Source organism: Streptomyces sp. NPDC051976 (assembly GCF_040680795.1).
GTDB lineage: Bacteria > Actinomycetota > Actinomycetes > Streptomycetales > Streptomycetaceae > Actinacidiphila.
The window spans coordinates 111,956-201,297 of record NZ_JBFAXL010000011.1; the positions used below are offsets into that span (position 1 = coordinate 111,956).

Below are 89,342 nucleotides of genomic sequence, written 5' to 3' on the forward strand. Positions count from 1 at the left end.
AGCACCCGGGGCAGCAGGCCGCGTTGGAGCGCCTGCGCGCGGCCGTGCTCCGCGTCGTACTGCCGGGCGCGCTCCAGCGCCTGGGCCACCAGCCCGCTCAGCGCGATCAGCAGGGTCCGCTCCTCCCCGGTGAGGCGGCGGGGGTGGTCGAAGGAGACGATGCAGCCGCCGACCTGGTAACCGCCCACGATGAGCGGCAGGAACGCCCAGGCGCGCTTGCCGCTGAGCGCCGCGATCTCGGCGACGTCCGGGTAGGCGGCCGCCATCTCCTCCGGTGAGGCGATGAAGGTCGGCACGCTGGCGCCCGGCGGCCGTTCGCTGGTGCCGCCGGTGGGGTCCACGGTGGCCTCGGCGGTGATGTCGGCGGGGAACCCGTCCGCGAGCCGGTCGAGGAAGGACTGCGGGTAGCCGACGGCGCCGACGGCACGCACCCGGTCGCCGACCCGGGCGTGCACGATCAGGCCCGCGGCGCCGAAGAGCGGCAGCACCCGCTGCGCGGCGGCGGCGACCACGTCCTCTGCGGTGAGCGCCTCGGCCAGCGCGGCGGTCAACTCGCCGATGCGCGCGGAGCGTTCGGCCGCCGCACGGTCCACGGCGACCCGCTCGGCCTCGGCCTGCCGCCGCTCGGTGATGTCGGTCAGATAGACCGTCAGACCGTCGGGGACGGGGATGAACCGCAGGTGGTACCAGCGCCCGTCGGTCGGCAGCCGTACGTCGAGCCCGGTCGGTGCGCGCTCCGTGACCGCGGCGCGGCACTGCGTCTCGAACCCCGGTACGCGGACCGCGGGGATGTCCCAGAGCGTGCGGCCGACGAGGTCGGGCGCGGAGTGCAGCAGACGTTTCGCCTGGTCGTTGACGTAGAGGACCCGCCAGTCGACGTCGACGGCGAGGAAGCCGTCGCTCATGTGCCGCAGCGCCCGGCCCGCGGAGTCCAGGGCCGCCAGCGTCTCGGTGGTCGCCCACAGCCGCCCGATCATGCGGGCGGGCGCACCGTCCGCGCCGACCACGATCAGTCCGCGGACCGCCACCCAGGCCACGGTGCCGTCGGGCCGGCGTATCCGGTGCCGTACCAGGTACTCGGCGTGGCTCTGCAGCGACTCCTCGGCCTGCGCGAGCACCACGGGCAGGTCGTCGGGGTGGATCAGCGCCCGCCAGCTCTCGATCCGCCCGTCGAAGTCGTCAGGGGCGATGCCGAGCACCCGCGGCATCTCGTCGTCCCACAGCAGTTCGCCGGTGTGGATGTTCCAGTCCCAGGCGCCGACCGGGAGGGCGCGGTGCGCGTCGCCGAGGTCCGGGACGGCGCTCTGCCCGTCCCGCCGCTCGCCGCGCTGCCCGTCCTGCCGCAGCCGCTCGGGAACCCACCGCGCGACGGCTTTCAGGAAGCCGTGCCGCGCGGGAGGGAGCGGGCCTGGCCTGGTGCTCAATGGGCTCACCAAGAGTGCAGATCGTTACAAATCGGTCACAGCCAACTATAGCCGGGCGGCGGGTCGGCATGGGGGCAACGGCCGTTAGGGATACCCCTCGGGGTGCGCACACAGCCTGCACAGAAGGACGGACGGTTTCCCACACTCAGCGGGACCCCCCACGCATGAGGTGAAAGGAAACCCCTGTCCCATGCAGATTCGCATACTCGCGCGACTCTCGGTGGCCACGCTCGCCTGCGTGTCCGCCGCCGCCGTCGCCCTGCCCGCGGCCACCGCCGCGTCGCCGCAGGCGCGGTCGCGGCCGCTTCCCGCGGGCCACGCGGCCTTCTCCGCGGCGCCGTTCACGACCGACCCGTCGGCCGCGGTCCGCGCGGACGTCACCGCCCACGCGCGGCAGGCGCTCGCCGCGCACGCCGCCCAGGCCCACACCACGGAGGGCGACGCGTACACCGTACGGAACATGGTCGTCGACCGTGACGGTTCCGCGGACGTCCGCTTCGACCGTACGTACAAGGGCCTGCCGGTGTACGGCGGTGATGTGGTCGTCCATCTGGACAAGGACGGGACCTACCGGGACATGGGCGTCGGCGCGCGCACCTCGGGGGCGGTGTCGACCACCCCCGAGGTGGCCGCCACCAGGGCTTCGGCGGTGTCCAGAGCGGCCTTCGGCGGGACGCCCTCCTCGGTGTCGGCGCCGCGTCTCGCGGTGCAGGTGGACGGCGCCACGGCGGCGCTGGTCTGGGAGACCGTGGTCAGCGGCACGCGCGCGGACGGGACGCCGAGCGCACTGCACGTCCTGGTCGACGCCGGTACGGGCAAGGTCGTCCGCACCCACGACGACGTCGACACCTTCGCACCGGCCGGCCTCCACCCGGCCACCGCCGCGGCGCCGGCCATGGGTCCGGCGGCGGTCCCGCTGACCGCGGGCAGCGGCCGTTCGATCTACAGCGGCCAGGTCTCCCTCGACCTCACGCAGTCCGGCTCCACGTACTCCATGAAGGACCCCTCCCACGGCAACGGCTACACGACCAACCTCAACCACGCCACCAGCGGCACCGGTTCGACCTTCGCCAACTCCTCGGGGACCTTCGGCGACGGGGCGAACGACGACCCCGCCTCCGCCGGTGTGGACGCCCACTACGGCGCCGCCGAGACCTTCGACTACTACAAGAACGTCCAGGGCCGCAACGGCATCTTCGGCGACGGCCGCGGCGTCCCGTCCCGTACCCACTACGGCAACGCGTACGTCAACGCCTTCTGGGACGGCACCCAGATGACGTACGGCGACGGCCAGGGCAACTCCCGTCCGCTGGTCGAACTCGACGTCGCCGGGCACGAGATGAGCCACGGCGTCAGCGGCGCGCTCACCGGCTGGGACGAGACCGGCGAGACCGGCGGCATGAACGAGGGCACCAGCGACATCTTCGGCACGCTGGTGGAGTTCTACGCCAACAACCCGGTGGACACGCCCGACTACACCATGGGCGAGCTGATCAACATCAACGGCAACAACCAGCCGCTGCGGTGGATGTACCAGCCCTCCCTGGACGGTTCCTCCCCCGACTGCTGGAACAGCTCCAACGGCGGCCTCGACCCGCACTACTCGATGGGCCCGCTGAACCACTGGTTCTTCCTGGCCGCGGTCGGCAGCGGCAACCACGGCTACGGCAACAGCCCGACCTGCAACGGCTCCACGGTCACCGGCATCGGCAACGACAAGGCCGGGAAGATCTGGTACAAAGCGCTGGCCTCGTACGCCAACAGCGCCGAGAACTACCACCAGGCGCGGATCGACTCGCTCAAGGCCGCGGCCGACCTGTACGGCGCGCACTGCACGGAGTACAACACCATCGACGCCGCGTGGGCGGCGGTCAGCGTCACCGGCGCCGACCCCGTACCGGGCACCTGCGGCAGCCAGCCCGGCTCGCCCTCGGTGACCAACCCGGGCAACCAGACCGGCACCGTCGGCACCGCCGTCTCCCTGCAGATCCACGCGAGCGACCCCGGTGGCTCCGCGCTCACGTACAGCGCGACGGGGCTGCCCGCCGGGCTGTCGGTCAACGCCTCGACCGGTCTGATCTCGGGCACCCCCACGGCCGCGGGGACCTCGTCGGTGACGGTCACGGCGAAGAACACCGCCAACGCCAGCGGCACCACCAGCTTCACCTGGACCGTGACCGGCGGCGGCAACCCGCCGCCCGGCGGCTGCGGGAACCTGCCCGCCTGGAGCGCGAGCACCAGCTACGTGCCGGGCGACCAGGTGTCGTACAACGGCCACAAGCGGAAGTCGACCTGGTACTCGACGGGCGCCCAGCCCGACGCCCCGGCCTCCTGGGCGGTCTGGCAGGACCAGGGCGCCTGCTGAGCCGCAGGTCCGCGACCGGATGACCTGACAACCGCAGCGGTCGCGGCGCCCGCGCACCACGCGGCTCGCTCCGCGCCGAGCCGGGCCGGTGGCCTCCCCGCCACCGGCCCGGCACCGGGTCGTGTCCCGCGCCCCCGCCACGGCCCGTGAGGCGACCGTGACAACTGGTGCGCGGGATGTTGACCCCCGGCGGCGATCCCCCTACATTCGCGCCGGGCCAGGCTTGTCGGGTCCATGACCTGCACAGGACCCCTGTCAGGAGGCTCCCCCCATGCCCCTTCCCCCTGACTCCTCGCGGCCGTGCCGCGCGCGCGGCACGGCGGAACCGGCCGACGGTCCGCCCCGGCACGGAGAAGCGCCCACACTCGGCGCGGCGGACCCCGCTGACGGCGCACGCTCGCGGCGGGTCGCCGAGCGGGGTGCGCTGCTCGCCGCCGGGCGCTCCCATCTCGCGGCCGGGGGCGGGCTGGTGGTCACCGGGCCGGCCGGGATCGGGCGCAGTACGGTGCTGGGGCGGCTGGCCGAGGAGTACGAACGGGTGGCCGGGCATCGCGTGCTGCGCTGCGCCGGGGCCGCGACCAGTGCGGACTGCCCGTATCTCGGGCTGATCGATCTCCTGGCGGAGGCCGCCGAGACGGAGCTGGGGGTGCTGGCGCCGCACGAGCGGGCCGTGCTCGACGCGGCGCTGCTGCGGGCGCCGGTGCCGCCCGGGGAGGACCTGGACAGCCCCCGCGCCCGGCTGATGGTCCGCCTCGCGGTGCGGAAGGTGCTGGAGGCGATGAGCGGCGGCGGGCCCGTACTGCTGGTCGTCGACGACGCGCAGTGGCTGGACCGGCCCACCGCGGAGGTCCTGGCCTTCCTGGCCCGGCGGTCGGGCGGCCCGCGGCTGGCCGTCCTGGTCTCAGCCACGACGGACCCCTTGGGCGGGCGGGGGGCGGCGCTCGCGCCGGAGAGCCCCTGCTTCGAGCCGATCCGCACCCCGAACGGGCCGGGGGCCGCGGGGCTCGCGCCGGAGAGCTTGTGCCCCGAACCGACCCGCACCCCGAACGGGCCGGGAGCTGCCGGGCTCGCGCCGGAAAGCTTGTGCCCGGAGCCGGTCCGTACCCTGGCCGTGCCGCCCATGACCGTACGCGACGGTGCCGACATGCTCGACGCGCTGGAGGGACCGCCGTGGCCGCGGCCGCTGCTGGCCCGGCTGCACCGGGCGGCGGGCGGCAACCCGCGCAGCCTTTTGGCGCTGGCCCGCGCCGTCGCGGAGCGTGCCGCCGCGTCCGGCCGCACGCTGGCCGAGGCGGCGGAGCCGCTGCCGATCCCCGAGAGCCTGCGCGCACCGGTGCTGGCCCGGCTCGCCGCGCTGCCGGACGGCGTGCGCCGCACCCTGCTGACCGCGAGCGCCGCCGCCCGTCCCACCGTGGAGCTGCTCACCCGGGCGGGGCGTCCGACGGCGTCGGCCGACATCGACGCGGGGTCGCGTCACGGCCTCGTCGAGCGTCCGGCCCACGGCCCCTTACGGTTCTGCGACCCGCTGGTGCCGCTGGTCCTCTACGAACAGGCCCCGTACGACACCCGCATGGCGATCCACCGGGCGCTGGCGGAGGCCGCCGCCGACCCGGTCGAACGCGCCCACCACCTGGCGCGCCTGGTGCCGGGCCCGGACGCCGAGACCGCCGCGCGGCTGACCGAGGCGGCGGGCGCGGCACGCCGCCGCGGCGCCCCGGCGACCGCGGCCCTGCTGGGGTGGCTGGCCGCGGAACGCACCCCGGTCGGCCAGCGCGAGACCGGCGTCGAGCGGCGCCTGACCGCGGCCGAGGACGCCATCGCCGCGGGCGACTTCCCGCTCGCCCGGCGGCTGGCCTACGAGGTGCTCGGCGACACCGAGCGGCCCGCGGAGCGGGTACACGCCTGGAACGTCGTCCTGGACTCGTGCGGCCAGAACATGGCGGAGGTCGCGGGGGTCTTCCCGCTTGCGCTGCACGACGCGCGCGACCACCCCGGACTGCTGGCCCAGCTGCACTACCGGCTGAGCTGGCGGGAGTGGATGGTGGCGGGCTCCGCGGCCGCCGCCCGGCGCCACGCCGTACGGTCGGCGGAACTGGCCGCGGAGGCCGGCGACCGGCACACCGAAGTGATGGCGCTGACCCAGCAGGCCGCGCTGGAGCTGTTCCTGGGCGTCCCCGGCGCCGAGCGATCCCTGGCCCACTCGCTGGCCGCGCCCCACGACGCGCTCGCCATGGCCGACCACAACGGCCCGCTCTACGCCCGCTCGCGCTTCCATCTCGCGCACGACCGGCTCGACGACGCCGCCGCCGACCTGCGGGCCCTGGTCTACGCCCTGCGGCAGCGCGGCTCGGCGGAGAGCCTCGGGCAGTGCCTGTGCGGCCTGGCACAGGTCGAGGTGCACCGCGGCCGGTGCAAGCAGGCACTCACCGTGGCCAGGCACGGGCTGCGCGCGGCGGAGCAGTCGGGGCTGAGCCAGGGGCCCGCGTGGTACACCGTCGCCCTCGCGGAGGCCGCGGGCGGCAGCTTCGACGAGGCGCTGGCCGCCGCGGAGAAGGCCAGACGGCACAGCGAGGACGAGGACGACCGGCTCTTCCTGCCCCGGGCACTGCATGCCGAGGGGCGTATCCGGCTGCTGCGCGGGGAGGAGACGGCCGCCGCGGAACTGCTGCGCGCGGCGGGCGCGATGGAGACCGCCCAGGGCCTCGGCGATCCGGCGGTACGCCGCTGGCACGCCGACCTGGCCGAGGCGCTGGCCCGGGTGGGCGCGCTCGCGGAGGCCGACGAGGTGATCGCGCGCGCCAGGACGCAGGCGGTGCGGCTGGCGCGGCGCGGGGTCCTGGTGACGATCGAGCGGGCGGCGGCGCTGGTCGGCGAGGCGCGCGGCGATCTCGACGCCGCGGCCCGCGGCCTGGAGACGGCCGCCGCGGCCTTCCACGCCCTGCCGTACCCGCTGGAGGAGGCCGCCACCCTGCTGGCCCTCGGCCGCGTGCTGCGCCGCCGGGAGGAGCCGCGCGCGGCACGGACGGCGCTCGCGGGCGCCCTGCGGCTCTTCACGAGCTGCGGCGCCCGCCCCTGGGTCGCGGTGACGCTGGCCGAGCGCAACGGCACGGGTACCGGGGCGGCGGCCGCCGCCCCGCCGCGCCCGCCGGACCCGTGGGCCGACCGGCTCACCGTCACCGAGTGCAGCGTGGTGACCCGCGTGGCGCAGGGCGCCAGCAACCGCGAGATCGCCGCGTCCCTCGTGGTCAGCGTGAAGACCGTGGAGGCCGCGCTGACCCGCGTCTACCGCAAGCTCGGGGTCCGGTCGCGGGTCGAGATCGCCCGGCTGGTGATGGCGGCGGGCGCGGGGTGACCACGGCTACGGCTACGGCTACGGCTACGGCTACGGCTACGGCTACGGCTACGGCTACCAGGGCAGGGTGCCCTCCGCGTCGAAGTAGCCCCCGGTGGGTCCGTCGGGGCCCAGCAGCGCCATCCGCACGATGATCTCGGCGCCCTCCTCGACGCTCTGGTGACCGGAGTGCAGATTCAGGTCGGTCGCGGTGTAGCCGGGTTCCACCGCGTTGATCCGCATGCCGGGGAACGCCTTCGCGTACTGCACGGTGAGCATGTTGACCGCGGTCTTCGACGTCGGGTAGGCGACGCCGGGGTAGGCGTGCGTCGGGGTGTCGGGGGTGGAGACCAGGGCCAGCGAGGCCAGGCCGCTGCTGACGTTGACGACGACGGGAGCCGCGGACTTCCGCAGCAGCGGGAGGAACGCGTGGGTGACGCGTACGGTCCCGAAGACGTTCGTCTCGAACGTCGCCCGCATCATGTCGGCGGTGGTGTCCGCGGCGCCGACGATGGCCATACCGGGGCCCATCTCCTCCTGGATCCCCGCGTTGTTGACGAGTACGTCCAGTCCTCCCTCGGCCTCGATGGCACGCACCGCGGCGGCCACGGACGCGTCGTCGGTGATGTCGAGCTGGACCGAGCGCGCCCCGAGCCGCTCGGCGGCGGCGCGTCCGCGGGCCGCGTCGCGGCTCCCGATGTGGACGGTGTGGCCCGCGGCGACGAGCCGGCGGGCGGTCTCGAAGCCGAGACCCTTGTTCGCTCCGGTGATCAATGTGGTGGTCATGCCTCCACCGTGCGGGGCGGCCCGGGGGGTCAGCCAGAAGTCCCGTCTTCCTGGGAACGCCAGTACCAGGAAGTCCGGGGGCCCGCGGGTGCACAGTGGTGTCATGGCGACCACCGAGTTCGGACAGACCGTACGGCGCTGGCGCGACCGGGTCTCCCCCGAAGCGGCCGGGCTGCCCGCGGGCGGCCAGCGGCGCGCGGCCGGGCTGCGCCGGGAGGAGCTGGCGCTGCTGGCCGGGATCTCGGTCGACTACGTCACCCGCCTCGAACAGGGCCGGGCCAGCCACCCGTCGGAACAGGTCGTCGAGGCGCTGGGCCGGGCGCTGCGGCTGACGTCCCGCGAGCGCGAGCATCTCTTCCACGTCGCCGGGCTGGTGCCGCCCGGACAGGGCACGGTGCCCGCGTACATCACGCCCAGCGTCCAGCGGATGCTGGACCGGCTGACCGGGGCCGCGGTCATGGTCTCGGACGCGACCTGGACGGTGCTGCTGGCCAACCCGCTGTACACCGCGCTGATGGGCGAGCCGCGCGGCAAGGAGCGCAACGCGGTGTGGCGGACCTTCCTGGGCAGCGGCGGCAACCGCGTGCGCCACAGCCCGCAGTCCCAGCGCGCGCTGGAAATCGCCCAGGTCTCCGGGCTGCGCGCCACCGCCAACCGCTACCCGTCCGACCAGCGGCTGCACCGCCTGATTTCGGAACTCCGGGCGAACAGCACCCGGTTCGCCGAGCTGTGGGACTCCGGTGTGATGGGCCACTTCGAGACAGCGCAGAAGACCATCGACCACCCGCAGGTGGGCGTGGTGACGCTGGACTGCGACCTGCTCAGCGTCGCGGGCAGCGACCTGCGGATCATGGTCTACACGGCCGAGCCCGGCACCGACGACGCCGAACGGCTGGCGCTGATCGGCGTGCTCGGCACCCAGAGCCTGGTCGGCGAGGCCCACCCGTAACCGTACGCACGCCGGACACGGCTCAGCGGCTGCGGTGCCTGACCCACAGCGGCAGCAGGAACCAGCACAGCGCGAACCACACGGCCATCGCGCCCACCATCCACGCCGCCAGCGCGTCGCGGACCACCACCCGCAGCACCAGCAGCAGCGAGCACGCCATGGTGCACAGCAGCAGCGCCAGGCCCAGCACGGTCAGCCGGGACGCCCAGACCACCGTCTGCGCCTTGACGTGTTGGCCGGTGAGGATGCGGTGCATCGCGGCCGGGCCCAGAAACGCGCCCGTCGTGGCGGCGCCGAGCATGACGGTGACGACGTAGATGTGCCGGTCGGTGGCCGAGAGCTCGTGGAACCGCTGCTGGAAGACGACGGTGAGCAGGAAGCCGAAGAGGATCTGCACACCCGTCTGGGCGACACGCAGCTCCTGCAGCAGGTCGGTCCAGCGCCGGTCGGCCCGCTCCTCCTCGGTCTCGTCCCGCCCGGGGTCGCCGTCCCGCCGCCCGGCCGCGGGCTCGGTACCGCCCTGGTCAGGTGCCGTCATCTCGCCTCCTCCGCCCGGTCCGCCGGTAGTACGCCTCGGGGGACGCCCAGTCCCCTGATCCCTACCCCGGGCCGGGCGCGATCAGGTCGAGGAGCGCGGGCAGGTCACCCTTGTCCACGGCCGCGCGCTGCCGTTCGGCGCCGGTGCCGCCGTCGAGGAGGCGCGCGACGCCCTCGGTGACGCGTTCGGCGTCGCCGAGTTCGCGCAGTGCGGGCGAGACGTGGTCCAGCAGGGCGCCGACGACATCGGCGGCCGGGGCGGGCGTCCCGTGCCTGGGGTCGACCAGGTCCCGGCCCAGGCCGTGCCGGGCCGCGTGCCACCCGGCCGCGTGGAGGATGCTGCCGGGCGGGTCCGGCGGCCTCGCCCCGCGGCGGGCCTCGCGCAGCGCGGTGGCGACCATGCCGCGGGCGAGCCCGGCGATCGTCACGGCGCTGTCCACGTCGAGCTGGACGTCGGGCGCCCGCACCTCCAGCGTCGGGTACCGCTCGGACAGCCGCGCGTGCCAGTAGATCTGGTGCCGGTCGGGTATCACCCCGGTCGCCAGCAGTGCCTCGACCCGCCGCTCGTACTCGGCGGCGTCGGAGGTGAAGGGCGGGGAGCCGCTGACCGGCCAGCGGCCGAAGACCACGGTCCGCCAGCTGGTGAAGCCGCTGTCCCGGCCGTCCCAGTACGGCGAGTTGCCGCCGAGCGCGACGACGACCGGCAGCCAGGGCCGCAGACAGCCCAGCGCGCGGGCGCCCGCCTCGCGGTCGGGCACGGCGACGTGGATGTGCATGCCGTCGATGAGCTGCTCGTCGACCAGCCGTGCGGCGTCGTCGCGCATCTCGTGGTAGCGGGCCCTCGGGGTCACCGGCTCCGACTCCCCGGCGGCCATCATGGGCGCGGCGCCGGTGGCGGCCAGCCTGCAGCCCGCCAGGTCCGCCGCGCGGGCGACCGCCTGCCGGAACCGCAGCAGATGGGCGCCGACCTCGTCCAGCGTCGTACAGATCGGGCTGGCGACCTCGACCTGGGCCTGGAGCAGCTCGACGTCGACCTCACCGGAGTCGAGCAGCGGTTCCAGGAGGGCGGCGGCCCGCACCTGCGCGGCCCGCGGCGAGGGCAGGCCGGTGGCGCCGTCGAGGAGCAGGTACTCCTCCTCCACACCGAGGGTGATGTCGGGCCGCGTCATACCTGAGGGCCTACCCCTGATCCGGCCGGGCACCGCTGATCCGGCCCACGCACGGCGCGCGACCTCGCGCAAGGCGGGTTCTGATGTTCTCAGCGGCTCGGTCCACGTCCGACCTGGCCATGACGGCGGGCCCGTAGCCGCCGCGGTATCCGGCCGCCTCCGGGCACGGAACTGGTTCGCGTAGATCGGAGACGACCGGGAAGCGGTCGGAGGGAGACGCGGAGGGAGGCACCGCCGATGTCGGACACACCCGCCGGAGACGCCGACCCGGGCGCGGCGGCTCCGCACGACCCCGACCGCCCGCGCGACCCGAAGGGCCCGTCCGGCCCCCGCGGTCCTCGCGGTCCTGCCCGGGTGCCGGGCGGCCCGGGCGGGCGGTCCTGGTTCACGATCGGCTTCGGCGCCGGGCTCGGCGCGGTGCTGGCCTGGCTGCTCGTCCGTACGGTGCTGCGGCTCAGCGAGCTGCTGACGCTGCTGCTGCTCGCGTTCGTGATCGCGGTCAGCCTGGAGCCGGTGGTCCGCTGGCTCAGCCGGCACGGGCTGCGGAGGGCGTGGTCGGTCGCCGCGGTGGTGGCGGGCTTCGCCGTGGTGCTGGCCGGGTTCGTGGCGCTGGTGGTGCCGCCGGTCGGCGCGGCGGCGACCGGGCTGACCGACGCGGTGAACCGCTGGCGCACCCAGTTGCACGACCACCACTCCACCCTGGGACGGCTGGAGGACCGCTACCACGTCATCGAGAAGGCCCAGCACCAGCTCAGCTCGGGCGGCGCGTCCAAGGTCGCCGGTGGTGTGCTCGGCGCGGGCCAGCTCGTGCTCAGCACCGTGACCTCGGCCGTCATCGTGATCACCGTGGCCCTGTACGTGATGGCCGGGCTGCCCACGATCAAGCGCTTCTGCTACCGCTTCGTGCCCGGCACCCGCAGGGAGCGCTTCGAGTCGGTCTCGGAGGAGATCCTCAACCGCGTCGGCCGCTTCATGCTCGGCAACGTCGCGACCTCGGTGATCGCGGGTCTGGCCACCTTCGCGTGGTGCGCGGCGTGGAGCGTCCCGTATCCGGCGGCGCTCGGCTTCTTCGTCGCCCTGATGGACATGATCCCGATCGTCGGCTCGACGGTGGGCGGTGTGGTGGTCAGCCTGGTGGCCCTGTCGAGATCCCTGCCGGTGGCGGTGGCCACGGCGGTCTTCTACATCGCCTTCCGGCTGGCTGAGGACTACCTGATCATGCCGCGCGCGATGAGGTACGCCGTCGACGTCCATCCCGTGGTGACCGTGGTGGCGGTGCTCGCCGGGGGCTCGCTGCTGGGCATCATCGGCGCGCTCGTCGCCATCCCGGTCGCCGTCGCGCTCGGCATCGTGCTCGACGAGTACGTGTTCCCGAAGACCGACGCCGCCTAGGGCCTGTCCGGCGGATCATGGGCGGTCCAGGCGGTGTCTGGGGGCACCCCCGGACGGAGTCTGGGGGAGCGTGCGAGCGCAAGGCTCCCCCAGCTACCGCTGGGAGGTGCCCCCAGATACCCACATAGCGGAGCTATTTGGGTGTTTCGGCAACGCGGCGGTGGGGGCACCCCCGGACGAAGTCTAGGGGAGCGTGCCAGGCGCCGAAGGGGCCGTTCGTGATCCGCCGGACAGGCCCTAGGGCCTGTCCCTGCCTAGGACGGCGGGTCCGCCGCCTGCTCGGCGGGGTGCTGGGACGGCATTCCGGCCAGGTGCTCCGCCACGTGGCGGCTGTGGTCGGTGGCGCCGAGCCACTGCACGAGCAGGACGGTCGCGTCGTCCGCGAGCTGCCCGTGGTGGTGGTCCAGGATGCTGTGGATGAGGCGGCGCAGGGTCTCGGGGACCGGCAGCCCGCTGGCGTGGTGGCGCAGCAGGAAGTCCACGAAGCCGTCCAGGCCGAACTCCAGGCCCCCGGGGTTGCGGGCCTCGGTGATGCCGTCGGTGTAGAGGACCAGCCGGTCACCGGGTTCGAGCTGCTCATGGCAGAGGGTGGGCTCCAGGCCCAGGTTGGTGCCCATCGGGTGGGCGGGCGGGCAGGTCAGGTGGGTCGTCCAGCGGCCGCCGCGGATCACCAGCGGCGGGTGGTGGCCGCGGTTCACCCAGGACAGCGCCCCGGTCCGGGTGTTCAGGTCGGCCAGGATCCCGGTGACATACCTGGCCCGGTGGAACTCGTGCTCCAGGGCCAGCTCGATCGCCACGCTGGTCTCGGCCAGGCCGAAGCCCTGGCGGCGCCGGTTGCGGGAGGTGGCGACCGCCAGGTTGGCCGTCACCCCGGCCGACGTGTCGTGGCCCATCGCGTCGAAGACCGCCATGTGCAGCACGTCGTCGGCGAGGGCGTAGTCGAAGGCGTCTCCGCCGACCTGGTAGGCCGGTTCCATGGCGGCGCCGACCACCACCCGGTCGTCGGCGTAGGTACGCGGCGGCATCAGGTGCCACTGCATCTCCGCGGCCACGTTCATCGCGTCGGTCCGCACCAGCCGGGCGTGCGCGTCGCTGGAGCTGCGCTTGCTGACCACCATGAGGGCCACCAGCGAGGAGAGCAGCTCCAGGTTGCCGCGGGTCTCCTCGTCGTCGGCGGCGGTGGCGGCGCGCAGCACCCCGAGCCGTTCGGTGCCGTCCAGCAGCGGCACCCACCACGCGACGCCCGCCTCGGCCTCACCGGGGAAGGCGATCAGCTGGCCGTTCTGGAACGCCCGGCCCGCCATGGTGCCGTCGATCTTCAGCTCGGCGTCGCCGGCGTCCGCGTCCCCACGTGCGTCGAGGCCCTCGCCGGTCATCAGCCGCAGCACGCTCTCCTGCAGGTCGGTCAGGTAGATCTGCACGTCGTCGATGCCCGCCGCGGCGGCGTGCGTCCTGACCTCGCGGGGCATCGCGCGCAGCGACATCAGATGGCTGGCGCTGGCCAGCCCGGCGAGCATCCGTCGCAGGCCCCCGTCGTGGTCCTGGCCAGCCATTGCTGTGGTCCCTTCCCCGCCCCGCCTCGGGCGGTCCGGTGGACCGGCTCTTCCCCCCATGGTCCTCCCCTGCCCCGCGGTGCGGGCCGGACGCCCGGGGTTTCCGCCCGGTGACTCGGGGCAGCCGACCTCTGCGTGGCCCGCGCGGACAAGGGCGGCGGGCCGGTGCCCGAGGAGGTGGGCCCGGGATGTCGGAGGTAGGCCAGGCCCCGCGCGACACCGTCGTGACGCGGATGTGGAAGCGCGGCGGCGAGCTGGAACTGCTCCACCGCTCCATGGGATTCGCCGCGCTCGGCATGGTCACCCTGATGCCGCTGCTCGTGGTGGTGGCGGCCGCAGCGCCGTTCCAGCACACCGGCTTCGCGCAGTGGGTGGTCGACGGCATGGGCCTGTCCGCGCACCCGGCCGAGGCGGTACGGCATCTGTTCGTCGCGCCGCGGCGGGTGCTGAGCGCGACGAGCGCGCTGAGCCTGGCCTCCCTCGCCGTCTTCGGGCTGTCCTTCGCGGCGAGCGTGGAGACCGGCTACCGCAAGGTCTGGGACCTGCCCGCCAGCCCGTGGCACAGCGTGTGGCGCCGCGCGGTGTGGCTGGCCGCGCTCACGGCGTACCTGTTCGTCGAGGCGCAGAGCGGGAGCGTGCTGGACGGCGGCGCCGCCCGTACCGCCGCCCGCGTCGTGCTCACCCTGGTCCTCGGCACGGTCTTCTTCTGCTGGGGCCAGCGCTTCCTGCTCGGCGGACGGATCAGCGGCCACCAGGCGCTGCCCGGCGCGGTGTTCACCATGGCCGGACTCGTCGGGCTGCGGGCGTTCTCCTCGTGGGTGTTCTCCCCGCTGATCGTCACCAACGCCGTCAGCTACGGCGCCGTCGGGACGGTGCTCGTCGTGCAGAGCTGGCTGATCGGCGTCGGTTTCGTCGTCCTCGGGGCCGCCCTGCTCGGCCGGGAACTGCGCACGAGATCCGCGAAGGACGAGCCCCCGGCGAACTGACACGGGCCCGGCCGCTTCGGCGGCCGGGCCCGTTCGACGGCTCACACCACGCGCCAGCGGGCGCTCGCCCAGGAGAACACCCCGAACGCGACCAGGCCGAGGGCGATCAGGACCAGCAGCCAGGGCCCGGCGGGCGTACCGGCGAAGGAGCGCAGGGTGGTGTCCATGCCGGTGGCCCGGCCGGGTGTGTGGCGCTTGGCGGCGGCCACCGCGAAGCCGCCGGCGGTCGCGAAGACGATTCCGCGGGAGGCCCCGCCGAACACCCCGACGAAATCCACCGCGCGCCGCTGCCGCCGCGACATCTCGCCCATCCGCAGATGCTTGTGGAACTTCCGCATGCAGGCCCGCGCGGCGATCCACAGTCCGCAGCACACGACCGCGACTCCGGCAGCGCCGACGATCCACTGCCCGCCGGGCCAGGCCAGCGCCTTGGCGGTGACGTCCCGTGAGGTCTTGTCGGAGGACCCGCCGCCGCTGCCCTTCTCGCCGATCGCGTAGGCCAGCACGGAGTACGACACGAAGCCGTAGAAGACGCAACGCCCCGCGGCCGCCGCCCGCTTGCCCGCCTTGGCGCCGTCGGGACCGGCCTGGCCGAAGGCGGCCTCCGACAGCCGCCACAGCGCCATGCCCGCCAGTGCGACGCCCAGCAGCCACAGCAGGACGCTGCCGAAGGGGTGGTGGGCGATCTCCGCGATCGCCCCGCCGCGGTCGGCCGTCTGACGGCTGCCGTGGGTGAAGGCGAGGCGTACCGCGAGGACGCCGACGAGGACGTAGATGACCCCGCGGGCCACGAACCCCGCACGCGCCCCGGCCGCGACCGCGGTGCTGCCCGCGGCCCGTCCGGCCCGCCCTCGGGCTGATGATGACGGTGTTGCCGATCCTGTTGCCATAACCTGCCGGATGCCCCGGAACGACCCGGCGACGCATGCCGCCGCGCGCCTGACGGTGAGCGACCGGTGCCACCGCCGGTTCCGTGCCCGGCGCCCGCGTACCCCGGGGCGACGGGGGAAGGGGACGCCCATGGCGGCGAAGCGGTCCGGCGGCACGGCACAGGACGAGGGCACCAGGAGCTCTGTCCTGGTGGCGCTGGGCGCCAATGTGCTGATCGCCGCCGCGAAGGCGGTGGCGGGCGTCTTCGCGGGCTCCCCCGCGCTGCTCTCGGAGGCCGCCCACTCGGTGGCCGACTGCCTCAACGAGGTCTTCCTGCTCGCCTCACTGCGCCGCAGCCACCGCGCGCCCGACGACGAGCACCCCTTCGGCTACGGCAAGGAGCGCTACTTCTGGTCGCTGCTCGCCGCGGTCGGCATCTTCGTGCTCGGCGGCTGCTTCTCCTTCTACCAGGGCCTGCAGGCGCTCAAGGGCACGCACGACGAGACCCGCGAGGGCTACCTCGCGGGCCTGGCGGTGCTGCTGGTCGCGCTGCTCGCCGAGAGCGCCTCACTGCTCAACGCAATCCGCCAGGCACGCCGCTCCGAGCGGGGCACCGACGACCCTGCGCTGCGTACGGTGCTCGCCGAGGACGGTACGGCAGTGGTCGGCGTGCTGCTGGCCGCCGCCGGCATGGTGGTGCACATGGTCACCGGCAGCGCCGTGGGCGAGGCCGCGGCCTCGATGGCCATCGGGGTGCTGCTGATGGGTGTGGCCTTCGGACTCGGCCGCACCGCCCACAAGCAGCTCATCGGCCTGGCCGCCGACCCGGAGCTGCGCGACCGGATCCGCGGCCTGCTCGCCGAGCAGCCGGAGATCGACACCATCGAGGAACTGCTCACCATGCGGCTGGGCCTGGACTCCACCCTGGTGGCGGCCCGGATCGACCTGGTGGGCGGGATGGACAGCGAACACGTCGAGGAGGTCAGCCTGCGGATCCGGCACGCCATCCACGACCGCTGGCCCGCCGCCGACCGGGTCTTCCTCGACATCACCGACGCCGGTTCGGAACGCACGCGGCGCACGACGGCCTGAGCACTTCAGGTGTCACCCGGCCGGGTGACGGTCACCAGGCGTAGATACGGGGCATGATCTCGCTGCGTGCCGCCACCTGGGGGCCGGGGTAGGCGATGACCAGCGGCAGGTCGTCCGGGTCGCGTCCCTCGACCATGGTGTAGCCGTCGGCCATCTCCCTGGTCGTGGTGTGGGCGGACCGCTCCTTGAGCGCCCGCTCGCAGCGGTGCAGGTCCTCGATGCTGTCGGCGGTCCAGATCACGTACTGGACGCCGACGGCGCCGAGCGGGTGCTCGCCGCCGGGACCGATGGCCCGTACGTACAGCTGGGTCTCGTCGGAGCCGACGAGGAGGGCCGCGGTGCTGGTGCGGACCGTGACCCGCATGCCCAGCAGCTCACGGTAGAACTCCACCGACTGGTCCAGGTCGCGTACGAAGGTCACCACCGAGGCCAACCGGGACCCGCGGTCCGGCCCCCTGGCTGGTTCCGATCCCATCCAGACTCCCTCGCCCTGCCTGTGGACACCTTGGCGTGCTGCGGAAACCGCTCACCACGCTACCGGTCCCCCGTACCGACCGCTCGGCGCCGCAGGTCGTCCGGCCCGGCTTCGACGGGCTCGGACGGGGTCCGCGGCGCGGCCCCCTGCTCCGGGTCGGGCTCGGTGTCCGTCAGGCCGATGCGCCGGTGCAGCCGGTGCAGCGGGCCCGGGGCGGTCCAGGCGTGGCGGCCGAGCAGCCGCATCGCGGCGGGCACCAGGATGCCGCGGATGAGCAGGGCGTCCATCAGGATGGCGAGGCCGCAGCCGAGGCCGAACAGCTGCAGGAAGCTGACCGAGGCCGTGCCGAAGGCGAAGAAGCTGACGGCCAGCAGTCCGGCCGCCGTGGAGACGATCCGCCCGGTCCTGGCGAGCCCCTCGGTGACCGCGGCGGCCGGGCCCGAGCCGGAGTCGTGCAGCTCCTTGATGCGGCTGGTGAGGAAGACCTCGTAGTCCATCGAGAGCCCGAAGGCGATGCAGAACAGCAGCACCGTCATCGCGGTGTCCATCGGCCGTGGGGTGAAGCCGAGCCAGGAGGACAGATGGCCGTCCTGGAAGATCCAGACCATCGCGCCGATGGACGCGGAGATGCCCAGGACGTTCAGGATCAGTGCCCGGATCGGCTGGGCGACGCTGCCGGTGAACAGGAAGAGCACCAGGAGTGTGGTCAGGCCGATCAGTCCGCCGGCGTACGGCAGCCGGGAGCCGATCGCGTGCTTGGTGTCGACCAGTTGGGCCGCCTCGCCGCCGACCAGGACCGTGGTGCCGGACGGCTCGGGCAGCGCCCTGATGCCCTTCACCAGGCGCTGCGCGTCGCCGGAGTGGCCGGTGACGTCGGTGTACGCCGTCAGCAGCCGGGTGCCGGGGGCCGTGGCGCTGTCCACCCGTACGACGTGCGGCAGCCGGGCCAGCCGCGCCGGGAGGTCGCCGGGGTCGCCGGTGACCACCACCTGGAGCGTCGTCGCCTGGTCGCCGGAGAAGTCGGTACGCAGCAGGTCGGAGGTCTGGCGGACCTGCGCCGACGCCGGGAGCACCTGCTCGTCGGGGGTGCCGAAGCTGACGTGCAGCAGCGGGCTGGCCATGGCGAGCAGCAGGGCGAGCGGCGCGAGCGCCACCACGGGGCGGCGCATCACTGCTCCCGCGAGGCGGCCCCAGAAGGGCGCCTCGCTGCCCCGGCGCTCGGTCTTCGACCAGGGCAGCTTGCCGACCTCGACCCGCTTGCCGAGCACCGTGAGCAGCGCGGGCATGAGGATCAGCGCGCTGAGCGCGGCGACGACCACGACGCCGATCCCGGCGTAGGCGAAGGACCGCAGGAAGTAGAGCGGGAAGACGAGCAGCGCGGCGAGGGCGGCGGCGACCGTCGCCGCGGAGAACAGGATCGTCCGGCCCGCGGTGCGCACCGTCGTGACCACCGCGGTGCGGCGATCGGCTCCCCTGGCGGCCAGTTCGCGGTAGCGGGCGACCATCAGCAGCGCGTAGTCGACGCCGAGTGCCAGGCCGAGCGCGGTGGTGATGTTGACGGCGAAGACGGAGACGTCGGTGATCCGGCCGAGGACGGAGAGCTCCGCGAAGGTGCCGAGGATGGCCACCAGGCCGACGGCGAGCGGCAGCGCCGCGGCCACGAAGCCGCCGAACGCCAGGATCAGCAGCACCAGCGTCAGCGGGATGGCGATCCCTTCGGCCAGCGCGAGGTCCTTGACCACCTGGGTGTTGACGCTCCTGCTGACCATCGCGTCGCCGCCGGCCCGCACGGTGACCGCGCCGTCGTCGTGGACGTGCGCGGCGACGACCCGGTCGACCAGCGCCTTGTCGTCGGCGTCGACATGGCCGACGACGAGGGCGGACGCGCCGTCCTTGGACTTCATGGCGGGGTTGTGGGAGGTCCAGTACGAGCCCACGCCGTGGACGTCGTGGTCGGCGGCGAGTGCCTTGGTGAGCGCGGCGCCGGAGGCGGCAGGGCCCGGGTCGTCGGCCGACCCGCCGCGGGCCGTGACCACCAGCACCAGGTTCGGCCGGCCGCCGAACGTGTCGTCGACGACCTGGGCGGCGCGGGTGGACTGCGCTCCCGGTACGTCGAATCCGCCGCCCTTGAGCTGGCCGAAGGCACCGGCTCCGGCAGCGCCTATGAGGGCCACCACCACCGCGGCCAGGATCAGTACGAGCTTCGCCCTGCGATGGACGAGGCTGCCGAATGTGCCGAGCATCCGCTCTCCCCGGTCAGATGTTAACAGTGTCAACTCCGGCCCACTGTGGCACGAGATGTTAACGGCGTCAACTTTGGGGATGATGGGGGTGTGAGCACTACGTCCTACCACCACGGAAACCTCTCCCAGGCGCTCGAGGACGCCGCCACCGACCTCGCGCGGGCGGGCGGCCCCGAAGCCGTCGTGCTGCGGGAGGCCGCCCGGCGGGCGGGGGTCTCGGCGACGGCGGCGTACCGCCATTTCGCCGGGCAGCAGGACCTGCTGGAGCGGGTGAAGCAGCGCGCGCTCGGCGTGCTGGCCGAGCGGATCGGCGCCGCCCTGGCCCAAATCCCGAGCGACGGCGACGTGACGGACGCCGCGCAGGCGCGGCTCATCGCGGCGGGCCGCGCCTACGTCGACTTCGCCCGTACCGAGCCGGGCTATTTCGCCACGGCCTTCCGCAGGACCGGTGCGGAGGCCGCGGAGGGCGGCAGCGCCGACCCCGAGCACAGGGATCTCTGGGACGACAGCGCCTTCCGTATGCTCGGCACGATCCTCGACGGCCTGGTCGACACCGGCGTGATGCCCGCCGACGACCGCCCGCACGCCGAGTACGCGGCCTGGTCCGCCGTCCACGGCCTGGCCGTCCTGCTGCTCGACGGCCCGCTGCGCCACATGCCCCCCGCCGACCAGGACGCGGCCATCGACCGCACCCTCCGCCTCGTGGTCGACGGACTCATCGGCGGACGCGGCACGGGCACCGGCGCCGGGCACGGCGCCTGACCAGCGGTGACGCCGGGCGGGGCGGGCGGGGCGGCGACCCGTGGCAGGCGGCTTCCCTGCGGGCACGCAACCGTGCGGCGCGTGGATCCGTCCCCGTCTACAGCCCGTGACCGGAGGGCCGCGGTCCGTGTGAGGGCCGTAGAGAGGGAGTCCCGTGCTGCGCATCCACTTCACACCCGACGATCTGCAGAGCGTCCGTATCGCGCGGCAGCCCGACCCGCTGTGGGAACTGGTGTGCAGCGTCTGCCGGTTGCAGACCCGGCAGGGGCCGCTCGACTTCGGGGGCTGGCGCCGCACCGCCCAGCACCGGCTGCGCGCCGACCGCCCGGCCCACGCCGCCCTGCCGCTGCTGCGCACCCTCATCCCGGCGGCCGGCTACATCCCCGACTTCCTCACTCCCTTACCCGCGGGCGGTGAACTCTCCGCGGCGCTCGACCAGGTACGGGGCACCCCGCCGCGCCGGCTGGCCGCCGAACTCGCCCGGCTGGCGGGCGGCCACGCCGGGGCCCGGGCGGCCGAGGCCGTACCCGGACGCGGCGGACTGCGGCCGCTCACCACGGCGCTCGCGGCGTACCATCGGGCCGCCGTCGCCCCGCACTGGACCCCTATCCGCGCGGCGGTCGGCCATGACGTCGCCCTGCGGACCCGCGCGCTGATGGACGGCGGCACGCAGGCGCTGCTGCACGGGCTGCGGCCGTGGGCGGTGTGGAAGGCGCCGGTGCTCGAAGTGGACTACCCGGTCGACCGCGACCTCCACCTCGGCGGACGCGGACTCCTGCTGGTCCCCTCGTACTTCTGCTGGCGGCGGCCCACCAGCCTGGCCGACCCCGACCTGCCACCCGTCCTCGTGTACCCGATCGCCAAGGACCCGCTCGAAGCGGTGCGCGGACCGGACGCCGGCGGCGGCCTGGCCCGGCTCCTCGGCCGCACCCGCGCGGCCGTACTCGACGAGGTGGCCCGCGCCGACGGCAGGACCACCTCCGAGCTGGCCACCGCCGTCAACGTGTCCCTGCCCAGCGCCAGTTACCAGATCAGCGTGCTGCGGGACAGCGGCCTGCTCGCCACCCGGCGCGCGGGCAAGTACGCGCTGCACACCGTGACTCCACTGGGTCTGCGCCTGCTGTCGACGGACACCCCCGGCGTCACTTCGGCCACATTCGAAGCATGATGCGCCCGCGCCCGTCACACGACAACCTAGGGGCATACCCCGTTCCGACCGGCCGCATACAACCGGTTCCATACCGGCGCCCGGCCGCGTCCACGGGGGTGGCGCGGCCGGGCGCTGACACCTCGTCAAAGCACCGCCCGTTAAAGGGGATCGGGATCCGCGAGAACGGCCCGGGCCGCCGCGAGGGCCGAGTCGCGGCCGTGGGCCAGTTCGTCGTCGGTGAAGACGGGGACGGTGAGGTCGGGCGGGATGCCCGCGCCGTCGTAGGAGCGGCCGTCGTCGTCGAGGTAGCGCTCGTTCGGCAGGCCGAACATCCAGCCGTTGGGCAGTGACCGGTCCAGGGTGTCGGAGAAGATGCCCTGCGTGGGGGCGCCGATGCGCAACGGTCGCGGTGTGCGGTTCATCAGGGCCTGGGTGAGGGTCTCGGCGGCGCTCATGCTGCCGCTGCTGGTCAGGACGGTGACGGGGCCCGTGTAGGGGTGGGTGCCGGCGGGCGTGACGGTGACGGGTTGGGGCGGGGTGAAGCGGACCGGGCCCGGCGTGTCGGTACGGGCCTGCTTGGCGTAGGCCGTGAACGGCCGGGCGGTCAGCCGTGCGGCGAGCCGCAGGGCCAGCCGGTCGGAGCCGCCGCCGTTGAGCCGCAGGTCGAGGACGAGGCCGTGCGGGGCGGCGCCGGGGGTGAGGACGGCGTCCAGGGCGCGGTCGAGTTCGGCGGCGTCGGCGGCGTACGCGTCCTGGTCGGTGTAGCCCTGGAAGGAGGTGATCCGCAGATAGCCCACGCCGCCCGGCAGGTCCGCGTAACCGATCTTGCCCTGGGCCCAGGTACGCAGCCCGGCGCCCAGGTTCGCGCCCGTGGCCTGCCAGGCGCGGGTGACGAAGGTGTCGTCGGTGACGGGCAGGGTGCCGGGGCGGGGCTGCCAGAACGAGCCGGTGGCCCCGGCCCGGATGCCGACATGGGCGTCGGCCAGCGGGCGCACCATGTCGGAGAGGATCGCGAGGAGTTGGGCGTCGGTGGTCCGCGCGGTGACCCGCGGCCGGTAGCGGTCCCTGACCTGTTCCCAGTCCACACCCTTGGCGGCGAAGAACGGGTAGTTCTCCTGGAAGGTCGCCCAGAAGACGTCGAAGACGGCACGGGGGTCGTCCCGCACCGGCGTGGCGCAGACCGCGGGCAGGGCGGCCAACCGCCGCATCCGGATGTCGGTGACGTCCGCGGCGGCGTTCCACACGGCCCGGTCGCGCCCCCGCGGGCGCAGCGTCAGCTCGGGCTGCCCGTCGACGGTGAACTCCACGGCCCCGTCCGGCCCGACGGGGCCGGTGCGCGTCCCCGAGAGCAGGCCCGGCAGGCAACCGGCGGCGGAGATGTCGTACGTCCGCAGCCTGCCGTCGTGCACGGTGACGATCCGTCCGTAGCCGTCGGTGCGCCACGTGCCCTCCAGCGAGGGGTGCGGCGCGGCGGGTCGCGCCGCGGTCAGCGCCGAGGTCGCGGCCAGCACGACGAGCGCCGCCGTGGCGGTGCGCGGGGAGCGTGCGTGTCGTTGTCCGATCATGATCACGACGCTACGGATCGGCGCCGGCCCGCGGCAATCCGGCTGGCCGCAGGACGGGTACGGGGGTTGGCCCCCGTCGCGGCGGCCGGGCGGGTCGCCGGTCGCGTGGCGGTGACGTACACCGCCGTGCCATGCGCTGGCGCCTCGTCAGGCGTCGCGTACGGACTCCAGGCGGACCCGGCCGCCGAGCTCGATCGTGCCGTCGGGGGCGGGGGCGGTGAGGAGTTGTGAGCCGCGGCCCTGGGTGATGTTCAGGGCCCGGCCGAGCTGCTGGGTCAGCAGGAGGGCGGCGGCGCCGGTCGCCTCGTCCTCGTCGATGCCGTCGTCGCGGCCGGGGAACGCGCGGGCCCTGACCCGGCCCGCGGCCTCGTCGATCCACGACCAGGCGTACAGCCACTCCCCCGGCTCGGGCACCGCCAGATCCTCGACCTCGCGCACCGAGGCGTAGCGGCGCAGCGTGCGCGGCGGCGCCCACTCGGGGCGGGCGGTGATCCAGGTGAACTCGCCGTCGTAGCGGGCGTAGACCTCGCCCGCGGCCGTCTCCAGGATCTCCAGGTCGAGCAGCCAGGCCGCGCCGACCAGCGGGTGCCCGGCGAACGGCAGCCGCAGGCCGGGGGTGTAGATGTCGACGGCGCCGCGCTCGGGGTCGTCCACGAACACCGTCTCGCTGAAGCCCAGCCGCCCGGCCAGCTCCTGGCGGGCCCGCTCGCCGGGCACGCGCGAGCCGTCGCGCACCACACCCAGCGCGTTGCCGTGCCGCCCGTCCGGGCCGCAGAAGACACGCAGCACGTCGACACCGACCCCGGGCGCCGTCCCCGGCCACGCCGTCACCGCGCCCCCCGCCGCCCGTACTCCTCCGCTCACGTTCACCCGGGCATTACAGCATCCCCGGCGGGCGGCCGGTGCCTTCTCGCCCCGGTCCACCGGGCCGCCGGTCTCCCCCCGAACGGCGAAAGCGGCGCAGTTGCGAATGCATCGCACCTGGTCAGCGCACGTATGACGGTGATAGCCGCAATGGGCTCCTGCTGGCATCGTAGGAACCATGGACGGCAGCGAGCACGGGCACGAGCACCACGGCGAGCGTGGGCACGGCCACGGGCACGGGCACCACGACGGGCACCAGCACGAGCACGGGCACGAACACCCGCACCCCCACCCCCACCCCCACGGCAGCGGTCCGTCGCGGCTGCGCCACCGCCTCGGGCATCTGTTCCGCCCGCACAGCCATGACGCCGGGGACCGGGTGGACTCCGCGATGGAGGCGTCGGCCGAGGGCATGCGCACCCTGTGGCGGTCGCTGGTCATCCTCGGGGCGACGGCGGTCCTCCAGGCGGTGGTCGTCGTGGTGTCGGGATCGGTGGCGCTGCTCGGCGACACCGTGCACAACACCGCCGACGCGCTCACCGCGATCCCGCTGGGCATCGCGTTCGTGCTCGGCAGGCGGGCGGCCAACCGCCGTTACACGTACGGCTACGGCCGTGCCGAGGACCTGGCCGGGATCGCGATCGTGCTCACCGTCGCCGCGTCCTGCGCGCTGGCCGCGTACGAGGCGGTCGACCGGCTGCTGGACCCGCGGACGGTGACCCATCTGTGGGCGGTCGCCGCCGCCGCGCTGGTCGGGTTCGTCGGCAACGAGTGGGTGGCGCGCTACCGGATCAGGACCGGGCGCCGGATCGGTTCCGCCGCCCTGGTCGCCGACGGGCTGCACGCCCGTACCGACGGCTTCACCTCGCTCGCGGTGCTGCTGGGCGCGGGCGGCGCCGCGCTCGGCTGGCGCGCCGCCGACCCCGTGGTGGGCCTGCTCATCACCGCGGGCATCGCCCTCGTACTCAAGGACGCGGCTCGCGAGGTCTACCGGAGGCTGATGGACTCCGTCGACCCGGAGCTGGTCGCCACCGCGGAGCGGGCACTGCGCGGCGTCGACGGGGTGCTGGGCGTCGGCCAGATCCGGCTGCGCTGGATCGGCCATGTGCTGCGCGCCGAGGCCGACATCGTGGTGGACCCGTTCCAGACCGTCGTACAGGCCCACGCGGTGGCGGTCGCCGCCGAGCACGCCCTCATCCACGCCGTGCCCCGCCTCACCGCCGCCACCGTGCACACCGACCACGCACCCCTGCCCCCGGTGACCGCCGACCCGCACGCCGTCCTCGCCCACCACGCGGCGGCCTGAAGGAACGGCCGGCGGATCGCCCGGCCGGGCGGCTAGGCGGTGACGCGCTCCTTGAGGAAGTCCTCCCAGGTGCGCGTGCCCTGGGTGGCTCCCTCCAGGGTCAGGTTCTCGGCGGCGCGGTAGGCGCGGCCCGCCTTCCCCGGCATCCGTACCGGCAGGGTCAGGCGGTGCTTGCCGCGGGCGTCGAGGTAGCCGCGCAGGAGTTCGGCCATGCCGTAGACGCGCGGTCCCGCGAGGTCGGGGACGAGCCCGGCGGGTTCCGCGAGGGTCAGCTCGCACAGCCGGGCGGCCACGTCGCGGGCGTCGACCGGCTGGAAGCGGAGCCCGCCGGGGATCGGCACGACGGGCAGCTTGGCCATCGTGCGGGCCACGTTGAGCACCAGGTCGTGGAACTGCGCGGCGCGCAGCGTCGTGTACGGCACACCGGAAGCGGCGACGGCCTGCTCGGCGCCGAGCTTGGCGCGGAAGTAGCCCAGCGGGAGCCGGTCCGCGCCGATGACCGAGATGTACACGACGTGCCGGACGCCCGCCCGCGCGGCGGCTTCCATCAGGTTGCGGGTCGCCTCGTCGTCGCCCTTGGCGCCGCCCGCGAGGTGCACAACGGTCTCGGCGCCGTCCACCGCGGCGGCGATCCCCTCGCCCTTGAGCAGGTCGCAGGCGACGTACTCGACGCCGTCCGTAGGCTCATGGCTGTGTCTGCTGAGCACCCGCACGTCGCACCCTGCGTCCCGCAGGAGCGGCACGAGGAGCTTGCCGAGGGTGCCGGTGCCGCCGGTGACAAGAAGGGGTGAGGTCGTCACGGTGTTTCCTCTTCGTTCGTTCACGCGGCCGGGAGCGGTACACCCGGCCGCATCAGCGGGTTTTCGTGGGTCTACTGCTATGACCCCGCGCGAGAAGGGAATGTGACCGATGGACGACAGCGCATGGCCGCTGGAGCGCTTCGAGGAGCACCGCGAGCATCTGCGGGCGGTGGCCTACCGGATGCTGGGCTCACTGAGCGAGGCCGACGACGCCGTCCAGGAGGCGTGGCTGCGGGTGCGGCGCGCCGACGCCCGCGCGGAGGAGGAGGCCGACGACGGCGCCGGAGGCGAGGACGGGCCGCGCGGCATCGAGAACGTGGGCGGGTGGCTGACCACGATCGTGGCGCGGGTGTGCCTGAACATGCTGCGCACGCGGGAGCGGCAGCGCGAGGACCCGCTGGACGGCTTCGTGCCCGATCCCGTACGCGGTCACGAGGGCGGGCCCGACCCCGAGCAGGAGGCGCTGCTGGCCGACTCGGTCGGGCTGGCGATGCTGGTGGTGCTCGACACGCTCGCCCCGGCCGAGCGGGTCTCCTTCGTGCTGCACGACATGTTCGCCGTGCCCTTCGACGCGATCGGCCCGCTGCTGGAGCGCTCACCCGCGGCGGCCCGGCAGCTCGCGAGCCGCGCGCGCCGCCGGGTCAGGGGCGGCGCACCCGTGGTGGACATCGATCTGGCCCGCCAGCGCCGGGTGGTGACGGCCTTTCAGGCGGCGGCCCGAGAGGGCGACTTCGAGGCGCTGCTCGCGCTGCTCGATCCGGATGTGGTGCTGCGGGCCGACGCGGCCGCGGGCCCGACGCCCGCGCCCGTCGTGCTGCACGGCATCGACTTCGTGGCCAAGGGCGCGTCCGCGGCGGCGGGACGGGTCAGGTTCACCCAGATCGCGCTGGTCGACGGCGCGGTCGGCCTGGTGATGGCGCCGCGCGGAAAGCTCCGGGTGGTGCTGACCTTCACCGTCTCCGACGCCGGGATCACCGCGATCGACGTCATCGCGGACCCGGAGCGGCTGCGCGCGCTGGAGATCGCGGTGCTCGACGCCTGAGCCCCGCGGGACACCCGCCCGCCCTCCGTACGGCCGCGCGAAGCCGTACGGAGGGCGGGCGGTCGTGGTGCGCGAGGCCCTGAAGGCGTACGGATCAGCCGGTCGTCGGGCGGTAGTTGTAGATCGTGGTGGTCACCGCGCACACGCTCGGCGAGACGATCTCCACCCGCAGCAGCGCGGCCTTCGGGTCGTAGTCGATGCCCTCGGTCTCGAAGCTGCCCGAGCAGATGCTGGTGCGCGGCACCTGGAAGAGCGTGGTCACATGGCCGGTGACGGGCGTGCCGTCGAGCGCGTGCGGCAGGTCGACCTGCAGGACGTCCTTGGCGTCGTCGTCGGAGTCGCACACCAGGCGGGTGGCGGAGACGAAGTCGCAGCCCTGGATGTTGTCGACACTGCGGTCGAGGCTGATCTGCCCCGCCTGCGGGAGGGTGCCGCCGGTCGCGGGGGTGGCGGGGTTGGTGAGCGGCGCGGGGAAGACCTGGAGGCGGTTCATGGTGCCCCACTCGCCCTCCACCAGCCACTGCGAGTCCGGCGAGACGGTCGCGAAGGAGTTGTTGAGCAGCTCGCCGGCGTCCAGCGGGTGCGTGTAGTCGTAGCTCTGCCCGGACGGTGTGGTCACCTCGAACATCTTCGAGGTGGCGCCGTCGCCGCCCTGGTACGCGTCCACGGTGTAGCCGCCCGAGGTGATGTCCGGGTCTCCGACGTGGTTCCAGCCACCGAACCGCAGCCGCAGCGGGATCGAGCCGAGGCCGCGGGTCAGCAGCGAGCCGTCCGCCCGGCTGGCCACGCCCTCGCCCCCGGTGAGCGACCCGACCGTCGAGCTGCCCGCAGGCTGCCACCCTCCGGGGCCCGCCGAGGCGGCATGGGCTCCCCCGGTGCTCGCGGCGCCGAACGCGGCGACGGCCAGCAGCAGCGCGGCGGCACGGCGGCGCGCGGCGGTGGTTGATGCGGTTGCGGTCAAGGCGATCCCCCAGAGGGTGCGGGCCACCGCCCACCCGGACGGCGGCCACGGACGGCGGCCGGAAGCAGCTCAGACCCGAGGGTCTGGCGGGTGGTCCTCCGTGGGACAAGGAGAACCGCCCGCCAGACCCTAGAGCCTCTTGTCCCCCACGCACCACAGTGCGTCGCCCAACAGCACCTGAACTCCGGGCGGTTGACCGCACCCCCGGCGCCGCGCCGGACGCCACCGCAGCACCGCACCCGGCGCCCTCCCGGGACCCCCGCCGCGGCGCTGCGCGAACGGCCCCTGACCTCGGGCGACCAGACATCCTCCGCTCTTTTGTCTACGCCGCTGTAGACACTTCCGTTTTCGGTCACGCGTCCGACCTGCGGCGCGTCCCGCCTTGGGAAAGATCCGACTGCTCATTTGCCGGGCGTTCATGGAAGTGCCGCCTGCGGTGCACGGGGCCCGCATAGACATGCCCCGGCACGCGCCGCCGTCAAGGCGCTCAGCAGCGCACACCCGCAAGCACCGTGGAGCACCCATGCCCAGACGTTCCGTCAGACCTGCCGCCCTCCTCGGCGTCGCCGCCGTCGTCGCCGGTGCGACCGTCGCCCAGAGCGCCGGTTCCGCTTCCGCCGCCCCGCACCACCGCGCCCCCGCGCGGCACGTCCTGCTGATCTCCGTCGACGGACTGCACCAGTCGGATCTGGCCTGGTACGTCGCCCGGCACCCGGGGTCGGCGCTGGCCGCCCTCGTCGGCGGCGGCGTGGAGTACACCCACGCGGCCACCACCTCTCCCTCGGACTCGTTCCCCGGCATGGTCGCCCAGGCGACCGGCGGTGGCCCCGGCACCACGGGCGTCTACTACGACGACACCTACAACGCGGCGCTGCTGCCCGCCGGGACCACCGCCTGCGCGGGCGTCAAGCCCGGTGTCGAGGTGGACCTGACCGAGGACCTCGACCGGAACCAGGCGTCCATCGACGCCGGCCAGGGCCTCAGCGGTCTGCCGGCCAGCATCCTGTCGATGACCGGCCACCCGTCGGATCTGCTGAACGCCGCGAAGCTGCCGGTGGACCCGAAGACCTGCAAGCCGGTCTACCCGCACTCGTATCTGAAGGTGAACACCGTCTTCGAGGTGGCCCGCGCCGCGGGCTTGCGCACCGCGTGGTCGGACAAGCACGCCGCCTACGAGATCCTCAGCGGCCCCTCCGGCACCGGCGTCCAGGACCTGTTCACCCCGGAGATCAACAGCGACGCCATCGGCTACGCGCCCGGCGACGACTGGACCAAGGACAACAAGGCCACCGAGCAGTACGACGGCTACAAGGTGCGGGCCGTACTCAACGAGATCGACGGGTACGACCACAGCCGCACCCACAAGGTCGGCACTCCCGCGGTCTTCGGCCTGAACCTCCAGTCGGTGTCCACCGCCCAGAAGCTGCCCTCCTCGAACGGCCTCAAGGGCGGCTACGCGGCCAAGAACGTCCCCGGCCCGCTGCTGGAGAAGAACCTGGACTTCGTCGACGCGCAGATCGGCGCGCTGACCGCGGAGATCAGGAAGCGGCACCTGGCGGGCAGCACCACCGTCATCCTCTCGGCCAAGCACGGCCAGTCGCCGGCCGACCCGGCCGCGCTGACCCGCGTCGACGACGGACCGCTGCTCGACGGCCTCAACGCCGCCTGGAAGAAGCTCCACCCGCAGGCGGGTGACCTGGTCGTGCACGCCGTGGACGACGACGCGATGCTGCTGTGGCTGAGCGACCGGAGCAGGGCGGCCACCGACTTCGCGAAGGCGTACCTGCTCGCGCAGAACGGCACCGGCACGGACATCAACGCCGCGCCCAAGGCGTTCACCCGCGGCGGCCTGGACAAGGTCTACGCCGGGGAGGCCGCCGCCGACTACTTCGGGGTGAAGCCCGGCGACGCCCGCGTCCCCGACATCTTCGGCATGGCGCAGTACGGCGTCGTCTACACCGGCGGCGTCAAGAAGATCGCCGAGCACGGTGGCGCGCACGCCGACGACCTGAACGTCCCCCTGGTCGTCTCCGGCGCCTCGGTGCCGGGCGGGGTGCGGGACACCGCGCCGGTGCAGACCAAGCAGATCGCGCCGACGATCCTCAGCCTCCTCGGCCTGGACCCGCGCGCCCTGCAGGCCGTGCGCGCGGAGCACACCAAGTCGCTGCCGGTGCGCTGACCTTCCCCGCGACGGGGTCCGTACGCCTGGTGCGTACGGACCCCGTCCGACGATCCCCCCGGCCCGCTCCCGCGTCAGCGGGCCGGGGCCAGCGCCAGCTCTGGGAAGCGCTCGAACCCCACCGCGCGAGGCGATCGTCGACCGCCTGGCCGCGGGCGACCGCGAGGCCGCCCTCCGCCTGATGTCCATCCACCGCCACGACGGCCAGGGCCACTTCCACCGCCTGCTGGTCACGGACGAGGCAGCGGCGGACGACACGCCCTGAGGCCCGGGGCGGACCCGCCGACACGCGGGCCGTGCGCCACCTCGCTCCGCGGCGGCGGCCGATCGGCACATACTGGACAGATCCGCGTGCCGTGTGTCCGAGGAGCCCGAGCTGCCATGGCCCTGCATTCCACGAGCCGCGAGCGCGTCCCCGGAGCCGTGGGGCGGCGCTCGCTGTTGTTGGGGACGGCCGGGTGGTGCGTGTGCGCCGCCGGGTGTTCCGGGGGCGGGAAGTCGGCGTCGCCGAGCGGTACCGCCACCCTCACCGAGGGCTCGTCCTCCGCGCTGCCGACGCCGGTGCCGAGCGCGACCCCGGGCACCCGGACGACCACGACCGCCGGGGCGCGCGCGCCGCTTCCGCCCGCGCCGCGGTGGGTGCCGGGGCCCGGCGAGATCCAGCCCGCCGCGAAGCTCGCCGCCGTCCGGCTGGTCGAGGCGCTCGGGACCTGGCCCGCCGGGCAGGGCGGCACCCGGCACGCCGCCGCGCGGGCCGCCGCGCTCGGTATCGCTCCCCCGCTCGCCGCCAGGCTCGCCGCCGAGGCGGGCCCGCTCACACCGTCCGCGGACGAGGCGGTCGTGCGGGTGATCGACGCGCAGTACGGCGGGATCCTGACCGACACGGCGAGCGTGCTGGTCGTGTGCGACCAGACGACCAGGAACGGCACGGCCGTCGCGGCGGGCGGCACCACCGTGGACGTACGCCTGAGCCGTACGCCGGCGGGCTGGGCCGTCACCTCGCTGCATCCCGCGCACCCCGGCCCCCCGGCGTCCCCGCTGAGCGCGTCGGCGAAGGCGGTGCTGGCCGACCGCCGTATCGACCTGCCGCCCGCCTCGGTCGCGGACATCCGCAGCGGCGCGGTGCACGACAGCGTGCTGCGGGCGATGCTGCGGCTGGCGGGCACCTACCGGATGTCGGTCAGCGTGGTGCGCTCCGGCCACCCGCTGGACGTCTTCGGCACCGACCGCCCCAGCGACCACCCGCTCGGCCGGGCCTTCGACGTCTGGCGGATCGACGGCCATCCAGTCGTCAGCCCGGCCACCTCACGCTCCCTGATCGCGGCCTTCATGCGCGCCGCGGCGGCCGCCGGTTCCTACAACGTCGGCGGTCCCGTACAGCTGTCCGGCGGCGCCACCGGCAACCAGTTCTTCTCCGACGACACCCACCACGACCACGTCCATGTCGGGTTCAGGACCTGACCGCGCCCGCTGGCGCCCGCCGCGGTCTCATCCACTGAGACGAAGACCACCCGTATGACCTACGTCCGCCGATGAACCCATCGGCGCAAAGCTCCCTCATAGGTAGTGGATGACGCGTCGCCGGAGCATCCCTGGAGCCCAGGTCAGCCTGGCTCCGTCTTCTGTCAGCACGTGGCGGCGGTGGGTTCGAAGGGTTCGGCATGAGTCTCACGGGGACGGCGTTCTTCGCGCTGTGCGTCGTTCTGGTACCGCTCGTGGTGGCGTTGATGCTGCTGGCGTGGAACCGGGTGCCGGGGCCGATCGGGGTGCGGATCGCCTCGCGGGTCGGCATGGTCGTGCTCAGCCAGGCCGCGGCCGTGCTGGCCGTGCTGGTGTGGGTGAACAACAGCTACGGCCTCTACGAGTCGTGGAACGACCTGATGGGCGACAACGGCCAGGTGCAGCTCAACGACGTGGGGCGGGGCGGCGGCTCACCCGACCCGGCGGGCAGGACCGGCGTCCCCGGCGGCCACCTGACCTTCAGCAAGACCAAGGGCGGCGCGCTCAGCACCACCGCCGTCGGCCCCCGCTCGCACATCTCGGCCACCATGCTGGTCTGGCTGCCCCCGCAGTACAACGACCCCGCCTTCCAGCACACCCGCTTCCCGGTGATCGAACTGCTACCCGGCTACCCCGGCAGCCCCGGGGCCTGGTTCGGCGCGATGAAGGCGCAGAAGGAACTGACCACCCTCATGGCCGCGCACCAGGCCAACCCCGCGATCCTGGTCGCCCCGAAGATGAACGTGCTGGGCACCGTCGACCCCGGCTGCGCGGACCTCCCGCACGGCAGCCAGACCTCGACCTGGCTCGGCAGCGACGTCCCCGCGCTGGTCAAGCAGAACTTCCGGGTCGCCGACGGCCCCAAGCACTGGGCGATCATGGGGTATTCGGCGGGCGCGTACTGCGCGGCCAACACCGCGCTGCACCACCCCCAGAACTTCCACGCGGTGGTCAGCCTCTCCGGCTACAACGCCCCCGAGGCCAAGCTGGTGACCCGCGACCCCGCGCTGACCCGCGCCAACAACCCCTACCTGGAGCTGAAGGGCGCCAAGCACCAGCCGGACGTGGTGCTGCTGATGGCGGGCAGCTACCAGGACAGCGACACCGTCTACGCGGCCAAGGCCCTGCTCGGCACCCTGCACCACCCGGGCAACAGCCATCTGCTCACCATCCAGCACGGCGGCCACAACACCGAGGTCTGGAAGTCGATGCTGCCCACCGCCCTCATCTGGATCTCCCAGCAGATCGCAGTCTAAAAGGGTGCGAGTACGCTTCTCGGCGGTACGCCGCCGAGAAGGGAACTCCCCTTGCCTTCCACGTCCGTTGCGTCGCCCGCCCGGCACATCACCGCATATCGCCTCGATGTACGCGAGGGGCGCCCGCGGAGCTGGTGGCGGCGGCACCGGCTGCCGCTGGTCTCGGTGGCGGCGGTCGTCCCGCTGTACGTGGTCTGGGCGGTGTTCCTGGCCACGGGCGGCGGGGACCTCGCGGCGCAGGACGCGTGGGCGCAGTTCACCGCGGGGCACCCCGGGGCGGCGTACAACCTCGCGTGGTACGGGGGGACGCATGTCGCCAACTACAGCGTCCTGTCGCCGTATCTGATGGGGCTGTGCGGGGTGCGGGCCGTCACGGTGGCGGCGGGGCTCGGCGCGACCTGGGGCTCGGCGGCCCTGTTCGCGCGGACCGCGATATCCCGCCCCCTGTGGCCGGCGCTGCTGGCCGCGCTCGCCCTGTGGTGCAACGTGGCGTCCGGGCGGACGACCTTCGCCCTGGGGACGGCCTTCGGGGTCGCCACGTGCCTGCTGGTCACCGGCGGCGCGCGCCGAATAGCCGGCGCCGCGGTGTGCGGCGTCCTGGCCACCCTGGCAAGTCCCGTGGCGGGCCTGTTCCTTCTGGTCGCGGGCGCGGGTCTGCTGCTGACCCGGGAGGTCCGCCGTGCGGCGGCGCTGCTGGCGCCGCCGGTCGTGGTCGTCGGCGTCACCACGGTGCTGTTCCCGTTCTCGGGTGAGCAGCCGATGGCCTTCGGGCGAATATGGCCGCCGTTCCTGCTCGCGGCGGTGGTCGCGGTGTGCGCGCCGCGCCGGTGGCGGGCGCTGCGCCGGGGGGCGGTGGTCTACGCGGCCGGCGTCGTGGCCGCCTACTGCGTCACCTCGCCGATAGGGGACAACGTCGAGCGACTGGCCGGGCTGTTCGCCCCCGCACTGCTGCTCGCCTGCCTCCTGGCGCCGGGCAGGCGGCGGGCGCAGGTGGTGGCGCTGGGTGTCGCCCTCGCCCTGTCGGTGGTGTGGCTGGGCGAGAAGACCGTCGACGACCTGACGATCTCCACCAAGGTGCCCGCCTGGGCCGCGCACACCGACGGCGTCACCGCCGAACTGCGGCATCTGGGCGCCGACAGGAGCCGCGTCGAGGTGGTACCGGCCCGCGACCACCGCGAAGCCACCCTCTTCGCCCGGCACTTCACCCTGGCCCGCGGCTGGAACCGCCAGCTCGACATGGACCGCAACCCGCTCTTCTACGGCAGCACACTCTCCCCCGCCGACTACCGCGCCTGGCTGCACGACCAGGCGGTGGGCTATGTCGTCCTGCACAACGGCCGGTTGGACGACCACGCCGTACTGGAGGGCGCGCTGCTCGACACCGCGCCCGCCGGCCTGGAGCCGGTCTGGTCCGACGCGAACTGGCGCATCTTCCGTGTCTCGGACGCGACACCGGTGGTCTCGGGCGGCGGCTCGGTGGTGCGCTCCTCACCCGCGGCCCTGGTGGTACGGGTCCCCGCGCCGGGTTCGGTGACGCTGCGGGTGGTGTACTCGCCGTGGCTCCGCGTCGGCGGTGGCGGCTGCCTGGCCAAGTCCGGTGCGTGGACCCGGCTGACGGTGCCGCGGGCGGGCACGTACGACATCGGCTCCGGCTACCGGCTGCCCCGGCAGACGTCATGCCCGGCCGGGTCCTGACCCCGCCGCCCCCTGCGTACCCACCTCCAGGCACGGCCCCCGGAACAGCCTTCCGTACCCCGCGGGCGCTTGCGCATGCCCCAATCTCGTCCGAATGGTTGCGTGCGACAAGGGGCCGCTGAAACACTCCCAGACGCAAACGAACGGATTCACCCATCCTTTAGCCCGGGAATCTGATCGCTTCTGGTGAGTTATGGGCGACTTTCTCATCCAGCGGTCCCTTGGGTGCGTGACGTGGAGGTCTGAGATGCCAACTCGCCGCCTGGGCCGCCGGTTCTTCCGGCGATGCCTCGCGTTCGGGGCAACCCTCGCACTCGTTGTCGGGCTGAGTTCGGGTGCGGCCTCGGTGGCCGCGCCCGGCGCGGCCACCCGGTCGGGTCAGGCCGCTCCGGCCGCCGCGACCACGGCCCATACCGTGACCTACGACGGCTACTCGTTCATGATCGACGGGAAGCGCACCTACCTGTGGTCGGGGGAGTTCCACTACTTCCGGCTGCCCAGCCAGGACCTGTGGCTCGATGTGCTGCAGAAGATGAAGGCGGCCGGGTTCAACGCCGTCTCGCTCTACTTCGACTGGGGCTACCACTCCCCCGCCCCCGGGGTCTACGACTTCACCGGCGTGCGTGACGTGGACAAACTCCTCGACATGGCCGACCAGTTGGGCATCTACGTGATCGCCCGCCCCGGCCCGTACATCAACGCCGAGGTCGACGGCGGCGGCTTCCCCGGCTGGCTGTCGACCACGCCGGGCGGCACCCGGACCAGCGACCCGGCGTATCTGAAGTACTCCGACGAGTGGCAGACGCAGATCGACCGCATCCTGGCCCGCCACCAGTTCACCCACGGCACCGGCTCGGTGATCGAGTACCAGGTCGAGAACGAGTACTACAACGGCAGCGCCGCGGGCCGCACCTACATGAAGCACCTGGAGGACAAGGCGACCGCGGACGGCATCGACGTACCGCTGGTCGGCAACAACAACGGCACCTTCAGCGGCGGGGACGCCGCCTTGGACGTGGACGCCGCCGACTCCTACCCGCAGGGCTTCAACTGCAGCAACCCGGCCAAGTGGAACGGCGTGCCGGACATCAGCTACGACCACGCCGCCGGAAAGCCGCTGGCCACCGCCGAGTTCCAGGGCGGCGCCTTCGACCCGTGGGGCGGACCCGGCTACGACAAGTGCGCCCAGCTCATCAACGACCAGTTCGCGGACGTGTTCTACAAGCAGAACATCGCCGTCGGCGCCACCTCGCAGAGCTTCTACATGACCTACGGCGGCACCAACTGGGGCTGGCTGGGCATGCCGGAGAACTACACCTCGTACGACTACGGCGCCGCGATCCGGGAGAACCGGCAACTCGACCCCAAGTACGACCAGGACAAGCTGATCGGCTACTTCACACAGGCCGTCGCCCCGCTCACCAAGACCGAGGCGCTGCCCGCGACACCGACCGACAACGCCAAGGTCGTCGACACCGCGCGGATCAACCCCGACACCGGCACGCAGTTCCATGTGCTGCGGCACGCCGACTCCACCTCGACGGCCACCGACAGCGCGCATGTGACGCTCGACCTCGGCGCGCACCCCGGCTACACCTACGACGACCGGGACAGCGCCCTGGCGTACACCGGCACCTGGTCGCACGTCGGCGCCGAGCAGAACTACACCGGCGGCGACTACCAGCACACCGAGTCCTTCACCAGCACCGCGGGCGACGGCGTGAGCGTCGACTTCACCGGCACCGGCGTGAAGTGGATCAGCAACCTCGACGGCAACCACGGCATCGCCGACGTGTACCTGGACGGCGCCAAGGTCACGACGGTGGACCTGTACGGGGCCGCCAAGCAGAACCAGTACGTGGCCTACCAGGCGAGCGGTCTCACCGCCGGCCCGCACACGCTCAAGATCGTGGCCACCGGCACCAAGAACACCGCGGCGAGCGGCACCTTCGTGACCGTGGACGCCATCGACGTGGCCACCGGCTCGGCGTCCACCGCGCCCGTCTACACGATCCCGCAGCAGCCGGGCACCACCCTCGGGCTGAACGGCCGCCAAAGCAAGATCATCGTCGCGGACTACGACCTCGGCGGCAGCCAACTGCGGTACTCCACCTCGGAGATCATGACCAACGCCACCATCGGCGGGCGTGACGTGGCCGTCCTGTACGGCGACAGCGGCTCCGACGGCGAGACCGTGCTGCACTACGCGTCGAAGCCCACCGTCACCGCCACCGGCGGCGACGTCACCTCCACCTGGGACGCGGCCACCGGGGACCTGCGGCTCAACTACCGCCACAGCGGCCTGACCCGGGTCACCGTCACCGGCGGCGCGCACCCGCTCCTGCTGCTGCTCGCCGACACCACCACGGCCAAGACCTTCTGGCGCCAGGACACCCCGGCCGGAGCGGTCCTCGTCCGCGGGACGCACCTGCTGCGCGGCGCGGCGGTCTCGGGCGGCACGCTCGCCCTCACCGGCGACAACGCCACCGACCCCTCGATCGAGGTCTTCAGCTCCGCCACCTCCGTCACCTGGAACGGCCGCACCCTGCACACCCATGTGACGGACAGCGGCAGCCGCACCGCCACCATCCCCGTGGCGGCGCCGGTCCCGCTGCCCGAGCTGACCGGCTGGAAGCACGTCCAGGAGTCGCCCGAGTCCCAGCCGGGATTCGACGACTCGACCTGGCGGGTGGCCGACAGGACGACGTCGAACAGCACCACCACCCCGGGCAGCCTGCCGGTGCTCTTCGCCGACGACTACGGCTTCCACACCGGAAGCACCTGGTACCGCGGCCGGTTCACCGGCGCGGCCGGGCAGACCGGCGTCACCCTGTCCGCCCAGAGCGGCGGGCGCGCCGCGGCCTCGTCGGTCTGGCTCAACGGCACCTTCCTCGGCAGCTCCACCGCCGACGGCAGCAAGACGTACACCTTCCCGGCCGGAGTGCTGAGGACCGGCGGCGACAACGTCCTGTCGGTGCTCACCGTGAACATGGGACACGAGGAGGACTACAACGAGTCCAACGGCAACAAGGCTGCCCGCGGTCTGACCGGCGCCTCCCTCGTCGGCGACCCGCTCGGGTCGATCACCTGGCGGCTGCAGGGCGTACGCGGCGGCGAGACCCCCGTCGACACCGTCCGCGGGCCGCTGAACACCGGCGGCCTCTACGGCGAGCGCGCCGGCTACCCGCTGCCCGGCTACCCGACCGGCGGATGGCAGCCGGTCACCCTGCCCGCCACCGACAGCACCCCCGGTGTGTCCTGGTACACCACCACCGTCGCCCTCGGGCTGCCGCAGGGCCAGGACACCTCGCTCGGGCTCACGATCACCGACGACCCGTCCCGCAAGTACCGCGCCGAGATCTACGTCAACGGCTGGGACATGGGCAACTACGTCAACTACCTCGGGCCGCAGCACAGCTTCCCGGTGCCCGACGGGGTGCTCAACCCGCACGGCGCCAACACCGTCGCCCTCGCGGTGTGGAACCTGGACGGCAGCACCGGCGGGCTCGGCAAGGTGGCGCTCACCGACTACGGCAGCTACGCCTCCTCCCTGCACGTGACGCAGAACGCCGGCCCCCGGTACGACAGGTCGCGCTACGCGATGCCGTCGGCGCCGCGGTCCTCGGTCTCGCTGAAGGTGCCGGGTTCGGTGAGCGCGGGCGAGCACTTCACCGCGACCGCCACCGTCTCCGTGCCCGAAGGGGCGCCCACGGCGACGCAGGTGACTCCGGCCCTGGCGGCGCCCGACGGCTGGACGGTCAGCGCCCGGCCCACGCCGCCGTCCGTCAGCCGGATCCGCCCCGGCACCTCAGCGGACTTCACCTGGGAGGTCACCGCGCCGCAGAACCCGGGCAAGGCCACCGCCCTCACGGCGACCGCCGCGCTGCTCCAGGGCGGCCGCACCGCGAGCCCGGCCGACGAGCGGATCGTCGGCTCCGTACCGGCGCCGCCCCCGGCCGGGACCGACGAGGTCAGCTCGCTGCCCTTCCTGTCCGCCACCAACGGCTGGGGACCGGTCGAGCGCGACCAGAGCGTCGGCGGCACCGCGGCGGGCGACGGCACCCCGCTCAAGCTCGGCGGCACCACTTACGCCAAGGGCCTGGGCACCAACTCGCCCAGCGATGTGCAGATCTATCTCGACGGGCGGTGCAGCAGGTTCACGGCCACGGTGGGCGTCGACAACGGCGACCCGGGGACGGTCACCTTCTCCGTGCTCCTGGACGGCAAGGTGCTCACCACCACCGCCGTACTGAACGGAAAGTCCGCCCCGGTCACCCTCGACGTACCCGTCACCGGCGGCCAGGTGCTCGACCTGTCGGTCGGGGACGGCGGCGACGGAAACGGCAACGACCACGGCGACTGGGCCGAACCCACCCTGACCTGCGACAACGGCTAGCGAGCGGGATCGCGTCAGCGCGGCGCGCCGGACAGTGAACCTGTCCGGCGCGCCGCGTCATCGTTTACGGGACGGCGGTGCCTTGACAGCGATCAACCGGGCGATGCAGGCTTTGGCAACGTTGTCAGAAACACTGTGGGACGTGCGTACCACCTCAGGGTGACAACGTTGTCAACCCTCACTCCCGGCGGGAACCGCTTTCTCCTCCCGCCGCGCATGCCCGCCCTGATCGGAGCCGTCGTTGATGTCGGAACAGTCGTCCCAGCTCTTCCGCCGTACCGTCCCGTCCGGCGGCGGCACCTACGGCCGGAGCCAGGCGCCACTGCACTGCACCGCGGCCGTCGAGGCGCGCCTCGGCACGGCGACCGGCCTCGACGACTTCTCCCGCAAGGCGCAGTTCGTCACCTACGAGAGCCACCGGGCGATGTTCGAGGCGCGCAACACCCGGCTCCGGCCGCGGGACGAGGCGGGCGGACCGACGCCGCGGCTGTCGCAGCCGGCGCCGTACAGCGCGGTGTGGCAGACCTACGAGGCCGTCGACGGCGACGGGGCCTACTACGGCGCCCGCAAGGGCTGCGAGCCCGTGCACGTCCAGGCCGACCCGGTCAGCGGGCGGGTGATCGCGGTCAACCGCACCGCCCGCCCGATCACGAACGCCACCCTCACCGCCCACTACTACGACCTCGACGGGCGGCGGCTCGTCCCCGAGCAGCGCAAGCGGGTCAACGTCGGGCCGTCGGCGACCGCGTCGGTCTTCACCGCCGACCGGATGGACAGCCTTCCGCCCTTCCACCTGCTGCGGCTGCTGCTGGAGGACCCGCTGGGCCAGGTGCTGTCCGAGAACACCTACTGGCGCTACCGCGAGGCCGCGGACATGCGCTCGCTCAACACGGCCCGGCAGACCCGGGTCGCGGCGGAGCTCGGCGCACCCGGCCGGAACGACGGGCGCCGCACCCTGACCGCGTCGCTCCGCAACCACGGCACCGCGGTCGCCGCCATGGTCCGGCTCTGCCTGCTCGACGGCGAGACCGGCGACCGGGTGCTGCCCACCCTCTACGGCGACAACTACCTCTGGCTGCTGCCCGGCGAGTCCCGCACGGTCTCCCTGTCCTGGCCCCCGTCGGCCCTGCCCGCGGACCACCGCCCGAAGCTCCGGCTCGACGGGTACAACGTGCCGCGCGCGTACGCCCGGTAGGCCGTGCCGCCCACCGCTGCCCCCTCCCGGCAGCGGCCGTGTTGACCGGACGTTGGTCCGTTGTTAGGGGCGGTCGGCATGCTGCGCGCAACGGACGCGTCCGGGCCCACCGGGGCCCTTGCGGGCGGGGTCCTGTGCGCACTTTCTGGGAGTCACGATGGGGCAGAGGTTCTACGGCGGGCCGTCGGTGGAGGAGTTGCACGAGCGCTACGCCAAGGAGGGGCGGACCGACGCGGCCGCGCCCGTGCGGGCCGTACGCGAGGTGCGGATCGAGGCGCCGCCGGCGCGGGTGTGGGCGGTGCTGAGCGACCCCGCCGGGTGGCACGCGATCGACCCGGCGATCCATGACGTACGGCTGGCGGCGCCGGTCGGGGTCGACGCCCGGTTCACCTGGGCCAACGGCAAGGCGAAGATCGCCTCGCGGTTCGCGGTGGTCGACCGGGAGCGGGAGATCACATGGACGGGCGTGTCCATGGGCGCCAGGGTCGTCCACCGGCATCTGCTGACGCCGATGGACGGCGGCGAGGCCACGCTGCTGCGTACCGAGGAGTCGATGGCGGGGTGGCTGCTGGGGCTGCTCTTCAGCGCCGCGAAGCTGGAGACGGTGCTCGCCGACTGGCTGGCCGCGGTGAAGTCCGCGGCGGAGCGCCCCTGACCCCGGACCGGGTCCGTAATGGGGGGACGGGCCCGGTCCGGGGCCGGGGCAGAAGGGGGGCGGCGGCCCCGGACCGGCCCTAGTTGGAGAAGTCCTGGGTCATCCAGACGGTGCCGTGGCTGTCGCGGAAGATGGCGATGCCGACGTGGGTGAAGCTGCTGCTGAGGATGTTGCGGCGGTGGCCGTCCTCCGGGGGCTTCTCGTCGAGCATGCTCTGGGTGAGGCCCACGGCGCTCCTGGCGATCGCGGCGGACGAGGTGTCGATGCCGCCGCCCTCGCCGATGTTCTCGCCCGCCGAGGTCCAGTGGACGCCCGCCGCGCTCTCGCGGTCGCCGAACGCGGGCTCGTTCGGGCACTGGTGGGACAGACCGCAGCCGGAGGCCATCACCTGGTTGTGCGCGGCGGCGCTCTTGTTCAACCCGGCGAGCAGGGTGTACGCGGGGAGGCCCTGGGCCGCCCGGCTGCGGTTGATCAGGGCGAGCACCTGCTGGACGGCGTCGCCCTGGACCGGCGCGCCGGTCGTGGGCGGCTTGGTGGACGGCTTGGGCGCGGGCGTCGTCGGCCTGGTGGTCGGCTTGGCGGTCGGCTTCGCCGTCGGGTGAGTGCTGGGCTTGGGCGCGGGGTGGTAGTGGCCCTGGTGCGGGCGGTGCGTGGCGGATATCGCCGTCGCGGGGGGCGTGGGTATCTGCGAGTGCGTGCCGTGCCCCGGGGTGTGCGAGCCGGGACCGGACGCCACAGGTCCCTGGTGGGATCCGCCGAAGCAGGCGAACGCGGTGCCACCGCCGACCACGGCCAGCACCGCCGCGCCGGTGACGGCCAGCCGGATGCGGGGCGCGCGCCGGGCACGGTGCTGGCCGGTACGGCCGGTGGGGGCTTGGGCACGGCGGGAAGAACTCATCGCGGGCACCTCGGAGGAGTGGGGGTCGGGGGGACCGCTCGCGCTGAACGGAAGCGGTCCGGCGGGACATGACCCTAGGCGCTCTCCGCGCCCCGAAAAGCCCCTGAGCACCAACTTCACGTTCCCCTAAGGAAGGCCGCAGGCTCCGTTACGGATCGCCGCGGCAGCCGTGCGTCTGTCGCCCACGCGAAAAAGTGACCAACTATTGACCAGTGGTCAGTCTTCCGCCACCATCTGGTCACCACCTCTCCCTCATGGACGCAGGTCCCGCGCATGGTCGGCAACGAGAGCAACTGGCAGAAGCGCGAACGGGTCCGCGCACGCCTCCTCGACCTCGTCGAGGAGGCGCGGCCCGGCCGCGCACTGCCCCCGGAGCGGCAGCTCTGCGAGGAGTTGGGCGTCTCGCGGCCCACGCTCAGGTCGGTGGTCGACGACCTGGTCCGTGACGGGCTGCTGGTGCGCGAGCACGGCCGCGGCGTCTTCGTCGCCGAGGCGAAGGTCGCGCAGCGGCTGGCGCAGGGTGCGGGCAGCGCCCTGGAGGTCGGCGGCGTGGACGGCGCCTGGACCAGCCGCACCCTGGACTTCCGCTCCGCGCCCGCCGGGCCGCGCATCGCCAGACGGCTGCGGCTCTCCCCCGCCGAGCCGGTGCTGCGGATCACGCGGCTGCGCAGCGTGGACGGGCTGCCCATGGCGGTGGAGACCGTGCACGTGCCGGAGGCGCTGGTGCCCGGGCTGGCCGCCGCCGACCTGGAGGGCGGCGCCTCCTTCTACCGGCTGCTCGGCGGCCGGTTCGGCATCCTGCTCACCGACGCCGCGCAGACCATCGAGCCCACGGTGGTCGACGAGGCGGAGGCCGAACTCCTCGGCGTGGCCCCGCACACCCCGGCCCTGCTGTTCGAGCGGGCCAGCAGCAACGCGGACGGCCGGGTGGTGGAGTTCACGCACTCCGTCTACCGGGGCGACCGCTACAAGATCCTCACCCAGCTCTCGCTCGCCGCCCGCCCGGACAACGGCCGGGTACTCGGCGGCTCCTGGTCCGCCGCCACCGCCGTACCCGGCGCGGACACCCTCGTCCTCGACCCGTACTGGAACGGCTGACCCGGCCGCCGCCCACCGCACCACGCTCCCCCACCCCCCACACCGAAGGAATCGTCATGCGCCGATACGCCCTCTCCGCCGCCGCCGTCGCGGCCTGCACGGCGGCCGCCCTCCTGGCCACCACCGGTCACGCGGCCACCACCAGCCCGCCCAGCGCCCGTTCGGTGACGGCGCGTGCCGCGGCCCCCGCCGCGGCCGCGATGCAGCGCCAGACTTGGCTCTACCCGTCGGGCACCGGCGAATCGGAATGCACCGCGAAGAAGGAGTACGCCGACGACCGGGTGAAGAACGGGGCGCTCAAGCCCGAGTACTGGTCGGTGAATTCGGACGGCTCGGTTTCCCTGGAAACCACCGCGGGCGGCGTGTGCAATGCCTACAGCGCGGCCAATGTCGCGGACCTGAAGGCACATTCCGCTTTTCAGTACCCGACGATCTCCGGAATGACCACCGCCGACGTCCACGCCCTGGTCAGCAGCGCCACCAAGCGCAAGAACGCGGTCTCCCAGCTCACTTCACTGGTCGTCAGCTCCGGGGTGACCGGTGTCGACGTCGACCTGGAGGACTACTGGTCCTGGAGCACGGCCGACTTCGGCCACTACAAGACCTTCCTCGGGCAACTCGCGTCCGCCCTGCACGCGCAGGGCAAGCGTCTGCAGGTCGACGCCCCCGCGATGACGGAGGACGCCTCGTACTACGACTACGCCGCGGTGAGCGCGCAGGGCGTCGACGAGCTGGTGATCATGGCGTACGACAACGAGTTCGACACCGCGACGGGCGACCGCTGCGAGCCCATCACACCGTACGGCTGGCTCCAGCAGGTGACCCGGTACGCGCAGAGCAAGGTGCCCGACCCCTCACGGCTGGTGATCGGCCTGCCGTCGTACGGTTTCAGCGCCCCCGATCCCTGTGACACCGACGCCATCACAGGCAACATCCAGTTCAGCGACATGCGCAGGAGCCCCGGTTTCTCCACCGATCCGGCCACCGTCAAGGCCCGGCGCGATGCCTCCTCCGGCGAGATCCGCTGGACCTCCGGCGGCACCCTGTACGACTACGTCGACAGCGTCTCGCTCGACGCCAAGCTGGCGGTGCTGAGCAAGCTGGGCGTCACCAAGGTGTCGGTGTGGTCGCTCGGCGGCGGCAATCCGTGGTTCACCAGCTGAACATCGCGCGTACCGATCGGAGTGCGTGAAGCAGGCGCTGACAGCGTCCTGTCATGTCCCCTCGGACTCCGGCCGACCCTCCGTCCGGCCGAAGTTGAGAGTTCCTTGTGAGAAGCCGTTTCGGTTTGGCGCGGGGCCCGGTGATCACCGAGGCTGAGAAGGCTGGGGAATCGAAGCGCCCGGACCCTGCGCACCGCCGAACCCTGCTCATGGATCGCATTTCGTACAGTACAGACGATGGAGGATCGAATCGTGGCCAGTGTGGCGCGATGGTGTTTCCGGCACAAATGGCTCGTGATTGTGCTGTGGGTAGTGGCGTTCGTGGGAGTAGGGGCGGCGGGCAGCGCGCTCGGCTCCGCTTATTCCAACGCCTTCTCGCTCAAGGGCACGGAGTCCACCAAGGTCCTCGACCTGATGGACAAGGTCGTCCCGGAGCGTTCCGGCGAGGGCGACACCGTGGTCTGGCACGTCGACTCGGGCACGATACGTGACGCCGCGGTGCGCTCCCGGATCGAGCCGGTGCTGGCGAAGATCGCCAAGCAGAAGGACGTCGGCACGGTCGTCAGCCCCTATGTCCCGGCGGGCGCCGCGCAGATCAGCAAGGACGGCAGGACCGCCTACGCGACGGTGACGTACACCAAGATCGGCAACGATCTGACGGACGCGCAGGGCAAGTTGCTGATCACCACCGCGCACGAGGCGAAGACCAAGGGCCTCGAAGTCGAGGTCGGCGGCAACCGGCCCGCGCAGGCGGAGCAGCCGCTGCCGGGCCTGGCCGAGGGCGTCGGCGTCGCGGCCGCGGCCGTGGTGCTCTTCCTGGCGCTCGGCTCGCTGTTCGGCATGCTGCTGCCGGTGGTCACCGCGCTGTTCGGCGTCGGCATCTCGTCGTCCGCGATCATCCTGCTCAGCCACGGCATGGGCGTGGCGGACTTCGCGCCGCAGCTCGCCTCGCTCGTCGGCCTCGGCGTCGGCATCGACTACGCGCTGTTCATCGTGACCCGGCACCGACGAGGCATCCTGCGCGGCAAGACACCGGAGGAAGCGGCGGTCATCGCGCTCAACACCTCCGGGCGCGCGGTGCTGTTCGCGGGCGGCACGGTCTGCATCGCCCTGCTGGGCATGTTCACGCTGCGGCTGTCCTTCCTCAACGGTGTCGCCGTCGCGGCCGCCCTGACCGTGGTCGTCACGGTCGCCGCGGCCATCACGCTGCTGCCCGCGCTGCTCGGCGCGATCGGTATGCGGGTGCTGAGCCGCAGGCAGCGCCGCCGGCTGGCCGCGGACGGCCCGCGGACCGAGGCCGCCACCGGTGCGGCCGCCCGCTGGTCGTCCTTCCTGGAGCGCAACCCGCGGGCGCTGGCGGTGGTCGCGGTGGCCGTGATGGCCACGCTCGCCGTCCCGGCGCTGGGTCTGCGCCTGGGCTCCTCCGACCAGGGCAACAACCCGCCGAGCACGAGTACGCGCAAGGCGTACGACATGCTGGCTGACGGTTTCGGGCCCGGCTTCAACGGCCCGCTGACCATCCTCGCCGAGGTGCCCGGCCCCCAGGACAGGGCGGCGGCCGCGCAACTGGTCACCACGCTGAAGTCGACGCCCGGGGTGGCCTTCGCCGCCCAGATGCCGATGAAGCCGAGTGACACGATCACCTTCATCACCGCGGTGCCGACCACGTCCCCGCAGGACAAGGCGACCTCGGACCTGATCGACCACCTGCGCGACGACGTCGTGCCCGCGGCCGAGAAGGGCAACACCATGCGGGCCTACGTGGGTGGCCAGACGGCCATCTTCCAGGACTTCGCCACGGTGCTGTACGGCAAACTGCCCCTGTTCATCGGGGTGATCATCGTGCTCGGCTTCGTGCTGCTGCTGATCGCCTTCCGCAGCCTGGTGGTGCCGCTGACCGCGGCGGCGATGAACCTGGTCGCGGCCGCGGCCTCGTTCGGTGTGCTGGTGGCCATCTTCCAGTGGGGCTGGGGCGGTTCGCTGGCCGGACGGGCGGGCCCGATCGACGCCTTCCTCCCGGTGATCATGCTCTCGCTGCTCTTCGGCCTCTCCATGGACTACCAGGTCTTCCTGGTCAGCCGGATGCACGAGGAGTGGGTGCACACCAAGGACAACGCCCGGGCGGTACGGGTCGGCCTGGCCGAGACCAGCCGGGTGATCAACTCCGCGGCCGTCATCATGATCTTCGTCTTCGGCGCCTTCGCGCTGAGCGGCACCCGGGTGCTGGCGATGTTCGGCATCGGCCTGGCGGGCGCGGTCGCGCTCGACGCGTTCATCCTGCGTACGATCCTGGTGCCGTCGCTGATGCACATGTTCGGCACCTCCAACTGGTGGCTGCCCGACTGGCTCGACAAGCGGCTGCCGCACCTCGCGGTGGAGGCTGCCGAAGAGGCCGACGACGCGCCAGCCGCCGGGGGCGCGCGCCTGACGGGCGACGGTCCCGCGGTCCGCGGGCGGGTGACCGGCAAGGCCGGGCTGCCCATACCGCGGGCGGAGCTGACGCTGATCGCCGCGGACGGCCGCCAGGTGGGCCGCGCGGCGGAGGCGGGCGACGACGGTACGTTCCTGCTGCCGACACCCGGCCAGGGCTCGTACGTCCTGGTCGCCAACGCCGAGGGGCACCACCCGCAGACCGCCAGCGTGCTGGTGGCCGACCGCCCGGTCGACTGCGACCTGCTGCTGAGCGGCACCGGCACCCTGTCGGGTACGGTCCGGCGCGCCGACGGCCGGCCGGTCGAGGACGCGCGGGTGGCGCTGAAGGACGCCGACGACCACGAGGTGGCCGTGGTGACGACCGGGAAGGACGGCTCCTACGCCTTCGACGGTCTCTACCCGGGCAGGTACACCCTGCTCACCGCGGGATACCCGCCGTTCCCCGCCACCGTGCGGGTCGCGGAGGGCGACGACGACCCGGATGTCGACCTGGAACTGAGCCACTCCACCGACTGACGCTTCGCCTCGACCCCCAGGCAGGGCCCGGTTCCGTCCCCCGCGGAACCGGGCCCTGCGCCGTCCGTCAGCCGCGGCTCACTCGGTGAGGACCAGCCAGCTGCGGCCGTCGATGAGTTCGCGTACGGCGTCCAGGTGGCCGGCGTGGCACGCCGTCTCGGTGATCACGTGCAGCATCACCTCGCGCAGGTCGCGCACCCCCTTGTCGCCGAAGAGCTCGGTCGGCCACCACGCCGGGGCGGCGTCCAGGGCCGTGGCGGCGATCACCGCGTCCGCGTGGTCGGTCTCCTGCCGGTACAGGTTGAACACCGACTCGACCGGCACGTCGGACCCCACCTGCCAGGCGTCGTCGGGCCCTTCCGCCGCCTCCCGGATCACGCTCTGCTCCCCGGCGACGATTCCGCCGAACCAGAAGCGCTCGACGTCCAGCGCCAGATGACGCACCAGCCCCAGGCAGTTCCACCCCGACGGCAGCACCGCGCGCCGCAGTGCCTCCTCGTCCAGCCCCTCCAGAATTCCGCGCACGTGATCGCGCTGCGCGTTCAGATACGAGAGCAGCATCGCCCGCTCGGAATCCGGTGCGGGATGTGGCATGTGCTCCTCCCCAGTCTCGGTCTCTCCGGCGGGCGTCCCGGCCAGGAAACCGGACTCACAACCGTCAACGCACCCTTCCGTCACCCCCATCCAACAGCGTCACGCCGGAACAGTCCGGCCCAGCGGAACAATTCCCCGAAGTGCGGTGACTCCCCCTCGCCCCGGCGGCGAAGCAGGGTGGGTTGACCACGAAGACGTACGGGTGTAAACAGGGGGAAACAGGCATAAAGCACAGACAAAGCCACATTCTCATCCGCACCCCGCGGAGGCGACCGGCCGTCGGTCGCCCGGCGCGGGACTCACCCCTCCGGGAGGCACACCGTGTGCCCCTTCGCCCCTCATCTCGCCGCCGCGCTGGAGACGTCGGTGCGGCCGGAAGCGCTGGGGAGTGTCCCGGGGCACCCCGGTCAGCGGGACGCCGTGCTGGCGCTGCCCGCGGAGGCGTCCCGGGTGCGGTTGGTACGGCAGTTCACCGCGGCCGTCGTCGGGCACTGGGAGGTGTCGCAGGACGAGCGGGAGGCGGCGGTGCTGATCGCCGACGAGCTGGCGGCGAACGCCGCACAGCACGGCCGCGGCGAGATGACCCTGTCGCTGACCCGCCACACCGACACGCTGCACATCGAGGTGTCCGACCACGGCGAGCCGTGCGTGCCGGACCCGCGCTGCGCCGATCCCGACGAGCACGGGCGCGGCATCGCCATCGTGGAGGTCCTGGCCACGCGGGTGGAGGTGCAGCAGGACGCCTGCGGCTGCCGGGTCCGCGCGGTGCTCGGTGTCACCGCGCAGCCGCGCCGGGAACTCCGGGCCGGATAGCGGGACGGCGAAGATCCCCCCACAGGAAACGGACCGGAACCCACATGTACGCACCCGAGCGCCAGCAGCGCATCGTGCAACTCGCCACGGAGCACGGCCGCGTCGAGGTCCCGTCGCTGGCCGAGGATCTCGGTGTCACGCAGGAGACCGTACGGCGTGACCTGAGCCTGCTGGAACGGGCGGGCCTGCTGCGCAGGGTGCACGGCGGCGCGCTGCCCGCCGGGGGGCTGCGCCTGGAGCCCGGGCTCGTCGAGCGCGACTCGGTCGCGGCCGCCGCCAAGGACCGGATCGCCAAGGCCACCCTGGCCCTGCTGCCCGAGGAGGGCAGCCTGCTGCTGGACGCCGGGACCACCGTCTCCCGGCTGGTCGCGCTCTTCCCGCTGGACTCCACGCTCACCGTGGCCACCAACGCGCTCCCGGTGGCGGCCCGGCTCGCCGAGCACCCCCGCCTCACCCTCCACCTCGTCGGCGGCCGGCTGCGGCACAGGACGCAGGCCGCCGTGGACACCTGGGCGCTGCGCGACCTCGCGGAACTCCAGCCCGACATTGCGGTGGTCGCCACCAACGGCTTCTCACCGGAGGGCGGCCTGACCACCCCGGACCTCGCCGAGGCCGCGGTGAAGCGCGCCATGGTGACCGGCGCCCGCCGCGTCATCCTGGTCGCGGACTCCACCAAGTACGGCGCCCACCACTTCGCGCGGTTCGCCTCGCTGGAGCAGGTGGACGTACTGGTCACGGACACCGGGCTCACCGCGGAGCAGGCCGCCGAGATCGCCGCCCGCGGGCCGGAGGTGATCCGCGCATGATCGTCACGATCACCCCCAACCCGAGCCTGGACCGCAGCTTCGAGATGGAGCGCCTGGAGCACGGCCGGATCAACCGCGCCGAGACCGAGCGGGTGGACCCCGGCGGCAAGGGCGTCAACGTCTCCCTGGCGCTCAACGCGGCCGGGCACCCGACCACGGCCGTCCTGCCGCTCGGCGGCTACTCCGGGGAGCTGCTGGCGGAGATGCTCGGCGACCAGGGCATCACGGTGGTGAGCGTGCCGGTGGCCGGGGCCACGCGGGTCAACGTCAGCGTGGTGGAGCCGGGCGCGCTGACCAAGATCAACACATCGGGCCCGGAGATCACCGCGCAGGAGTCGGCCGCCCTGCTGGCCGCCGTGGCGGAGCTCAACGGCCCCGGCACCGACTGGCTGGCCTGCTGCGGCAGCCTCCCGCAGGGGCTGACGCCCGCCTGGTACGCGGACCTGGTGACACGCGCCCACGCCGGCGGCGCCCGTATCGCGCTCGACACCTCCGGCAGCGCGCTGCTGGCGGCGCTCGGGGCCCGGCCCGACGTGATCAAGCCCAACCGCGAGGAGCTGGCCGAGGCGGTCGGCCGTCCGCTGAACACCGTGGGCGACGCGGTGAGGGCGGCCGGCGAACTGCGGGCGCTCGGGGCGCGGCAGGTGCTGGCCAGCCTCGGCGCCGACGGGATGCTGCTGGTCTCGGACGAGGGCACCTGGTACGCCACCGCCCCGGTGGCGGATGTGCGCAGCGACGTGGGAGCGGGCGACGCCTCGCTCGCGGGGTTCCTCGGCGCGGGCGGCGGCGGCCCGAAGGCGCTCGCGGCGGCGGTGGCACACGGCGCCGCCGCGGTGACACTGCCGGGTAGCGCGATACCGACGCCCGCCGACCTCGACCCGGCCGCCGTCACCGTCACCGCGGACATCCCGCTGGACCGCCCGCTCGGCGGCACGGCCGCCGGTCCCGTCCCGGGAGACGGCGAGGTCGGCGCCGAGGCGGCTGCCGCGGCCGATCCGGCGCCGACCGTGCCCGACCTGGCGCACCTCAAGCATGTGCAGGGGCCCGGCGTCCGGGCCAAGGTGCAGCGCCTCGGCGGGTATCTCGCCGCAATGGTGATGCCCAACCTCGGCGCTTTCATCGCCTGGGGCCTGATCACGGCGATGTTCATCCCGACCGGCTGGCTGCCGAACGCCTCGCTGGCCCGGCTGGTCGATCCGATGATCACCTACCTGCTGCCGGTGCTCATCGGCTACACGGGCGGACGCCTGGTGCACGGCCGGCGCGGCGCCGTGGTGGCCGCCGTGGCCACCCTCGGCGTGGCTGTCGGCTCCGACGTCCCGATGTTCCTCGGCGCTATGATCATCGGCCCGCTGACGGCGTATCTGCTGAAGCTGGTCGACGGTTTCACGGCCCGTCACACCCGGCCGGGCTTCGAGATGCTCGTGGACAACTTCAGCGCGGGCATCCTCGGCGGCGCCATGGCCATCGCGGGGCTGCGCTGCGTCGGCCCGGTCGTGTCGGCCCTCACCCGGTGGGCGGGGCACGGCGTACGGGACCTCGTCAACGCCCATCTGCTGCCGCTGGTGTCGGTCATCGTCGAGCCCGCCAAGGTCCTGTTCCTGAACAACGCGATCAACCACGGCGTCCTGGCCCCGCTCGGCGTGGAGCAGGCCAGCCAGTCCGGCAAGTCCGTGCTGTTCATGATCGAGAGCAACCCGGGGCCCGGCCTCGGCATCCTGCTCGCCTACCTGCTGTTCGGGCCCAGGAAGCTGCGCGCCACAGTCCCCGGCGCGATCATCGTGCAGTTCCTCGGCGGCATCCACGAGATCTACTTCCCGTACGTGCTGATGAAGCCGCGGCTCGTCCTCGCCGCCGTCGCGGGCGGTATGACGGGCGTCGCCACCGCGACCGTCACGCACGCCGGGCTGGTCGCCACGCCGTCGCCGGGCAGCATCTTCGCCTACATGGCGGTCACGCCCCGCGGCGGCTACCTCGCCGTACTCGCCTCCGTCGCGGCGGCCGCCGCGGTGTCCTTCACCACGGGCGCCGCCCTGCTGCGCGCCGGCCGCGCCCCGGAAACCGAGGGCGCACCCGTCCGGACCGCCGCCGCCTCCGCACCCGTCCCCGCGGTCCCGCTCAACGCCGTCCAGCCCGAGGCCGGTGACACCCGGTCGGTGACGGCCTCGGCGGTCTCGCAGGTGGTCGTCGCCTGCGACGCGGGGATGGGCAGCAGTGTGATGCTGGCCAGCCAGCTCACCCGGCGGCTGGAGCCGTACGGGGTGACGGCCACGCACACCCCCGTGAACGACATCCCGCAGGGCACGCAGGTCGTGGTGACACACGCCAACCTGGCCGACCGCGCGCGTCTGACCGTGCCGGACGCGGTGATCATCCCGTTCCAGTCCTTCCTCAACGACCCGGCCTTCGACCAGCTGGAGGCCGCCTTCCGGGACGGGGGCGAGATCCGTGCCTGACGTGCTGACCCGCGAGGGCATCCGGGTGGACCGCAGGGCCGCCGACCGGTGGGACGCCGTACGCCAGTGCGGCGCGGTACTGGCCGAACTCGGCGCCACGGACGACGGATACGCGCTGACGATGCTGGAGCGCGAGCGGTCGCTCAGCACCTACATCGGCGAGGGCGTGGCCATCCCGCACGGGACCGACGCCAGTCGCGTCCTGGTGCGGCGCACCACGATCGCGGTGCTGCAGTTCCCCCTGGGGGTGGACTGGAGCGGCCACACGGTGCACTCCTGTGTGGCGATCGCGGCCAGGGGCAACGAGCATCTCGCGCTGCTGTCGGCGCTCGCGCTCCTCCTGATGGAACCGGGCGACGCCGCACGGCTGCGGTCCTCGGCCGACCCCGACGAGATCCACCGGCTGCTCGGGTCGGTCAGCGGGGACCTGGCACCATGAGGGTCGCGCGCTTCTACGCTCCCGGTGACCTCCGGCTGGAGGACGTACCGGAGCCTTCGCCCCGCCCGGACGAGGTCAAGCTGCGCGTCCGCAACTGCTCGACCTGCGGCACCGATGTGAAGATCCTCCGCCACGGCCACCAGCGCCTCTCGCCGCCGCGCGTCCTGGGCCACGAGGTCGCCGGGGAGATCGCCGAGGTCGGCTCGCGGGTCGGCGGCTGGTCGGTGGGCGACCGCGTCCAGGTCATCGCGGCGGTCCCGTGCGGCGAGTGCGCGACCTGCCGGGGCGGCCGCATGACGGTCTGCCCGCATCTGACGTCGGTCGGGTACCAGTACGACGGCGGTTTCGCCGAGTACCTGATCGTGCCGCACGCCGTGCTCCGGGTCGACGGCCTCAACCCCGTACCCGGCGCGGTGAGTCTGGCCGAGGCGTCCGTCGCCGAACCGCTGGCCTGCGTGCTCAACGGCCAGGAACTCGCCCGCGTCGGCGAGGGCGACGACGTGGTCGTCATCGGGGCGGGGCCGATCGGCTGCCTGCATGTGCGCCTCGCCCGGGCCCGCGGTGCCCGGCGCGTGGTGCTGGACGACCTGAACGCGGACCGGCTGGCGAAGGCCGCCGCTCTCGTACGGCCCGACGAGGCGGTGTGCGGGGCGGACGACGACGTGGTGGAGGCGGTCATGGAGCTGACCGGCGGGCGCGGCGCCGACGTGGTGATCACCGCGGCCGCGTCGGGCGCGGCGCAGCAGGACGCGCTGCGGATGGCCGCGTGCGGCGGACGCGTCAGCCTGTTCGGCGGACTGTCCAGGACCGCTCCCACCATCACCTTCGACTCGAACCTGGTGCACTACCGGGAACTGACCGTCGTCGGCGCCAACGGCTCCAGCCCTTCCCACAACAAGCGCGCCCTGGACCTGATAGCCTCCGGCGCCGTCCCGGTGGCCGATCTGATCACCCATCGGATGCCGCTGGACAAGGTGCCCGAGGCAATCAGCACCGTCGCGGCGGGCGAGGCGATCAAGGTCACCATCGAGCCCTGACCCGCCTGTGGCCCACCCGTGGCCCACGCCCGGTCGATCGTCGCGACACGAATGGCGGTGAACGCCCGCAGCGATGTGCGGTGCCGCCACGGGCCGCCGCCGCACGGCCAGGAGGGGGTTTCCGCCGGGTAGGAAGCGCGCACGCGCGCGGTCGCGCGTACCCGCCGGGTGGCAACCGTCATCGACATGGGTTGCGATGTGACCGTGCGCCCGAACGGACGCACGGTAACCGACAGGGTGTGCTCACCCTTGGCCATCGCAAAGGGAGAACCCCCCTATGCACCTCACCACGCACTCCGCACAGAGCGGCCTTCCGGCCGCCGAGCCCGGGGGCGACCCGATACGCACGCTGTTGTGGACGGCGGCGACCGTACGGCCGCTGGACGAGGTCGCCGCCCTGGTGCGGCTGCTGAAGCAGACCGACCGGCTCCCCAACCCCGGCGACGAGGCGCTGCGCGCGGCCGCCGTGTCGCGTCCGATCGACGACGTACGCCATCTGGTGGCGCTGCTCAACGACCCCGCGGACACCGCGGGCGACGCCGACACCACGCTGCGGGCGGTGGCGGTGGGCAGGCCGATCGAGGACGTCGCCGACCTGGTGAACCTCTTCGGCTCCGAGGACGGCGCCCCGCTCACCACCCGCGCCGTGCGGGAGTCCGCGACGGACGCCGCCGAGCCGGTCCCGACACCCGTCACCGCGTCGGTCACGTCGTCCGAGGGCGCGCCCGTCACCGCCTCGGTCGGCGCGACCGCACCCGAGCCGCGGCCCGGGTCCGAGATCGAGCCCGAGACCGTCGCCGCGCCCGCCACCGCGACCGTGGGCGGCGGTGAGGCCACCGCCGCGCGCGGCGAGGTGAATGTCGCGGACCTGATGGTCGCCGACCTCGACGTGGCCGAGATCATCGCCAACTACACGCCGGGGGGCGCCGCTTCGGCCAAGCCCCAGGCCACCTCCCAGGCCACCGCCCAGGCCACCGCCCGGCCGCGCACCGCGGCCCGTATCCGTATCCGTACGGTCCAGCAGCCGCTGCGCTCCGTACTGCGCTGGCCCGCGGCCGCGGCCCTGGTCGTGATCGCCGCGCTCCATCTGCCCACGCACCTCGCGGGCCTGCGCGCGGGCCACTACACCGACGGCGTGGCGCTGGTCGTCACCATTGTCTGCGTCATGCTGGCGACCGTGCTGGCGGTGCTGGACACGGTACGGATCTGGGCCGCGGCGGCGGCCGTGGCGGTCGCGGTCACCCTCACGCATCTGCTGACGGCCGGCCTCACCGGCACCGATCTGCTGCGCAACACGCTGGGCGACGCGTTCTCCTGGTCCGCGGCGCTGGCCGTCGCGGCCGCCGTCCTGACCGCGGCCCTCGCGGCGACGGCCCTGGTGCAGCACCGCGGCGCGCAGGCGGCGGCCCGCACCCGCTGACCGCGGCGCGGACCCACCCGCGGCGAACGGCCGACCCGGATCCTCCCGGGTCGGCCGTCCCGCGTCGCGCGGAGCGGATCCCGGCGGGTCAGCCCACCGGCTGTGCGCGCGGCAGCCAGGCCACCGCGTGGAAGGGGCCGTTGGCGGTGTACGGGTCCGGCGGCGGGAGCGCGGCGCTGCCGACGACCACCCCGCGGGCGTTCGCCTGCGCGGCCGTGGAGTTGAGGCCGCCGAGCGCCGGGAGGCGGGTGAAGGCGCTGTCGCTGATCCGGTAGACGAAGGCGAAGGCGTTGGCGGCGAAGACGTCACCGACGACCAGATGGGAGTCGATGCCGAACGCCTGGGTGACGCCCGAGCCGGGGCCGACCATCGCGGTGGCGCCGGTGGTCAGGTCGTAGGTGAAGGAGAGCAGGCTGTCGCCGCCCACCGCGGTCGTCCCGCTGACCAGCGGCGACACCTTCAGCCCGGGGCCGAGGTCCGTCCTGGCATGGGTCGCCACGTTGTACGCGAACCCGTCGAGGGCTCCCCCGCCGGTGCGGGACTGGCCGACGACGGTGTGCCCGCTGACCGCGTAGACACGGGCGAACGTCCCGCCGAGGGTGCCGACGTCGGTCATGTGGTGGGTGTTCAGGTTGACGGCGAAGCCGTGCAGGGTGCTGCCGCCCGCCGGGTCGGGCACCGGCGAGTTGCCGACCACCGTGGCGCCGCTGATGTCGACTCCGGCGCTGCTGCCCGTGGACCCGGTGAGCGTGCCCAGGTCGGTGAGGTGGCCGGTGCGCAGACTGTAGACGAAGGCGTGGGAGGTGGTGTCGCCCGCGAGGGACGAGGTGCCCACGATGTTCTCGCCGCTGATCGCGGTCGCGTCACTGCTGGTCCCGCCGAGCGTGCCGAGGTCCGTCATGTGGTGGGTGCGCAGGTCGTAGACGAAGCCGTGCGTGGCGCCGCCGGGCAGTTCCGAGGTGCCGATGACATGGACGCCCCGCACCGCGACGGCCTGGCTGTCGTCCCCGCCGAGGGTGCCGATGTCGGTCATGTGGCCGGTGCGCAGGCTGTAGACGAAGGCGTGCTCGCTCGTGTCGCCCTTGAGGAACGAGTTGCCGACGACGGTGTTGCCGCTGATCCCGGTCGCTTCGCTGGTGGTGCCGCCCAGCGTGCCCAGGTCGCGCGGCGCGTACGCCGGCAGGGGAGCCGCGGGCGCCGCGCCCGCCACCCCCGTGCCGGCGCCCACCGCCAGGAGTGTCAGCGCCCCCGCCCAGACGGACGCGCGCATACCTAACCGTACGAGTCTCATGGTGCCCCCCACGAAGAGATCCCGGACGCGGGGCGGCGCGACCCACGCCCCAGAACCCCCCGGGTGCGCATATGCCGACCCTCGCGTGTGTACCCCCTCTTATACGCCGTTGTCCGGCTTCGTGACGTGCCCATGAGAAGAAATACGGAGAAGTGGCGGAAGAACGCGGCGCTCGTGTCGATCCTGGCCGGTCCCGTTCGACGGATAGGTGACGGCAGGTCCGGCCGGTGCCTCGCACCGGCGGGCCGGGCCGCCGACCGCGAACCGTCCCCCGTACAGGAGAACCGTCATGACCACGATCCGGCAGACCGCGACACCCCTTCCGCTCCCCGTCGAGGCGGGCCGGGCCCGGCGCAGGCGGGAGCGTGGCGGCGCCGTGCTCTCGGCGGCCGTCGCCACCAGCGCCGTCTGGCTGGTCGGGCACGCCTTCGGCGTCGACTACCTGCTGCGTGACTCGATGGGCAAGGCCACGATCACCCTGCCGATCGTCATCGGCTTCACGCTGGTCTTCGGTGTTCTCGGCTGGGCGTCACTTGCCCTGCTGGAGCGCTTCACGCGGCACGCGCGCACCGCGTGGACCGCGCTGGCCGTGGCCGTCGCCCTGCTGTCGCTGCTGCCGATCCTGCCCGAACACGCCACGGCGGGGACGAAGGTGACGCTCGCCCTGGTGCACCTGACCGTGGCGGCGGTGCTCGTGCCGGTGCTGCGGCGCACCAGCGGCGGGCGGAGCTGAACCGCCGTCAGGACGCGGGCGCCGCGTCCCGCCCCGGGGCGATCACCGTGATGCCCGGTCCGGAGCCGTCGCTCATCGCCGCCAGCGCGGCGGGAGCGGCGGCCAGCGGGATGACCGAGCCGACCAGCAGATCGGGACGCAGGGTGTCCGCGGCGACCTGGCGCATCATCTCCGGGTACGCGTGGGCTGCCATGCCGTGGCTGCCGAGGAGTTCGAGCTCCCACGCGAGGACCCGGTCCATCGGTACGGTGACGCCGCCCGCGGGCAGCAGGCCGACCTGGACATGGCGGCCGCGGCGGCGCAGGCCCGCCACCGACGCGGCGCAGGTCGCCGCGGAGCCCAGCGCGTCGAGCGAGAGATGGGCGCCGCCGCCGGTCGCCTCGCGCACCGCCTCGGCCACACCGTCGCCCGGCAGCCCGGTGGCGTCCAGGCACACCGCGGCGCCGAACCGCCGTGCCAGCTCCAGCGCCTGGGGTGTGACGTCGACCGCGACGACCCGGGCGCCCGCCGCCGCGGCGATCATCACCGCGGACAGCCCGACACCGCCGCAGCCGTGCACGGCCACCCACTCGCCGGAACGCACCCTGCCCTGGGCGACCACCGCGCGGTAGGCGGTGGCGAACCGGCAGCCGAGCGCGGCGGCGGTCGCGTACGGCATGTCGTCGGGCAGCGCCACCAGATTGGTGTCCGCGTGGTGCACCGGCACCAGCTCCGCGAAGGAACCCCAGTGGGTGAACCCGGGCTGCTGCTGCCGCTCGCACACCTGCTGGTCGCCGCGGGCGCAGGCCGCGCACCGCCCGCACGCGCACACGAAGGGCACCGTGACCCGGTCGCCGGGACGCCAGTTGACGACTCCCGAGCCCACCTCGGCGACGGTTCCGGCGAGTTCATGGCCGGGGACGTGCGGCAGCACGATGTCCGGGTCGTGGCCCATCCAGCCGTGCCAGTCGCTGCGGCACAGGCCCGTCGCCTCGACCCGTACCACCACACCACCGGGCGGCGGCACCGGATCCGCGACCTCCCGCACCTCCGGAAGCCGCCCGAACTCCTCGAACACCACGGCCCGCACGCGCGCCCACCACCCTGTCGTCGTCGGTCGTCGCATTTTAATGTCCCTTTACAACCCGCCCCCAGGGTGCGTCGTCTCTCCCCCCGATTCCCGCACGGCACGGCCGGTGCTCGCTCCAGAGCCCGCCGGCCGCGGGAAAAGAGAAGGGACACCGAGACCATGCGCATCAGCACACTCGCCGCCGGGGCGGCCGCCGTCACCACCGTCGTCCTGGGAGCCGTACCCGCCACGGCCGCGACACCCGTGCGCGGCACGAGCACCCCGATGTGCGCGACCTCGCAGCTCACCGCCTCGCTGGGCGGCGGCGACGCGGGCGCGGGCAACCTCTACCGCTACCTGGTGCTGACCAACCACAGCGGTACGACCTGTCACGTCACCGGCTTCCCCGGTCTGTCGCTGCTGGACGCGCACGGCAAGCAGATCGGCGCTCCCGCCACGTACCGCCAACTCGCGCACAGCCCCGTGGTGCTGCGGCCGGGAGGGTCCGCGAGCGACACCATCCACACCATCAACCAGCAGGGGAAGTGCCTGCCGACCTCGGCCGAGCTGCGGATCTACCCGCCCGGGAACCGGGACGCGCTGATCTTCCCCGGCAAGGTGACCAACTGCGACAACGAGTTCGAGGTCACCCCGTTCACCGCGGGCAAGGGCGGCAACCCGTCGAACTCCGGCCCCTCGGCGCCCGCCACCCCGACACCGACACCGAGGCCGACCAAGCCCGGAGCGCAGGTCCCCGTGGTGCCCAGCGGCGCCCCGAACACCGGTGTCGTGGCCGCCTCCACCGCGTCCGGCTCCGGCGACCGGACCGAACTGGTGGCGGGCGGCGCCGCGCTGACGCTGGTGCTGGGCGGGCTGGGGGCCGCGACGGCCCGCCGCCGCTCGCAGGCCCGGGCCAGGGGCTGAGCGTTGCTGCCTTCCCAGCGGGCTCGGTCCCAGGGCGCGGTGCGCCGCCCCGGTCACGGTCACGGTCACGGCCAGGCGCCGGCGGTACGCCGCCGGGCCCCCGTGGACCGGGCCGGGGCGGCGGCCGCCGTCTGCCTCGTCGCCTCGCTCACGGCCCTGCTGATGACGGGCTGCGGCGCGACGTCGGCGGGCCGGGTGAGCCCGGGGCAGACCGCCTCGCACATCCCGGCGTCGCAGACCGCCCGGACCACCGGCAAGCCCACCGCCCACTCCCCCGCGCCGCCGCTGGCCCGCTCGGTGCCGGTGCGGCTGCGGATTGCGGCCATCGGGGTCGACACCCCGGTCATGGGACTGGGCCTCGCCGCCGACGGCACCGTCGCCGTACCGCCGATCGAGGCGCACTCCCCCGCCGGGTGGTACGACGGCTCGCCGACCCCGGGCCAGACCGGCCCCTCGGTGATCCTCGGCCATGTCACCGTCGGCAGTTACGGCGACGGGGTGTTCCTGCGGCTGTCGCACCTGAAGGCCGGTGACCGGATCGACGTCGGACTCAAGGACGGCGCCACGGCCACCTTCACCGTGGACTCGGTGGAGACGATCCCCAAGTCGCGCTTCCCCACGGCCAAGGTCTACGGGAACGTCAACCACCCGGCGCTGCGTCTCATCACCTGCGGCGGCAACCGCGTGAGCGGGAGCGGCTACCAGGACAACGTGGTGGTGTACGCCTCCCTGACGTCCGGGACGACGTCCTGAAACCGCCGTCCGCCGAGCGGTTGCCGGTGACGTGGCCGGGCAGCCGTCCACGGGGCGCTCTCACGGCGCCGCAACCGGCCGGCGGACGGCCGGCACCACAAGGGGGGAGAGCGGCCATCCGGTCCCAGGAACGCGCGGCCTCGGAGTTGTTCGAGGCCCTCTACCCGCGGCTCGCGGGCTGGTGCCGCCGTCTGGTGGACGACGACGAGACCGCGCACGAGATCGCGTCGGAGGCGTTCACCCGGCTGTGGGCGCGCTGGACCAAGGTCGAAGAGCCCAGCGGATACCTGTACGTCACCGCGGCCAACCTGGTGCGCGACCACTGGCGCAAAATGGAGCGCGAGCGGCGTGCGCTGCGCCGCGTCACCACGGAGGAGACAGTGAAACAGCAGCAGGGCGCGAGCGACCCTTCGGTGCGGCTGCTCGTCCAGTCGCTGCCGGAGCGGCTGCGCGACCCCGCGCTGCTGTACTACTTCGCCGATCTGCCGGTGCGCGACGTCGCCGCGCTGCTGGGGCGGAACGAAGGAACCGTGAAGGCCGACCTGCACGCCGCCCGCGAACTGCTCCGCGCCAACCTGGGAGGACACCATGACCGGACTCCCTGACGACGAGGGGCTCGACGGGTTCGACTTCGACGCGCCCGAGCCGCTGCTGCGGCCGCCGGCGCAGTTCCTGCCGCCGCCCGCCGGTTCCTTCGAACGGATCAGGCGCAGGGCCTCGCGGCGGCGCCGTACCCGCGCCGCGGTCGGCGGCACACTGGTCGCGGCCGCGCTGACCGGGTCGGTGTACGTGGCGGGGGCGCTCTCACCGCGCGGGTCCTCCCACGACGTGGCGCCGCCGCCCGCGGGCACCACCCGGGCCACCACACCCACCACGTCGCCGACGCCCTTCCCGGTGCCGTCCTCCGCGCCGCCGCCCGCCACGCACCGCCCGTCGCCCGGCCCCGGCTCCACCCCGGCCACCCATCCGGCGACGCAGAGTCCGACGCCCACGCCCGTGGGCGGTACTGCGCCGTTGTGCACGGCCGACCAGCTGACCGCCTCGCTGGGCGGCGGCGACGCGGGCGCGGGCAACCTCTACCGCTATCTGCTGCTGACCAACCACAGCGGTACGACCTGCCATGTCACCGGCTTCCCCGGCCTGTCGATGCTGGACGCGAAGGGCAAGCAGATCGGCGCTCCCGCCACGTACCAGCAACTCCCGCACAGCCCGGTGGTGCTGCGGCCTGGACAGTCCGCCAGCGACACCATCCACACCATCAACCAGCAGGGCACCTGTCTGCCGACGTCCACGAGGCTGCGGATCTACCCGCCGGGCAGCAGGCAGTGGATCGACTTCCCGGGGCAGGTCACCAACTGCGACGACGAGTTCGTCGTGACGCCGTTCGGCCCTGGTGACAAGGGCAATCCCGCCAACTGAGCGGGGCGGAAGGCGCGCGGTCCGGCTCCCGGCGCGCGCGGCCCTCCCCCTGCCCGGCCATGGCTGCCGACGCCGCCCCGCGCCGGGAACCGGTACCGCTGTCGTACCGGGGCGTGGGCCGGTTCGACAGCAAAGAGTCTGCGCAGCAGCCGCCGCCCGGTCCATGGATCACAGCGCACAGCACTTAACGCTGTGTGCACTACAGGCCATGCCGGTAGTCGCGCGGCGGCGTCCCGTACGCGGCGCGGAACGCCCGGCTGAAGTCGGCCGGGTGCGCGAAGCCCCAGCGGGCCGCGATGGCGCGGATCGGCAGCCGGCCGAGCGCCGGGTCGGCGAGGTCGCGGCGGCAGCGCTCGAGCCGCTGGCCGCGGATGAAGGCGGCCACGGTGGTGTCGCGGTCCTGGAAGAGCCGGTGCAGATAGCGGGTGGAGATGTGGTGGGCGGCGGCGACGGCCGCGGGCGTCAACTCCGGGTCGCCGAGGCGCCGCTGGACATAGACGTCGATCTGCCGCAGCAGGGCGGCGCGGCGCGAGTCGGCGGGCACCGCGTCGTCGGCGTCGAGGTGGTGGGCGGCGAAGGCGGTGAAGAGGTCGAGCAGCACCCCGCCGAGCCGTGCCGCGTCGGCCGGGGTGCAGTGCTCCGCCTCGGCCCGCACCGAGGTCAGCGCGCCGGCCATCACCGCGCCGATCCCCCGCCGGCCGGGTAATCGCGCCGCGAGCAGCCGCTCGACGGACCGGGGCGGCAGCGGCATCAGCGCCCGGGGGATGTGCAGCAGCAGCGACTCGGACATGTGGGCGCCGTCGCCGACCACCGACTCCAGCGGCAGCGAGCTGTCGAAGAGCGACAGGTCACCCGCGGTCATGGCGGACTCCCGGCCGTCCTGGCTCACCCCCACCGTGCCGCTCAGCATGTGGACCAGCACATACGCCTCGGGGTCGGCGCGCCGGATCAACGGCGCCGTCCTGGCGGCCCGGTGGGACGAGAAGAGCATGTTGGTCAGGGCCGCGGTTCCGAGTCCCGCCTGTCTCAGGGTGGCGGTGAAGGCGGCCGGGTCACCGATGTCGAGCGCCATCGGCATGATGGACCGCGACGTGATGTCCGCCCAGGCGTCGACCCGGTCCCGCACCGAGTAGTCCTCGCTCCGATACACCGTCCTGATCACCGTACGCCTCCGGTCCGCAGGGAATCTCGGCTCAGTGAAGTTGTAGCGATCTTCGATAAGCGACGGATATACGCGCGGGTGCGTTCCGGCCACGCGGGCGGGGGAGGCGGCGGGGCGGGGAGGGCTACTCGGCGCCCACCCGGGCGTCGAGCCAGTCGGCGAGCGGCTCGCTCTGGCGCAGGAAGTCCGCCAGCCGCTTCTTGGCCGCGGCGGTGCCGAGCCAGGGGCCGACCGGCCACTGCCGCCAGGCGAACAGGCTCTTGTTGCGCAGCAGTTCGATCCGCGGGTGGTCCTTCGGGTAGCCGCGCGGCGCCGTCTTGAGCCGGTCCCGGGCGGTGACCTCGATGCCGTGCCGCTCCACCGCGGCGATCACCCGCAGCAGCTCCTCGCCGGTCACGTCCTCGTCGACGGCCTTGCGGTACCGGTCGAGCGCGGCGGCGTCCATCATGTACCGGCCGCGTCCGGCGCCCAGCCCCTCGGCGGAGAACTGCACATAGCCGCCCGTGCTGAAGGTGGCGGCGATCGCCGTCTTGTACGGGGACTTGTCCGCGCTGAAGCGGATGTCCCGGTTGGGCCGGAAGATCTTGCCCTCGCCGAACTCGTCCTCCAGCTCGGCGAGGAGCGCGACCATGGGCGCGCGCACCGCGTTGTCGTAGACCGCCTTGTGCGCCGTCCAGTAGACCTTGGAGTTGTCGGCCTCCAGCCCCTCGTAGAACTCCAGGGCTTCCACGGGCCAGCCTTTGAATGTCACGCGGCCGAGCCTAGCCGCCGCCTGTGACACCGCCCTGGTGGACGCGCCTCAGCCCAGGTCGCGGGCGAGCGCGCGGCCCGCCGCGCGGCCGGAGAAGATGCAGCCGCCGAGGAAGGTGCCCTCCAGGGCGTTGTAGCCGTGCACCCCGCCGCCGCCGAAACCGGCGACCTCGCCCGCCGCGTAGAGGCCGTCGAAGGGCGTGCCGTCCGGACGGACGACCTGCGAGTCGAGGGTGGTCTCCAGGCCGCCGAGGGTCTTGCGGGTGAGGACGTGCAGGCGGACCGCGATCAGCGGCCCGGCGGCCGGGTCGAGCAGCGCGTGCGGCTTGGCCACGCGGGTGATGCGGTCGGGCCGGTAGGAGCGGGCGTTGCGGATCGCCATCAGCTGGAGGTCCTTGGAGAAGGCGTTGCCGGTCTGCGCGTCGCGTGCCCGCACCTCGCGCTCGACCTGCGCGAGGTCGAGCGGGGCGTCGGGGGTGAGGGCGTTCATGCCCTCGACCAGTTCCGGCAGGGTCCGGCGGACGACGAAGTCCTCGCCGTGGTCGAGGAACGCCTGGACGGGACCGGGTGCGCCCTTCTTCACCCGGGACAGCACCAGTTTCAGGTCCTTGCCGGTGATGTCGGGGTTCTGCTCGGAGCCGGAGAGCGCGAACTCCTTCTCGACGATCGCCCGGGTGAGCACGAACCAGGTGTGCCCGTGGCCGGTGCCCAGGATGTGCCGCAGGGTGGCGAGGGTGTCGTGGCCGGGGAAGAGCGGGGCGGGCAGCCGCTGTCCGGTCGCGTCCAGCCACAGCGACGACGGGCCGGGGATGATCCGGATGCCGTGGCCGGGCCAGACCGGGTCCCAGTTCTTGATGCCCTCGGTGTAGTGCCACATCCGGTCGCGGTTGACGATCGAGCCGCCCGCGTCCTCGGTGATCCCCAGCATCCGGCCGTCGACGTACGCGGGGACGCCGGTCACCATCGACTCGGGGGCCCGGCCCATCCGGTCGGCGGGCCAGTTCTTGCGGACCAGGTCGTGGTTGCCGCCGATGCCGCCCGAGGTCACCACCACGGCCTGGGCGCGCACCTCGAACTCACCGGCGGCCTCGCGGGACGAGGCCACGCCGCGCTCCTCGGCCGAGGGGGCGAGGACGGTGCCGCGTACGCCCACCACCGCGCCGTTCTCGACGATCAGCTCGTCGGCCCGGTGCCGGTGGCGGAAGGTGACCAGGCCGCGCTCCGCGGCGGCGAGCACCGGTTCGCGGAAGACCCGGACGACCTCGGGGCCGGTGCCCCAGGTGAGGTGGAAGCGCGGCACCGAGTTGCCGTGGCCCGTGGCGGATCCGCCACCGCGCTCGGCCCAGCCGACCGTCGGCATCACCCGCAGCCCGAGCCCGTGCAGATACGCGCGCTTCTCCCCGGCGGCGAAGTTCACGTACGCCTTCGCCCACTGCCGCGGCCAGTGGTCCTCGCGCTCGCGGTCGAACCCGGCGGAGGCGAGCCAGTCGCCGAGCGCGAGGTCGTAGGAGTCCTTGACGCCCATCCGCCGCTGCTCGGGGCTGTCGACGAGGAACAGCCCGCCCAGCGACCAGAACGCCTGGCCGCCGAGGTTGGCCTCGTTCTCCTGGTCGATGACGAGCACCCGCCGTCCGGCGCGGACGAGTTCGTACGTCGCGACCAGACCGGCGAGTCCGGCGCCCACCACGATGACATCGGCGTCGTCGCTCACTTAGGCTCCTTCGCGTTCGGTTCCGCATTCGGTGTGCTGTAGCTGTGCAGGACGTTCAGGAACAGCTCCTCGCGGCGGCGGCGCACCGCGTCGCTGCCGGGTTCGAGCAGGACCTGTACGGAGGTGCCGTCGTGGACGGCGACGAGCGCCTGGCCGAGCGCGGTGGCGTCGGTGACGCGGCGGCCCGCCCGGCCCAGTGCCGCGGTGATCACCGGCAGGATCGCGTCCTGGATGGACTGCTCGCGTGCGGCCATCACCCGGCGCAGCGAGGGGTTGCGCAAGGCGTGCGCGGTGAACTCCGCGGTCACCCGGAACCACGAGTCGTCGACGGGGATCGCGGCCAGCGCCGCGCGTACCGCGTCCTCGGGGCCCGGCGCCGCCACCTCGGCGAGGGCCGCGCGCAGGTCGGCGAGCATCCGTGTCGAGCGCTCCTCCCACATGACGAGGAACAGCTCGTCGAGGGAGGTGAAGTTCGAGTAGAAGGCGCCGCGGGTGTACCCGGCGCGTTCGCAGACCTGCTCCACGGTGGAGCGGCCGAAGCCCTGCTCGGCGAAGACGTCGAGGGCGGCGTCGAGCAGCCGCCGCCGGGTCCGCGCCCGCCGCGCGGTGACGCGCTGCGGCGGGGTGGAGGTCGGCGCGGTCATGGCTCTGCCCCTTCCCGCACCTTTCGTGCGCGGTCGTCGTCCGCTACGGATACGCGAACGTATCCGATACGTTTCTGTATCGGCAAGGCTCGCGGGCGCGTGAGGGACCGCTGCGCCGTGCCCACCGCCTACGCTGGCCGCGTGATCAATGGTGGACACGTCATCATTTACAGCCGCGACGCGGAAGCGGACCGGGCCTTCTTCCGGGACGTGCTGGAGTACCCGCACGTCGACGCGGGCGGCGGCTGGCTGGTCTTCAAGCTGCCGCCGACCGAGATCGCGGTCCATCCGGCGGACGGCCCGGGGTCGCAGGAGCTGTATCTGATGTGCGACGACGTCGACGCGACCGTGGCCGAGCTGACGGCCAAGGGCGTGGAGTTCACGGAGCCGGTCACCGAGGCGCGCTGGGGCCGGCTGACCAGGTTCCGCCTCCCGGGCGGCGGCGAGGTGGGCATGTACGAGCCCCGGCACGAGCGGGCCACCGACCTGTGACGCGCGGCTGACCCGTGACCCGCCCGGTGCGGGCAGGTCACGGCTCCCGCCGACCGCCCCCGTCGCCGCGCCCGCCCGGGTAGCGTCGGACACGCCACGGCTGCCGCCGTGGGGGGAATCGGCCCGTGACTGTCCGAGGAGCACCGTGAGCACCGTGGACGCAGGCGTGGAGTCAGGCGAGGGGTCATACGAGAAGCCGGGCGGCCCTCCGAACGCGGACGGCGTCGCGCCGACCGGTGAACCACCGGCCTGGCGGGTGCTGTTGGGCTATGTGCGGCCGCATCGCTGGGCGCTGCTGGCGGGCGCGCTGCTCGCGCTCGTCACCGGGGCGACCGGGCTGCTGCTGCCGCTGGTGGCCAGGGCGCTGATCGACGACCTGACCCATCATCGGGCGATAGCCGGGGCGTTGGCGGGGATGTCCGTACTGGTGGTCGCCAACGCGGCGCTCGGAGCGGTGGGTTCGTACATCCTGCGGCGTACCGCGGAGTCGGTGGTGCTCACCGCGCGCCGCTCGCTGACGTCCTACCTGCTGCGGCTGCGGATCTCCGCGGTGGACCGCAGCGAGCCGGGCGATCTGATGTCCCGGGTCACCGCGGACACCACCCTGCTGCGCGAGGTGACCACGGAGTCGCTGGTGGGGCTGGGCACGGGCGGGCTGACGCTGGTCGCCACGCTGACGATGATGGGCGTGGTCGACCCGGTGCTGCTGGGCGTCACCCTGGGCGTCATCGCGGTGGCGGGCACGGTGATCGGCGTGATCGTGCCGCGGATCCACCGGGCGGGCAAGCGCGCCCAGGAGGCGGTCGGCGCGATGGGAGCGGTGCTGGAACGCATCCTCGGGGCGCTGCGTACCGTCAAGGCGTCGGGCGCCGAGCACCGCGAGGAGCAGGCGGTGCACGCCGCCGCCGAGGAGTCGTGGCGGCAGAGCGTGAGCGCCGCCAAGTGGTCGGCGCTGGCGGGCAACACCGCGGGTCTGTCGATGCAGGTCGCGTTCATCACGGTGCTCGCGGTGGGCGGCGCCCGCGTGGCCACCGGCGCCATCGCGGTCGGCACGCTGGTGGCGTTCCTGCTCTACGTCTTCTATCTGATGTCCCCGATCCAGCAGGTCGTCAGCGCGGTGACGCAGTACCAGGTGGGCGCGGCGGCCGTCGCCCGCATCCAGGAGGTGCGCCGCCTGCCGGTCGAGGAGCTGCCCGCGCCCGCACCGCTGCCCGCCCCCGGCTCCGAGCCCGCCACGCTGGCCTTCGAGAACGTGCACTTCCGCTACGGCGACGACTCCCCCGCCGTGCACCACGGCGTGACGTTCACCGTCCCGGCGCGCGGCATGACCGCGTTCGTCGGCCCGTCGGGCGCGGGCAAGACCACCGTCTTCTCGCTCGTCGAGCGCTTCTACGACCCCACGGGGGGCCGCGTCCTGCTGGACGGCCGTGACGTGGCCGAGTGGGACGTCTCCCGGCTGCGCGCCGCGATCGGCTACGTCGAGCAGGACGCGCCCGTGCTGTCGGGGTCGCTCCGCGACAACCTGCTGCTCGGCAACCCCGGCGCCGACGAGGCCGCCGTGGAGCGCGTGCTGAGGACGACCCGGCTGGACGGCCTGGTCGCCAGGCTGCCCAAGGGCCTGGACACGCTGGTCGGCCACCGCGGCACCCGGCTGTCCGGCGGCGAGCGCCAGCGGGTGGCCATCGCCCGCGCGCTGCTGCGCCGCCCGCGGCTGCTCCTGCTGGACGAGGCGACCTCGCAGCTCGACGCCGTCAACGAGGCGGCGCTGCGCGACACCGTCGCCGATGTCGCGCGCACCACGACGGTGCTGGTCGTGGCCCACCGGCTGTCCACCGTCACCATGGCCGACCGGATCATCGTGATGGACACCGGCCGGGTCAGGGCGGTCGGCACCCACCACGAACTGGTCTCCGCGGACCCGCTCTACGCGGAGCTCGCCGCCACGCAGTTCCTGGCGGCGGGCGAGGCGGCCTAGGGTCCACGAGTCCGGGATCTACGGGGTGTCGTAGAGGTCGCGGTAGGAGGGGAAGACACCGCCGGGACCGTCGACGCTGCGGGCGGCCAGGACGGCGTGCAGCACCGCGCGGGTGAGCGTGTCGGCGCCCGCGGCGAGGATCTCGTTCACCGCGCCCGCCTCCATGTGCACGCCGAACGCCGGGTCGGCGGTGGCGGTCTGATCGGGCCTCAGCAGCGGGCGCTGTCCGGTCGCCATCGCGAAGACCGTGTCGCCGTCGGAGAGCAGATGGACCGGGCGCACCGCGCGGGCCAGGCCGTCATGGGCGGTGCCGGCCAGCTTCTGGGCCTGGGCGCGGGTCAGCGCCGCGTCGGTGGCGACCACGGCGAGGGTGGTGTTGAGCGGCCGGTGCGGGCCCTGCTGCCGTACCGTCGTCTGCGCCGCGGCGGCGGCCAGTCTGCGGTGCGCGCGGCCGAGCGCCGCCGGATCGGCGGGCTCGGGCAGGCGGTCGCCGAACTCGGCCGCCCACGCGGCCCGCGCGCCCCAGAGGGTGCCGGTGTCGGGGTCGACGACGGACCCCGCGGCGTTCACCACGGCGAGCGCGGCCACCGTGGTGCCCGACGGCAGTACCCAACTCGCCGTGCCCACACCGCCCTTGAGCCCGCCCGCGACCGCGCCGGTGCCCGCGCCGACACCGCCCTGCGGCACCGGTTCACCCTCGGCCGACGCGGCGGCGGCCAGTACGGCGGTACGGCCCATGTCGGGTCCAGGGCGGGCTTTCCACTCACCGCCGCGGCCGAGGTCGAACAGGGCGGCGGCGGGCACCACCGGCACCACCTGGGCCGGGCCGCCGACCCGGAAGCCGCGGCCCTGTTCCTCCAGCCACCCGACCACCCCGGCCGCCGTGTCCAGGCCGAAGGCGCTGCCACCGGTCAGCACGACCGCGTCGATCCGCGGGACGAGGTTGCGCGGGTCCAGCGCGTCGGTCTCCCGGGTCCCCGGGCCGCCGCCACGTACGTCGACCGCGGTGACGGCGCCGCCCTCGGGTGCCAGCACCACGGTCACGCCGGTCAGCCATCCGCCGCCGGTCCGCTGCGCGTGCCCGACCCGCAGCCCCCGTACGTCGGTGAGGGCGTTCGCCGGTCCTGGCCGCGGCTCGGGCGAGGAGGCGGGATCAGCAACGGGCTCGGGTCGCGGCTGCCGCGCCCCGGCTGCCGCTGCCGGGTCCGCTCCGCCCGCCGCCGCGCCCTCTCCCGGCTCGCCGCCCGTGCCGTGTCCCGACTCGCTCACGTCGCGCACCTCCGTACTCCGAGAACTCCGCGGACCGCGGGCGCGCCGCGGACGGGCCACCAGGACCCGGGACGACCACCGTACCCGCGGCACCCCGGCCCGGCGGGGAAGGTGACGGGCGACCGGAGGACACGTCACATGACGGGCCAATACGGTGAATCCCGGCATTCCGCTGGCATGATCGAGTCGACCCGCCGGGCAGACCGCCGCGCCCAGGTCCCAGGAGGCACGCTGATGTCATCGGACGAGCCGATGGACGCCCGCCCGGCCCACGCGCCCCCGGAGGCCGCCCCCACCGACCCGTACGCGGTCATGCGGAGCAAGGGCTTTCTGATGCTCCTGGTCATCGCCGCCGTGCTGGGCGTGGTGATCTCCGCGGGAGCGTACGGGTTCCTCAAGGGCGTCAGCCGGCTGCAGAAGGCGCTCTACACCGACCTGCCCCGGGGGCTCGGCTTCCACGGCGTACCCGAATGGTGGCCGCTGCCCCTGCTCGGGCTGGCGGGTGTGCTGGTCGCGCTGACGATCCGGTACCTGCCGGGCACCGGCGGCCACGAGCCCGCCGAGGGACTCAAGACCAGGGGCACGGCGGCCGCCGCCGAACTGCCCGGCGTCCTGCTCGCGGCGGTGGCGTCGCTGTGCCTCGGCGCGGTGATCGGCCCCGAGGCGCCGCTCATCACGCTCGGCGGCGGGGTGGCGCTGGCCGCCTTCCGGCTGCTGAGGCCGGACTCGCCCGCGCAGGTGCAGGGCGTCGTGGCGGCCTCCGGCAGCTTCGCCGCCATCAGCGCGCTGCTGGGCTCGCCCCTCATCGGGGCGTTCCTCCTGATGGAGGCGTCGGGGCTGGGCGGGGCGATGCTGGAGCTGGTGCTGCTGCCGGGGCTGATCGCCGCGGGCATCGGAGCGCTGGTCTTCATCGGCCTCGGCAACTGGGCGGGCTTCGGCGTCGGCACGCTGACCATCCCCGACCTGCCCCACGAGGGCCGCCCCGACCTGGCGCAGTTCGGCTGGGCGCTGGTGATCGGTGTCGCGGCGGCCTTCCTCGGCACCGCGGTCCAACGCGGGGCGCTGTGGCTGAAGCCGCACGTGGCCGGCCGCCGTCTGCTGTGGACCCCGCTGGCGGGCCTGGCCGTGGCGGGCCTGGCCATCGCCTACGCGGAGGGCACGGGCAAGGACGCCTCCGATGTGCTGTTCTCCGGGCAGGACGCGCTGCCGCACCTGCTGCTCCACCACGGCCAGTACACGGCCGGCGCGCTGACCCTGCTGATCGCCTGCAAGGGCCTCGGCTACGGCCTGTCGCTGTCGGCCTTCCGCGGCGGGCCGATCTTCCCTTCCCTGTTCATCGGGGCGGCGGGCGGGATCGCCCTGTCCCACCTGCCGGGGCTGCCGTTCGTCGCGGGCGCCGCGATGGGGATGGGGGCGCTGTCGGTCGCGCTGCTGAAGCTGCCGACGACCTGCGTCCTGCTCGCCACGCTGCTGCTCGGCTCGGACGGTGTGACCGTGATGCCGCTGGTGATCGTGGCGGTCGTCGTCTGCCATGTCACCGTCTCACGGCTGGTCCCGGCTCCCGCGGGCGCCGGGATGCCGGGGGGCGGCGCCGGTGGTACGAGTAGCAGGAACGCCAGGTGAGAAGGAACCGCCAGGAAGCAGCCCGCTCTTCCCGCACAGACGAGGACTCCTCCCATGCCCCACCCCCGGTCCCACCGCCGTAAGGCGGCAATCCGCGGCGCAGCGCTGCTGGCGGTGCTCACCGCCACGGGATGTTCCGCGTTCGACCACACCTCGCTGGGCAACGTCACCTTCACCACTCCTTCGGCGGCAGTGGTGACGATCCAGAATCCGCTGATCGAGGGCTGTCACTCGTTCGGGCCCGAAGGCGCCAGGAGCGTGGTCAACCACACGCAGGCGGACTTCATCCTCTACCAGGACCCCAACTGCCAGCAGCCGCCCGGCACCCAGACGTTCTATCTCGCCACCACGCTGAGTGACGTCTACGTGCCGAGCCAGGCGCCCTGGCGCAGCTTCGCCGCTGTCGGCCGGGGCTGAGCGGGGCCCCGGCGGGTGCCGGCGCCCCCGGGGCGGACCGGACCGACCCGGCCGGGCCGGAGGGTCCGCCCGGGTGACCTTGTGGCGCGGCAGCCGACTCCGCGCCGGGTGATGGCCAACTCTGGGTGGTCGGACCGGCGGATGCGGGCCCTCGTGCTCCGGCCGCCGGTGGAGACCAACCCGCACCAAGGGAGTATTCGTGAAGCTCATGCGCAACGGTGCCGTACTGGCAGCGCTGGTCGGCGGAATCATCCTGGCCGGGGGCGGGGTCGCCTCGGCGGACTCGCACGCCACCGGCGCCGTCATCGGCTCGCCGGGCGTCCTGTCCGGCAACCTCGTCCAGGTCCCGGTCGACGTGCCGATCAACCTCTGCGGCGACTCGATCGACGTGATCGGGCTGCTCAACCCGGCCCTCGGCGACTCGTGCACCAACGGTTCGTCGGACACCACCTCGGACGGCAAGAACATCGGAACCCGGCACATGGCCCCGAGAGACCACCACATGGGCCACATGGGCATGTTCAGCCACCCCATGGGCACGCCGATGATGTCGTCGGACGCCATGAACACCGACGACTGCGACTAGCCGCGGTCGCACACAAGCAGCGGGGCCCGGCATCGCGCCGGGCCCCGCTGCCCGTTGAACGGGCCGCCGCCACCTGCGGTGCGCGGAGCCGACGCCCGGCGCGGCCGAAGCTCAGATGAGTATCAAGTCGCGTGACATGGGCGGGCCCGTGGCGAACACTCACCGTAAGAGGCCCGAGGGATCGGGCCACAGGACACGGGGGTCAGCATGAATGGTGTCTTCGTACTGCTCGGCGTCGGTTTCGTGTTCATGCTCGTCGTGGGGGTGGCCGCGGGCCGACGCGGCCGTGCCCGCGGCCACGGCGTCGGACGCGGCCACCACTCCTCCTTCGACGGCCTGCCCGACCAGCAGGACCTCGACGCGGGTCTCGGCGGCTCCGGGGGCGGCCACCACCACGGGCACAGCCACCACAGCCACAGCCACGGCCACCACTCGGGCCACGACGCCGGCGGGTTCGCGGGCGGGCACGGGATGAGCCACGGCGGCCACCACGGCGGCTTCGACGGCGGTGGCGGCGGCCACCACGGCTGACCGCTCCCGGTGAGCGGCCGGCCGGGCAACCACCACGGCCGGTCCGCTCACCGCAGGGTCAGAGCAGCGCCTCCCCGTACGGCCGCACCGTGACCGGGCCGAGCAGGCCGTAGTCCTGGCGCGCGGTGGCCGCCTGCGAGGGGACCAGGGTGCGCAGCCTGTTGCGCAGGGTCGTGGACACCTCGACCTGGAGGGTGTTGCGGCCGCCGCGCAGATATCCCTTCAGGTCCATGACCGGATGGCGGAGGTCCACCGGCGGCAGCGGGTGCCCGTTGACGGTGACCCGTACGGTGTCGAAGACCGTGCCCAGGTCCAGGTAGGCACCGCGCCCGCCCGTCCACTCCTTCGCGGGCAGGTCGAACGAGGCGGTGTAGCGGCCGATGCCCGAGACGTCCTCCAGACCGGCGATCCCCGGCCACGGCAGCAGTTCCGCCAGGTCGAGTTCATGGGTCACGACCGACGTCGTCGCCGCGTCCGCGCCCGGCCGCCAGTCGTCGACCGACAGGTGCCAGCCGGTGGGGGTGAGCGCGGCGGGGACGTCGGTGATCCGGACCGAACCCGTCGTCCCGTCCTGGTAGGTGGCGCCGTAGCTGCCGGGCGCGGTCGCCCGCAGCGTCGTACCGGCGGCGCTCCAGGCGACCTCGGCGGTGCTCGCGGTGATCGGCGGTCCTGACGGCGCGGCGCCGAAGGCGCCCGGCTGGGCGACCGCGAGCAGCACGGTGCCGGACGGCGGCAGGTCGACCGGGAGTACGGTGCGCCCGCCGTCCGCGCGGTGCCGGGGCAGCGGTGCCGCCTCGCCCGTCCAGGCGTTCAGCAGATACGGCGTGCCGGTGGCCGCCAGCGACACCTCGGTGGTGACCCGCGCCGGGCCGGGGTTGAACAGCCAGCAGTACACGGCCTGTTGGTCCTGCCGGGTCACCGACCACAGGTCGACGGGCTCGGCGGGGCGGACGCGCGGGGTGACATGCAGCGCGGCCAGTGCGGCGGGCACATCTGCATCGCCGAGGACCCGCACGACCCGTGGCCCGCGCAGGAGTTGGGCCATCAACTCCCGTACCCGGGCGTCGTCGGTGGAGGTGGCGTCGAGGTACGGCGTGCGGTCCGGCGGGGCGCCGACGACCACCAACGGGAGCCGCCGGTCGGCCAGTTCCACCAGTGCCTCGGCGGTGGCGACGTCCAGCCGGGTGCCCGCGGGGATGACGAGCGCCTGGTAGCCGGGGCCGTCAGGGGCGAGGAGACCGGAGCCGACGGGCAGGTCCTGGGCGAGGAGCGCGGGCGGCACGGCCTCGTAGCTGTATCCGGCCCGTGCCACGGCGGAGTCGGTGAACAGCCGGTCGTGGGAGGTGTCCCAGTAGCTCTGCCGGTAGACGGCGAGGTCGACGCGCGGGATCCCGGCGCGCAGCACCCGCTGCTGGCGGGCGAGGTAGCCGGTGACGTCGGGCATGTGCCGCCAGGACGGCTGGCGCGGGCCCCACGCCTCGGCGAAGCCGGGGCCCGGCGCCCCGGCCGGGAAGGCGAACGGCGCCCAGCCGGGCCACTGCGCCCCGGGGGCGGTGGCGTACGCGAAGCCGTGGAAGACCGCCTGGTTGACGCCTCCGGCGAAGGCGAGGCTGATGATGTCGAGCATGCGCTGCCAGGTGGCGCCGTACGCGTCCTGCAGGATGGCGGTGAGGACGGGCGCGGTCTCCAGCGAGAACACCGGGCTGCCCGTGAGGTGCACGGTCCCGGCCATGGCGCGGTAGGCGTCGACGTTGTCGCCGAAGAAGAACTGCTCGGTCTCGGGGACGTCGACATGGCGCGCGGCCGACGCCATGTCGAGCACCGCGCCGTAGCCCGGCTGGGCACGGTACTTCAGGCCGAGGGAGTGCGCCCAGGCGCGGATCCGGTCGAGGTGGTGGGTCTCGTACAGCTCGCTGAGCACCTGGTAGAAGTCGTTGCGCACCCGGGCGCCGGTGTCGCCGGGGAAGTCGAAGTCGGCGGGGCTGTCGGGGGTGGGGCCGTTGCCGGTGAAGGCGTGCAGGTGCTGGATCAGCAGCACGGGCAGGTACTTCGGGAGCGCGTAGCCGCGGCGGCTCGCGAACTCCGCGAGGAGGTCGGCGGTCCACGGCAGCACGAACTGCAACTCCAGCGAGTCCTCGAAGAGATCGCCGCCGGTCTGCCGGAGCAGCCGCCGGAGGGCGGGGGTCAGGACGTTCGCGTCCCAGTACGCGACGACGGCGTCGGTGCCCGCGGCGGCGTAGTGGTCCACCACGTGCGCGACGGACCGGGCGCCGGAGACGACCTGGCCGGTGCCGCGCCGCCAGAAGGAGAAGAGCAGCCACTCCCCCTCCGGGGGCGCCGTCCAGGTGACCGCGCCGTCGTGCAGCAGACCGGTGAGGTCGGCCACCGAGCCGGGGTCGAGCAGTACGGGCTTCGCGGTGGCGGCGGGATCGACCAGCCGGGCGGCGGTGAGCGCCACCAGCGTGGGCGTGCCCGGCACCCGGGTGTCGCCGAAGCCGCCGCCGACGTCGAAGGGGTCGGGGGCGGGGACCGGTCCGTCGTAGGTGCCGCCCGCCGCGACCCGGGCGTGCCCGTAGACCAGTTCCTGCGCGGCGGCGGGCGAGTCGGTGTCGAGCGCGGGTGAACTCGCGGGCCACTGGGGGCCGATGGTCAGGTCGACGGTGAGGTCGCGGGCGCGGGCGGCGCCCAGCACCGTGGTGACGCGGTCCTCCCAGGCGGGCGAACCCCAGCCGTACGTGGGCGCGTCGACACCCGGCACCGACATGGCGATCAGCTCCACGCCACCGATCCCGGCGTCGGCGATGGCGTCGACCTCGCGGACGAGTTCGCCGGGGTCGGTGTCGGCAATCGGCAGCCACCAGCGGATCTTCGGGGCGGAGGCGGGGGTCGGGCGGGGTAAGCCGGGCCCGGTTCCGGTGGCGGCGGATGCGGGCAGCGCACCGAGGGCGCCGGTGGCGGCGGCCGCGACGGCGGTTCCGGCCTGGAGGAAGGAACGGCGGCTGAGCGCACGGGACATGGGGACTCCTGAGTCGCGAAAAGGGGTGTGAATCGATTCAATCGCAGAGGCTGAGGTGACAGTAGGCGCACCGCCGAGACCGGGTCAAGCAACCGCCTTCCGGCGCGGTCCGCCTGTCCCAACAGACTCTCGGACAAGGGGATTTCGTTGCACGGCGGACGGAACAACCGGGCGGACGCCCGACGGTGACGGCTGGTCGCGGCGCGGTGGAACGTTGCACCGGGGGATAACCCCACCAGGGTCCGGGTGGACGCCGGATGTCCCGGCTCACGGCCGCTGCCTAGCGTCAGGACACATGAAGTCCCTCTCCGTCAGACGCACCGCGCGGCTCGGCGCCGCAGCCGTCGCCACCACACTTCTCGCCGCCACCGCCGCCTGCTCCTCCGCCTCCGGCGCGACGGTGCACTCCCCTGGTGCCGGGACCACACCCGCCGCCGCGCCCGCCGCCACGCCCGCCGCCACGGGCAGCGCCTCGCACACCGGCGGGCGCGGCACGCTGGTCGCGGCCACCGTGCTGCGCACCCTGAGCCGCGCGCAGGCGGGCGCGTGGCTCACCGCACAGGGCTACGGCTCCCCCGCCGCGCGCTACGGCTTCACCGAGTACCGCGTCACGTACCGGACGATCGACGTCGCGGGCCGCCCCACCACCGCCAGCGGCGTCCTGGCCCTGCCCGACAGCGGGCGCCGCGGTCTCGCGCCGGTCGTCTACCTGCACGGCACCACCGTGCCGAAGAACGCCGTGGCCAGCGCCACCGGAGACAACTACGACGCCGCGGCGGGCCCGATGTTCGCCGCGGCCGGATACGCGGGGGTGGCCCCCGACTACCTCGGACTCGGCTCGGGCCCCGGCCCGCACCCGTACATGGTGCACGCGGCGGAGACCACCTCGGCGACCGACATGCTCGCCGCCGCCCGCGACCTGGCCCGGAAGAAGGGCCGCACCCTCGACCCGGGTATCCGTGTCGCCGGGTTCTCCCAGGGGGCGACCGCGGCGATGGACCTGGGCAAGACCCTGCACGCCCACCCCGTGCCCGGCACCTCGGTGACCGCCATCGGCGCGCTGAGCGGACCGTACGACCTGACGGGCGCCGAACTGCCCATCGCCCTCGGCACCCACCAGCTCACCGGAGTCGAGGTCAGCTTCTACCTCGCCTATCTCACCATCGGCTGGAACCCCGTCTACCACCTGTACGACTCCCCCGGCGAGGTGTTCCGCGGCCGCTACGCCCAGCTGATCCCCTCGGTCTTCGACGGCGCCCACGACTACACCGCGATCTACCGGGCGCTGCCCGCCGATGTGAACGACCTGCTCACCCCCGCCTATCTCGCCCGGCTGCGGCACCCCACGGGCGCACTGCGCCAGGCGCTGCACGCCAACAGCCTGACCTGCGCCGGGTGGCGGCCGGCCGAGCCCGTCCAGCTGTGGGCGGCGAAGGGCGACGGTGACGTCGCCTTCCAGAACAGCGCGCACTGCCTGGCCGCGCTGCACGCCTCGGGGACCCCGGCGCACCTGACGGACCTCGGCGACCTCGACCACCAGCACGGGGCGCTGCGCGGACTGCCCGACATCCTGCGCTGGTTCGAGCGGCTGGACGCCGCACGCTAGGGCGTGTTCTCAAGCCGGGTCTTCAGCCCGGGTCCTCCGGCCGGGGCGGGCCCCGGCCGGTCGCGGCGGCTCAGCGCAGCCGTTCCACCGTCCGCACCGACACCATCCGGGCCGCCGCCGACTCCACCCGGCGGCGGCCCGCCGCGTCGCGGGTCCAGATGAAGGCGCGCGGGCGGCGCGGCGACGTGCTGCTCCAGTGGCGGAACTCCTGGACCACCACGTCGTCGGAGACCCGCCAGCGGACCGTGGGACCCGACGCCTCACGCACCTCGCTGAGCCCGTCGAGACGGCGGGCCAGCTCGAACCGGTCGACATCGAGGCCGCACTGGTCCCAGCCGGCGACCATGTCGGTGAGGGCGTGCGACTCGATGAGCGCGGGCACCGAAGGGGCGATCTCCAGGAAGACCGGGGTGCCGTCGTCGACACCCACCCGGCCGTCGGAGTGCACGAGGTAGTGGAAGGCGGACGGCAGGCGCTCGCCGGACCACTCGAAGGTCCAGCCGCCCATGGGGTCGGGCCGCATCAGGGCGCCGAGGTCGAACTCCCAGGCGGTACGGGTCTCGTGCCGCTCACCGCCGACGAGACGGCTGCGGCGGACCTGGTAGCGCAGCCCGCCGTACCGGTCGTCGAAGCCTTCGCGGCGCAGCACCAGCAGCATCGGGGTACGGATCTGCCGGCCGCTTCCGTCGGGCAGCAGCAGGAACTCGGTGGGGATCCGCGACGCGGGCGACTGGCAGCGCGTGCCGGTGCGTTCGAGCAGACGCCGCGCACGTACGGAGAGACCCGAATGGTCGTCCAGGATGTGCATGCCGCACTTCTTTTCGCGGAGAAGGGCTGCTGAGAGTGCCGATTCTACGCGCGGCTCCCCGACTTCACGACTTCTCGGCGCCCCCGGCCGCGGCGTGTCCGTCCGCGGTCACCTGGTGTCGATGCGCAGATACGCCTCGCACAGCCGCCCGTCGGGCAGTCCCGCGTCCCGGGCGAGCGCCGCGAGCCGCGCGCGCATGGTCTCCTCGAACTCCGCGCTCTGGCCGCCCTGGCTGACGTGCGCGCGGATGGCGGTCATCTTCAGGTGGAAGGTGTCCGTGACGTCGACGTGGTGGTTGGTGACCGGTCCGCCGCGTACCCACACCTCGGGGACCGTCCACGCGGCCAGGCCGTCCTGGTGCAGCAGCTCGGGGAAGGCGCAGGGGTTGCGCGCGTCGGGGTAGACGGCGTCCAGGACGGCGGAGCCCACCGCGCGGTGGTCGGGGTGGCTCGCCTTGACGTGCACCAGGTCGCGGTCGGGGCTGTGGGTGAGGACGAGGTCGGGGCGGCAGCGGCGGATCACCCGGGCCACGTCGCGGCGCAGGGCGAGCCCGGTCTCGACCCGGCCGTCCGGATAGCCGAGGAAGGTCACGTCCTTGACGCCGACCACGGCGGCCGCGTCGCGCTGCTCGCCGCGCCGGGTCGCGGCCAGCGCCGCGCGGTCGGTCTCCGGGTCCTCGGCGCCCGCGTCCCCGTCGGTGACGACGCAGTACCGCACGTCGTGCCCGGCCGCCGTCCACCGCGCGACGGTGCCCGCGGCGCCGTAGTCGACGTCGTCGGGATGGGCCATGACCACCAGGACGCGGCGGGGGGCCCGCCCCTCGTCGGCGGTGTGCGCGTCGGACATCAGGCACTCTCCTTCGGGGTGTCCGCGGTGCGGCCGCCGGACCGGCCGGACCAGGTGTACAGACCGGCGGCGACGAGGACCAGCGCCGCGAAGAGCGCCATCACCCCGTACAGCTGGTTCAGCCGGTGGTGCTGGTTCAGCCATCCGGCGAGGGCGACCCCGACGGCGCCGCCGAGACCGTCGCCGACCGACATGGCCACTCCGGCGAAGGAGAAGCCGACCATCCGCTGGTGCGGCTCCAGGGTGCGGGCGGTCATGGTGTCCAGGGTCGGCATGATGAGCATCTCGCCGAACGTCCACAGCGTGACCGCGGCGTACGCCATCCACCAGCGCGGTGCGATCCACAGCAGGACGAACCCGGCCAGGAAGAGGGCGTAGCCGCCGTGGATGACCGGGAGTTCCGGCCGCCGGGAGCGCTGCAGCCAGTGGCCCAGCGGGATCTGGCAGGCGATGACCAGCACGGCGTTGACGGTGAAGTACGACCCGCGCAGGCCCGGCCGGTGCAGGGCCTCGGTCACGAAGTACGGCAGGGTGCTGAAGAGCTGCGAGTAGAGGAAGAAGCCGACCACGGTCAGCAGCAGGATGCGGCGGAAGTCGCGGCTGGCCAGCACTCCGCGGCTGGTGGCCCGCCAGGTCGGGCGGGCCGCGGACTCGTGCGCGGAGGCCGGGACGAACAGCGCGAGGAAGGCCGCCAGCGCGTAGCAGAGCGCGGCGACGCCGAAGACCCAGCCCGCGCCGCGTCCCGGGTAGAGGGCGCTGGCGATCAGCGGGCCGGTGGCCGCCGCCAGGTTGAGGCCGGTGCTGAGCGAGGCGTACCGCAGCAGGGGGGAGGTGCTGCCGGGGGTGAGTTCCGCGGCGAGCGTCTTGACCGACAGCGCGTTGGTGGCGCCGCCGACGCCGATCACCAGCAGCAGCGCGGTGACCAGCGCGGGGCTGCGGGTGAGGGCGAGACCGACGTATCCGGCCGCGCCCACCAGCAGTCCGGCGAAGACGGCGGTACGCGGGCGCAGCCGGTCGATCAGCGGTGCGAGGAAGATGCGGTTGAGCCGGAAGGCGATCGAGGTGACCAGCACCAGGCTGCCCGCGGCGCCGGGGCTCAGCCGCAGCGAGGTGAGGAAGTACAGCGACAGGATCGACTGGACCGCGTAGTAGCCGACATTGGACACGCTCCACTCGCTGAGCAGGAAGCCGAACCAGCGGCGGTCCTGGCGGCGCTGCTCGGGCGGGGTGCTGACGACGGTGTCGGTGTCGGTGTCCACGGTGGTCCTCGGTCCTCTCCTGGCCGCGCCGGCGGGCTGCCGGCGCGGCGCTCTCCTCGTCCCGGCCGCCCGTGCGGGCGGGGCGGCCGGTTCAGTGCGCGGGGTCGGCGGCGTCCTTGCCGAACTCGGCGATGATCTTCACGGTGCTCTCGGTGTGCTCGTCGACGTGCGCCGCCTCGAACTCCAGCAGGTCGAGTACGGTCAGCACCTCGCTGTCACGGCCGAGGATGTTGACGGCGATGTTGTGCTGGCGGCCCGTCCTGGCCAGTTCGGCGGGGCCGAAGTCGCCCGCGGTCGCCAGCAGCCGGCCGAGCTGCTGGTTGAGCTTGGCGACGGCCTCGTACCAGGGGCGGCCCTGGTAGTCGCGGTCGGCGGCCCACTCGTCGGCGTCGAAGCGCAGCAGCTGCGGCTCGTCCTCGCCGAGCATCGCGCGCAGCCGCAGCGTGGTGGCCTCGAAGGCGTCGGCGAGGTGCCAGGTGTTCTGCTTGATCGACCAGACGCCGGGCGCGGGCTGGATCTCCAGCACCTCGGGGGCCTGGGCGGCGCAGCGGTCGTTCCAGGCGCGGACGCCGTCCGCGATCCGGTCCAGGCTGCCGTGGTAGCGGTCGTCGCTCATCGTCGCCTCCTGGGCGTGCGGGGTGTCCGGGGAGTCCGGGGTGCCGTCGACGGCGGAGACATCGGCGCCGAGGGTGCGCAGGTCGTCGAAGAAGCCGCGGTAGGTCTGGCCGACGGAGGCGCAGCCGCGGATGGTCAGGCCCCGCTCGCTGCGCAGCGCCACGGTGGCCATGGCCATGATGACGCTGTGGTCGTGGTGCCCGAAGACCTCGGTGCCGCCGGTCACCGCGCCGCGGCCGTGCACGATGATCGCGTCGCGCCGCTCCTCCACCGACACGCCCGCGGCGGCGAGTTCGTGGAGGAAGTCGGTGATGCGGTCGCACTCCTTGAACCGCAGCGTCTCCACGTTGGAGAACACGCTGGTGCCGTCGGCGAAGGCGGCGAGCGCGGCCATCGGGAGCACGCTGTCGGGGCAGGCGGAGCCGTCCAGCTCGATCGGGCGGATGGTCTCGGCGCCGTGGCAGACCAGCACGGATCCGTTCCGCTCGATGGTGACGCCCATCGCGCCCAGTGCCTCGATCATCGCGGCGGTGCCCAGGTCGTTGCCCGCGAAGCCGCTCACCTCGGTCACCGAACCCGGTACGGCGGCCGCGGCGGCGAGCAGCCCGGCCATGCTGGAGGCGTCGCTGGCGATCTCGTACGAGGACGCCCGGTACCGCTGGCCGCCGGCGATCGTGTAGAGCAGGTGGTCGTCCGAGACGTCGACCCGCACTCCGGCTCTCGCCAGTGCCTCGACGCTGGTCATGGCCATCGGGATCGAGCTGAGCCCGTCGACGACCTCGATCTCGACGTCGGAGCCCACCAGCGGGGCGAGGAAGAGCAGTCCCGACAGGAACTGGGAGCTGCGCCTGCCGGAGACGGTGACGCGTCCGCCGCGCAGTCCGGTGCCGCGTCCGACGACCAGGGGCGGGCACGCCTCGTCGCCGCGGCCCGCGGCCTCGGCGCCGAACATCCGCAAGGTGTCGACGATCTCGTGGTTGCCGCGGCGGCCCAGCGACTCCGTGAAGCGGGTGCCGACCGTGCACTGGCCCATCGCCGCGCCCACGGCGGTGAGCAGCCGCAGCACGATCCCGGAGTTCCCGGCGTCGAGTTCGGCGAGGTCGGGCAGTACGTGGTCGACGCCGGTGACGGTCCAGGTCCGCTCGTCCAGCTCATCGATCCGGGCGCCGAGCACCCGGCAGGCCGCGGCCATGGCCCGGATGTTGTCACCGGAGCCGGCGTTCTCGATGCGGGTGGTGCCCGCGGCCAGTGTGCCGCAGAGCAGTGCGCGTACGGTGCCGCTCTTGGCGCCGGGCGGGCGGATCGCTCCCGTCAGCCGGGTGCCGGGGCGCAGGTGCAGGGTCTCGCTCGTGTTCACCATGGTTTCCGTTCCGGGGTGTGGGTCGGTCAGCGACATCGGGTGCCGGGGAGCAGGCCGGAGGTACCCGGCCGGGGGATGAGCAGCGGGGCGGTGGCGGTGGCCGGTGCGGTCCGCGCGGCGCCGTCGTCCTGCGGGGCGCCGCCGCCGAGGTCGCGGAAGCGGTCGAGGAAATCGGCGAAGGACGTCGTCAGGGTCTCGGCGCCGATGACGGTGATCTGTTCGGGCAGGGTGAGGCCCGCGAGGTGGAGGGCCATGACGTTGCGGTGGTCGCCGTGTCCGTCGACGGTCGACGCCGTGGGCCGCCCGGTGGGCGCGGTGGCGAAGCCGTCGAGCGCGGCGCCGTTGAACAGCGGCGTCAACGGCCGTCCGAGCAGCGCGAGTTGCTCCATCACCACGGCCAGGCGGCTGGTCTTGTGGTGCCGGATGTGCCCGGCGCCGGTCAGCCGTAACCCGGCCGGGAGGTCGGAGGCGACCGCGGCAAGCGCGGGGACCAGGGTGGGGATGTCGCGGGCGTCGATCTCCAGCAGTTCCTGGGGCGGCGGTCCGGAGACGATACGGATGTCGTCGCCCTCGACCGTGACGCTCACGCCCAGCCGCCGGCCGACGGCCACCACCGTGTCCAGGAAGGGGTGGCGGCCCAGCGGCACATCACGCACCACGATGTCGGCGTCGGTCACCACGGCCGCGGCGAGGAAGTAGAACAGCGACGTGGCGTCGGGTCCCGCCGCCAGCTCCCGCCCCCGGTAGCCGCCGGGCCGCACCTCGATCCGGCTCACGCCGTCGAACCCGTCGGTCTCGGCGTGCCCGCCGAACTCCCGCATCATCGCCACCGTCATCCGGATGTACGGGGCGCCGACCACGGGCCGCGGCACCTCGACGGCCACCGGGCCCGACGCGTAGGGGGCGACCAGCAGCAGGGCGCTGACGAACTGCGAGGTCTCGTCGGCCGGAACGCGTACGGTCCCGCCGGTGAGCCCGTGCTCCCAGTTGACCAGCGGCAGCGCCGAGCCGGTCTCGGCCGACTCCAGCTTGCCGCCGAGTTCGGTGAGGGCGTCCACCAGCGGGCCCAACGGGCGCTGCGCGAGGCGGCGTTCACCGGTGAGGACGCAGGGGCCCTCGACCAGGCTGGTCACGGCGACCAGGTGCCGCAGCGCGAAGCCGGAGCCCGCGGTCCGCAGGATCGTCGAGGGGGTGACGGGCGCTCCCCCGGTGCCCTCGACCGTGATCAGGTCCGCGTCCGGGTCGTGGTGGAAGCGGGCGCCGAGTTCGGCGCACGCCTCCTGGAGCACCAGTGACTCGGAGCAGACGTTCGGTCGGTGCACGGTGGTCGTGCCGTCGGCCAGCGCGCCCATCAACAGGGCGCGCTGGGTGTCGGGTTTGGACGTCGGTATGCGGACTGAGCCGCGCAGAACACGCCGGTCACGGCGCACAGCAGCCTCCGGGGTGGGGCAACGTCGGGGTGGGGTGGGGCGGTTCAGTGACGGCGGGCGCGTGAACGGGTCACGGCCGGGTCGCCTCCAGCAGTGCGCCGGTGAGCGCCACCACCTCGTCGGAGGTGTGGAACCAGCCGACGCAGGCGCGTACGCAGTCGTATCCCTGGATGGTGCGGACCGTGAAGCCGCGCTCCGCCATCCGCTCCACCACGGTCTCGGCGGGCACCTCGGTCTGCACCGACAGCAGTCCGGTGTGGTTGTCGGGGGTGAGGACGGTCAGTCCTGGGCGCCCGGTGAGTGTCTGCCGGGCCTCCTCGGCGAGGTCGGCGGTGCGCTTGGCGGCCCATGCGGTGCCGACCTCGTCCAGGTGCCAGCCGAGGGCGGCGTCGAACCCGGCGACCTGCGGCAGGCCGCGGGTGCCGATCTCGAAGCGGGTGACGTCGGCGTTCGGCACGAAGTGCCCGTCGAGTTCCCAGGTGTCCACCGACGCCCAGCCGACGAAGGTCTGGGCGACCCGGTCGAGTCCGCGCGGGTGCAGATAGAGCGCGCCGGTCCCCTCGGGGCCGCACAGCCACTTCTGCCCGGAGACGGCGTAGGCGTCGGCGTCCATCGCGGCGACGTCGACGGGCAGCACCCCGGCGGACTGGGCGCCGTCGACCGCGACGAAGGCGCCGTGCCGGTGCGCGGCCTCGACGACCGGCGCGAGGTCGAGGATCCCGCCGTCGACGTAGGAGACATGGCTGACCACGACGAGCCGGGTGCGGGCGTCGATGGCGGCGGCGATCCGCCGCGGCAGTTCGTGCTGGGGTTCGCCGGGCGCCCAGTCGACGGTGCGCAGTTCGACGCCGCGCCGCTCGCGCAGCACGCCGAGCGGCAGCAGGCCGCCCTTGTGCTCGATCCGGGTGGTGACGGCGTTGTCGCCCGGCCGCCAGTCCAGGCCGTGGGCGACGGCGTTCATGCCGTCGGTGGTGTGGTGGGTGAGCGCCACCTCGCCGGCGCCCGCGCCCAGCAGGCGCGCGGTGCGCTCCCTGGCGGAGTCGTGCGCCGCCACGCGCAGCGCGCGGGCCGCGGCGCCCATCCGGCCGGTGCCGAACTCCCGGGTGCTGGTGGCGATGATCGCCTCGTGGGCGGCGCGGCACAGCGGGCCGGTGTAACCGCTGTTGAAGTACCCGCCGGCACCGATCACCGGCAGCGCCTGGCGCAGGGCGGCGAACCGCGGGTCGGGCGTCATACGGCGGCCTCCTCGGGCGCGGCGGGCAGGGAGTGGGCGACGGCCGCGGGGGCGGTGGTCACCGTGACGGCGGCGCACAGCGCGGCGGCGGCGTCCTCGGCCGCGCGGCGGGTCCTGCCGCCCGCGACGACGAAGCCGCGGCGGTCGTCGGAGGAGGTGAGCGGCGGTACGACGGCGCCGGGGGCCAGGTCGAGGTGGGAGACGAGCACCCGGGGGTCGTGGCGGACCGCGTCCCATCCGGAGACGGCCGTCACCCGGCCGGGCGGGGGCGTCAGGAAGCGGATGGCGGCGCCGCTGCGGGCCCGGAAGGCGGTGGTGTCGACGGGGCGGCCGAGGAGCTGGTCGAAGACGGTGCCGTGCAGCTCCACACCGGTGATGTGCTGCGTCATGGTGTGGATGTGGTCGCCGCCCGGGCGGTTGTGCAGTTCGCCGAGGACCACGCGGTCGCCGTCGACCCAGCACTCGGCGTGGAAGACGCCCCAGCCGACGCCGAGCGCCGCGAGGGCGTCGCGGACGGTGGCGGCGACGATGTCGGCGGTGGAGGTGGGGAGTTCGGCGGGGAGCGAGTGGCCGAGTTCGACGAAGTGCGGGGCGCCGGTGGTCGTCTTCTGGGTGATCGCCAGGACATGGCCGCGGCCCTCGACGCACACGCCTTCGACGCTGTACTCGCGGCCCGGCTGGAAGGTCTCGATGAGGATGCCGGCGCCGTTCGCGGCGGCGGCCAGATGTGCCAGCGCGCGGTCGAGCCCGGCGGGCCCGTCGACCAGGCTGACCCCGGAACTGCCCTGCCCCACCGGGGGTTTGACCACCCAGGGGCCGTTGGTCGCGGCCATGAAGTCGGCGGCCTGCTCGCGGGTGCCGCAGACCAGCGACACCGGTTGCGGGAAGCCCGCCTCCCGTAACGCGGTGCGGCAGGCGTGCTTGTCCCGCAGCCGCCGTACGGTCTGCCGCCCGTTGCCGGGCAGTCCCAGGAGTTCGGCGACGGCGGCCACCGACTCGACGGCCTGCTCGCGGAAGCCGTACACACCGGCCAACTCGGCCGCCCTGCCCTCGATTCCGGCCCAGGACAGGCAGGCGGCCACATCGGTGTGGTCGAGCGCGACGACATGGCTCGCGCGTGCGGTCAGCTCGGGACACGCGGCGAGGTTCGCCGGGGTGTCGGCCAGCCAGACGGCCAGACCGCGTGCGGCGGCCTGGTCGAGGCTGTCGCGTCCGGGCGCGGCGCTGGCGCCGCCCAGGAGCAGCAGCGGATGTTCCATTGTCTATCCCCCGTGGTGATGAGTTGCGGTGAACGCGTGCGGTGGTTCAGTCGATACGGCACCTCAGAACGCTCAGTGCGTGCTCGGCCCTGGCGATCGCCTCGTCGGCGTCGGCGCCGCGGGTGATCACATGGGCGAGTTGATGGGCGAAGAAGTTCTCCGGCGGCAGGAGCACCTGGTCCCCGACGTGCTTGAGGACGCCGAGTTCCACCACGCCCGGGCAGCGGCGCGCTTCCTCCAGGCCCTCCCAGGCGCGGACGGTGCCGGGGCCCCCGGCCAGCAGATAGCGGTTGCAGGACCCGCCGTCGGGCACGGCGCCGAGGTGGACGGGGCGGCCGAGGGCGGCGTCGACGGCCGCGGCGAGCAGGTCGTCACCGCCTGCCAGCGGGACGAGGTGGGAGGCGATGAAGCCGCCGCCGAGGCGGGCGTTGACCTCGATGACCTTGCCGCCGGTGTCGGTCAGCATCACCTCGACATGGAACCCGACGCCGTCGAGGCCGAGCGCGGCGACCGCCCGGGTCGCGATGTCGACGGCCTCCCTGAGGCCGTCCTCGCCGAGCCGGGCGGGAAAGGAATTCTGGTATTCGGTGAAATAGCCGTCGGCGGCCACGACTTTGTCCGTCGCACCGGATATCTGGATGTCACCCGCGCTCACCACGCCTTCGACACTGACCTCGTGTCCGCGCAGGTATTCCTCGTAGACGAATTCATGCGGGAAGTAGGCGAAGAAGGCGTCCGCGTCGGGGGCGGCGAAAGTGGCGCCCTCGTCGTAGGCGGCGCGCAGTTGGTCGGCGGAATCCACCCGGAATATTCCGGCGCTGCCCGCGCCGCCGGTCGGCTTGTAGATCGCCGGATAACCGATACGTTCGGCGGCCGCCTCCAGTTCCCGCCAGCCGGTCACCCGGGCGGCGGCGGGGCAGGGCACACCGGCGGCGGCGAGCGCCTCGCGCATCGCCGCCTTGTTCCGCGCGGTGCGGGCGCCGTGCGCTCCACCACCGGGAAGCCCCAGCGCCTCGGCCATTTCGGCGGCGGGGGTCACGCCGTGGTCCCAGAAGGTGACCACTCCGTCGAACGCGTCGATGGCATGACATCGGCGCAGTTCGTCGAGGGCCACCGCCATTTCGGCGGCCGGGTGCGTCTCGACCTTGACCAGCCCGTCCACGTAGGGCATTGCCCATTCGGGCAATTCAGGTCCGACGACGGTGATGCGGTGGCCGAGGCGTTTCGCGGTGCGGAACGCGCTGATCTTCTGCTCGTACATGGCGTGCATAAAAGCTAAGTGCGCCAACGCCACTCCGATGCAGTGCCAGCAGTACGAGGACGAGAGGAACTTAACGAAAGTGAGGGTTGTGTGTCAATACTCTTGGGTATCGTACGGCGGGCCCCGGGCACGCCGCGTCCCCCGCGATCATTCGCGGAATATGCGCCGGACATGGGGGTGCCCCCGGCCCGTTCGGACCGGGGGCACCCGCCGGGCCCGCTAGGAGCGGGTCCACTTCTGGTTCGAGCCGCCGTTGCACGTCCAGATCTCGATGGCCGTGCCGTTGGCGGTGCCCGCGCCCGTGGCGTCGAGGCACAGCCCCGACTGGACGCCGACGAGGGTGCCGTCGGGCTTCGCGGTCCACTGCTGGTTGGCGCCGCCGTTGCAGTCCCAGATGGCGACCGGGGAGCCGGCGGTGGTGGCCTGGTTGAGCACGTCCAGGCACTTGGTGCCGTACACCTGGAGCGCGCCGTTGGAGGCCTGCGTCCACTGCTGGTTGGTGCCGCCGTTGCAGTCCCACAGCTCCACCTGGGTGCCGTTGGCAGTGGCCCCGCCCGGCACGTCGAGGCAGCGTCCCGACCCGGTGCCCACCAGCCGGCCGGTCACCGGCGGCGGCGGTCCGCTGACGGGGGTGATCCGCAGGTTGTCGAACTGGGCGGTCTCGCTCTGGCTGGTGCCGAGTCCGACCTGTCCCGTGCCCCAGCTGGTGTCGGTCGCGGTCGCCACGGTCGCTCCGTCGATCGCGGCGGTCAATATGCTGCCGGAGGACGTCAGCGACAGGTTGTGCCAGGTTCCGGTACCGGGCGCGGCGATGCTTCCGCTCTTGAGGGTGGTCATGGTGTTGCTGGTGTCGTTGCGCAGCAGCGACCAGGCGCCGGTGTTACTCAGCCGCAGGTAGTACGCGTCCAGTCCTGCCGTGCCGTAGTTCTGCCAGCCCGCGCGCCCGATGATCTCGGCGTATCCCGCCTGTTCGAGCAGGACGTCCGAGGAGACCTGGTAGTTGGACCAGGTGGTGTCGCCGAGCAGCGCGGACGGGTCGCCCAGTTTCGCCCAGGCGATGGGGGCGCGCGGCGTCATCTGGCGTACGCACCGGCCGGAGCGGCCGCCGCCGCACGCGGTGACCTCGAAGGCGCCCTGGATGTCGGAGAGGTACTTCGCCTCGGTGCCGACCGCGGAGGAGTCGTAGCCGTCGCTGTACGGGAGGGCCATGGCGGCGGACGCGGGCCCGGTCGCGGTGCCCTTGCCCTGGCCCGTGGTGGTGGTCAGGGTGTAGACGTAGCCGGGCTGCAGGGTGACCGAGAAGGTGCCGCCGCTGAGCGCGACGTCCCCGGTGTGCTGGAGGTTGTCGCCGGAGGAGGGGTCCACCTTGGTCGCCCAGATGTGGACGGTGCCGGTGGACAGCCCGCCCTTCACGGTGCCGGTGAACGTCTGGGCGGCGGTGGCCTGGGTGGTCTCCACGACGGTGCTGTAGTCGCCGCTGCTCGGCGAACGCAGGGTCACATAGCTGCCGTTGGCGCGGTCGCCGCCGAGGTAGCCGGAGGCGGCGTCCAGATAGCGCCAGCCGGGTGCGGTGAACTGCGTGGTCTGCGCCATCACCCAGGCGTTCTTGCCCACCGAGTAGGCACCGGACCAGGGTTGTCCCGCGACCGCCACGCCCATCGTCGGATAGGGCAGGTTCGGGGTGATGGCGGCGACGATCGGCCAGTTGAGATAGCCGGTCATCTTGCCGTCGATGTAGCCGCGGTTGATGCCGCGGGCCAGCGCCGCGGCCCCGGTGTTGTAGTCGTCCGAGCCGTTCTCGCTGGCCCACACCGACTTGCCGGACGCGATCGCGTTGCCGGAGCTGGGGCAGGTGGTCTGCGGTCCGCGGTAGCCGCACGGGTAGTGCGAGCCGAGGACGTCCACGGCGGCGGCGAACGCGGGGTCGGACACCACGTCGTCGGCGGGCTGGAAGCTGGTGTCGTCCGCGACCACCTTCACCGCGCCGTAACCGTGGGCGTTCAGGCTGGACTTGAGCTGTTCGTACCAGCCCTTGTCATAGCCGCGTTCGTTCCAGCCGCCCAGGTAGTCGATCGTCAGCCCGTGGCTCTTGGCGCAGTCCAGGTACGAGATCAGGTAGTTGACCATGTCGGTGGACCAGAAGTTGCCGTTGCCGATCCAGCCGGGGGCACCCCAGGACAGCGCGGCCAGTTTGATCGCGGGGTTGCGGGCCTTGGCCTGTTCCATCAGCCACCACTCGTAGCCGCGGCCGCAGTTGAGGTCGCCCGAGGTGTGCTCGTGGCTGGGTTCGGCGCCGCTGGTCGAGTTGGTGTCGCCGCCGACCTCGACCTTGAGGATCTGCACGGCGGCCCCGACGTGGGGCGAGAAGAGGTAGTCGAGCACCTGGGTGCGCTGGGGTTCGGGGTAGTCGATCAGCAGCCGGCTGTTGCCGCCGCCGCCGCTGATCGCGCCCACCCCGTCGAGGGTGCGTCCGGCCGAGGTGCCGTCGAGGGTGACCGAGGTGGCCGTCGCCGCGGCCGCGGCCGGTGACGACGGACCCGCCAGGCCCGCCGCGAACAGGGCCAGTACGCCGAGCAGGAGGACTCTCCACCGTGTGCCGCGCTTCGTCGCCGTGGTTCTCGCTGCCATGGTTCCTGATCACCGCCAGAGGGGGGAAGGGCGGAAGGCGCACAACCGATCACGACCGAGCCTTCCAACCCGCGGGATTCTGATTGTTCTTGACGGTTTATTAGTGGAGGGGCGGCACGGGGGGCAAGGGCTCGCACAGCCATGGCCGATACTGTGCGTTTCTGATGGCCCTTCAGCGGTCAGCCCCGTCCCGGGAACGGATCGGCCGCGCACAGGTATGAGTGCGCCAGGGCGGGCAAGACGTAGGTACTACGCCGTTTCCTCTCAGCCCTGGAACCGCCGTGACGCACTTACTGCTCGTCGTCCTGATCGTCGCCGCCTCCTGGACCGCGGCCGCCCTGCCCCTGGCCGTGCTCGTCGGGCGGCGGCTGCAGCACGCCCGCCCCGTCACCCGCCGCACACCCCGCGCCTAGGGCGTGGCCCGCGGATCACCATGTTCGGGTGAACTATGGTTAAGGAACTCGGCAAAATGCCCCCGTAACTTCGGGAGAAGGGGGGCCATGTCTGGTGATCCGTCTTGC

69 protein-coding genes and 4 pseudogenes (1 of these 73 cut by a window edge) are annotated in these 89,342 nt (G+C 73.4%); 42 read left to right on the forward strand and 31 right to left on the reverse strand.

Annotated elements, in window-relative coordinates:
- Nucleotides 1–1,424 carry the 5' portion of a SpoIIE family protein phosphatase gene (locus AB0M29_RS14745; protein ID WP_365382633.1) on the reverse strand. The gene continues 1,102 nt to the left of window position 1, outside the view, so 1,424 of the gene's 2,526 nt are visible here — the first part of the coding sequence; its start codon is at nt 1,422–1,424; its stop codon lies beyond the left edge, outside the window.
- A 190-nt stretch (nt 1,425–1,614) separates the two neighbouring features.
- On the opposite strand from AB0M29_RS14745, the gene AB0M29_RS14750 reads away from it, so the two are divergent.
- Nucleotides 1,615–3,789, forward strand: a complete 2,175-nt coding sequence (locus AB0M29_RS14750; protein WP_365382634.1) for a M4 family metallopeptidase — start codon at nt 1,615–1,617, stop codon at nt 3,787–3,789.
- 271 nt (nt 3,790–4,060) lie between these two features.
- Nucleotides 4,061–7,141: an AAA family ATPase gene (locus tag AB0M29_RS14755; protein ID WP_365382635.1), complete on the forward strand. Its 3,081-nt coding sequence runs from the start codon at nt 4,061–4,063 to the stop codon at nt 7,139–7,141.
- A gap of 54 nt (nt 7,142–7,195) precedes the next feature.
- Here AB0M29_RS14755 and AB0M29_RS14760 read toward each other — a convergent pair whose 3' ends face one another.
- Complete coding sequence (locus tag AB0M29_RS14760) at nt 7,196–7,906, reverse strand: SDR family NAD(P)-dependent oxidoreductase (RefSeq protein WP_365382636.1); 711 nt, start codon at nt 7,904–7,906, stop codon at nt 7,196–7,198.
- 103 nt (nt 7,907–8,009) lie between these two features.
- On the opposite strand from AB0M29_RS14760, the gene AB0M29_RS14765 reads away from it, so the two are divergent.
- Nucleotides 8,010–8,855, forward strand: coding sequence for a helix-turn-helix transcriptional regulator (locus tag AB0M29_RS14765; protein WP_365382637.1), 846 nt, complete (start codon nt 8,010–8,012; stop codon nt 8,853–8,855).
- A 22-nt stretch (nt 8,856–8,877) separates the two neighbouring features.
- Here the strand turns inward: AB0M29_RS14765 and AB0M29_RS14770 are convergent, their stop codons facing one another.
- Nucleotides 8,878–9,393 (reverse strand): DUF6328 family protein, encoded by a 516-nt coding sequence (locus tag AB0M29_RS14770; protein ID WP_365382638.1) that lies wholly within the window; start codon nt 9,391–9,393, stop codon nt 8,878–8,880.
- 61 nt (nt 9,394–9,454) lie between these two features.
- Nucleotides 9,455–10,561, reverse strand: coding sequence for a glutamate--cysteine ligase (locus tag AB0M29_RS14775; protein ID WP_365382639.1), 1,107 nt, complete (start codon nt 10,559–10,561; stop codon nt 9,455–9,457).
- A 237-nt stretch (nt 10,562–10,798) separates the two neighbouring features.
- On the opposite strand from AB0M29_RS14775, the gene AB0M29_RS14780 reads away from it, so the two are divergent.
- Nucleotides 10,799–11,953 carry an AI-2E family transporter gene (locus AB0M29_RS14780; RefSeq protein ID WP_365382640.1) on the forward strand — a complete coding sequence of 385 codons (1,155 nt, stop codon included), beginning with the start codon at nt 10,799–10,801 and terminating at the stop codon, nt 11,951–11,953.
- Nucleotides 11,954–12,207: 254 nt separating this feature from the next.
- Here the strand turns inward: AB0M29_RS14780 and AB0M29_RS14785 are convergent, their stop codons facing one another.
- Nucleotides 12,208–13,506: a PP2C family protein-serine/threonine phosphatase gene (locus AB0M29_RS14785; RefSeq protein ID WP_365382641.1), complete on the reverse strand. Its 1,299-nt coding sequence runs from the start codon at nt 13,504–13,506 to the stop codon at nt 12,208–12,210.
- A 188-nt stretch (nt 13,507–13,694) separates the two neighbouring features.
- Here AB0M29_RS14785 and AB0M29_RS14790 point away from each other — a divergent pair, with 188 nt between their 5' ends.
- Complete coding sequence (locus tag AB0M29_RS14790; protein WP_365382642.1) at nt 13,695–14,492, forward strand: ribonuclease BN; 798 nt, start codon at nt 13,695–13,697, stop codon at nt 14,490–14,492.
- A 41-nt stretch (nt 14,493–14,533) separates the two neighbouring features.
- Here AB0M29_RS14790 and AB0M29_RS14795 read toward each other — a convergent pair whose 3' ends face one another.
- On the reverse strand, nt 14,534–15,382 hold the full coding sequence (locus tag AB0M29_RS14795; RefSeq protein WP_365382643.1) for a DUF1206 domain-containing protein: 849 nt from the start codon (nt 15,380–15,382) through the stop codon (nt 14,534–14,536).
- Nucleotides 15,383–15,512: 130 nt separating this feature from the next.
- Here AB0M29_RS14795 and AB0M29_RS14800 point away from each other — a divergent pair, with 130 nt between their 5' ends.
- On the forward strand, nt 15,513–16,454 hold the full coding sequence (locus AB0M29_RS14800) for a cation diffusion facilitator family transporter (protein WP_365382644.1): 942 nt from the start codon (nt 15,513–15,515) through the stop codon (nt 16,452–16,454).
- 31 nt (nt 16,455–16,485) lie between these two features.
- Here the strand turns inward: AB0M29_RS14800 and AB0M29_RS14805 are convergent, their stop codons facing one another.
- Both AB0M29_RS14805 and AB0M29_RS14810 read right to left on the reverse strand, forming a co-directional pair.
- A complete protein-coding gene (locus AB0M29_RS14805) occupies nt 16,486–16,929 on the reverse strand; it encodes a VOC family protein (protein WP_365382645.1) in 444 nt (147 codons plus the stop codon).
- A 59-nt stretch (nt 16,930–16,988) separates the two neighbouring features.
- The gene (locus AB0M29_RS14810; protein ID WP_365382646.1) at nt 16,989–19,172 is read right to left on the reverse strand and encodes an MMPL family transporter; all 2,184 of its coding nucleotides are present in this window, start codon (nt 19,170–19,172) and stop codon (nt 16,989–16,991) included.
- Between the two features lie 90 nt (nt 19,173–19,262).
- Here AB0M29_RS14810 and AB0M29_RS14815 point away from each other — a divergent pair, with 90 nt between their 5' ends.
- Together AB0M29_RS14815 and AB0M29_RS14820 are read left to right on the forward strand one after the other, a co-directional pair.
- Complete coding sequence (locus AB0M29_RS14815; protein ID WP_365382647.1) at nt 19,263–19,934, forward strand: TetR/AcrR family transcriptional regulator; 672 nt, start codon at nt 19,263–19,265, stop codon at nt 19,932–19,934.
- A gap of 154 nt (nt 19,935–20,088) precedes the next feature.
- Nucleotides 20,089–21,102, forward strand: a complete 1,014-nt coding sequence (locus AB0M29_RS14820; RefSeq protein WP_365382648.1) for a helix-turn-helix domain-containing protein — start codon at nt 20,089–20,091, stop codon at nt 21,100–21,102.
- 140 nt (nt 21,103–21,242) lie between these two features.
- On the opposite strand, the gene AB0M29_RS14825 is transcribed toward AB0M29_RS14820, so the two are convergent.
- Together AB0M29_RS14825 and AB0M29_RS14830 are read right to left on the reverse strand one after the other, a co-directional pair.
- Nucleotides 21,243–22,649 carry a S41 family peptidase gene (locus AB0M29_RS14825; protein WP_365382649.1) on the reverse strand — a complete coding sequence of 469 codons (1,407 nt, stop codon included), beginning with the start codon at nt 22,647–22,649 and terminating at the stop codon, nt 21,243–21,245.
- 147 nt (nt 22,650–22,796) lie between these two features.
- Entirely contained in the window at nt 22,797–23,480 is a 684-nt protein-coding gene (locus tag AB0M29_RS14830; RefSeq protein WP_365382700.1) for a PhzF family phenazine biosynthesis protein, read from the reverse strand.
- 211 nt (nt 23,481–23,691) lie between these two features.
- Here AB0M29_RS14830 and AB0M29_RS14835 point away from each other — a divergent pair, with 211 nt between their 5' ends.
- On the forward strand, nt 23,692–24,819 hold the full coding sequence (locus tag AB0M29_RS14835) for a cation diffusion facilitator family transporter (RefSeq protein ID WP_365382650.1): 1,128 nt from the start codon (nt 23,692–23,694) through the stop codon (nt 24,817–24,819).
- Between the two features lie 32 nt (nt 24,820–24,851).
- Here the strand turns inward: AB0M29_RS14835 and AB0M29_RS14840 are convergent, their stop codons facing one another.
- The gene (locus AB0M29_RS14840) at nt 24,852–25,619 is read right to left on the reverse strand and encodes an NAD(P)H-binding protein (RefSeq protein ID WP_365382651.1); all 768 of its coding nucleotides are present in this window, start codon (nt 25,617–25,619) and stop codon (nt 24,852–24,854) included.
- Nucleotides 25,620–25,728: 109 nt separating this feature from the next.
- On the opposite strand from AB0M29_RS14840, the gene AB0M29_RS14845 reads away from it, so the two are divergent.
- The gene (locus tag AB0M29_RS14845) at nt 25,729–26,661 is read left to right on the forward strand and encodes a sigma factor (RefSeq protein ID WP_365382652.1); all 933 of its coding nucleotides are present in this window, start codon (nt 25,729–25,731) and stop codon (nt 26,659–26,661) included.
- Nucleotides 26,662–26,755: 94 nt separating this feature from the next.
- On the opposite strand, the gene AB0M29_RS14850 is transcribed toward AB0M29_RS14845, so the two are convergent.
- Entirely contained in the window at nt 26,756–27,622 is an 867-nt protein-coding gene (locus AB0M29_RS14850) for a hypothetical protein (RefSeq protein ID WP_365382653.1), read from the reverse strand.
- A 523-nt stretch (nt 27,623–28,145) separates the two neighbouring features.
- Here AB0M29_RS14850 and AB0M29_RS14855 point away from each other — a divergent pair.
- The 7 genes from AB0M29_RS14855 to AB0M29_RS14885 all read left to right on the forward strand — a co-directional run bounded on the left by AB0M29_RS14855 (nt 28,146) and on the right by AB0M29_RS14885 (nt 40,498).
- Nucleotides 28,146–29,801: an alkaline phosphatase family protein gene (locus AB0M29_RS14855; RefSeq protein WP_365382654.1), complete on the forward strand. Its 1,656-nt coding sequence runs from the start codon at nt 28,146–28,148 to the stop codon at nt 29,799–29,801.
- A 381-nt stretch (nt 29,802–30,182) separates the two neighbouring features.
- Complete coding sequence (locus AB0M29_RS14860) at nt 30,183–31,262, forward strand: hypothetical protein (protein ID WP_365382655.1); 1,080 nt, start codon at nt 30,183–30,185, stop codon at nt 31,260–31,262.
- Nucleotides 31,263–31,462: 200 nt separating this feature from the next.
- Nucleotides 31,463–32,557 (forward strand): alpha/beta hydrolase-fold protein, encoded by a 1,095-nt coding sequence (locus AB0M29_RS14865; RefSeq protein ID WP_365382656.1) that lies wholly within the window; start codon nt 31,463–31,465, stop codon nt 32,555–32,557.
- Nucleotides 32,558–32,608: 51 nt separating this feature from the next.
- Complete coding sequence (locus AB0M29_RS14870) at nt 32,609–34,252, forward strand: hypothetical protein (RefSeq protein WP_365382657.1); 1,644 nt, start codon at nt 32,609–32,611, stop codon at nt 34,250–34,252.
- A 247-nt stretch (nt 34,253–34,499) separates the two neighbouring features.
- Nucleotides 34,500–38,648 (forward strand): beta-galactosidase, encoded by a 4,149-nt coding sequence (locus tag AB0M29_RS14875; protein ID WP_365382658.1) that lies wholly within the window; start codon nt 34,500–34,502, stop codon nt 38,646–38,648.
- Between the two features lie 244 nt (nt 38,649–38,892).
- On the forward strand, nt 38,893–39,843 hold the full coding sequence (locus AB0M29_RS14880; protein WP_365382659.1) for a hypothetical protein: 951 nt from the start codon (nt 38,893–38,895) through the stop codon (nt 39,841–39,843).
- Between the two features lie 157 nt (nt 39,844–40,000).
- A complete protein-coding gene (locus AB0M29_RS14885; protein WP_365382660.1) occupies nt 40,001–40,498 on the forward strand; it encodes an SRPBCC family protein in 498 nt (165 codons plus the stop codon).
- Nucleotides 40,499–40,577: 79 nt separating this feature from the next.
- Here the strand turns inward: AB0M29_RS14885 and AB0M29_RS14890 are convergent, their stop codons facing one another.
- Nucleotides 40,578–41,396 carry a CAP domain-containing protein gene (locus AB0M29_RS14890; RefSeq protein ID WP_365382661.1) on the reverse strand — a complete coding sequence of 273 codons (819 nt, stop codon included), beginning with the start codon at nt 41,394–41,396 and terminating at the stop codon, nt 40,578–40,580.
- A gap of 273 nt (nt 41,397–41,669) precedes the next feature.
- On the opposite strand from AB0M29_RS14890, the gene AB0M29_RS14895 reads away from it, so the two are divergent.
- The 3 genes from AB0M29_RS14895 (at nt 41,670) to AB0M29_RS14905 (ending at nt 46,606) form a co-directional block, all read left to right on the forward strand.
- Entirely contained in the window at nt 41,670–42,494 is an 825-nt protein-coding gene (locus AB0M29_RS14895; RefSeq protein ID WP_365382662.1) for a GntR family transcriptional regulator, read from the forward strand.
- Nucleotides 42,495–42,550: 56 nt separating this feature from the next.
- A complete protein-coding gene (locus AB0M29_RS14900) occupies nt 42,551–43,657 on the forward strand; it encodes a glycosyl hydrolase family 18 protein (RefSeq protein WP_365382663.1) in 1,107 nt (368 codons plus the stop codon).
- Nucleotides 43,658–43,894: 237 nt separating this feature from the next.
- Entirely contained in the window at nt 43,895–46,606 is a 2,712-nt protein-coding gene (locus tag AB0M29_RS14905) for an MMPL family transporter (RefSeq protein ID WP_365382664.1), read from the forward strand.
- A gap of 78 nt (nt 46,607–46,684) precedes the next feature.
- On the opposite strand, the gene AB0M29_RS14910 is transcribed toward AB0M29_RS14905, so the two are convergent.
- Entirely contained in the window at nt 46,685–47,200 is a 516-nt protein-coding gene (locus tag AB0M29_RS14910; protein ID WP_365382665.1) for a DinB family protein, read from the reverse strand.
- A gap of 321 nt (nt 47,201–47,521) precedes the next feature.
- Here AB0M29_RS14910 and AB0M29_RS14915 point away from each other — a divergent pair, with 321 nt between their 5' ends.
- The 8 genes and pseudogenes from AB0M29_RS14915 (at nt 47,522) to AB0M29_RS14950 (ending at nt 54,171) form a co-directional block, all read left to right on the forward strand.
- The gene (locus AB0M29_RS14915) at nt 47,522–48,013 is read left to right on the forward strand and encodes an ATP-binding protein (protein WP_365382666.1); all 492 of its coding nucleotides are present in this window, start codon (nt 47,522–47,524) and stop codon (nt 48,011–48,013) included.
- Between the two features lie 44 nt (nt 48,014–48,057).
- Nucleotides 48,058–48,819 (forward strand): DeoR/GlpR family DNA-binding transcription regulator, encoded by a 762-nt coding sequence (locus tag AB0M29_RS14920; protein WP_365382667.1) that lies wholly within the window; start codon nt 48,058–48,060, stop codon nt 48,817–48,819.
- Nucleotides 48,816–49,748 (forward strand): annotated as a pseudogene (gene pfkB, locus AB0M29_RS14925) (1-phosphofructokinase); the annotation flags it as partial. The gene AB0M29_RS14920 and the pseudogene pfkB, both read left to right, overlap by 4 nt.
- Before the next feature lie 141 nt (nt 49,749–49,889).
- Nucleotides 49,890–50,870: pseudogene (locus AB0M29_RS14930) on the forward strand (PTS mannitol transporter subunit IICB); the annotation flags it as partial.
- Between the two features lie 129 nt (nt 50,871–50,999).
- On the forward strand, nt 51,000–51,275 hold the full coding sequence (locus AB0M29_RS14935) for a hypothetical protein (protein WP_365382701.1): 276 nt from the start codon (nt 51,000–51,002) through the stop codon (nt 51,273–51,275).
- Nucleotides 51,268–51,714: a PTS sugar transporter subunit IIA gene (locus AB0M29_RS14940; RefSeq protein WP_365382668.1), complete on the forward strand. Its 447-nt coding sequence runs from the start codon at nt 51,268–51,270 to the stop codon at nt 51,712–51,714. Before AB0M29_RS14935 ends, AB0M29_RS14940 begins: the two co-directional genes overlap by 8 nt.
- Entirely contained in the window at nt 51,711–52,751 is a 1,041-nt protein-coding gene (locus tag AB0M29_RS14945; RefSeq protein WP_365382669.1) for a zinc-dependent dehydrogenase, read from the forward strand. Before AB0M29_RS14940 ends, AB0M29_RS14945 begins: the two co-directional genes overlap by 4 nt.
- A 277-nt stretch (nt 52,752–53,028) precedes the next feature.
- Entirely contained in the window at nt 53,029–54,171 is a 1,143-nt protein-coding gene (locus AB0M29_RS14950; RefSeq protein ID WP_365382670.1) for a hypothetical protein, read from the forward strand.
- Nucleotides 54,172–54,259: 88 nt separating this feature from the next.
- Here AB0M29_RS14950 and AB0M29_RS14955 read toward each other — a convergent pair whose 3' ends face one another.
- Entirely contained in the window at nt 54,260–55,441 is a 1,182-nt protein-coding gene (locus AB0M29_RS14955) for a hypothetical protein (protein WP_365382671.1), read from the reverse strand.
- A gap of 310 nt (nt 55,442–55,751) precedes the next feature.
- On the opposite strand from AB0M29_RS14955, the gene AB0M29_RS14960 reads away from it, so the two are divergent.
- On the forward strand, nt 55,752–56,195 hold the full coding sequence (locus tag AB0M29_RS14960) for a DUF6069 family protein (RefSeq protein WP_365382672.1): 444 nt from the start codon (nt 55,752–55,754) through the stop codon (nt 56,193–56,195).
- A 7-nt stretch (nt 56,196–56,202) separates the two neighbouring features.
- On the opposite strand, the gene AB0M29_RS14965 is transcribed toward AB0M29_RS14960, so the two are convergent.
- Nucleotides 56,203–57,264 carry an alcohol dehydrogenase catalytic domain-containing protein gene (locus AB0M29_RS14965; RefSeq protein ID WP_365382702.1) on the reverse strand — a complete coding sequence of 354 codons (1,062 nt, stop codon included), beginning with the start codon at nt 57,262–57,264 and terminating at the stop codon, nt 56,203–56,205.
- A gap of 264 nt (nt 57,265–57,528) precedes the next feature.
- Between AB0M29_RS14965 and AB0M29_RS14970 the strand changes: the two are divergent.
- The 5 genes and pseudogenes from AB0M29_RS14970 to AB0M29_RS14990 form a co-directional block, all read left to right on the forward strand.
- A pseudogene (locus tag AB0M29_RS14970) lies at nt 57,529–57,888 on the forward strand (DUF4232 domain-containing protein); the annotation flags it as partial.
- Nucleotides 57,889–57,990: 102 nt separating this feature from the next.
- Nucleotides 57,991–58,167: pseudogene (locus AB0M29_RS14975) on the forward strand (sortase-dependent protein); the annotation flags it as partial.
- Between the two features lie 102 nt (nt 58,168–58,269).
- A complete protein-coding gene (locus tag AB0M29_RS14980) occupies nt 58,270–58,920 on the forward strand; it encodes a class F sortase (RefSeq protein WP_365382673.1) in 651 nt (216 codons plus the stop codon).
- Between the two features lie 116 nt (nt 58,921–59,036).
- Nucleotides 59,037–59,525, forward strand: coding sequence for an RNA polymerase sigma factor (locus AB0M29_RS14985; protein ID WP_365382703.1), 489 nt, complete (start codon nt 59,037–59,039; stop codon nt 59,523–59,525).
- Nucleotides 59,509–60,339, forward strand: coding sequence for a DUF4232 domain-containing protein (locus AB0M29_RS14990; RefSeq protein WP_365382674.1), 831 nt, complete (start codon nt 59,509–59,511; stop codon nt 60,337–60,339). Before AB0M29_RS14985 ends, AB0M29_RS14990 begins: the two co-directional genes overlap by 17 nt.
- Nucleotides 60,340–60,538: 199 nt before the next feature.
- Here AB0M29_RS14990 and AB0M29_RS14995 read toward each other — a convergent pair whose 3' ends face one another.
- The 4 genes from AB0M29_RS14995 to AB0M29_RS15010 form a co-directional block, all read right to left on the reverse strand.
- Nucleotides 60,539–61,501, reverse strand: a complete 963-nt coding sequence (locus AB0M29_RS14995; protein WP_365382675.1) for a helix-turn-helix domain-containing protein — start codon at nt 61,499–61,501, stop codon at nt 60,539–60,541.
- A 124-nt stretch (nt 61,502–61,625) separates the two neighbouring features.
- Nucleotides 61,626–62,252, reverse strand: a complete 627-nt coding sequence (locus AB0M29_RS15000) for a DUF2461 domain-containing protein (RefSeq protein ID WP_365382676.1) — start codon at nt 62,250–62,252, stop codon at nt 61,626–61,628.
- Nucleotides 62,253–62,300: 48 nt separating this feature from the next.
- Nucleotides 62,301–63,962, reverse strand: coding sequence for an FAD-binding dehydrogenase (locus AB0M29_RS15005; protein ID WP_365382677.1), 1,662 nt, complete (start codon nt 63,960–63,962; stop codon nt 62,301–62,303).
- The gene (locus AB0M29_RS15010; protein ID WP_365382678.1) at nt 63,959–64,606 is read right to left on the reverse strand and encodes a TetR/AcrR family transcriptional regulator; all 648 of its coding nucleotides are present in this window, start codon (nt 64,604–64,606) and stop codon (nt 63,959–63,961) included. The genes AB0M29_RS15005 and AB0M29_RS15010 overlap by 4 nt, the downstream gene beginning before the upstream one ends.
- A 141-nt stretch (nt 64,607–64,747) precedes the next feature.
- On the opposite strand from AB0M29_RS15010, the gene AB0M29_RS15015 reads away from it, so the two are divergent.
- Together AB0M29_RS15015 and AB0M29_RS15020 are read left to right on the forward strand one after the other, a co-directional pair.
- Nucleotides 64,748–65,098, forward strand: coding sequence for a VOC family protein (locus tag AB0M29_RS15015; RefSeq protein WP_365382679.1), 351 nt, complete (start codon nt 64,748–64,750; stop codon nt 65,096–65,098).
- Between the two features lie 259 nt (nt 65,099–65,357).
- On the forward strand, nt 65,358–67,073 hold the full coding sequence (locus tag AB0M29_RS15020) for an ABC transporter ATP-binding protein (RefSeq protein ID WP_365382704.1): 1,716 nt from the start codon (nt 65,358–65,360) through the stop codon (nt 67,071–67,073).
- Nucleotides 67,074–67,091: 18 nt separating this feature from the next.
- Here the strand turns inward: AB0M29_RS15020 and AB0M29_RS15025 are convergent, their stop codons facing one another.
- On the reverse strand, nt 67,092–68,342 hold the full coding sequence (locus AB0M29_RS15025; RefSeq protein WP_365382680.1) for a P1 family peptidase: 1,251 nt from the start codon (nt 68,340–68,342) through the stop codon (nt 67,092–67,094).
- A 234-nt stretch (nt 68,343–68,576) separates the two neighbouring features.
- On the opposite strand from AB0M29_RS15025, the gene AB0M29_RS15030 reads away from it, so the two are divergent.
- The 4 genes from AB0M29_RS15030 (at nt 68,577) to AB0M29_RS15045 (ending at nt 71,499) form a co-directional block, all read left to right on the forward strand.
- The gene (locus AB0M29_RS15030; RefSeq protein WP_365382681.1) at nt 68,577–69,965 is read left to right on the forward strand and encodes a chloride channel protein; all 1,389 of its coding nucleotides are present in this window, start codon (nt 68,577–68,579) and stop codon (nt 69,963–69,965) included.
- Between the two features lie 54 nt (nt 69,966–70,019).
- Nucleotides 70,020–70,382: a hypothetical protein gene (locus tag AB0M29_RS15035; RefSeq protein WP_365382682.1), complete on the forward strand. Its 363-nt coding sequence runs from the start codon at nt 70,020–70,022 to the stop codon at nt 70,380–70,382.
- 208 nt (nt 70,383–70,590) lie between these two features.
- A complete protein-coding gene (locus AB0M29_RS15040) occupies nt 70,591–70,968 on the forward strand; it encodes a chaplin (protein ID WP_365382705.1) in 378 nt (125 codons plus the stop codon).
- Between the two features lie 207 nt (nt 70,969–71,175).
- The gene (locus tag AB0M29_RS15045; RefSeq protein WP_365382683.1) at nt 71,176–71,499 is read left to right on the forward strand and encodes a hypothetical protein; all 324 of its coding nucleotides are present in this window, start codon (nt 71,176–71,178) and stop codon (nt 71,497–71,499) included.
- Nucleotides 71,500–71,557: 58 nt separating this feature from the next.
- On the opposite strand, the gene AB0M29_RS15050 is transcribed toward AB0M29_RS15045, so the two are convergent.
- On the reverse strand, nt 71,558–74,515 hold the full coding sequence (locus tag AB0M29_RS15050; RefSeq protein ID WP_365382684.1) for a glycosyl hydrolase: 2,958 nt from the start codon (nt 74,513–74,515) through the stop codon (nt 71,558–71,560).
- Nucleotides 74,516–74,810: 295 nt separating this feature from the next.
- Between AB0M29_RS15050 and AB0M29_RS15055 the strand changes: the two genes are divergently transcribed.
- Nucleotides 74,811–76,121 carry a hypothetical protein gene (locus AB0M29_RS15055; protein ID WP_365382685.1) on the forward strand — a complete coding sequence of 437 codons (1,311 nt, stop codon included), beginning with the start codon at nt 74,811–74,813 and terminating at the stop codon, nt 76,119–76,121.
- Nucleotides 76,122–76,191: 70 nt separating this feature from the next.
- Here AB0M29_RS15055 and AB0M29_RS15060 read toward each other — a convergent pair whose 3' ends face one another.
- From AB0M29_RS15060 to AB0M29_RS15100, 9 genes are all read right to left on the reverse strand, one after another.
- The gene (locus tag AB0M29_RS15060; RefSeq protein ID WP_365382686.1) at nt 76,192–76,929 is read right to left on the reverse strand and encodes a hypothetical protein; all 738 of its coding nucleotides are present in this window, start codon (nt 76,927–76,929) and stop codon (nt 76,192–76,194) included.
- Nucleotides 76,930–77,037: 108 nt separating this feature from the next.
- Complete coding sequence (locus tag AB0M29_RS15065) at nt 77,038–77,775, reverse strand: PIG-L deacetylase family protein (RefSeq protein ID WP_365382687.1); 738 nt, start codon at nt 77,773–77,775, stop codon at nt 77,038–77,040.
- Complete coding sequence (locus tag AB0M29_RS15070; protein ID WP_365382688.1) at nt 77,775–79,034, reverse strand: MFS transporter; 1,260 nt, start codon at nt 79,032–79,034, stop codon at nt 77,775–77,777. The genes AB0M29_RS15065 and AB0M29_RS15070 overlap by 1 nt, the downstream gene beginning before the upstream one ends.
- A gap of 91 nt (nt 79,035–79,125) precedes the next feature.
- Nucleotides 79,126–81,009, reverse strand: coding sequence for a 3-phosphoshikimate 1-carboxyvinyltransferase (aroA, locus tag AB0M29_RS15075; protein ID WP_365382689.1), 1,884 nt, complete (start codon nt 81,007–81,009; stop codon nt 79,126–79,128).
- 26 nt (nt 81,010–81,035) lie between these two features.
- The gene (locus AB0M29_RS15080) at nt 81,036–82,439 is read right to left on the reverse strand and encodes a hypothetical protein (RefSeq protein WP_365382690.1); all 1,404 of its coding nucleotides are present in this window, start codon (nt 82,437–82,439) and stop codon (nt 81,036–81,038) included.
- Between the two features lie 70 nt (nt 82,440–82,509).
- Nucleotides 82,510–83,673, reverse strand: coding sequence for an aminotransferase class V-fold PLP-dependent enzyme (locus AB0M29_RS15085; protein ID WP_365382691.1), 1,164 nt, complete (start codon nt 83,671–83,673; stop codon nt 82,510–82,512).
- Entirely contained in the window at nt 83,670–84,932 is a 1,263-nt protein-coding gene (locus tag AB0M29_RS15090) for an ATP-grasp domain-containing protein (RefSeq protein WP_365382692.1), read from the reverse strand. The genes AB0M29_RS15085 and AB0M29_RS15090 overlap by 4 nt, the downstream gene beginning before the upstream one ends.
- Before the next feature lie 46 nt (nt 84,933–84,978).
- Complete coding sequence (locus tag AB0M29_RS15095; RefSeq protein ID WP_365382693.1) at nt 84,979–86,193, reverse strand: ATP-grasp domain-containing protein; 1,215 nt, start codon at nt 86,191–86,193, stop codon at nt 84,979–84,981.
- A gap of 219 nt (nt 86,194–86,412) precedes the next feature.
- On the reverse strand, nt 86,413–88,821 hold the full coding sequence (locus tag AB0M29_RS15100; protein WP_365382694.1) for a ricin-type beta-trefoil lectin domain protein: 2,409 nt from the start codon (nt 88,819–88,821) through the stop codon (nt 86,413–86,415).
- A 281-nt stretch (nt 88,822–89,102) separates the two neighbouring features.
- Between AB0M29_RS15100 and AB0M29_RS15105 the strand changes: the two genes are divergently transcribed.
- Nucleotides 89,103–89,234, forward strand: coding sequence for a hypothetical protein (locus AB0M29_RS15105; RefSeq protein WP_365382695.1), 132 nt, complete (start codon nt 89,103–89,105; stop codon nt 89,232–89,234).
- Nucleotides 89,235–89,342: the final 108 nt, after the last annotated feature.

What these genes read in the sequence shown, in the direction of transcription:
- AB0M29_RS14750 (WP_365382634.1), top strand. Translation starts at nt 1,615, where the DNA reads ATGCAGATTCGCATACTCGCGCGACTCTCGGTGGCCACGCTCGCCTGC.
- AB0M29_RS14755 (WP_365382635.1), top strand. Translation starts at nt 4,061, where the DNA reads ATGCCCCTTCCCCCTGACTCCTCGCGGCCGTGCCGCGCGCGCGGCACG.
- AB0M29_RS14760 (WP_365382636.1), bottom strand. Translation starts at nt 7,906, where the DNA reads ATGACCACCACATTGATCACCGGAGCGAACAAGGGTCTCGGCTTCGAG.
- AB0M29_RS14765 (WP_365382637.1), top strand. Translation starts at nt 8,010, where the DNA reads ATGGCGACCACCGAGTTCGGACAGACCGTACGGCGCTGGCGCGACCGG.
- AB0M29_RS14770 (WP_365382638.1), bottom strand. Translation starts at nt 9,393, where the DNA reads ATGACGGCACCTGACCAGGGCGGTACCGAGCCCGCGGCCGGGCGGCGG.
- AB0M29_RS14775 (WP_365382639.1), bottom strand. Translation starts at nt 10,561, where the DNA reads ATGACGCGGCCCGACATCACCCTCGGTGTGGAGGAGGAGTACCTGCTC.
- AB0M29_RS14780 (WP_365382640.1), top strand. Translation starts at nt 10,799, where the DNA reads ATGTCGGACACACCCGCCGGAGACGCCGACCCGGGCGCGGCGGCTCCG.
- AB0M29_RS14785 (WP_365382641.1), bottom strand. Translation starts at nt 13,506, where the DNA reads ATGGCTGGCCAGGACCACGACGGGGGCCTGCGACGGATGCTCGCCGGG.
- AB0M29_RS14790 (WP_365382642.1), top strand. Translation starts at nt 13,695, where the DNA reads ATGTCGGAGGTAGGCCAGGCCCCGCGCGACACCGTCGTGACGCGGATG.
- AB0M29_RS14795 (WP_365382643.1), bottom strand. Translation starts at nt 15,382, where the DNA reads ATGGCAACAGGATCGGCAACACCGTCATCATCAGCCCGAGGGCGGGCC.
- AB0M29_RS14800 (WP_365382644.1), top strand. Translation starts at nt 15,513, where the DNA reads ATGGCGGCGAAGCGGTCCGGCGGCACGGCACAGGACGAGGGCACCAGG.
- AB0M29_RS14805 (WP_365382645.1), bottom strand. Translation starts at nt 16,929, where the DNA reads ATGGGATCGGAACCAGCCAGGGGGCCGGACCGCGGGTCCCGGTTGGCC.
- AB0M29_RS14810 (WP_365382646.1), bottom strand. Translation starts at nt 19,172, where the DNA reads ATGCTCGGCACATTCGGCAGCCTCGTCCATCGCAGGGCGAAGCTCGTA.
- AB0M29_RS14825 (WP_365382649.1), bottom strand. Translation starts at nt 22,649, where the DNA reads ATGATCGGACAACGACACGCACGCTCCCCGCGCACCGCCACGGCGGCG.
- AB0M29_RS14835 (WP_365382650.1), top strand. Translation starts at nt 23,692, where the DNA reads ATGGACGGCAGCGAGCACGGGCACGAGCACCACGGCGAGCGTGGGCAC.
- AB0M29_RS14845 (WP_365382652.1), top strand. Translation starts at nt 25,729, where the DNA reads ATGGACGACAGCGCATGGCCGCTGGAGCGCTTCGAGGAGCACCGCGAG.
- AB0M29_RS14855 (WP_365382654.1), top strand. Translation starts at nt 28,146, where the DNA reads ATGCCCAGACGTTCCGTCAGACCTGCCGCCCTCCTCGGCGTCGCCGCC.
- AB0M29_RS14860 (WP_365382655.1), top strand. Translation starts at nt 30,183, where the DNA reads ATGGCCCTGCATTCCACGAGCCGCGAGCGCGTCCCCGGAGCCGTGGGG.
- AB0M29_RS14865 (WP_365382656.1), top strand. Translation starts at nt 31,463, where the DNA reads ATGAGTCTCACGGGGACGGCGTTCTTCGCGCTGTGCGTCGTTCTGGTA.
- AB0M29_RS14875 (WP_365382658.1), top strand. Translation starts at nt 34,500, where the DNA reads ATGCCAACTCGCCGCCTGGGCCGCCGGTTCTTCCGGCGATGCCTCGCG.
- AB0M29_RS14880 (WP_365382659.1), top strand. Translation starts at nt 38,893, where the DNA reads ATGTCGGAACAGTCGTCCCAGCTCTTCCGCCGTACCGTCCCGTCCGGC.
- AB0M29_RS14885 (WP_365382660.1), top strand. Translation starts at nt 40,001, where the DNA reads ATGGGGCAGAGGTTCTACGGCGGGCCGTCGGTGGAGGAGTTGCACGAG.
- AB0M29_RS14890 (WP_365382661.1), bottom strand. Translation starts at nt 41,396, where the DNA reads ATGAGTTCTTCCCGCCGTGCCCAAGCCCCCACCGGCCGTACCGGCCAG.
- AB0M29_RS14895 (WP_365382662.1), top strand. Translation starts at nt 41,670, where the DNA reads ATGGTCGGCAACGAGAGCAACTGGCAGAAGCGCGAACGGGTCCGCGCA.
- AB0M29_RS14900 (WP_365382663.1), top strand. Translation starts at nt 42,551, where the DNA reads ATGCGCCGATACGCCCTCTCCGCCGCCGCCGTCGCGGCCTGCACGGCG.
- AB0M29_RS14905 (WP_365382664.1), top strand. Translation starts at nt 43,895, where the DNA reads ATGGAGGATCGAATCGTGGCCAGTGTGGCGCGATGGTGTTTCCGGCAC.
- AB0M29_RS14910 (WP_365382665.1), bottom strand. Translation starts at nt 47,200, where the DNA reads ATGCCACATCCCGCACCGGATTCCGAGCGGGCGATGCTGCTCTCGTAT.
- AB0M29_RS14920 (WP_365382667.1), top strand. Translation starts at nt 48,058, where the DNA reads ATGTACGCACCCGAGCGCCAGCAGCGCATCGTGCAACTCGCCACGGAG.
- AB0M29_RS14945 (WP_365382669.1), top strand. Translation starts at nt 51,711, where the DNA reads ATGAGGGTCGCGCGCTTCTACGCTCCCGGTGACCTCCGGCTGGAGGAC.
- AB0M29_RS14950 (WP_365382670.1), top strand. Translation starts at nt 53,029, where the DNA reads ATGCACCTCACCACGCACTCCGCACAGAGCGGCCTTCCGGCCGCCGAG.
- AB0M29_RS14955 (WP_365382671.1), bottom strand. Translation starts at nt 55,441, where the DNA reads ATGCGCGCGTCCGTCTGGGCGGGGGCGCTGACACTCCTGGCGGTGGGC.
- AB0M29_RS14960 (WP_365382672.1), top strand. Translation starts at nt 55,752, where the DNA reads ATGACCACGATCCGGCAGACCGCGACACCCCTTCCGCTCCCCGTCGAG.
- AB0M29_RS14990 (WP_365382674.1), top strand. Translation starts at nt 59,509, where the DNA reads ATGACCGGACTCCCTGACGACGAGGGGCTCGACGGGTTCGACTTCGAC.
- AB0M29_RS15010 (WP_365382678.1), bottom strand. Translation starts at nt 64,606, where the DNA reads ATGACCGCGCCGACCTCCACCCCGCCGCAGCGCGTCACCGCGCGGCGG.
- AB0M29_RS15030 (WP_365382681.1), top strand. Translation starts at nt 68,577, where the DNA reads ATGTCATCGGACGAGCCGATGGACGCCCGCCCGGCCCACGCGCCCCCG.
- AB0M29_RS15035 (WP_365382682.1), top strand. Translation starts at nt 70,020, where the DNA reads ATGCCCCACCCCCGGTCCCACCGCCGTAAGGCGGCAATCCGCGGCGCA.
- AB0M29_RS15040 (WP_365382705.1), top strand. Translation starts at nt 70,591, where the DNA reads ATGCGCAACGGTGCCGTACTGGCAGCGCTGGTCGGCGGAATCATCCTG.
- AB0M29_RS15045 (WP_365382683.1), top strand. Translation starts at nt 71,176, where the DNA reads ATGAATGGTGTCTTCGTACTGCTCGGCGTCGGTTTCGTGTTCATGCTC.
- AB0M29_RS15050 (WP_365382684.1), bottom strand. Translation starts at nt 74,515, where the DNA reads ATGTCCCGTGCGCTCAGCCGCCGTTCCTTCCTCCAGGCCGGAACCGCC.
- AB0M29_RS15055 (WP_365382685.1), top strand. Translation starts at nt 74,811, where the DNA reads ATGAAGTCCCTCTCCGTCAGACGCACCGCGCGGCTCGGCGCCGCAGCC.
- AB0M29_RS15060 (WP_365382686.1), bottom strand. Translation starts at nt 76,929, where the DNA reads ATGCACATCCTGGACGACCATTCGGGTCTCTCCGTACGTGCGCGGCGT.
- AB0M29_RS15065 (WP_365382687.1), bottom strand. Translation starts at nt 77,775, where the DNA reads ATGTCCGACGCGCACACCGCCGACGAGGGGCGGGCCCCCCGCCGCGTC.
- aroA (WP_365382689.1), bottom strand. Translation starts at nt 81,009, where the DNA reads ATGGTGAACACGAGCGAGACCCTGCACCTGCGCCCCGGCACCCGGCTG.
- AB0M29_RS15085 (WP_365382691.1), bottom strand. Translation starts at nt 83,673, where the DNA reads ATGACGCCCGACCCGCGGTTCGCCGCCCTGCGCCAGGCGCTGCCGGTG.
- AB0M29_RS15090 (WP_365382692.1), bottom strand. Translation starts at nt 84,932, where the DNA reads ATGGAACATCCGCTGCTGCTCCTGGGCGGCGCCAGCGCCGCGCCCGGA.
- AB0M29_RS15095 (WP_365382693.1), bottom strand. Translation starts at nt 86,193, where the DNA reads ATGTACGAGCAGAAGATCAGCGCGTTCCGCACCGCGAAACGCCTCGGC.
- AB0M29_RS15100 (WP_365382694.1), bottom strand. Translation starts at nt 88,821, where the DNA reads ATGGCAGCGAGAACCACGGCGACGAAGCGCGGCACACGGTGGAGAGTC.